Annotated in this window: 118 protein-coding genes, 17 pseudogenes and 1 riboswitch (2 of these 136 cut by a window edge); of the genes and pseudogenes, 30 read left to right on the forward strand and 105 right to left on the reverse strand. The window is 46.0% G+C overall.

Going from position 1 to position 111,353, the window contains the following annotated elements; genetic code table 11:
• Positions 1–974 carry the 5' portion of a gluconokinase gene (locus tag MMY81_RS08985; RefSeq protein ID WP_252312731.1) on the reverse strand. The gene continues 592 nt to the left of window position 1, outside the view, so the window shows 974 of its 1,566 coding nt (coding positions 1–974); its start codon is at positions 972–974; its stop codon lies beyond the left edge, outside the window.
• Between the two features lie 194 nt (positions 975–1,168).
• Between MMY81_RS08985 and MMY81_RS08990 the strand changes: the two genes are divergently transcribed.
• Positions 1,169–2,026 (forward strand): MurR/RpiR family transcriptional regulator, encoded by an 858-nt coding sequence (locus MMY81_RS08990; protein WP_252312573.1) that lies wholly within the window; start codon positions 1,169–1,171, stop codon positions 2,024–2,026.
• Positions 2,027–2,067: 41 nt separating this feature from the next.
• On the opposite strand, the gene dgoD is transcribed toward MMY81_RS08990, so the two are convergent.
• The 5 genes from dgoD to MMY81_RS09015 all read right to left on the reverse strand — a co-directional run bounded on the left by dgoD (position 2,068) and on the right by MMY81_RS09015 (position 5,735).
• The gene (dgoD, locus tag MMY81_RS08995) at positions 2,068–3,216 is read right to left on the reverse strand and encodes a galactonate dehydratase (protein ID WP_252312574.1); all 1,149 of its coding nucleotides are present in this window, start codon (positions 3,214–3,216) and stop codon (positions 2,068–2,070) included.
• Positions 3,213–4,205: a 2-dehydro-3-deoxygalactonokinase gene (locus MMY81_RS09000; protein WP_252312575.1), complete on the reverse strand. Its 993-nt coding sequence runs from the start codon at positions 4,203–4,205 to the stop codon at positions 3,213–3,215. The genes dgoD and MMY81_RS09000 overlap by 4 nt, the downstream gene beginning before the upstream one ends.
• Positions 4,206–4,207: 2 nt before the next feature.
• The gene (locus tag MMY81_RS09005; protein ID WP_252312732.1) at positions 4,208–4,810 is read right to left on the reverse strand and encodes a bifunctional 4-hydroxy-2-oxoglutarate aldolase/2-dehydro-3-deoxy-phosphogluconate aldolase; all 603 of its coding nucleotides are present in this window, start codon (positions 4,808–4,810) and stop codon (positions 4,208–4,210) included.
• 140 nt (positions 4,811–4,950) lie between these two features.
• Positions 4,951–5,493 carry an IclR family transcriptional regulator gene (locus MMY81_RS09010; protein WP_252312576.1) on the reverse strand — a complete coding sequence of 181 codons (543 nt, stop codon included), beginning with the start codon at positions 5,491–5,493 and terminating at the stop codon, positions 4,951–4,953.
• 23 nt (positions 5,494–5,516) lie between these two features.
• Positions 5,517–5,735, reverse strand: coding sequence for a helix-turn-helix domain-containing protein (locus MMY81_RS09015; protein ID WP_252312577.1), 219 nt, complete (start codon positions 5,733–5,735; stop codon positions 5,517–5,519).
• A gap of 104 nt (positions 5,736–5,839) precedes the next feature.
• Between MMY81_RS09015 and MMY81_RS09020 the strand changes: the two genes are divergently transcribed.
• Positions 5,840–6,028: a CsbD family protein gene (locus MMY81_RS09020; RefSeq protein ID WP_252312578.1), complete on the forward strand. Its 189-nt coding sequence runs from the start codon at positions 5,840–5,842 to the stop codon at positions 6,026–6,028.
• Positions 6,029–6,060: 32 nt separating this feature from the next.
• Here MMY81_RS09020 and ytvA read toward each other — a convergent pair whose 3' ends face one another.
• Both ytvA and MMY81_RS09030 read right to left on the reverse strand, forming a co-directional pair.
• On the reverse strand, positions 6,061–6,843 hold the full coding sequence (gene ytvA / locus MMY81_RS09025) for a YtvA family blue-light photoreceptor (protein ID WP_252312579.1): 783 nt from the start codon (positions 6,841–6,843) through the stop codon (positions 6,061–6,063).
• Positions 6,844–6,982: 139 nt separating this feature from the next.
• A complete protein-coding gene (locus tag MMY81_RS09030) occupies positions 6,983–7,357 on the reverse strand; it encodes a hypothetical protein (RefSeq protein ID WP_252312580.1) in 375 nt (124 codons plus the stop codon).
• A 238-nt stretch (positions 7,358–7,595) separates the two neighbouring features.
• Between MMY81_RS09030 and MMY81_RS09035 the strand changes: the two genes are divergently transcribed.
• The 3 genes from MMY81_RS09035 (at position 7,596) to MMY81_RS09045 (ending at position 10,556) form a co-directional block, all read left to right on the forward strand.
• Positions 7,596–7,805, forward strand: coding sequence for a hypothetical protein (locus tag MMY81_RS09035; RefSeq protein WP_252312581.1), 210 nt, complete (start codon positions 7,596–7,598; stop codon positions 7,803–7,805).
• Positions 7,806–8,211: 406 nt separating this feature from the next.
• Complete coding sequence (locus MMY81_RS09040) at positions 8,212–9,390, forward strand: YbfB/YjiJ family MFS transporter (RefSeq protein ID WP_252312582.1); 1,179 nt, start codon at positions 8,212–8,214, stop codon at positions 9,388–9,390.
• 89 nt (positions 9,391–9,479) lie between these two features.
• Positions 9,480–10,556, forward strand: coding sequence for a branched-chain amino acid aminotransferase (locus MMY81_RS09045; RefSeq protein WP_120191520.1), 1,077 nt, complete (start codon positions 9,480–9,482; stop codon positions 10,554–10,556).
• A gap of 45 nt (positions 10,557–10,601) precedes the next feature.
• On the opposite strand, the gene MMY81_RS09050 is transcribed toward MMY81_RS09045, so the two are convergent.
• The 30 genes and pseudogenes from MMY81_RS09050 to prfA all read right to left on the reverse strand — a co-directional run bounded on the left by MMY81_RS09050 (position 10,602) and on the right by prfA (position 30,849).
• Positions 10,602–11,423, reverse strand: a complete 822-nt coding sequence (locus MMY81_RS09050) for an undecaprenyl-diphosphate phosphatase (protein WP_252312733.1) — start codon at positions 11,421–11,423, stop codon at positions 10,602–10,604.
• 158 nt (positions 11,424–11,581) lie between these two features.
• Positions 11,582–11,755 (reverse strand): hypothetical protein, encoded by a 174-nt coding sequence (locus tag MMY81_RS09055; RefSeq protein WP_252312583.1) that lies wholly within the window; start codon positions 11,753–11,755, stop codon positions 11,582–11,584.
• Between the two features lie 149 nt (positions 11,756–11,904).
• Entirely contained in the window at positions 11,905–12,342 is a 438-nt protein-coding gene (gene fabZ, locus MMY81_RS09060) for a 3-hydroxyacyl-ACP dehydratase FabZ (protein WP_252312584.1), read from the reverse strand.
• 67 nt (positions 12,343–12,409) lie between these two features.
• On the reverse strand, positions 12,410–12,685 hold the full coding sequence (locus MMY81_RS09065) for a DNA-directed RNA polymerase subunit beta (protein WP_252312585.1): 276 nt from the start codon (positions 12,683–12,685) through the stop codon (positions 12,410–12,412).
• Positions 12,686–12,730: 45 nt separating this feature from the next.
• On the reverse strand, positions 12,731–13,570 hold the full coding sequence (locus MMY81_RS09070; RefSeq protein ID WP_252312586.1) for a flagellar hook-basal body protein: 840 nt from the start codon (positions 13,568–13,570) through the stop codon (positions 12,731–12,733).
• A gap of 22 nt (positions 13,571–13,592) precedes the next feature.
• Positions 13,593–14,408, reverse strand: a complete 816-nt coding sequence (locus MMY81_RS09075; protein WP_252312587.1) for a flagellar hook-basal body protein — start codon at positions 14,406–14,408, stop codon at positions 13,593–13,595.
• A 151-nt stretch (positions 14,409–14,559) separates the two neighbouring features.
• Positions 14,560–15,891, reverse strand: coding sequence for a UDP-N-acetylglucosamine 1-carboxyvinyltransferase (murA, locus tag MMY81_RS09080; RefSeq protein ID WP_252312588.1), 1,332 nt, complete (start codon positions 15,889–15,891; stop codon positions 14,560–14,562).
• Between the two features lie 129 nt (positions 15,892–16,020).
• A complete protein-coding gene (locus tag MMY81_RS09085; RefSeq protein WP_252312589.1) occupies positions 16,021–16,176 on the reverse strand; it encodes a DUF1146 domain-containing protein in 156 nt (51 codons plus the stop codon).
• Between the two features lie 507 nt (positions 16,177–16,683).
• Positions 16,684–17,085, reverse strand: a pseudogene (locus tag MMY81_RS09090) (F0F1 ATP synthase subunit epsilon).
• Positions 17,086–17,280: 195 nt separating this feature from the next.
• The gene (locus MMY81_RS35080; RefSeq protein WP_374561622.1) at positions 17,281–17,619 is read right to left on the reverse strand and encodes an ATP synthase beta subunit C-terminal domain-containing protein; all 339 of its coding nucleotides are present in this window, start codon (positions 17,617–17,619) and stop codon (positions 17,281–17,283) included.
• 5 nt (positions 17,620–17,624) lie between these two features.
• Positions 17,625–18,022, reverse strand: a pseudogene (locus tag MMY81_RS35085) (hypothetical protein).
• A 76-nt stretch (positions 18,023–18,098) separates the two neighbouring features.
• Positions 18,099–18,392 carry a hypothetical protein gene (locus MMY81_RS35090; protein ID WP_374561587.1) on the reverse strand — a complete coding sequence of 98 codons (294 nt, stop codon included), beginning with the start codon at positions 18,390–18,392 and terminating at the stop codon, positions 18,099–18,101.
• Positions 18,393–18,556: 164 nt separating this feature from the next.
• Positions 18,557–19,415: pseudogene (gene atpG / locus MMY81_RS09100) on the reverse strand (ATP synthase F1 subunit gamma).
• A 30-nt stretch (positions 19,416–19,445) separates the two neighbouring features.
• Complete coding sequence (locus MMY81_RS09105) at positions 19,446–19,910, reverse strand: F0F1 ATP synthase subunit alpha (RefSeq protein WP_252312590.1); 465 nt, start codon at positions 19,908–19,910, stop codon at positions 19,446–19,448.
• Positions 19,891–20,499 (reverse strand): annotated as a pseudogene (locus tag MMY81_RS09110) (hypothetical protein). The gene MMY81_RS09105 and the pseudogene MMY81_RS09110 overlap by 20 nt, the downstream one beginning before the upstream one ends.
• A gap of 207 nt (positions 20,500–20,706) precedes the next feature.
• A complete protein-coding gene (locus MMY81_RS09115; protein ID WP_308215293.1) occupies positions 20,707–20,844 on the reverse strand; it encodes a hypothetical protein in 138 nt (45 codons plus the stop codon).
• Positions 20,781–20,954 (reverse strand): hypothetical protein, encoded by a 174-nt coding sequence (locus MMY81_RS09120; protein WP_252312591.1) that lies wholly within the window; start codon positions 20,952–20,954, stop codon positions 20,781–20,783. The genes MMY81_RS09115 and MMY81_RS09120 overlap by 64 nt, the downstream gene beginning before the upstream one ends.
• An 11-nt stretch (positions 20,955–20,965) precedes the next feature.
• Positions 20,966–21,515, reverse strand: a pseudogene (locus tag MMY81_RS35095) (F0F1 ATP synthase subunit delta).
• Positions 21,512–22,003, reverse strand: coding sequence for a F0F1 ATP synthase subunit B (gene atpF, locus MMY81_RS09135; protein WP_252312594.1), 492 nt, complete (start codon positions 22,001–22,003; stop codon positions 21,512–21,514). Before atpF ends, MMY81_RS35095 begins: the two are co-directional and overlap by 4 nt.
• A gap of 95 nt (positions 22,004–22,098) precedes the next feature.
• Positions 22,099–22,311, reverse strand: a complete 213-nt coding sequence (atpE, locus tag MMY81_RS09140; protein WP_120191508.1) for a F0F1 ATP synthase subunit C — start codon at positions 22,309–22,311, stop codon at positions 22,099–22,101.
• A 59-nt stretch (positions 22,312–22,370) separates the two neighbouring features.
• A complete protein-coding gene (gene atpB / locus MMY81_RS09145) occupies positions 22,371–23,099 on the reverse strand; it encodes a F0F1 ATP synthase subunit A (RefSeq protein ID WP_120191507.1) in 729 nt (242 codons plus the stop codon).
• A gap of 51 nt (positions 23,100–23,150) precedes the next feature.
• Positions 23,151–23,522 (reverse strand): ATP synthase subunit I, encoded by a 372-nt coding sequence (locus tag MMY81_RS09150; protein ID WP_120191506.1) that lies wholly within the window; start codon positions 23,520–23,522, stop codon positions 23,151–23,153.
• A 438-nt stretch (positions 23,523–23,960) separates the two neighbouring features.
• Positions 23,961–24,590, reverse strand: a complete 630-nt coding sequence (upp, locus tag MMY81_RS09155; protein WP_120191505.1) for a uracil phosphoribosyltransferase — start codon at positions 24,588–24,590, stop codon at positions 23,961–23,963.
• Positions 24,591–24,801: 211 nt separating this feature from the next.
• Positions 24,802–26,046, reverse strand: a complete 1,245-nt coding sequence (locus MMY81_RS09160; protein ID WP_252312595.1) for a serine hydroxymethyltransferase — start codon at positions 26,044–26,046, stop codon at positions 24,802–24,804.
• Between the two features lie 136 nt (positions 26,047–26,182).
• Complete coding sequence (locus MMY81_RS09165; protein ID WP_252312596.1) at positions 26,183–26,734, reverse strand: TIGR01440 family protein; 552 nt, start codon at positions 26,732–26,734, stop codon at positions 26,183–26,185.
• Between the two features lie 14 nt (positions 26,735–26,748).
• Complete coding sequence (rpiB, locus tag MMY81_RS09170; RefSeq protein ID WP_120191502.1) at positions 26,749–27,186, reverse strand: ribose 5-phosphate isomerase B; 438 nt, start codon at positions 27,184–27,186, stop codon at positions 26,749–26,751.
• 27 nt (positions 27,187–27,213) lie between these two features.
• Positions 27,214–27,656 (reverse strand): annotated as a pseudogene (locus MMY81_RS35100) (low molecular weight protein arginine phosphatase).
• Positions 27,657–27,742: 86 nt separating this feature from the next.
• Positions 27,743–28,770 (reverse strand): annotated as a pseudogene (locus MMY81_RS35105) (L-threonylcarbamoyladenylate synthase).
• Positions 28,771–28,917: 147 nt separating this feature from the next.
• Positions 28,918–29,775 carry a peptide chain release factor N(5)-glutamine methyltransferase gene (gene prmC, locus MMY81_RS09190; RefSeq protein WP_252312599.1) on the reverse strand — a complete coding sequence of 286 codons (858 nt, stop codon included), beginning with the start codon at positions 29,773–29,775 and terminating at the stop codon, positions 28,918–28,920.
• Positions 29,775–30,849, reverse strand: a pseudogene (gene prfA / locus MMY81_RS09195) (peptide chain release factor 1). Before prfA ends, prmC begins: the two are co-directional and overlap by 1 nt.
• Before the next feature lie 181 nt (positions 30,850–31,030).
• Between prfA and MMY81_RS09200 the strand changes: the two are divergent.
• Positions 31,031–32,362: an FAD-dependent oxidoreductase gene (locus MMY81_RS09200; RefSeq protein ID WP_252312600.1), complete on the forward strand. Its 1,332-nt coding sequence runs from the start codon at positions 31,031–31,033 to the stop codon at positions 32,360–32,362.
• A gap of 74 nt (positions 32,363–32,436) precedes the next feature.
• On the opposite strand, the gene MMY81_RS09205 is transcribed toward MMY81_RS09200, so the two are convergent.
• The 7 genes from MMY81_RS09205 to MMY81_RS09230 form a co-directional block, all read right to left on the reverse strand.
• Entirely contained in the window at positions 32,437–33,057 is a 621-nt protein-coding gene (locus MMY81_RS09205; RefSeq protein WP_252312601.1) for a thymidine kinase, read from the reverse strand.
• Between the two features lie 231 nt (positions 33,058–33,288).
• Positions 33,289–33,531: a type B 50S ribosomal protein L31 gene (locus tag MMY81_RS09210; protein WP_120191495.1), complete on the reverse strand. Its 243-nt coding sequence runs from the start codon at positions 33,529–33,531 to the stop codon at positions 33,289–33,291.
• Positions 33,532–33,640: 109 nt separating this feature from the next.
• Positions 33,641–34,930, reverse strand: a complete 1,290-nt coding sequence (rho, locus tag MMY81_RS09215) for a transcription termination factor Rho (RefSeq protein WP_252312602.1) — start codon at positions 34,928–34,930, stop codon at positions 33,641–33,643.
• A 466-nt stretch (positions 34,931–35,396) separates the two neighbouring features.
• Positions 35,397–35,780 (reverse strand): transaldolase family protein, encoded by a 384-nt coding sequence (locus MMY81_RS35110; RefSeq protein WP_374561594.1) that lies wholly within the window; start codon positions 35,778–35,780, stop codon positions 35,397–35,399.
• Positions 35,781–35,788: 8 nt separating this feature from the next.
• Positions 35,789–36,034 (reverse strand): transaldolase family protein, encoded by a 246-nt coding sequence (locus tag MMY81_RS35115; RefSeq protein ID WP_374561596.1) that lies wholly within the window; start codon positions 36,032–36,034, stop codon positions 35,789–35,791.
• A 188-nt stretch (positions 36,035–36,222) separates the two neighbouring features.
• Positions 36,223–37,089: a class II fructose-1,6-bisphosphate aldolase gene (gene fba, locus MMY81_RS09225; protein WP_252312603.1), complete on the reverse strand. Its 867-nt coding sequence runs from the start codon at positions 37,087–37,089 to the stop codon at positions 36,223–36,225.
• Between the two features lie 183 nt (positions 37,090–37,272).
• The gene (locus MMY81_RS09230; RefSeq protein ID WP_252312604.1) at positions 37,273–37,638 is read right to left on the reverse strand and encodes a response regulator; all 366 of its coding nucleotides are present in this window, start codon (positions 37,636–37,638) and stop codon (positions 37,273–37,275) included.
• 132 nt (positions 37,639–37,770) lie between these two features.
• Between MMY81_RS09230 and MMY81_RS09235 the strand changes: the two genes are divergently transcribed.
• Positions 37,771–38,289, forward strand: a complete 519-nt coding sequence (locus tag MMY81_RS09235) for a DUF2529 family protein (protein WP_252312605.1) — start codon at positions 37,771–37,773, stop codon at positions 38,287–38,289.
• Positions 38,290–38,335: 46 nt separating this feature from the next.
• On the opposite strand, the gene MMY81_RS09240 is transcribed toward MMY81_RS09235, so the two are convergent.
• The 13 genes and pseudogenes from MMY81_RS09240 to MMY81_RS09295 all read right to left on the reverse strand — a co-directional run bounded on the left by MMY81_RS09240 (position 38,336) and on the right by MMY81_RS09295 (position 55,209).
• Positions 38,336–39,934: a CTP synthase gene (locus MMY81_RS09240; RefSeq protein ID WP_252312606.1), complete on the reverse strand. Its 1,599-nt coding sequence runs from the start codon at positions 39,932–39,934 to the stop codon at positions 38,336–38,338.
• A gap of 235 nt (positions 39,935–40,169) precedes the next feature.
• Entirely contained in the window at positions 40,170–40,643 is a 474-nt protein-coding gene (gene rpoE, locus MMY81_RS09245; protein ID WP_252312607.1) for a DNA-directed RNA polymerase subunit delta, read from the reverse strand.
• 140 nt (positions 40,644–40,783) lie between these two features.
• Positions 40,784–43,894, reverse strand: a complete 3,111-nt coding sequence (gene icmF / locus MMY81_RS09250) for a fused isobutyryl-CoA mutase/GTPase IcmF (RefSeq protein WP_374561598.1) — start codon at positions 43,892–43,894, stop codon at positions 40,784–40,786.
• Positions 43,891–44,019, reverse strand: a complete 129-nt coding sequence (locus MMY81_RS35120) for a hypothetical protein (protein ID WP_374561599.1) — start codon at positions 44,017–44,019, stop codon at positions 43,891–43,893. The genes icmF and MMY81_RS35120 overlap by 4 nt, the downstream gene beginning before the upstream one ends.
• 22 nt (positions 44,020–44,041) lie before the next feature.
• Positions 44,042–44,674: a TetR/AcrR family transcriptional regulator gene (locus MMY81_RS09255; protein ID WP_120191485.1), complete on the reverse strand. Its 633-nt coding sequence runs from the start codon at positions 44,672–44,674 to the stop codon at positions 44,042–44,044.
• 19 nt (positions 44,675–44,693) lie between these two features.
• Positions 44,694–45,835: pseudogene (locus MMY81_RS09260) on the reverse strand (acyl-CoA dehydrogenase).
• Positions 45,836–45,850: 15 nt separating this feature from the next.
• Positions 45,851–46,990 carry an acyl-CoA dehydrogenase gene (locus tag MMY81_RS09265; protein WP_252312608.1) on the reverse strand — a complete coding sequence of 380 codons (1,140 nt, stop codon included), beginning with the start codon at positions 46,988–46,990 and terminating at the stop codon, positions 45,851–45,853.
• Positions 46,991–47,007: 17 nt separating this feature from the next.
• Positions 47,008–47,858 (reverse strand): annotated as a pseudogene (locus tag MMY81_RS09270) (3-hydroxybutyryl-CoA dehydrogenase).
• Between the two features lie 12 nt (positions 47,859–47,870).
• Positions 47,871–49,052: an acetyl-CoA C-acetyltransferase gene (locus MMY81_RS09275; RefSeq protein WP_252312609.1), complete on the reverse strand. Its 1,182-nt coding sequence runs from the start codon at positions 49,050–49,052 to the stop codon at positions 47,871–47,873.
• A gap of 174 nt (positions 49,053–49,226) precedes the next feature.
• The gene (locus MMY81_RS09280; RefSeq protein ID WP_252312610.1) at positions 49,227–51,317 is read right to left on the reverse strand and encodes a (Fe-S)-binding protein; all 2,091 of its coding nucleotides are present in this window, start codon (positions 51,315–51,317) and stop codon (positions 49,227–49,229) included.
• 232 nt (positions 51,318–51,549) lie between these two features.
• Positions 51,550–52,728, reverse strand: a complete 1,179-nt coding sequence (locus MMY81_RS09285; protein WP_252312611.1) for an iron-containing alcohol dehydrogenase — start codon at positions 52,726–52,728, stop codon at positions 51,550–51,552.
• 24 nt (positions 52,729–52,752) lie between these two features.
• Positions 52,753–53,601, reverse strand: coding sequence for an AhlS family quorum-quenching N-acyl homoserine lactonase (ahlS, locus tag MMY81_RS09290; protein ID WP_252312612.1), 849 nt, complete (start codon positions 53,599–53,601; stop codon positions 52,753–52,755).
• A gap of 144 nt (positions 53,602–53,745) precedes the next feature.
• Positions 53,746–55,209 carry a xylulokinase gene (locus MMY81_RS09295; RefSeq protein WP_252312613.1) on the reverse strand — a complete coding sequence of 488 codons (1,464 nt, stop codon included), beginning with the start codon at positions 55,207–55,209 and terminating at the stop codon, positions 53,746–53,748.
• A 67-nt stretch (positions 55,210–55,276) separates the two neighbouring features.
• On the opposite strand from MMY81_RS09295, the gene MMY81_RS09300 reads away from it, so the two are divergent.
• The 3 genes from MMY81_RS09300 to MMY81_RS09310 all read left to right on the forward strand — a co-directional run bounded on the left by MMY81_RS09300 (position 55,277) and on the right by MMY81_RS09310 (position 56,645).
• Complete coding sequence (locus tag MMY81_RS09300) at positions 55,277–55,783, forward strand: metallophosphoesterase family protein (protein ID WP_252312614.1); 507 nt, start codon at positions 55,277–55,279, stop codon at positions 55,781–55,783.
• Positions 55,784–55,858: 75 nt separating this feature from the next.
• Positions 55,859–56,494: a sigma-70 family RNA polymerase sigma factor gene (locus MMY81_RS09305; RefSeq protein ID WP_252312615.1), complete on the forward strand. Its 636-nt coding sequence runs from the start codon at positions 55,859–55,861 to the stop codon at positions 56,492–56,494.
• A complete protein-coding gene (locus tag MMY81_RS09310) occupies positions 56,478–56,645 on the forward strand; it encodes a YvrJ family protein (protein ID WP_252312616.1) in 168 nt (55 codons plus the stop codon). The genes MMY81_RS09305 and MMY81_RS09310 overlap by 17 nt, the downstream gene beginning before the upstream one ends.
• A 36-nt stretch (positions 56,646–56,681) precedes the next feature.
• Here MMY81_RS09310 and MMY81_RS33315 read toward each other — a convergent pair whose 3' ends face one another.
• The 3 genes from MMY81_RS33315 to chrA are packed head-to-tail and all read right to left on the reverse strand — an operon-like array spanning position 56,682 to position 58,292.
• Complete coding sequence (locus MMY81_RS33315; RefSeq protein WP_256497877.1) at positions 56,682–56,816, reverse strand: protein-tyrosine phosphatase family protein; 135 nt, start codon at positions 56,814–56,816, stop codon at positions 56,682–56,684.
• Between the two features lie 27 nt (positions 56,817–56,843).
• A complete protein-coding gene (locus tag MMY81_RS09315; RefSeq protein ID WP_252312617.1) occupies positions 56,844–57,104 on the reverse strand; it encodes a hypothetical protein in 261 nt (86 codons plus the stop codon).
• Between the two features lie 15 nt (positions 57,105–57,119).
• Positions 57,120–58,292, reverse strand: coding sequence for a chromate efflux transporter (chrA, locus tag MMY81_RS09320; protein ID WP_252312618.1), 1,173 nt, complete (start codon positions 58,290–58,292; stop codon positions 57,120–57,122).
• 177 nt (positions 58,293–58,469) lie between these two features.
• Between chrA and MMY81_RS09325 the strand changes: the two genes are divergently transcribed.
• Positions 58,470–58,811, forward strand: coding sequence for a hypothetical protein (locus MMY81_RS09325; protein WP_252312619.1), 342 nt, complete (start codon positions 58,470–58,472; stop codon positions 58,809–58,811).
• A 77-nt stretch (positions 58,812–58,888) separates the two neighbouring features.
• Here MMY81_RS09325 and argS read toward each other — a convergent pair whose 3' ends face one another.
• The 4 genes from argS to MMY81_RS09345 form a co-directional block, all read right to left on the reverse strand.
• On the reverse strand, positions 58,889–60,559 hold the full coding sequence (gene argS, locus MMY81_RS09330) for an arginine--tRNA ligase (protein ID WP_252312620.1): 1,671 nt from the start codon (positions 60,557–60,559) through the stop codon (positions 58,889–58,891).
• 4 nt (positions 60,560–60,563) lie between these two features.
• On the reverse strand, positions 60,564–61,001 hold the full coding sequence (locus tag MMY81_RS09335) for a YwiB family protein (RefSeq protein ID WP_252312621.1): 438 nt from the start codon (positions 60,999–61,001) through the stop codon (positions 60,564–60,566).
• Between the two features lie 161 nt (positions 61,002–61,162).
• Positions 61,163–62,146, reverse strand: coding sequence for a cyclodeaminase (locus MMY81_RS09340; protein WP_252312622.1), 984 nt, complete (start codon positions 62,144–62,146; stop codon positions 61,163–61,165).
• A gap of 118 nt (positions 62,147–62,264) precedes the next feature.
• Positions 62,265–62,750: a GNAT family N-acetyltransferase gene (locus MMY81_RS09345; RefSeq protein WP_252312623.1), complete on the reverse strand. Its 486-nt coding sequence runs from the start codon at positions 62,748–62,750 to the stop codon at positions 62,265–62,267.
• Positions 62,751–62,846: 96 nt separating this feature from the next.
• Between MMY81_RS09345 and MMY81_RS09350 the strand changes: the two genes are divergently transcribed.
• Positions 62,847–63,086 carry a hypothetical protein gene (locus MMY81_RS09350; RefSeq protein ID WP_120191465.1) on the forward strand — a complete coding sequence of 80 codons (240 nt, stop codon included), beginning with the start codon at positions 62,847–62,849 and terminating at the stop codon, positions 63,084–63,086.
• Positions 63,087–63,119: 33 nt separating this feature from the next.
• Here the strand turns inward: MMY81_RS09350 and MMY81_RS09355 are convergent, their stop codons facing one another.
• From MMY81_RS09355 to MMY81_RS09390, 8 genes are all read right to left on the reverse strand, one after another.
• On the reverse strand, positions 63,120–63,782 hold the full coding sequence (locus MMY81_RS09355) for a hypothetical protein (RefSeq protein WP_252312624.1): 663 nt from the start codon (positions 63,780–63,782) through the stop codon (positions 63,120–63,122).
• An 83-nt stretch (positions 63,783–63,865) separates the two neighbouring features.
• Positions 63,866–64,837: an oxygen-dependent tRNA uridine(34) hydroxylase TrhO gene (trhO, locus tag MMY81_RS09360; protein WP_252312625.1), complete on the reverse strand. Its 972-nt coding sequence runs from the start codon at positions 64,835–64,837 to the stop codon at positions 63,866–63,868.
• 134 nt (positions 64,838–64,971) lie between these two features.
• Positions 64,972–65,154, reverse strand: coding sequence for a hypothetical protein (locus MMY81_RS09365; RefSeq protein ID WP_252312626.1), 183 nt, complete (start codon positions 65,152–65,154; stop codon positions 64,972–64,974).
• An 87-nt stretch (positions 65,155–65,241) separates the two neighbouring features.
• Positions 65,242–65,961, reverse strand: a complete 720-nt coding sequence (locus MMY81_RS09370; protein WP_252312627.1) for a Crp/Fnr family transcriptional regulator — start codon at positions 65,959–65,961, stop codon at positions 65,242–65,244.
• Between the two features lie 71 nt (positions 65,962–66,032).
• Entirely contained in the window at positions 66,033–66,455 is a 423-nt protein-coding gene (locus MMY81_RS09375; protein WP_252312628.1) for a universal stress protein, read from the reverse strand.
• Between the two features lie 185 nt (positions 66,456–66,640).
• Positions 66,641–67,090: a universal stress protein gene (locus MMY81_RS09380; RefSeq protein ID WP_252312629.1), complete on the reverse strand. Its 450-nt coding sequence runs from the start codon at positions 67,088–67,090 to the stop codon at positions 66,641–66,643.
• Between the two features lie 165 nt (positions 67,091–67,255).
• Positions 67,256–67,519, reverse strand: a complete 264-nt coding sequence (locus tag MMY81_RS09385) for a hypothetical protein (RefSeq protein WP_252312630.1) — start codon at positions 67,517–67,519, stop codon at positions 67,256–67,258.
• 127 nt (positions 67,520–67,646) lie between these two features.
• Positions 67,647–67,949 (reverse strand): hypothetical protein, encoded by a 303-nt coding sequence (locus MMY81_RS09390; RefSeq protein ID WP_252312631.1) that lies wholly within the window; start codon positions 67,947–67,949, stop codon positions 67,647–67,649.
• Positions 67,950–68,178: 229 nt separating this feature from the next.
• Here MMY81_RS09390 and MMY81_RS09395 point away from each other — a divergent pair, with 229 nt between their 5' ends.
• Positions 68,179–68,391 (forward strand): hypothetical protein, encoded by a 213-nt coding sequence (locus tag MMY81_RS09395; protein WP_120191457.1) that lies wholly within the window; start codon positions 68,179–68,181, stop codon positions 68,389–68,391.
• Between the two features lie 15 nt (positions 68,392–68,406).
• Complete coding sequence (locus tag MMY81_RS09400; RefSeq protein WP_252312632.1) at positions 68,407–68,676, forward strand: glutaredoxin family protein; 270 nt, start codon at positions 68,407–68,409, stop codon at positions 68,674–68,676.
• Positions 68,677–68,763: 87 nt separating this feature from the next.
• Here the strand turns inward: MMY81_RS09400 and MMY81_RS09405 are convergent, their stop codons facing one another.
• Entirely contained in the window at positions 68,764–69,114 is a 351-nt protein-coding gene (locus MMY81_RS09405) for a hypothetical protein (RefSeq protein WP_252312633.1), read from the reverse strand.
• A 78-nt stretch (positions 69,115–69,192) separates the two neighbouring features.
• Positions 69,193–70,568, reverse strand: a pseudogene (locus MMY81_RS09410) (Glu/Leu/Phe/Val family dehydrogenase).
• 218 nt (positions 70,569–70,786) lie between these two features.
• Between MMY81_RS09410 and MMY81_RS09415 the strand changes: the two are divergent.
• The gene (locus tag MMY81_RS09415) at positions 70,787–71,338 is read left to right on the forward strand and encodes a shikimate kinase (protein WP_252312634.1); all 552 of its coding nucleotides are present in this window, start codon (positions 70,787–70,789) and stop codon (positions 71,336–71,338) included.
• An 80-nt stretch (positions 71,339–71,418) separates the two neighbouring features.
• On the opposite strand, the gene MMY81_RS33320 is transcribed toward MMY81_RS09415, so the two are convergent.
• The 3 genes and pseudogenes from MMY81_RS33320 to MMY81_RS09425 all read right to left on the reverse strand — a co-directional run bounded on the left by MMY81_RS33320 (position 71,419) and on the right by MMY81_RS09425 (position 73,742).
• A complete protein-coding gene (locus MMY81_RS33320) occupies positions 71,419–71,550 on the reverse strand; it encodes a hypothetical protein (protein ID WP_256497878.1) in 132 nt (43 codons plus the stop codon).
• Between the two features lie 129 nt (positions 71,551–71,679).
• Positions 71,680–73,010, reverse strand: a pseudogene (locus tag MMY81_RS09420) (hemolysin family protein).
• A 186-nt stretch (positions 73,011–73,196) separates the two neighbouring features.
• Positions 73,197–73,742: a GNAT family N-acetyltransferase gene (locus MMY81_RS09425; RefSeq protein ID WP_252312635.1), complete on the reverse strand. Its 546-nt coding sequence runs from the start codon at positions 73,740–73,742 to the stop codon at positions 73,197–73,199.
• Between the two features lie 206 nt (positions 73,743–73,948).
• Between MMY81_RS09425 and MMY81_RS09430 the strand changes: the two genes are divergently transcribed.
• Together MMY81_RS09430 and MMY81_RS09435 are read left to right on the forward strand one after the other, a co-directional pair.
• The gene (locus MMY81_RS09430) at positions 73,949–75,934 is read left to right on the forward strand and encodes a methyl-accepting chemotaxis protein (protein ID WP_252312636.1); all 1,986 of its coding nucleotides are present in this window, start codon (positions 73,949–73,951) and stop codon (positions 75,932–75,934) included.
• Between the two features lie 146 nt (positions 75,935–76,080).
• Positions 76,081–76,968: an SDR family oxidoreductase gene (locus MMY81_RS09435; RefSeq protein ID WP_252312637.1), complete on the forward strand. Its 888-nt coding sequence runs from the start codon at positions 76,081–76,083 to the stop codon at positions 76,966–76,968.
• Positions 76,969–77,127: 159 nt separating this feature from the next.
• Here MMY81_RS09435 and MMY81_RS09440 read toward each other — a convergent pair whose 3' ends face one another.
• From MMY81_RS09440 to MMY81_RS09450, 3 genes and pseudogenes are all read right to left on the reverse strand, one after another.
• Positions 77,128–79,557 carry a heavy metal translocating P-type ATPase gene (locus tag MMY81_RS09440; protein ID WP_252312638.1) on the reverse strand — a complete coding sequence of 810 codons (2,430 nt, stop codon included), beginning with the start codon at positions 79,555–79,557 and terminating at the stop codon, positions 77,128–77,130.
• Positions 79,558–79,623: 66 nt separating this feature from the next.
• Complete coding sequence (gene copZ / locus MMY81_RS09445) at positions 79,624–79,833, reverse strand: copper chaperone CopZ (RefSeq protein WP_120191447.1); 210 nt, start codon at positions 79,831–79,833, stop codon at positions 79,624–79,626.
• Positions 79,834–79,899: 66 nt separating this feature from the next.
• Positions 79,900–80,194 (reverse strand): annotated as a pseudogene (locus MMY81_RS09450) (metal-sensitive transcriptional regulator).
• A 189-nt stretch (positions 80,195–80,383) separates the two neighbouring features.
• Here MMY81_RS09450 and MMY81_RS09455 point away from each other — a divergent pair.
• Both MMY81_RS09455 and MMY81_RS09460 read left to right on the forward strand, forming a co-directional pair.
• Positions 80,384–81,097, forward strand: a complete 714-nt coding sequence (locus MMY81_RS09455; RefSeq protein ID WP_252312640.1) for a glycerophosphodiester phosphodiesterase family protein — start codon at positions 80,384–80,386, stop codon at positions 81,095–81,097.
• Between the two features lie 30 nt (positions 81,098–81,127).
• Positions 81,128–82,033, forward strand: coding sequence for an EamA family transporter (locus tag MMY81_RS09460; protein ID WP_252312641.1), 906 nt, complete (start codon positions 81,128–81,130; stop codon positions 82,031–82,033).
• 19 nt (positions 82,034–82,052) lie between these two features.
• Here the strand turns inward: MMY81_RS09460 and MMY81_RS09465 are convergent, their stop codons facing one another.
• The gene (locus MMY81_RS09465; protein ID WP_252312642.1) at positions 82,053–82,385 is read right to left on the reverse strand and encodes a SunI/YnzG family protein; all 333 of its coding nucleotides are present in this window, start codon (positions 82,383–82,385) and stop codon (positions 82,053–82,055) included.
• 205 nt (positions 82,386–82,590) lie between these two features.
• Between MMY81_RS09465 and MMY81_RS09470 the strand changes: the two genes are divergently transcribed.
• From MMY81_RS09470 to MMY81_RS09480, 3 genes are all read left to right on the forward strand, one after another.
• Positions 82,591–83,160 carry a sigma-70 RNA polymerase sigma factor region 4 domain-containing protein gene (locus tag MMY81_RS09470; RefSeq protein WP_252312643.1) on the forward strand — a complete coding sequence of 190 codons (570 nt, stop codon included), beginning with the start codon at positions 82,591–82,593 and terminating at the stop codon, positions 83,158–83,160.
• Between the two features lie 15 nt (positions 83,161–83,175).
• Positions 83,176–83,421: a helix-turn-helix domain-containing protein gene (locus tag MMY81_RS09475; RefSeq protein WP_252312644.1), complete on the forward strand. Its 246-nt coding sequence runs from the start codon at positions 83,176–83,178 to the stop codon at positions 83,419–83,421.
• A 221-nt stretch (positions 83,422–83,642) separates the two neighbouring features.
• Positions 83,643–84,140 (forward strand): hypothetical protein, encoded by a 498-nt coding sequence (locus MMY81_RS09480; RefSeq protein ID WP_120191440.1) that lies wholly within the window; start codon positions 83,643–83,645, stop codon positions 84,138–84,140.
• Positions 84,141–84,201: 61 nt separating this feature from the next.
• Here the strand turns inward: MMY81_RS09480 and MMY81_RS36245 are convergent, their stop codons facing one another.
• The 5 genes from MMY81_RS36245 to MMY81_RS33935 are packed head-to-tail and all read right to left on the reverse strand — an operon-like array spanning position 84,202 to position 86,749.
• Positions 84,202–84,693, reverse strand: a complete 492-nt coding sequence (locus MMY81_RS36245; RefSeq protein ID WP_483882486.1) for an ABC transporter substrate-binding protein — start codon at positions 84,691–84,693, stop codon at positions 84,202–84,204.
• Entirely contained in the window at positions 84,642–85,220 is a 579-nt protein-coding gene (locus tag MMY81_RS36250; protein ID WP_483882484.1) for an ABC transporter substrate-binding protein, read from the reverse strand. The genes MMY81_RS36245 and MMY81_RS36250 overlap by 52 nt, the downstream gene beginning before the upstream one ends.
• On the reverse strand, positions 85,217–85,984 hold the full coding sequence (locus MMY81_RS09490; RefSeq protein ID WP_252312645.1) for an ABC transporter permease: 768 nt from the start codon (positions 85,982–85,984) through the stop codon (positions 85,217–85,219). The genes MMY81_RS36250 and MMY81_RS09490 overlap by 4 nt, the downstream gene beginning before the upstream one ends.
• Complete coding sequence (locus MMY81_RS33930; protein ID WP_308215284.1) at positions 85,981–86,349, reverse strand: ATP-binding cassette domain-containing protein; 369 nt, start codon at positions 86,347–86,349, stop codon at positions 85,981–85,983. The genes MMY81_RS09490 and MMY81_RS33930 overlap by 4 nt, the downstream gene beginning before the upstream one ends.
• Positions 86,350–86,368: 19 nt before the next feature.
• Complete coding sequence (locus tag MMY81_RS33935) at positions 86,369–86,749, reverse strand: ATP-binding cassette domain-containing protein (RefSeq protein ID WP_308215285.1); 381 nt, start codon at positions 86,747–86,749, stop codon at positions 86,369–86,371.
• 119 nt (positions 86,750–86,868) lie between these two features.
• Positions 86,869–86,971, reverse strand: a riboswitch (TPP riboswitch).
• A gap of 146 nt (positions 86,972–87,117) precedes the next feature.
• Between MMY81_RS33935 and MMY81_RS09500 the strand changes: the two genes are divergently transcribed.
• Complete coding sequence (locus MMY81_RS09500) at positions 87,118–87,468, forward strand: DUF1516 family protein (protein ID WP_252312646.1); 351 nt, start codon at positions 87,118–87,120, stop codon at positions 87,466–87,468.
• A 33-nt stretch (positions 87,469–87,501) separates the two neighbouring features.
• Positions 87,502–87,970 (forward strand): annotated as a pseudogene (locus MMY81_RS09505) (potassium channel family protein).
• Positions 87,971–88,223: 253 nt separating this feature from the next.
• On the opposite strand, the pseudogene MMY81_RS09510 reads toward MMY81_RS09505, so the two are convergent.
• Together MMY81_RS09510 and MMY81_RS09515 are read right to left on the reverse strand one after the other, a co-directional pair.
• Positions 88,224–89,322: pseudogene (locus MMY81_RS09510) on the reverse strand (Gfo/Idh/MocA family protein).
• A 27-nt stretch (positions 89,323–89,349) separates the two neighbouring features.
• Positions 89,350–90,084 (reverse strand): ThuA domain-containing protein, encoded by a 735-nt coding sequence (locus tag MMY81_RS09515; RefSeq protein ID WP_252312647.1) that lies wholly within the window; start codon positions 90,082–90,084, stop codon positions 89,350–89,352.
• Between the two features lie 419 nt (positions 90,085–90,503).
• Between MMY81_RS09515 and MMY81_RS09520 the strand changes: the two genes are divergently transcribed.
• Positions 90,504–91,139, forward strand: a complete 636-nt coding sequence (locus MMY81_RS09520) for a polysaccharide deacetylase family protein (RefSeq protein ID WP_308215294.1) — start codon at positions 90,504–90,506, stop codon at positions 91,137–91,139.
• On the opposite strand, the gene MMY81_RS09525 is transcribed toward MMY81_RS09520, so the two are convergent.
• Positions 91,124–91,780 (reverse strand): GntR family transcriptional regulator, encoded by a 657-nt coding sequence (locus MMY81_RS09525; RefSeq protein WP_120191431.1) that lies wholly within the window; start codon positions 91,778–91,780, stop codon positions 91,124–91,126. The two genes, MMY81_RS09520 and MMY81_RS09525, sit on opposite strands and share 16 nt — an antisense overlap.
• Before the next feature lie 146 nt (positions 91,781–91,926).
• Here MMY81_RS09525 and MMY81_RS09530 point away from each other — a divergent pair, with 146 nt between their 5' ends.
• The gene (locus MMY81_RS09530) at positions 91,927–92,583 is read left to right on the forward strand and encodes a LysE family transporter (RefSeq protein WP_252312648.1); all 657 of its coding nucleotides are present in this window, start codon (positions 91,927–91,929) and stop codon (positions 92,581–92,583) included.
• 15 nt (positions 92,584–92,598) lie between these two features.
• Here MMY81_RS09530 and MMY81_RS09535 read toward each other — a convergent pair whose 3' ends face one another.
• The 5 genes and pseudogenes from MMY81_RS09535 to MMY81_RS09555 all read right to left on the reverse strand — a co-directional run bounded on the left by MMY81_RS09535 (position 92,599) and on the right by MMY81_RS09555 (position 97,802).
• Positions 92,599–93,807 (reverse strand): MFS transporter, encoded by a 1,209-nt coding sequence (locus MMY81_RS09535; protein WP_252312649.1) that lies wholly within the window; start codon positions 93,805–93,807, stop codon positions 92,599–92,601.
• Between the two features lie 24 nt (positions 93,808–93,831).
• Positions 93,832–95,879: pseudogene (locus tag MMY81_RS09540) on the reverse strand (thioredoxin domain-containing protein).
• Between the two features lie 103 nt (positions 95,880–95,982).
• Positions 95,983–96,294 (reverse strand): hypothetical protein, encoded by a 312-nt coding sequence (locus tag MMY81_RS09545; RefSeq protein ID WP_252312650.1) that lies wholly within the window; start codon positions 96,292–96,294, stop codon positions 95,983–95,985.
• Positions 96,288–96,452 (reverse strand): hypothetical protein, encoded by a 165-nt coding sequence (locus MMY81_RS09550; RefSeq protein ID WP_252312651.1) that lies wholly within the window; start codon positions 96,450–96,452, stop codon positions 96,288–96,290. The genes MMY81_RS09545 and MMY81_RS09550 overlap by 7 nt, the downstream gene beginning before the upstream one ends.
• A gap of 120 nt (positions 96,453–96,572) precedes the next feature.
• Positions 96,573–97,802 (reverse strand): hemolysin family protein, encoded by a 1,230-nt coding sequence (locus MMY81_RS09555; protein WP_252312652.1) that lies wholly within the window; start codon positions 97,800–97,802, stop codon positions 96,573–96,575.
• A 176-nt stretch (positions 97,803–97,978) separates the two neighbouring features.
• On the opposite strand from MMY81_RS09555, the gene MMY81_RS09560 reads away from it, so the two are divergent.
• Positions 97,979–98,656: a GntR family transcriptional regulator gene (locus MMY81_RS09560; RefSeq protein ID WP_252312653.1), complete on the forward strand. Its 678-nt coding sequence runs from the start codon at positions 97,979–97,981 to the stop codon at positions 98,654–98,656.
• A gap of 53 nt (positions 98,657–98,709) precedes the next feature.
• Here MMY81_RS09560 and MMY81_RS09565 read toward each other — a convergent pair.
• From MMY81_RS09565 to MMY81_RS09600, 8 genes and pseudogenes are all read right to left on the reverse strand, one after another.
• Positions 98,710–99,764: pseudogene (locus MMY81_RS09565) on the reverse strand (tartrate dehydrogenase).
• A gap of 129 nt (positions 99,765–99,893) precedes the next feature.
• A complete protein-coding gene (locus MMY81_RS09570; protein ID WP_120191424.1) occupies positions 99,894–100,631 on the reverse strand; it encodes a hypothetical protein in 738 nt (245 codons plus the stop codon).
• A 113-nt stretch (positions 100,632–100,744) separates the two neighbouring features.
• Entirely contained in the window at positions 100,745–101,233 is a 489-nt protein-coding gene (locus tag MMY81_RS09575; protein ID WP_252312654.1) for a hypothetical protein, read from the reverse strand.
• A gap of 171 nt (positions 101,234–101,404) precedes the next feature.
• A complete protein-coding gene (lpdA, locus tag MMY81_RS09580) occupies positions 101,405–102,793 on the reverse strand; it encodes a dihydrolipoyl dehydrogenase (RefSeq protein ID WP_252312655.1) in 1,389 nt (462 codons plus the stop codon).
• 11 nt (positions 102,794–102,804) lie between these two features.
• Positions 102,805–104,043 (reverse strand): dihydrolipoamide acetyltransferase family protein, encoded by a 1,239-nt coding sequence (locus tag MMY81_RS09585; protein ID WP_252312656.1) that lies wholly within the window; start codon positions 104,041–104,043, stop codon positions 102,805–102,807.
• Between the two features lie 35 nt (positions 104,044–104,078).
• On the reverse strand, positions 104,079–105,113 hold the full coding sequence (locus tag MMY81_RS09590) for an alpha-ketoacid dehydrogenase subunit beta (RefSeq protein WP_252312657.1): 1,035 nt from the start codon (positions 105,111–105,113) through the stop codon (positions 104,079–104,081).
• A gap of 3 nt (positions 105,114–105,116) precedes the next feature.
• Positions 105,117–106,127 carry a thiamine pyrophosphate-dependent dehydrogenase E1 component subunit alpha gene (locus MMY81_RS09595; protein ID WP_252312658.1) on the reverse strand — a complete coding sequence of 337 codons (1,011 nt, stop codon included), beginning with the start codon at positions 106,125–106,127 and terminating at the stop codon, positions 105,117–105,119.
• A gap of 180 nt (positions 106,128–106,307) precedes the next feature.
• Positions 106,308–108,137, reverse strand: a complete 1,830-nt coding sequence (locus tag MMY81_RS09600; protein WP_252312659.1) for a sigma-54-dependent Fis family transcriptional regulator — start codon at positions 108,135–108,137, stop codon at positions 106,308–106,310.
• 236 nt (positions 108,138–108,373) lie between these two features.
• Here MMY81_RS09600 and MMY81_RS09605 point away from each other — a divergent pair, with 236 nt between their 5' ends.
• Together MMY81_RS09605 and MMY81_RS09610 are read left to right on the forward strand one after the other, a co-directional pair.
• Positions 108,374–109,309, forward strand: a complete 936-nt coding sequence (locus MMY81_RS09605; RefSeq protein ID WP_252312660.1) for an NAD(P)/FAD-dependent oxidoreductase — start codon at positions 108,374–108,376, stop codon at positions 109,307–109,309.
• A complete protein-coding gene (locus MMY81_RS09610) occupies positions 109,299–109,838 on the forward strand; it encodes a class I SAM-dependent methyltransferase (RefSeq protein WP_252312661.1) in 540 nt (179 codons plus the stop codon). The genes MMY81_RS09605 and MMY81_RS09610 overlap by 11 nt, the downstream gene beginning before the upstream one ends.
• 545 nt (positions 109,839–110,383) lie before the next feature.
• Here the strand turns inward: MMY81_RS09610 and MMY81_RS09615 are convergent.
• A complete protein-coding gene (locus MMY81_RS09615; RefSeq protein WP_252312662.1) occupies positions 110,384–110,560 on the reverse strand; it encodes a hypothetical protein in 177 nt (58 codons plus the stop codon).
• Entirely contained in the window at positions 110,560–110,829 is a 270-nt protein-coding gene (locus tag MMY81_RS09620; RefSeq protein ID WP_252312663.1) for a hypothetical protein, read from the reverse strand. The genes MMY81_RS09615 and MMY81_RS09620 overlap by 1 nt, the downstream gene beginning before the upstream one ends.
• Positions 110,830–111,323: 494 nt before the next feature.
• Between MMY81_RS09620 and MMY81_RS09625 the strand changes: the two genes are divergently transcribed.
• A protein-coding gene (locus MMY81_RS09625) for a MerR family transcriptional regulator (protein ID WP_252312664.1) crosses the window boundary here: on the forward strand, positions 111,324–111,353 show its start. It continues 723 nt past the right edge of the window; only the first 30 of its 753 coding nucleotides appear in the window; it begins with the start codon at positions 111,324–111,326; its stop codon lies beyond the right edge, outside the window.

Consider the following 111,353-nt stretch of genomic DNA (forward strand, 5'->3'; position numbering starts at 1 on the left):
ACGTCATAGGGATTTTTACCTTCCTGTTCTGCCAGCTTTTTTAAATCAGGAAATAATTTATCACGGGCCCACCGCAGCGCTATGCCTCCATTATTAATCGGCCCTCCTATGACCCATCTGCCTTCGGAAAGCGCATAACAGAAAATCCGCTGCTTAGGATCTACATAAGGCTTATCCACCACTGTTCTCACGGCTCCGCTCGTTCCAATAGAGCAGGCTACCACTCCCGGTGCAAGCGCGCCGGATCCAACGTTGGCGAGCACCCCATCGCTTGCTCCGATAACAAAAGGAGTTTCTCCCGACAGTCCCAGCTCCTGTTGAAGCTCCTCTTTCAGCCCTGTAAAAATGCTGCTTGTCTTTGTCGGAACAGATAATTGTTCTTTCGTTATACCTGCCGTACGAAGAGCTTCATCATCCCAGTCCAGGTTTTCAAGATGAAACAGCCCTGTAGCAGAAGCAACGGAATAATCGACGGCATACGTGCCAAACAACCGGTAAAACACGAATTCTTTTATGGAAATCCATTTCGCTGCCTGTTTAAAAAGAGCAGGTTCATTCTTCCGGTACCACATTAATTTGGTTAAAGGAGACATCGGATGAATGGGTGTTCCGGTCCGCATAAAAATGTCGTGGCCATTTCCTTCTTTTAGAGCTTCCGTTTCTTTAACTGAACGCTGGTCGGCCCAGGTAATAAGCCTGGTAAGAGGTTTTCCATTCTCGTCAACGGCCATGATATTATGCATAGCTGAGCTGAACCCCGCACCCGTTGCTTCCACCCCCTGCTCCTGCAGAACTTTCACAGTATCTCTTATTGTTTCTATAACAGCGGAGTATACTTCTTCCGGATTTTGTTCTTTTTCTGAAGGGATGGACGAATACAACGGATACTCTTTTTCTATTTCAGAAAAAATGCGGCCGTCCGTGCCATATGCAAGCGTCTTTGTGCTGGTTGTACCTATATCAATTCCAATAATCGCTTTCACTTTTTAATCCTCCCCGCAAAATTACAGCGTTTTCATTTTTGGCTGATAATGAAAATATTTTTCTTATTTTTTTATTATACAAGAAATAAAATTTTAAACAACCTGAAAATTTTTTTCTTTCAACTTCTCTTCTCTGTTTATTTGATTTACACTATCAGAAAGACACGTTTGGAAAGGAGCCCTTTATGGCCAGCGCATCCGTCCCGCACGTATTTCATCTTATTCACTCTTCATACAAACAAATGAGTGTAAAAGAAAAAATGATTGCTGACTATGTGTTAAAAAATCCTGAAAAAATTATTCATTCTACTATTAACCAACTGTCCGATAATCTTCAAATAGCAGATGCTACTGTTTTTCGTTTCTGTACGCATTTAGGGTTTAAGGGATACCAGGCAATGAAAATTTCGCTTGCCTCCGAACTCGTAACACCTATTGAAGATATTCATGAAGATATAAAGGAAGATGATTCAGAAACAACCATTATGAATAAAGTGTTCCAGTCCAACATGACCGCACTCGCTCATACACGAGATATACAAAAAGAAGAAACCCTCCAGGAAGCCTTAAATATATTACTTGAGGCAGGACAGGTGCATTTTTACGGCAGCGGCGGTTCAGGCGTCACCGCCCAGGACGGGCAGCATAAATTTATGCGTACCGGTCTTTCAAGCCTGGCTTATACCGATAATCACCTTCAGCTGATGGCCGCTTCCCAGCTTAAGCCAAAAGACGCCGCATTTTTCATTTCCCACACAGGTGCCAATAAGGATCTGCTGGAAGTGCTGGAAGTTGCAAAAAACAAAGGCGCCCGCACCATTGCCATTACAAACTATGCCAAATCCCCGCTTACAAAACAGGCCGACATTTCCCTTTATACGGTAGCACAGGAGACTGAATACCGCTCTGAAGCATTGGCTTCCAGAATTGCAGAACTGTCCCTGCTTGATACGCTGTATGTGAATTACTGTGTCAAAAGAAAACAGCAGACGCAGGAAGCATTATCTTTAATCCGGGATGCTATTTCCCGCAAGCGCTTGTAAATACAGAAGCCGGCCCGTCTTATAATAAGGGCCGGCTTTTTTTACCATTCTGCGATGCTGCCATCCTTATGGCGCCATACTGGATTTTTCCAATTGTGGCCTTTACGAGCCTGTTCTCTTACATACTCTTCGTTGATCTCAATTCCGAGACCTGGTCCGGCTGGTATTTTGACTGCCCCATCCTCATAGTCGAAGACGGTCTTATCCTTTATATAATCAAGCAGATCGCTGCCTTTATTGTAATGAATGCCCAGACTCTGTTCCTGAATAAAAGCATTGTGGGAAGTGGCATCCACCTGCAGGCACGAAGCAAGAGCTATAGGCCCCAGCGGACAATGGGGAGCAATCGCTGTATCGTACGCTTCTGCCATCGACGCTATTTTTTTCATTTCTGTAATTCCACCGGCATGGGAAACATCCGGCTGAATAATATCAACATATCCATCTTCCAGCAAAGGCTTGAAGTCCCAGCGGGAAAACATTCTTTCTCCTGTAGCTATCGGAATATGGGTGTGTCTGGCTATCTCCCGAAGTGCTTCATTGTTTTCAGGAAGTACTGGTTCTTCCAAAAACATCGGACGAAAAGGCTCCAGTTCCTTCGCAAGAATTTTAGCCATCGGACGATGCACACGGCCATGAAAATCAATTCCTATTCCCATATATTTTCCGCCATGTTCTCTTACTGCAGCTACTCTTTCTACCGCTTCGTCGATCTTCCGGTAGGAATCAATATATTGCAGCTCTTCTGTGCCATTCATTTTCACCGCAGCAAAACCGGAATCAGCCGCCTCTTTAGCAGCCGCTCCTACATCTGAAGGCCTGTCGCCTCCGATCCAGGAATACACTCCAATAGAGTTACGACAAGCTCCGCCCATTAATTCATACACCGGAGCATTATAATATTTCCCCTTAATATCCCACAGTGCCTGATCAATTCCAGCCAGCGCACTCATCAGAATAGGGCCGCCGCGGTAAAAGCCTGACCTGTACAGCATATTCCAGTGATCTTCGATTCTCCGGGCATCCAGTCCGATAAGCTGATCCATCATTTCTTCTACAGCAGCTTTAACGGTATGGGCCTTGCCTTCGATAACGGGCTCCCCCCAGCCTGTAATGCCATCTGCTGTTTCTATTTTCAGGAAAAGCCACCTCGGCGGTACCTGGAACAATTCATATCCTGTAATTTTCATTTTGATAATTCCTCCTTGTGTTCTGCTATGACGAGCGGACCTCTCCACGCTCCACGCTCTACTTGCTCAGATGATGCTTCTATTACTTCTATTTCCGGCAGCGTTCGTTTAATTAAAGATGCTGCAGCGTCTTTTAAAGGAAAGGACCCTCCTACCAGCACCCAGCCGCCGTGCTGATGGTTCATCTCCTTTAATGCGGTAATGTCCGAATGAAAAATAACGCCGGTTAAAAAATTAGCCCGTTCGTTCTCTTCTGTGTTGCCGGATAAATGCTGCAGGCGGATCTGAAACAGTGCCCTGTTTACTCCCATTGTTTCTGCTGCTGAAAATCCCTTCCACAATGCCCGCTCATCGAGTTCTGTTATCAGGCCTTCCGGAAGCGAGTCAGAAAGAATTGTCCGGCTCTGGACGGCCTTTAATAATTCCCCACTTAAGCTGGTAGAGCTCCAAAGCAGTTCTCCGCGGCCATCAGCTCTAATCCACTTTGTATGCGAACCAGGAAGCATTAGTATTCCATCTCCCGAAAGCTGCATTACATCAAGCAGGCCAAAGGCTTCCGTTTCTTCACCGCGCATCACATCGAGCACCTGTGGACGACCTTCTATCTCTTCTATACTTTTTAATCCCGGAATAAAATAACATGGAATATAAAACATTTCTTCCAGACAGCGCTTTTCCATAGCAGCGGCTAGTTTTGCAGAATCCGCCGGAGCTTTTTGATGTGCTACTTCATGCAGGCCTAAATTCGATGTAATCATACCGGATGCTAAAATATACTGAATGTCCTGTTTTTGAATGCTGTTATTTTTTAAAAGCTTTTCAATTCCCTGTTTGACTGCCTGCTTTAATTCCTCGTTTGAACCGCTCATGGCGGTGTTCCGAACCCCGGCTTCTACTTTTACGGAGCCTTCAACTGCCGAAGAAGATTGATTTATCAGCCTGATTCTGGAATTTGTGGTTCCTGAGTCAACAAGCATAATATATTTCATCTTTATTTCCTTTCTGCCGAACGCACTATGTCTGTAAATGCGGCTGCCTGCTTTTCTATCCGTTCAAACTCCTGATTTTTAATCCACTCCGGATTCACAAGTGAACTCCCAATACCAGCGGAATGCCAGCCTTTCTGCAGGTATTCCGGTACGTTTTCTTTTGAAATGCCTCCTACTGCCATTGCTTCTACAAACGGAAGCGGCCCCTTTACGTCTTTAAGGTATGAGCTTCCTAACGTGTGAGCAGGAAAAATTTTCACTACCTCAGCTCCTGCACGGTATGCGGCCAGAATTTCCGTTGGAGTCATCACTCCTGGAATGACGGGAACCCCATACTGATTTCCTGTTCTGATCACTTCTTCATCAAGGGTCGGAGTCAAAAGAAAGGAAGCTCCGGCTCTGATGGCGGCGGCGGCAGACTCTTTATCGAGAACGGTTCCAGCACCAAGAAACAGATCGTCATAAAGGCCTGCGTTTTCTTCTATAACGTTCAGGGCCCGGGGAGTGTTTAACGTCACTTCAATAAAATGAATTCCTCCCCTATAAAGACTTTCAATTGTTTTATCCAGATCTTTGCTTGAGTCTGTACGAATAATAGCTGTCAGTTTTTTTTTCTTTCAGCGTTTCGAGCACCTTATTTTTCATAGCTCCTCCTCGTTCCTTATTAAGGAACATTGTTCCTCATAATGGTAAAATAAAAATACATTCGCGTATTTTTATTATTATACTCAATTTGAAAGCGTAGTCAAGAAGTCAATTGACTGCCCATTGCTTTTGAGATATCCTGAGAGGCTGTTTTTATTTCTGAAATATACATCTCGAATTCCTTATTTTTTACCCTCATCATCGGGACTGCAATACTGATAGCCGCCTCCACTTCTCCCATTCGGTTAAATATAGGGGCCGCTGCGCATTTAATTCCTTCTTCATGTTCTTCATCGTCGAGTGCCCAGCCTTTTTTACGAATTTCAGCCAGGTGCAGAATCATCTTTTCTTTTGTAGTGATAGTATTTGCCGTAAACTTTTCCATTGGGTGTTTGTCGAGAATATCTTCTATCTGCTTCTCCGGATAAAAGGCAAGCATTGCCTTTCCTACTCCCGTACAGTGAACCGGAGCACGCTTTCCAATCTGTGAAAACATACGTATCACGGCTTCACTTTCTTTTTTATCTATATAAACCACTTCTCCTTCATCCATGGTAACTAAATGCACCGTTTCTTTTGTCTTTTTGGAGAGTGCTTCCAGTATTGGGGAAGCTGTGGCTCGTACGTCAAGCCGGGATGACATGGCCTCTCCTATTTCGAGGCATTTCAAGCCCAGTAAATACTTGTCCCCGTTTTCACTACGTATTTTTTCTTTTGTAAAGACATCAGCAGCCGGTGCACCGTGCTTTTAGCAACGTCCAGCCTATTAGCCAGCTCCGTTACTCCTAATCCTTCCGGATTGTTTTGAAGCAGATCCAAAATTACCAGCGCCCGGTCTACGGATTGAATAGAGGTGCCGGAAGACGGCCCTTTGTGATTGTTCATCAGTTTATTCCTCCTTATGGAGACGCTATTATATCACAACCCGGTTTCATTTCCTTCCAGGAAAGGAATAGATAAATATTAACCTATAAAGGGAGCGAAATATAATGGCAGATAAAAAAGGATTCAGCGACAAAGCCAAGAGTGCAGTCAATAAAGCCAAAGGCGAAGTAAAAGATCAAGTAGGAAATGCTAAAAACGATCCGGACATGCAGGCAGACGCGAAAAAAGATAAAACTAAAGGCAAGACTCAAGAAGGAATTGGGAATTTAAAAAAGAAAACTAATCATGAATAAAAGCCGGAAATCCTTCAGAGGATTTTCGGCTTTTACGTTATACCATACTGTTTCAGAATGTCTTTCACAGTCGATGCTGTTTGAATATCATTCAAATTAATATTTCTTTTCACGAAAGCAATCGACAGCTCCGGCGAAAGTCCCGTAATAATAAGCTTTGCTCCGAGCATTTTCAGAAGACGATTAAGGTTCAGCAGACCGTCTGCTACTATTTCATCATATGTTCCCAACCCTGATAGATCGAGTACCAGATAGGAATAATGCATGGAATAATACGTTTCTGATATATAGCTTCGGATCGTTTCAAAGCGTTCATACGAAAGGTCGCCGATAACAGGAAGCACAGAAAATTCCTCTGTTACGGGTACGATTGGAGTCGACAGCTGATAGACCTGCGCCTGGGTTTTTTCCAGATTTTCTTCATACTCTTTTTGTTTGGAGATATCTTTCTGTACGCCAAGAAAATAAAGCTTTCCTTCTCTGTACAATGGCTCTATGTATACTTCATTCCAAAAGACACTTCCGTCTTTATGACGGTTGAGTATTTCCACCGTAACCGGCTTTTTCTCTTTGATGCCGCGCCGCATTTCTTCAACAGCTTCCGCACTTCCGACACCACCCTGCAGAAAACGGCAGTTTCGTCCAAGCGTCTCACTGCTCGTATAGCCTGTAATTTTTGTAAATCCACTGTTTAAATAGATTATGGGATTGTCGGGGCGGGAAGGATCGGTAATCGTTACGCCAACCTGTGCTGAATCAATAGTCTGAACAACGAGCGAATCAGCGAACTCCTTTGAAATATAACTGTTTTCCATCGCAGCTTCCCTCTTTCTATCTACAAGCATTATTTCTTTATTATACTCTCTTCAATAATCTCCTGCTACTGTAAAATAACTGCTGTTTTATTGACCGTTTCTTTATGGTAGAGGTTTTCTGCCCTGTATATATAATCTTTTATTTATTATTGGACGGACAGGGCGCCTGTTTTTCCATAAAAGTATAAATACTTTCTGCATCTGCTTCTCCATCATACGACATTTCTCCATCCTGATCGGCAAAAAGAAAAAAAGCAGTATCACTTTCCATGCCGGCTGATTGGCTTAAAATTTCCACCGCTGCACCTCCTGCTTCTCCACATGCATTGGAATAAGTAAGCAGAGCATCATAGAATGGTTTTTCTTCTTTCATATTTTCTTCATTGGAAAACAGAAAAAAAGAAGGGCTCCCCGGAGCTTCGTCCAGGAGAGCTGCAGGCTCAGCCTTTGTGCCGCATCCGGCCAGGAGGGCTGAAATAGACAAAAGAAAAAATATGTATGCGCAGCGTTTCATTTCAGCCCTCTCCTTTCCGTTGCATCAGGCAGCCCTCCGGATAGAGAAAGGCAATTCATGCATAATGATATATACTAGTAATATTTTCCTTATTTCCGCTTTTTTTAAACATTTCTTTCCCAGTTTAAAGAATATAATTTTATAAAAACGACAAATATTGTTGTTTCCGCTGTCTTATAATGGGTATATAGAAGTATGAAGATACTTTTTAAGGCAAATAATAAGGGAGGTGCACACGATGGAATATGCTCTTTCAGAACAGCTGGTTTTCTGCTCCAAGCTTGATTGTTATGTGAAACAGGAATTATCCCAGATATACAACAAAGGGAAAATGGAATGTATGGTCACCTGCACCGGAATCAACGAAAGCTGCGCATCGTGCCCTATTTTAGCTTTTAATGATAGATACAGCAGTACACCGGAAAATAAGCTGGTACCCTCTACTTAAGAAGGGGCCGGCTTTTTTATTTAAGCTTTTCTGCTGCGGATAATAAAAGCAGCGGAGAGGCGCCAGACAGATCCAACGCTCCTGCAATGAAAGAACAGCCATTAGCAGCGAAAAACCGCTCAGGCTGCTTTTTGTGCCGCTGTGATTCATCTTTATGCGCTGCCAATGAAACATTTAGTGTAAAATGAGGACGGATGCCATAATAAAAGAGCACCCTCTCCAATCCTAAACATTATTTTATTTTTTCTCTCCTCTTTTCTTTCTACCTTTTACAAGTTTATATACATATGCTATAAAACGTCTTTATGAAACGATAATAATAAAATTCCGCTTAATAACTATTTACAAACAGCGGTCGAATTACTGATATAAAGAAATAAGAACTACGAAAAAAGAGGCTGATACAATGAAATGGATTCCTATTGTTTATATGGCGGCGGGTTTCCTTGCTTTATCCGTAGTAATGGGGATAGGGCGGTTTGCTTTCACGCCGCTCCTTCCTCCAATGGAAAGCCGGGGCCTGGCTCCTTTTTCCGCGGGGCTTCTGGCCTCCGCCAACTATACAGGTTATTTTATCGGAGCCATGTGGGCGCGGCGGCTTGAACCCGGCAGAAGTATTATTTATTCCGGTCTGACTGTAAGTGTCCTTACTACAGCTGCAATGGGGCTCAGCGGTTCTCTGCTTCCCTGGCTGGTTTGGCGGCTGCTGTCAGGTATTGCAAGCGGCCTTGTATTTGTACTCACTGCCGCGTTTGTTCTAAATAAATTAAAAGCGTACGACCGCCTGCCTGTATCCGGCGTGCTCTATGGCGGCGTAGGCGGCGGCATTCTGCTGTCCGGACTGCTTACTCCTGCTTTAGTCGAAAGAACCGGAATGGAGGGAGCCTGGCTCGGTTTTGGAGCTGTCAGCCTGCTTCTTTCCATTTTCATCTGGCTGGGCTTTCAATTAAAGCTGCCTGAGCTTCCGAGCCGGAACCTTTCGGAAGATAAAGTATCCTTTTCGTCCAACAGTGCCCCCGACCCAAAAGCCGTGCAGGCTCTTTACCTGATTTACGCCTGTGCAGGCTTTGGGTATATTATATTCGGCACGTTTGTTATATCACTTTTAGCCTCCAAAGGAGAGCTGGGTCTGTCTCCTTCTTATATTTGGGCGGTAGTAGGAGCAGCAGTCATTCCCTCCTGTTTATTCTGGGCCTGGCTGCAAAAACGGATCGGGCTTCTTTCATCGTTAAAAAGTGCCTATATTCTTCAGACAGCAGCGGTGCTTCTGCCGCTCATTTCTCCGACTACGGGATTTGCAGTAGCTTCCGCCATCGGCTATGGAGGCTCTTTCATGGGAATTGTTGCCTTAACGATGATGCTTGCCAGACAGCTCCAGCCTCTGAAACCACAGCTTATTATGGGGGGTCTTACAGCAAGTTACGGCATCGGCCAGCTCCTCGGCCCCCTTGCTGCAGCGGCAGTGACAACCGGCAGCGAATACACAGGTGGTTTTATTCTATCAGCAGCAGTTCTGCTGCTCGGTATTGTGTTGTTGTTTCTAAAAAGCCATGTGATTGAAAAATCTATTGTCTCTTATTCCTGAGAGCTCTTTCCCTGAGTGGTTTTTTAAGAGTATACTTGCTATAATGCACACCATATGATTGTATTTACACACAAGGAGAGCGATACGGTATGTCTTTATCATTAGCCATTCACGAGAGAGAAGAAAAAAAGTCAAAGCCGGATTATGATAATCTCCGATTTGGCGCAGAATTTACCGACCATATGTTTATGATGGACTACAGCACGGAGGACGGCTGGCACGAGCCCAGAATCATTCCCTACCAGCCTTTAACAATGGATCCATCCAGTCTTGTGTTTCATTATGGACAGGCGGTGTTTGAAGGGTTAAAAGCCTATCATTTTCAGGACAAGCTGCTTTTATTCCGGCCGGAGAAAAATTTCAAACGGCTGAATGAATCGAACCGGCGTATGAACATTCCGGAAATTGATGAAAATTTCATGGTGGATGCTTTAAAAGAGCTGGTTAAATTGGAGAAAGACTGGATTCCTACAAAAGAGGGACAGTCGCTTTATATTCGTCCTTTTATCATTGCCACAGAAGCCAGTCTCAGCGTAAAGCCGTCCTCGCGCTATAAATTAATTATTATCTTATCTCCGGTTGGAGCTTATTATTCCAACTCCGAGCAGATGAGTCCCGTGAGTATTTTTGTAGAAGATGATTATGTCCGCTCGGTTAAAGGCGGCGTTGGCTTCACAAAAACGGCAGGCAACTATGCCGCAAGCCTCAAAGCCCAGAAAAAGGCGGAAGAACTGGGATATGACCAGGTGCTCTGGCTTGATGCTATCGAGAAGAAATATATAGAAGAAGTAGGAAGCATGAACATTTTCTTTAAAATTAATGGAGAGGTTATTACCCCTGCATTAAACGGCAGTATTCTGGAAGGTATTACCCGTAATTCCGTGATCGAGCTGCTTAAAAGCTGGGACATTCCAGTGACTGAGCGTTTGATCTCTATCGAGGAAGTCGAAGCCGCTCATGAAAATGGGACACTTGAAGAAGTATTCGGCACCGGGACTGCCGCCGTCATTTCACCGGTAGGCACTCTTAAATGGAAAGGCACAGATCTTTCCATCAATAACGGCGAAACCGGAAAACTATCCCTGGACTTATATGAAACAATTGCCGGTATCCAAACCGGAATGATGGAAGATAAAATGGGCTGGACCGTTACCGTTCAGGCTTAAATAAGAATTCAAAAAACAGAGAGAGCCTCATGGCTCTCTCTGTTTTTAGATTAATATGAGAATTAACACTCCTGCCAGTAATAACCGGTAAATGGCAAAAGGAACGAGCTTTACTTTGTCGATCAGCCTTAAAAAAAAGCGGATGGACAGCAGCGCAAACAAAAACGCACTGATAAAGCCGACCCCCATAAAAGGAAGGGCATCCAGCGTAAAATACTGCCAGTTCTTAATAAGAGAAAGGCTCCCTGCCCCAAGCATGATCGGAACGGCCATGATAAACGTAAAATCAGCTGCCGTTCTATGTGTCATTCCAAGAAGCACGCCTCCTGATATCGTAGCGCCTGACCTTGAAAAACCGGGCCACAGGGCCAGGCACTGTACCGCTCCTACAAGTAAAGCCTGTTTCCAGGAAATCTGATCCACTGAGGCAGTCAGTCCCGATGACGGCCTGAATTTATCTGCAGCAATCATAAGAAATGCTCCAGCAATTAAACCTGCGATAACGGTGTTAATGGAAAATAAGTACGTATCAATATAATCTTCAAATAAAAAACCGAGTACAGCTGCAGGCAGCAGTCCAATAATAATGGTGGAAAGCTTCAGGCGCTGCCGGGGATTAGAAGTCACCGCTTTTTTATCTATATACAGCATTTCTTTAAAGCGGTCTTTAAATACGATGACGACAGCCATGATAGAGCCAAGCTGAATCACTACTTTGAATGTGTTTGCCACTTCCTGTGTAAAAAGTTCTGCTGATTGAAATAATAACATATCATCAATAATCATATGGCCTGTAGAAGAGATTGGCGCAAATTCCGTCAATCCTTCTACCATTCCAAGGATAAAAGCAACAAACCATTCCCACATATTCACGCTGTGCCACCCTGCTTTTCTAATGGAATATAAACAATACCTGCTTATATAATGTATAGACACAGCCTGTAATAAACAAGGATCTAATTCCCCATTCTTATCTTACTGTTTTACAGAAAAGCTTCTCTGACAAAAATCATACGGTCAGCGCTTTAAAGCTTGCTGCTCTGCTTATCTTCATTTATTTTTTCATTTCGGATCGTCTGCTTGATTTTGTCGTACAGCTCTTTTGATTTCTCTTTTTCCGCCTGCGGCTGAAACAATTTATACTGATCTCTTTTTAACACTTTCAGCAGATGCTTTTTTTCTTTGGATGTTAGAAGCATGGCAGGACTCCCCCTCGACGTTTTCGCTTTTTTTTATTTTATCACAGCGGGGCTTTTCTTTTTCAGAAAATGCCTGATGCAGATATATAGAAAAAGAGCCCGGAATTGATTCATACCGGGCTCTTCAATAGATTAGTTCTCAGCGTTATTTAAGAGGATGGTGCGTCCTGCAGTGCAAAAGTCAGTTCCGTTTCCGCTACAATCTCGCCATCTACTTTTGCTGTAGCTTTTCCTTTTCCAATCGAGCGGCGGAATCCTTTAATCTCCACTTCCAGCGTAAGCTGGTCACCCGGTTTTACCTGGCGCTTGAAACGGCAGCCGTCAATGCCGGCAAACAAAGCAAGCTTGCCCCGGTTTTCCTCCAGCTTTAAAAGAGCTACAGCCCCTGTCTGGGCCATTGCTTCTACAATAAGAACGCCGGGCATTACCGGATATTCCGGGAAATGCCCGTTAAAAAACTCTTCATTTGCCGTGACATTCTTTACAGCAACCGCTCGTTTGCCGTCTTCGACTTCAATTACTTTATCGATTAAAAGAAATGGATAGCGGTGCGGAATAATGTCTTTGATTTCATCAATAGTTAACATATGTATCTCTCCTTTTTAAGCATAATAAAAACACAGCCTGTTTATAGTATGCCATAAACAAGCTGTGCTATCGACCCGTGACAAAGCGGAGCAGTTCAATCCACGTAACAGGATTCAATACATGCAGAGATTCGCCGTCCCCTAAAATCAGATAGCCGACGATTAATCCTACGAATGCAAGAATAAGTAAGGCAATAAGAAGACCTGTCAGACGTTTCCATAATGGCGGAATAGACTTATCGTCCTTCTCACCATGCGTGGGACCGCTTTCCGGCGCTGTTTTTTCCCGGTGTCTCTGTTCCGTTCTGGTTGCCCCCTGCCTGGGTGTTTTTCCTGGCTTCATCGGTTCCTCTCCCATACTATCCATCCGGCAAGCAAGCCCCGCTGATTAACCGCGTACGCTGTTAATTAATCCCATCATTTGATCTCCCTGCGTAATTGCACGGGCATTAAAGGAATAATTACGCTGTGCCTGAATAAGATTTGTCATTTCCTGGCCCATGTCAACGTTCGACTGTTCCAATGTGTTCTGCTGAAGCAGACCTGATGTTCCCGGTTGCAACTCTATCATATCTTCTTCTGCAACATCAAGCAATGCAGGATCTGGAAGTGTATAAGAATTACCGCCCTGATTTTCCAAAAGCTGTGGTTTGAGTATTCTTGCCAGTTCAATGCTGCCAATTTCTGCCGTTTCCCCATCTTCCAGAACAGCTGTGAGCTGTCCGTTATTAAGCAGCGTGATGTCCCGGGCGCCTGCCGGCATGTTTATTCTCTCTCCGTTCTCTCCGAGTACATATTCTCCCGAACTGTTTACGAGCGTCCATGATCCGGGAGCCTCTGGATTCTCGGACATCTTAAAGTTACCGTCCTTGGAATAACGCCTTTCCGCAGCTCCTCCTGCCGTGTTTTCTACCTGAAAGAAAGAATCTTCGTCTGTAATTGCAAAATCAAGCTCACGGTCCGTCTGTTTTAAAGCGCCCTGTTCGAGGCGAAGAGCCGTTTGGGCAATACCCGCTCCATTTCCCTGACGGATCCCTTCAGGCGTTCTGCGGCCAAGCTGGTTCGCGTTAGGCTGGTTGTTGATCTGCTGAAACAGTAAATCCGAGAACGTGCTCTCTCTTCGTTTATAGCCAATTTGATTGCTGTTGGAGAGATTATTTGTAATGCCATCCATCTGTTTTTGAATTTCTCCCATTGTATTGTATGCAGGCATCATCATTGAATTCATATGTGGTCTCCTTTATTTATGGCTATCCCAGTCTGCCGACTTCATTTACGGCACGCTGCATGCTCTGATCATATGACTGAAGTATTTTTTGGTTGGATTCAAAGTTACGGTAGCTGCTCGTCAGCTCCCCCATGGTCTGCGTAGTATCTACGTTGGAACGCTCAATAAAACCCTGCTGCAGCTGATAATCAGCTCCTGCCTCACCGGCAGGCGGCAGATCTCCATTTTCTGAACGATACAGCCCTGACCCTTCTTTTACGAGATTATCGCTGTTTTCTGCATAAGCTATGGCAATCTGTCCCGCCTGCTCTCCATCTTCGGTTGTGACGATTCCATCCCGGCTCAATGTAAATCGTTCATTTCCTACAGCAATGGGCTGACCATCGGTATCCTGAATATAATGCCCCTGGCTGGTTGTTAAAAATCCTGCCCCATCCACGGCGAAATTACCATTTCGGGAATAGCCGGTTTCTCCATCTTCATTCGTCACTGCAAAATAAATGGAGCTTGGGTCTCCTGCTTCATTTTCGGGCACATTTCCATTTAAAATAGCAACATCCACGGCATTACCGGTTTCCTGCAGATCTCCCTGTACGGTGTTAGCCGTCTTCTCCTGCATGTAAACACCCGTCGCGAGTTCTCCAATCGGATGGGACCCCTGACCGTTTTGTCCTGTTGTATTTTTAGCCTGAAGAAGCATTTCGGGAAATGTCCGGATGGCTCCTTTGTCTTCCTTAAAACCGGGTGTATTGACATTGGATATATTATTGTTGAGCATCTCTGTTTTCCGCTGCTGAGCCATCATTCCGCTTGCTGCACTATAAAACCCTCTTAACATCCGGGCTGCACATCCTTTTTTAGTTTCTTTCCGCTGCTTTTAATTATCTTTATCTCTATATCGGCACAAGTGGAATAATGTGTACTTTTTTTATCCATTTTCCCCTAAAAAAAAACGCCCGGCGCAGAAGCGCCGGGCTTAGTTTTACATATTAACGGTTTTGTACGGAACGAAGTACTGTATTTTCTTCAACTTCCTCCACCTGATTATCTTCTACGCTGACGCGCGTTACGTTTGCCCCAAGCGCCTGCAGCTTCTGATGGAAGTCTACGTATCCTCTATCAAGATGGCGGAGCTCTGTTACAGATGTTTCTCCTTCTGCCACTAATCCGGCAAGAACAAGAGCAGCACCTGCGCGAAGATCTGTTGCTGCAACTTCTGCTCCGGTTAAGTGAGCAGGTCCTGTCACAACAGCTGTTCTGCCTTCTGTCTTAATATCAGCGTTCATGCGGCGGAATTCTTCTGCGTGCATGAAACGATTCTCAAAAACTGTTTCCGTAATGACGGCTGTACCATGAGCCTGTGTAAGCAGGGCCATGAACTGAGCCTGCATATCTGTTGGAAAGCCGGGATGCGGAAGTGTCTTAATATCAGCCGGACGAAGCATATCTGGACCTTTAACAAGCATGCCGTTATCTTCGTCTTCAATGATAACGCCCATTTCTCTCATTTTCGCTACGAGAGGACGGAGGTGCTCGTGAAGAGCTCCTTCTACATACACTTCTCCTCCTGTAATAGCTGCGGCAATCATGAAGGTACCTGCTTCAATACGGTCAGGGATAATTGTGTGTACAGCCCCCTGCATGCTTTCTACGCCTTCAATGCGGATAGTGCCTGTTCCCGCTCCGCGTACTTTACCGCCCATTGCATTAATATAGTTGGCAAGGTCTACAATTTCAGGCTCTTCTGCTACATTTTCCAGAATAGTTGTCCCTTCTGCAAGAGCTGCAGCCATCATAATGTTTTCCGTTGCGCCTACGCTTGGGAAATCCATGTATATACGGGCTCCCTGCAGCCGGCCTTCTACCTTGGCTTCGATATAGCCGTTGCCAATTTCCACAACAGCACCCATCGCTTCGAATCCTTTCAGGTGCTGGTCAATTGGACGGGAGCCAATTGCGCATCCGCCTGGAAGTGCAATATGGGCAAGTCCTTTTCTTGCAAGCATCGGGCCCATAACAAGAAAGGATGCTCTCATTTTGCGCACATATTCAAACGGGGCTTCCGTGCCGATAGATCCACTCGCATCAGCTGTAAAAACCCCATCCTTATAATCAATTGCCGCGTCAATATGGGAAAGGACGCTTTTCATTGTATATACATCGGCTAAAGGCGGTACCTCATAGATCGTGCTTTTTCCCGTTTCTGCAAGCAGTGATGCTGCAATAACAGGTAGAACGGCATTTTTAGCTCCTTCTACTTTCACTGATCCTTTTAAGCGTTTTCCGCCTCTACTAGAATTTTTTCCACCATTTCCCTCCACTATTTAATACATCGTTATTAGTCATTTTTATTATCCAATTGATTATCTTAAGTTAGTTACAGTGACGATTTACAGTTATGCTGCACCGAGCACGTTCCACCTAATATAGTCGGCAGCATGCAGCAAAGGTTACAGATTATTGTTTTTCTTAATTTTTTTAAGCAGGTTTCTCAGCATGAAAGAACCTGTAGATACTCCATGAAAAAAGAGCCTGACTAGATAACTGATAGCTATCGTGACAAATAAATAAAGCAATTTAGCTTTCAAGCCTTCGGGATCTCTCAAAAAGACATCAAAACGAAAGGCCTGCAGGCTCCACCATACTACTATAAGAAAAAGATGTTTACGAGTATATGTAAAACTGCTTCCTGACCGGCTTCCATTAAAAACTCCTTATTGAGGACGGTACAATCCGCACACTATCATAAGCTATCTGCAGATATAAAAGAAGGGTCAAAATTCCTAGTCTTTTCCTTCAAGTTCCATTACTCATTTTCCCTTTCAGTAAAAAACATAAACGGTTCATTGTTTTTTCCTATTATTTTTTATAATCAGGGACAAAAGTTGCACAAAATAAGAAAAATTTAAATAATTCTTTACCTAATGTACCATATTTACAGAAATAGTATATACAATATAACATGTTTTTTAAATTACCTTTACAAAAAGATTACAACAATAGATAGAAAATTACAAATATAGAAAAGAATTGCTGATACTAAAAGGTTTACTTACTCAGCTAACGTATAAAAATAAAAAATGGTTCACTGTTTGGACACAGTGAACCATTTTTTATTTTTGTTTTGCTACTTCAAGCCTGGTATTAGCACGCTTTAAAGCGAGCTGAGCCCGCTTGATATCAATTTCTTCCTGTTTAGCACGGTTTAGTCGCTCTTCTGCTCTTTCTTTTGCTGTCTGCGCACGATCTTTGTCTATTTCTTCCGGGCGCTCTGCTGACTCGGCTAAATAGTTACCGTATCAGGACGCACTTCTACAAAGCCGCCGCTGACCGCTACAAGATCTGTGCCTGATTTGTTTTCACCCGCACAGGGCTTGTTTCCAGTGGCGCAACTAAAGGAATATGGCCTGGCAGTATACCTAGTTCCCCCGTGTGGAACGTACACTGACCAGGTCTGCTTCTCCCTCATAAACTGTGCCGTCAGGAGTAACGATACTGAGATTGGTAGTAGACATCATTTATCCTCCTTCACAGCAGCCTCCATAATTAAGACGATGCTTTTACTTTATCCAGCACAGCTTCAATTGGACCTACTAGACGAAATGCATCTTCAGGCACGTCATCATGTTTTCCATCCAAAATTTCGCGGAATCCTTTGATGGTATCTTTTACCTGGACATAAGATCCTGTCTGGCCGGTAAACTGTTCTGCTACGTGGAAGTTCTGGATAGGAAAAACTGTACACGTCTTGCACGGTGTACGAGCTTATCTTCTTCCGACAGCTCATCCATACCTAGAATAGCAATGATATCCTGCAGTTCTTTATACTTCTGAAGCGTCTGCTGAACTTCCTGCGCCACTTGATAGTGCTCTTCTCCTACGATGTCCGGTGAAAGGGCACGGGACGTGGAAGCAAGCGGATCCACAGCCGGATAAATACCCTGCTCTGTTAATTTACGCTCAAGGTTTGTTGTCGCATCCAAGTGGGCAAACGTTGTAGCCGGAGCCGGGTCTGTATAGTCATCGGCCGGTACATAGATCGCCTGGATAGACGTTACGAACCAGTTTTAGTGGAAGTGATACGTTCCTGCAGCTGGCCCATCTCAGTGGCCAGGGTAGGCTGGTAACCAACCGCTGATGGCATACGTCCCAACAGGGCGGATACTTCAGAACCAGCCTGGGTAAAGCGGTAAATGTTATCGATAAAGAGCAGAACGTCTGCTCCTTCCTTATCACGGAAGTGCTCTGCCATAGTTAAACCTGTTAAGGCTACACGCATACGTGCACCAGGCGGCTCGTTCATCTGACCGAATACCATGGCGGTCTTTTTAATAACCCCGAATCAGTCATTTCAAAATAAAGGTCGTTTCCTTCACGCGTACGCTCACCAACACCGGCAAATACGGAAATACCGCCGTGTTCCTGCGCGATGTTATTGATAAGCTCCTGAATTAGAACCGTTTTACCAACACCGCACCTCCGAACAGGCCGATCTTTCCACCTTTTACGTAAGGGGCAAGCAGGTCAACTACTTTAATTCCGTTTCCAGAATCTCTGCCTGCGTAGACAGTTCATCAAACTTAGGGGGCTGTCTGTGAATAGGGCTTCTGCTTCCAGCACTTTCTTCCAGCTTGTCATCTAAGTCAATGGTGTCGCCAAGTACATTAAACACCCGTCCCAAAGTCTGTTCGCCGACAGGACGGAAATAGGTCCGCCGGTATTTACTACTTCTGTGTCGAACCAATCCATCTGTAGAGCCCATGGAAATGGTACGAACAGAGTTGTCGCCAAGATGCAGCGCTACTTCAAGCGTCACATGCACCTCGGATGTTCCTTCAGCCGTACTTGACTGCGAATAGTCAGTGCGTTATTTAACTCAGGAAGGTGGCCGTCTGGAAAATCTCACAACATCCACAACCGGTCCCATATCTGAGTAATGCGTCCGTTGTTCATTCATTTCCCTCCTCACTGTTACTTTAAAGGCTTTTATTCCAGTGCTGCAGCGCCGCCGACAATCTCGGTTATTTCCTGCGTAACTGCTGCCTGCCTTGCACGGTTGTAAACAATAGTCTGTTCATCGATGATGCCTGTAGCGTTATCTGTTGCTGAGCTCATGCGTCATCCGCGCACCGAACTCACTCGCCTTGGCATCCAGCAATGCCCCATAAATCAAGCTTTCTGCGTACTGGGGCAGAAGCTGTTTCAAGTACTGCCTCTTCGGAAGGCTCGTATTCGTAGGATTGGTTACTTTGATCTTCTTCTGCAAAATCCGTAAGCGGCAGAATTTTTTTCTCCGTAACGTCCTGTTGAATAGGGTTCACGAAATGGTTATACCAGATGTTCAGCTCGTCTATTTCCTGGTCTTTATACATGTCCACGGCAAGCCGTGTAATGTTTTTAATATCTTCAAAACTCGGCTGGTCGGAAAGGCCCGTTACTTCATCAAAAATAGTAATATCTTTTCGTTTCAGAAAGATCCCTGCCGATTCTGCCGATTACAATCACGCCGTACTCTTCTTTTGAAGAGTGACGTTCTTCCACCGTCTGCATAAAATTTCTGAACAAGCTGGCATTATAGCCGCCGGCAAGCCCTGATCGGAAAAAAATCATAATATACGCTGTTTTTTGAACAGGCCGCTCTTCAAGCATAGGATGGGTTGCATCCGTTTTGCTCGCAGCAATACTGGCTACAACCTCTTTTATCTTTCTTGTATAAGGTTCATATGCCTGGGAATGACGCTGGGCACGGTTCAGTTTCGAAGCGGATACCATCTGCATCGCTTTTGTTATCTGCTTTGTTTTTTCACCGAATTAATTCGGTTTTAATGTCACGTAAAGAGGCCATACTATCTCACCACCTTCTTCTTTAGGGTGATTATCTTATATTACTTTGTAGGATTAAATGTACGTTTGAATCCTTCGATTGCACGGTTAAAGTCTTCTTTTTCAGGAAGGTTTCCGGTTTCACGGATACCATCAAGAAGCGCTTTTTCTTCCGCATCGAGGTAGCCATAAGCTCTGATTCAAAGCGCTGGATATCTGTTACGGGTACATCATCAAGATAGCCCTGTGTCAAAGCATAGATAATTGCTACCTGCTTTTTCACGCGGAGCGGCTTATTCAAGTCCTGCTTAAGCATTTCTACGGTACGCGCGCCCCGGTTCAGCTTCGCCTGAGTAGACTCATCAAGATCCGAACCGAACTGGGAGAATGCCTCTAGTTCACGGAAAGCTGCCAGGTCCAGACGGAGCGTACCGGCTACCTTTTTCATTGCTTTAATCTGGGCGGAACCACCTACACGAGATACAGAGATACCCGGGTTAACGGCAGGACGAAACACCGGAATAAAACAGATCGGACTGAAGGAAAATCTGACCGTCCGTGATGGAAATAACGTTAGTTGGAATGTAGGAGGACACGTCGCCTGCCTGCGTCTCAACAAACGGAAGAGCCGTCATGGAACCGGACCCTTTGCATCACTTAATTTTGCAGAACGTTCAAGTAAACGGGAGTGAATATAGAAAAACATCACCCGGGAATGCTTCACGGCCCGGCGGGCGGCGGAGAAGCAGCGAAAGTTCACGATAAGCGGCTGCCTGTTTGGTCAAGTCATCAAATACAACGAGTACATGCTTTCCGTTGTACATGAATTCTTCACCCATGGATACGCCGGCATATGGCGCCAGGTAAAGAAGCGGAGCCGGGTCAGAAGCACCAGCGTTTACAATAATAGTATAATCAAGCGCACCTTTTTGACGGAGCGTTTCCACTACGTTTGCAACTGTTGATTCCTTCTGGCCGATTGCTACGTATATACAAATAATATCTTCTTCTTTTTGGTTGATGATCGTATCAATTGCAATAGAAGTCTTACCAATCTGACGGTCACCGATGATAAGCTCACGCTGGCCGCGGCCGATAGGAATCATGGAGTCAATGGCTTTAATCCCTGTCTGAAGCGGCTCGTGTACGGACCCATAAACACCAGGTGCGGGACTTTCAATTGGCCGTGTTTTCGTCGTCCCGATAGCGCCCTGTCCGTCAACGGCTGGCCTAATGGGTTTACAACGCGTCCAAGAATTTCTTCGCCTACCGGAACTTCCATGATGCGTCCTGTACGCTTTACTTCGTCTCCTTCACGAATGTCGGAGTAGGGTCCTAAAATAATAATACCGATATTTTTCTTCCAGGTTCTGAGCCATGCCATCACTCACGGTAGAGAACTCAAGCAGTTCACCGGCCATTGCGTTTTCCAGGCCGTGAGCACGTGCGATACCATCACCAATCTGAATAACAGTACCAACTTCGCTGCCTGCACATCGGTTTCAAATCCTTCAATCTGCTGCTTAATGAGAGAGCTTATCTCATCTGGTCTGATGCTCATTGTGTTCCCCCCTATCTAAGGTCTTTTCCGGAAATCAGCTGATGTTCCAGACGATTTAGTTGATTTCTTACGCTTCCATCAAAGATAGTGTCTCCAATGCGTATTTTCATACCGCCAATGAGAGATGAATCAATGATGTTTTCAATAAATACAGTATCTTTTCCGACTCTTTTTGCAAACACTTCGGAAATGCGTGTTTTTTCCTGCTCGTTTAACGGCTTTACAGTATATACTTTCGCATAACCGCGCTTCTGCTGGTCATCTGCAAGCTTTTCATACTGTTCAGCGATAAGTACAGTGCAATCAATGCGCCTTTTCTTTAACAAAAGCAGCAGAGTACTGCGTATCATATCGTTTGTTGAAAGAAATACTTCATGAATAGATGCTGCTTTTTTATCCTGGTGACTTTGGGATTTTCCAAAAGTCTACATATGAAGGATTCTGGACAAAGGTTTCTTTCACCACTTGAAGCTCGTTGTTGATTTCTTCAAGCATGCCTTTTTCGCCGGCCAGTTCAAATAAAGCTACGGCATATCTTCTTGCTGCTGCTGGGTTGCTCATAGGTTTCCGCCTGCCTCTTGAAGATATTCTTCAATAAGCTTTTCCTGCTCCGCCTCATCAAGTTCTTTCTCAATGATTTTCGTTGCAATCATAACGGAAAGCGTCGATACCTGCTCTCTTAATTCAGCAATAGCCTGCTCTTTTTCATTCTGGATCTGAGCCATGGCGTTTTCTTTTACCTGTTCGGATTCACGGCGGGACTGTTCTACGATTTCACGGCCCTGCTGCTCCCCTGTTTTCTTGGCTGATTCTATAATGGACTGCGCCTCTTCACGGGCACGGTCTACTTCAAGTTTCTGCTGTTCTAAATATTTCTCTGATTCCAGGCGGTTGTTTTCCGCTGTATCAATATCATCTGCGATCTTTTCTTCCCGCTCCTGCATCATGTTCATCATCGGTCCCCAGGCAAACTTCCGGAGAAGAAGGAGAAGGATAATAAATGTCACAATCGAAAATAAAGGATCTGCTAACGTTAGTGTTTCTGGCATTTCTTTCACTCCTTTCTACATTTATACAAAAGGAATGGCGAAGTATCGATTGAAGGACTTCGCCATTTTTAAACCGGCTTGTATTTGGCCGGCAGTTATTGACCCATTAATATAAAGGCGATAACGATTGCGATAATTGGAAGTGCCTCAACGAGTGCCACACCGATAAACATAAGCGTCTGTAATGTACCTTTTAGTTCCGGCTGACGCGCTACACCGTCAATTGTTCCGCGTACGATCTGTGATACACCAATACCTGCACCTAGTGCGGCTAGTCCTGCCGCGATTCCTGCTGCTAAAGCTCCCATAATAAAATCCTCCTAGTATTATAATTTATATCAAATCTGCTGTTTCCGATATCAAGATTTTAGTGTTCTTCTTCTACTTTATGAGCCAGATACACCATGGTAAGCATTAAAAATACAAAAGCCTGGATGGAACCGATAAACAAGCTGAAGGCCTGCCATGCAATCATCGGCACACTTGCGCCAAGCGCTCCCAGTATACTGGCTCCACCTGCTGCGGCAAGCATTGTAAGCAGAATTTCTTTTGCATACAAGTTACCGAAAAGCCGCATTCCCAATGTAATCGTGTTCGTAAATTCCTCAAGCACTTTAAATGGGAATAAATAAGGGATGGGGCGGAAGAAGTCCTTAACGTACTCTTTACCGCCTCTAATTTTAATTCCGTAATAGTGGCAGAGTACGAGCACCATAATCGCAAAAGTCATTGTAATGATAGGGTCTGCTGTAGGTGACCTCCACCAGACTGTATGCGTTTGTTCTGTAAACAGCATAAAAGGAACACCCAGAAGGTTGGCTACTAAAATAAATAAGAAAATAGTAATTCCTAATCCGAAAAAACGTTCCCCGGTTTTCCAGCTCATCGTGCTGGAAATAATATTTTTAATAAAATCAATGACCCATTCAAATACATTCTGCATTCCCGTCGGCTTCATTTTTATCGATCTCGCACTGATCATTCCTATGATAAATACGATCACGGCCGCTACTGTCAGCATAAGAATATTCGACAGATTCGCATGAAAGCCCGGAATGCCAAACACATCGTAGGCTATCGGAAATTCGTGATCCATGGTTAAATTCACCCCTTTTCCTATAGTTTAGCAAATGACTGTGTTACCCCATCAATCGGACGAAAAAGCAAAAAATAATAAAGAAAAAAGAATGATAAGGTATGGAGTCATTAAACCAGCCGCCAGCGGCACAATGCCAAAGTGTTCCGGAAACTGCAGAAACAGCAGGGCAATAACGACGCCGGCTCCCACTCTCGCAGGCATTCCCAGAGCGAACGCGAGTTTATTTGAACGTTCAAAGTCAGCGGCGGCCTGCGTATCACGGTACATGCTCCATAAGTTAAACAATCCCAGCAGAGATCCAGTAGCCAGGCTCAAGAAAAACAGGCTGTGTGACGTCAGCGCTGCGCATACTGCGTAAATAAAAACGACTGCTGCACTCAGCATAAAATAGCGCTTGTAATTTTCCTGAAAGGAAGACATCTGACCTTCTCCTTCTTTTTTTCAGCAGACGGACTAGTCCGTCACCCTGAATCAAAACGTTAAAATATTGCCGTCCCAAGCATCATAGACTTACTTTAAAAACGAAGATTGATCTGCACGAACCTGCAGATAATAACTATGTACAGCTGCTTAGGAGGGTTCAAAGGAGAAGCTTAAGCATTTGCTTAACTAGATCCTGATTTGAACTCGTCTGTTCATGAACATGAAAACCCTATCATATATCCTTAGTAATCGTACAATAGGGAGAGTTTTCTGTCAATCCATAATGAGGAAAAAAACCTTGCAATATAAGGGTTTGAGCGCCTTTTGGAAATGTGACTATTAGATGACAATTTGATTGTAAATTTATTATTACACTTATGTTGCTTTTCCATGAAATAAAAAAACCGTGTCAAAAAAAGACACGATTTTTAATAATTATTTTGTTCCAAATAGACGGTCTCCGGCATCACCAAGACCCGGAACGATATATCCTTTTTCATTAAGCTTTTCATCAAGCGCCCCAAGGTATATTTCCACTTCCGGATGAGCCTCCTGAACGGCCGCTACTCCTTCGGGAGCTGCCACAAGACACATAAGCTTCATATTCTTAGCACCGCGTTTTTTAAGACTGTTCAACGCTTCAACTGCTGAACCGCCTGTCGCAAGCATTGGGTCGATTACGATAAACTCACGCTCTTCTACGTCGCTTGGAAGCTTCACGTAGTACTCAATCGGTTTCAGCGTTTTAGGATCACGATACAAACCAACATGGCCTACTTTTGCAGCCGGGATAAGAGATAAAATACCGTCGGACATGCCAAGACCTGCTCTTAAAATCGGCACAATTCCAAGCTTTTTACCAGCAAGTGTATGTCCTTTTGCCGGGCCGACCGGCGTTTCCACGGTTACTTCCTGCAGCTGGAGATCTCGTGTGATTTCAAAAGCCATCAGCATCGAAACTTCCTCCACCAGCTCCCTGAATTCTTTGGTTCCCGTAGAAACATCGCGGATAAATGTTAATTTATGCTGGATTAATGGATGATTTAAAACGTGTACTTTTGACATACATGCAGCTCCTCTTTTATATAATCGAATAGAATGAACGGTCACCTGTGATCAGCGTTTTATCTGCGCACACTTCTTTTGAAATTCTACCGAATAATTACCCCGCAATCAAGGTTTCCGGAAAAATAGCAATGATTCAGATAAATAAAGACCCTGTCTTTTCATAAAAAAACCGCAGCCTGTATCCGGCCGCGGTTTTAAAAATTTTATTCTAGAGATTCGGGTACATTGGGAATTGTGCTGTTAACTGATCTACTCGATCAGCAGCTTCCTTCAGCTTTTCTTCGTTTTCTGTATTTTTCAGAACAAGAGCGATGATTTTTCCAAGCTCATCCATTTCTGCTTCCTTGAATCCTCTTGTCGTTACTGCAGAGGTTCCCAGACGGATTCCACTCGTCACAAAAGGCTTTTCCGGATCATATGGAATCGCGTTTTTGTTCGTAGTCAAACCGGCTTCGTCCAAGGCCTTCTCGGCCACTTTTCCTGTGATACCGATCCTGCGGAGATCGAGAAGAAGAAGATGGTTATCAGTACCTCCGGATACAAGGTCAATACCTTCGTTTACAAGGGATTCTCCCAAACGAACCGCGTTGACAATAATCTGCTTGGAATACTCCACAAATTCAGGCTCCAGCGCTTCACCGAAAGCTACTGCTTTTGCTGCAATTACGTGCATAAGCGGACCACCCTGCATACCTGGGAATACCGTCTTATCGATCTTTTTAGCAAAACGCTCTTCGCAGAGAATGAGTCCACCGCGGGGCCCGCGAAGCGTTTTGTGCGTAGTTGTTGTAACAAAATGCGCATGCGGTACCGGGTTCTGGTGCTGTCCTGCTGCAACCAGCCCTGCAATATGCGCCATGTCAACCATAAGGTAAGCATCTACTTCATCTGCGATTTCACGGAATTTCTTAAAATCTATTTCGCGCGGGTAGGCGCTTGCTCCGGCTACAATAAGCTTTGGCTTATGCTCTAATGCCGCTTTTCTGACTTCTTCATAATCAATGACCTGATTATCTTCTGTCACACCATATTCTACGAAATTGTACTGAATTCCGCTGAAGTTTACAGGGCTTCCATGAGTTAAGTGACCGCCGTGGGACAAATTCATGCCAAGTACTGTATCTCCGTGCTCTAATATAGTGAAATACACTGCCATGTTAGCCTGGGCACCGGAATGCGGCTGTACGTTAGCATGTTCCGCATTGAAAATTTCCTTCGCGCGGTCACGTGCAAGATCCTCTACCGTATCAACGTGCTCACATCCACCGTAGAATCTTTTGCCTGGATAACCTTCTGCATATTTGTTTGTAAGAACAGATCCCTGAGCTTCCATAACTGCTTCACTCGTAAAGTTTTCTGAAGCGATCAGCTCAATTTTATCACGCTGGCGCTGCAGTTCTTTTTCCATTGCTTCAAATACTGCAGCATCTTTTTTCTTAACCGTTTCTAACATTTGTAGTGCTCCCTTCTCTCTAAACCATTTTTATTATTCGTTATTTGACTGATTTTCTGAATATCCGAAGCCATTATAACATTTAAATTCATCTATTTCCGTACTTTATAAATAAAATGTTAAAAAATATTAAGTTTTATTTCAGTGAATATCTTGCACGCTCTCCGCCGATTAACTTGGGTCTTGAGACTGCCATAGTAACATGAGCCGAACCAATAGCATCAATAGACGTTCTGACGGGAACCGCTACATGTTTCATATGCATGCCGATAAACGTATCACCAATGTCAATTCCCGCGTCTGCTTGAATATGCTCTACTACTACCGGGTCTTTCATTTTCCGGTAGGCTCTCGAAGCCATTGCCCCTCCGGCACGCGGATGAGGAACGGCGCTTACCGGATCCAGGTGAAACCGGTCCGCGGTTTCCCGCTCTATCGTTATGGCTCTATTAATGTGCTCACAGCCTTGAAAAGCCAGATGCACACCTGTTTTATCCCGAAAAGAAGCAAACTCCTGAAACAGCTCTTCTGCCACTTCTTCTGAGCCGGCAGAACCAATATTTCTGCCGATCACTTCGCTCGTACTGGCTCCAATAATTAGAACGTCCCGGTGATCAAGGGCTTTTTTTTCATACAAAGCATCTAAAAATACAGTGAGGGATTCTCTCCAGTGAGCTGCGTTTTCCATGCCTTTCACCTCAATTAGTTTTCGATTGCCGATACTTTCTCGATCCGCTTTTCGTGTCTTCCGCCTTCGAATTCTGTATCAAGCCATGTTTCTGCAATTTCAAGGGCAAGTCCCGGGCCTATGACTCTTTCTCCCATGGCCAGCACGTTGCTGTCATTATGGGCGCGTGTCGCTTTTGCACTGAACAAATCATGAACGAGGGCGCAGCGGATACCTTTAACTTTATTTGCGGCAATGGACATCCCAATACCTGTCCCGCAGATTAAGATGCCCCGGTCCGCTTCTCCTGCTGCTACTTTTTCCGCTACAGGAACAGCGTAGTCGGCATAATCCACTGAATCCGCGCAGTCGCAGCCTACATCTTCTATTTCTACACCTTTTTTGGAAAGCATCGTCTTAATTTCCTCTTTTAAATTATATCCTCCGTGATCTGATCCAATTGCTACTTTCATTCCCAGCACTCTCCTTGATTATACTTGTTACAAATTTTTTATTTTTGGTATAGCGTGATCCATCAGACGCTCAATCTCTGCAGCTGTCTGCCTGTATACGTCAGTGTCTGCACCGATTGGATCCATAATATCCCGCCCCTTATCATCCAGGGCGAATTCATGAAGAGTATATATTCGGTCTGCTGCGTAGGGATACATAGACGCCGCTGCCTGTTTATGAGAAACGGTCATGGTCAGAACAATATCCGCCCAGTCAATCATCTCCTTTGTTAAAAGGTTCGATGTTTCCTGATAGGAAATATTTTTTCTTTTAATACTTCCAGCGTTTCCACGGAAGGCGGAACACCATCTGCTGCATATACCCCGGCAGACTTCACTTCAATCTCTTCCTCATTTTTATGAAGAAGCAGGGCTTCTGCCAGAGGGCTTCTGCATGTATTTCCTGTGCATACAAATAAGACATGCTTCATTACGCAGCCATTCCTTTCTGCTGATCTTTCACTAAAGCTTGCTTCTATTTTATCACAGATTCTTTTTGCCCCGTACCTTCACGGCTTCATTCAGCCGCCGGCTCCTCTGCTGCTTTTTTAAGTCTGTTCATCAGCGCGGCTCCCATTTCTGTTTCTTCAAATACAGGACAGAAAAGAACATCAAGCTGGTGCTCGTCAGCTTCCCTCAACGCGCTGTAAAGTCTGGAGGAAAATACCTCCGGGGTGTGGACCGATCCCATATCCAGACAGAAATCGGCTTCTTCTGCCAGAGCTTTATAGCTTTCACTACCTGACAAAACCCCCGTCTTTTTCCCCTGTTTGCGGGCGAGGCGCACTTCATTCATTATCCGGGATTCTTCTATTAAAAAAAGAGGCGTGTCCGGCGCATAATGACGGTATTTTGTTCCAGGTGATTTAGGGGCCTCCTGACTGCTTCCCGCTTCATTTCTTACGGGGGTGTCCGGCAGCAGCTTTTCTATCTGCTCTTTCGTAATGCCCCCCGGACGCAGAATCCAGCATACGCCATCTTTCCATTCTACAACTGTTGACTCCAGCCCATATCCGGTTTCTCCTCCATCGACCACTCCGGCAATTCTACGATTGAGATCAAAACGTTACATGGGACGCTTTCGTCGGACTCGGCCTGCCGGATAAATTGGCACTCGGTGCAGCAAGTGCTTTTCCCGATGCTTTGATTAATGCAAGCGCCACGGGATGGTCCGGCATGCGGAACAGCCAGCGTGTCCAGCCCCGCCGTGACATTGGCAGATACCGGAAAACTGCCGTGCAGGACAATAGTCAGCGGACCCGGCCAAAATGCTTTCATCAATCGGCGTTCGACATCGTCCACCTGGACGTTTAAGTTATCCAGATGTGGATAATCTGCAATATGAACGATAAGCGGGTTATCCCCAGGCCTTCCTTTGGCAGCAAATATTTTATCCACTGCTTCTCTGCTGGAAGCATCCGCACCTAGTCCATACACTGTCTCCGTAGGAAAAGCCACTACTTCTCCTCGTTTGATATAGTCGGCAGCTTCTACAATGGATGGGTCGGACGGAAGTGTTTTTTTATTTTTATCCACAGTCCAGATCTTTGTATGTGTATAACTCAACTTTTCACCCTCATTTCTACTTAAAGAAAATCACTGATTTTTAAGGTTTTTATTAACGGATAACAAAAATAAAAAAGTTATCCACAGTAATATCTTAATAAGTGGATAACTGCTTGTATATAACTTTTACTTTTTTTCTACAAAAATCATTCGGTCTCTTTTATTGATATCCTGTTTCAGCCATACGTGCTCGTCCGGAAAAGCCTGCTTAAAAATAGCCAGCGCTCCCTCTCCCTGATCCATTCCAATCTCAAAAGCAGCAAGGCCGGGACGATTGAGAAGTGCCGGAATATCTTCCGCCAGCTTTCTGTAGCAGAAAAGCCCGTCAGCATCTTTTCCGACAAGAGCAGTTCTCGGCTCAAAGTCTTTTACAATGTCATCCAGCAGTTCCCACTGATCGAGCGGAATGTAAGGAGGATTGGACACAATAACATCAAACAGTCGGCCTTCTATCGGGCGGGCCAGATCTCCTTTAATAAACTCCACGGCTGCACCCAGCATGCGGGCATTCTGCTCAGCTTTCTGCAGCGCCTCGTCCATTAAATCTGTTGCCGTCATTTCTATGCCGTCTGCTTCCAGCGCTATCGTTACGGCCAGAGCTCCGCTCCCTGTTCCAATATCCACCCCGCGCCGGATCATTCCCGGTTCCTGCCTGCCCAGCCATTGAATCACTTCATATGCCAGTTCTTCCGTTTCCGGCCTTGGAATAAGCACATGTTCATTAACAGAAAACATTCTGCCATAAAAGGCACCTTCTCCTGTAATGTGCTGTACCGGCACACCTGACACATGAGTGGCTACATCCGCCTGAAACGCCTTCCATACATCGTCTGTAAGCTTTTCGCCCCGGTCAAGATGAAGAGAAGTCTGATCTTCATTCATCCTGGAGGAGAGAAGCCATACAGCTGCCTGCGGCTCACGGCCATGTTCACCTAAAAAAGAAGAAGCCCAGTTAAGGGCCTCATATACGTAGGGTATGTTCATTATCTTTCGCTTGCTCTTTCCATCATTTCCGCCTGTTCTTCTACTACCAGCGGATCAATAATTTCATCGAGTTCGCCGGCCAGAATCTGATCCAGCTTTTGAAGCGTTAAGCCGATACGGTGATCGGTGACTCTGCTCTGCGGAAAATTATACGTTCTGATCCGTTCAGAACGATCTCCTGTACCTACGGCAGATTTTCTTGTTTCATCATACTCCGCCTGCGCTTCACGCTGGAATTTATCATAAATACGCGCCCGCAGAACTTTCATTGCTTTTTCTTTGTTTTTAATCTGGGATTTTTCATCCTGACAGGAAACTACTACGCCGGTAGGTTCGTGCGTCAGACGGACGGCCGACATCGTCGTGTTAACGCTCTGTCCGCCGGGTCCGCTTGATGTAAAGGTGTCCACGCGGATATCCTTATCGTGGATGTCGACCTCTACTTCTTCTGCTTCTGCAAGGATAGCTACCGTAGCCGTAGACGTATGAATGCGTCCACCGGATTCGGTGCTTGGCACCCTCTGCACCCGGTGGGCCCCATTTTCATATTTCAGCCTGGAATAAGCACCGCTTCCGTTTACGATGAAAATAATTTCTTTATAGCCGCCCACATCGCTGGTGCTTGATTCAATTATTTCTGTTTTCCAATTCATTTTTTCAGCGTAGCGTGAATACATTTTAAATAAATCACACGGCAAATAAGGCAGCTTCGTCGCCGCCGGCCGCTCCGCGGATTTCTACGATGACGTTTTTATCGTCATTGGGATCTTTTGGCAGAAGCATGACGTGAAGTTTTTCTTCAAGAGCCGTTTGTCTTTCTATCAGCTCTTCTATTTCCATCTTCACCATGTCTTCCATTTCTTTGTCCATTGCTTCCTGCTGCATGGACTTGGCTTCTTTAAGCTCTTCCGTCACTGTTTTGTATTCTCTATATACTTCCACCGTTTTGGAAAGATCAGCCTGCTCTTTTGAATATTCTCTTAGTTTCTTTGTATCACTGATAACGTCCGGATCACTGAGTAACTCATTTAAATGATTATATCTGTCCTCTACCGTTTGTAATCGATCTATCACAAACTTCACCTCTTTATACTATTGCATAGCTTAATAATTATAGTATACGCCATATCGGCAGTCAAAGCATCCTTCATTCCAATATTTCAGACGGGCCTCTTTCTCGTTTTTTTCATCTTAAGAAAGGGAAAAGAACCTGACAGCTTATTAATTACTGACAAAGAAAGCAGGAGATGCAGATATGAAATATGTCATTATTGGCGGCGATGCGGCAGGAATGAGCGCAGCGATGCAGCTCGTCCGGAATACAAAACAGGCCGACATTACGACCCTCGAACGGGGAACCATTTATTCGTATGCCCAGTGCGGCCTTCCATACATAGCCGGGGGAGTAGTCTCAAAAACGGAGGACCTGATTGCAAGAAAAGTGGAAACCTTCCGCAGTAAATACGGAATTGACGCCCGCACGCTTCATCACGTTACAAAGGTGGATGCCCAACAGAAGACCGTTTCCGGGACGGATCTGTCCAGCGGAGATCCCTTTACGGTTTCCTACGATAAGCTTCTCGTTGCTTCCGGCGGAAGTCCGACGGTTCCGGAATGGCCCGGTACTGACAAAGAAGGTGTCCATACCGTCAAGACAATTCCAGACATCGAAAAAATTGTTAAAGAGCTGCCTTCGGTGCAGGAAACGGTTATTGTCGGCGGCGGATATATTGGATTGGAAATGGCGGAAAACCTGATCAGGAACGGTCAGAATGTCCGTATGATTCAACGGGGAAGCCGTCTCGCATCCATGTTTGATCCGGATATGGGTGACATGATCATAGATGAAGCAACAAAGCATGGAGTGACACTTCACCTGGAGGAAAACGTTACTTCCATTAATGGCCAAAGCCGCGTCTCCTCTATTTCTACGGAAAGCGGCACCTATCCGGCGGACCTGGTTATCATCGCAACCGGCCTGTCGCCGAATACTGATTTTCTGCAGGAGACCGGTGTTGAACTGTTTGATAACGGCGCCGTGGTCGTTAATAAAAAAATGGAAACGAACATAGACAGCATTTACGCAGCCGGGGACTGTGCCGTTCAATTCCACCGCATGAAAGAAAAAAATGACTATATCCCCCTTGGGACACATGCCAATAAACAAGGACGCCTCGCCGGACTTAATATGGGAGGCAATCCAAAAGAATTTAAAGGAATCAACGGCACATCCATCCTGCAGTTCTTTGATTTAACGCTTGCGCGGACAGGCCTGTCTGAGGCAGAAGCACGGGAGGAAAATATATCGTGTGCGTCAACGGTCAGCAAATCTTCCCACATCGCAGGATACTTCCCGGGTCATAAAGAGCTGACCATTAAACTTTTACATCAAAAAGAATCCAGAAAGCTCATTGGGGCCCAGGTTATCGGCGAAGCAGGCGCCGATAAGCGGATTGACGTCCTTGCAACCGCTATGTACTACGGCGCCACTATTGATGAACTGGAAGATCTCGACCTCTCCTATGCCCCTCCCTATAACGGAGTCTGGGATCCTATCCAGCAGACAGCACGCCGGGCAAAGTCCTGATTTCCAACTCCCGGCTTCTATTTTGTTACGAAAAAGCCCCTTTCCAAGGAAAGAGGCTTTTTTTTATATAATTTCTACTCGGCGGCAGATGCTTCCATAATAGCTTTAAGCCGGTCCGGCCTGCCGGGAACATCGTGGCAGTGCCGGCAGCGCGGCTCATATGATTCATCTGCTCCTACTAATATAATGGCATCTTCATAGTGCGCTGGTTTCCCATCAATCAGGCGCTGCGTTCTCGAAGCAGGAGAGCTGCATTTAGGACAGACGGCCTGCAGTTTAGTCACGTCTTCTGCGAGCGCCATTAGTTCCTGGATGGCTCCAAACGGCTCGCCCCGGAAATCCTGATCCAGGCCGGCCACTACTACTTGAATTCCTTTGTTGGCCAGCTCTTCTGTCACTGCTACGATATGCGGATCAAAAAACTGCACTTCATCCACCGCCACCATATGTGCATCTTCTTCTACTTCATTTAAAATATCGAGGGAATGAACCACAGACTTAGACCATACTTTCGATCCGTTATGCGACACTACTTCTTCTTCGCTGAACCGGTTATCTAAAGCCGGCTTAAATACAACAACGTTTAGGCTGCCATAAGACGCTCTTCTAATCCGGCGGATCAATTCCTCTGACTTTCCGGAGAACATGCTTCCGCAGATCAGTTCGACCCAGCCTTCTTTTCTCATAATATGCATTTTGCCACTCCTTATGCTTCATCCGCTTCATGCAGCTTGGCGTTTATTCTATGTAAAAGTATACTATATTTTTGTATTTATTCGGAGGTTCCCTTTCGTAAAAAAATGGGAAACTGCACCTGCCTGTGGCTTTATTTTCACTGCCGCCGGGCGCGACGGGCTTTGCAGCTGTCTTTTCTGCCAAATAAAAAAACAGGCAAGCGGCGTTCCCTTGCCTGTTTCCTATTTGTCTTACATGTTGTATTTCTTTTTAAATTTATCGATACGTCCGCCGGCATCAGCAAGCTTCTGCTTACCAGTGTAGAACGGATGAGAATCGGAACTGATTTCTACTTTCAATAGTGGGTAAGTGTTGCCATCTTCCCATTCTACTGTTTCAGAAGAACCCTTTGTAGAACCGCTCAAGAACTTAAATCCTGTGCTCGTATCCATGAATACTACCTTTTGGTAATTTGGATGAATTTCCTGTTTCATTAATTTCACTCCCTTTGCCCTAATTCTATTCGAATCAGAATTTGTAATCACACATAACGAGATTATAACAAGTCCAGCTCATTTTTTCAATGTATAATTGAAATACTTTTTATCTTCTTGCAGGAGCAGGCCGAGCTTTTGTCTTCGCTTTGTCCTTTTCCATTTCTTCAAAAAACTCGTCGTTCGTCTTTGTCTGCTTCATTCTGCGGATGAAATGGTCTACAAAATCCGGTGAATCATTCATCGTTTTACGGATCGCCCATAGGTTTTCGAGCTGTTCTTTCGATGTAAGCAGCTCTTCTTTTCTTGTGCTCGAGCGGCGGATATCGATAGCCGGGAATATTCTCCGCTCTGCCAGCTTACGATCGAGGTGAAGCTCCATGTTTCCTGTGCCCTTAAATTCTTCGTAGATCACATCATCCATGCGGGATCCCGTTTCCACCAGAGCGGTGGCAAGTATCGTCAGGCTTCCGCCTTCTTCAATATTTCTAGCTGCGCCAAAGAAGCGTTTCGGCCGGTGAAAGGCAGCTGGGTCAATACCGCCGGATAACGTTCTTCCGCTTGGCGGAATCACAAGGTTGTACGCTCTTGCCAGACGCGTAATGCTGTCCATCAGGATAATAACGTCTTTTTTATTTTCATCCAGCCTCATGGCGCGTTCGAGCACCAGCTCGGTTACTTTAATATGATTTTCCGGCACTTCATCAAACGTAGAGCTCGCAATGTCGCCTTTAACCGAACGTTCAATATCGGTTACTTCCTCCGGGCGTTCATCAATCAACAGCACAATCAGTTCCGCTTCGGGATGATTTTCTGTAATACTGTTGGCTATTTCTTTAAGCAGCGATGTTTTCCCTGCTTTAGGAGGCGCTACAATCAGCCCTCTCTGTCCAAATCCAACCGGGGTAATCAAATCGATAATCCGGGAAGAGATTCTGCCGGGGGCGTTTTCCATATTCATACGGCGGTCCGGATAAAGAGCCGTCAGAGCAGGGAAATGTGGACGCTCTTTTGAACTTTCCGGATTTTCGCCGTTGACGGCTTCGACTTGGAGCAGGCCGTGGTATCTCTCGGAATCTTTCGGCGGCCTTACCTTTCCGGATACTTTGTCTCCATTTCTAAGCTCAAAGCGGCGGATCTGCGAAGCAGAAATGTAGATGTCTTCTGAACTCGGAAGGAAGTTAATCGGACGTAGAAATCCATACCCTTCCGTCGTAATAATTTCCAGTACTCCTTCCATAAACATAAGGCCGTCTTTTTCGGCACGTCCTTTTAAAATCGCAAAAATAAGCTCTCTTTTAGTCAGCTTGCTATAATAAGAAACATTGTATTCTTTCGCTAAACGATACAGCTCTTTGAGCGTCATATTTTCCAACCCTGCTAAATTGATACTACTCAACTACGGTCACCACTTTTCTTCCATATGCCTTCCATTCAGGGCATACAGCTATAATTGTATTTTTTATGTTTATTACTGTTTGTTTTGCTTGAGAAATTGTGTAAGCAGCCGGAGATAAAAGATCTGCCCTGAAGGTGGAGGCAGCGGCTGTTCATTGACGGGAGTCTGGGAAGGAGCGGATTGCGTTCCGCTTTGCTTGCTCAAGGATTCTTATTTATTGTAACGGGGATGCCCTCCGCATGCAATCATAAATCGTTACTTTTCGTTTGAACCTTTTTCTCTATAAACACGAAAATAGAAAAAGAGCAGGACGCCAAACCCCTCCTGCTCCGTGTATTCATTTTAGCGGAACACAAAATCCGGCTTTTTCTTTTAAGTGGATTGGATGTATAGGCGGGCACCTATATAAAAAGAAAACAGAAGCTGCCCTGCTCTGATCGCATGGGCAGCTCTGTTATAAGCTTTATTAGCTTCGGTTGTTCCAATCTGCAAGGAACTGTTCGATTCCTTTGTCCGTAAGAGGATGCTTAACAAGCTGTCCGATTACTTTTGATGGAAGCGTAGCAATGTGCGCCCCTCTTCTTGCAGCTTCTGACACGTGGATCGGATGTCTGATGGAAGCTGCAATAATTTCTGTTGGGATGCCGTGAACGGTAAAGATATCGGAAATCTCATCAATCAGGTGAAGGCCGTCCTGCCCAATATCGTCCAGGCGCCCGAGGAACGGCGATACAATGTTGCTCCGGCTCTGGCTGCCAATAAGCCTGCACGCCTGAGAAACAAGCGTAACGTTTGTTTTAATGCCTTTATCGGAGAATGCTTTAACCGCTTTCAAACCTTCGAGCGTCATTGGTACTTTTACCGTAATGTTAGGTGCGATTTAGAAAGCTCAAGGCCTTCTTCAATCATGCCTTCAGCATCAAGAGCTACTACCTCTGCGCTTACTGATCCATCAACCAGGCTTGTGATTTCTTTGAGCCTGCTGTGAAAATCAACGCCTTCCTTTGCAACAAGCGAAGGATTTGTCGTAACCCCTGCTAGTATACCAAGATCATTGGCTTCTTTTATTTGGTCTAAATTTGCTGTATCGATAAAAAACTTCATAAAATGACTCCCCCATTCGATTGATAATTCTAATAATACAGATATAATAACGCTGTCATAATTCTGAATAAAAGAATCTCTTTAAAAATGATAACTGTATTTAGTAAAAAAGAAAAGAGCTGACAGTAAAAGACGCATACAATATGCTGGTGCCTTTTTACATGTCAGCTCTTCTTTAAAATGTTTAATTATGCTTTATTAGAAGAACCAAATTCCTGCATTTTGCCTTTTACAGTTGTCTTGATTGCATCGCGTGCAGGTCCAAGATATTTACGCGGATCATACTGCTCCGGCTGTGCAGCAAGAGTGTCACGTACTGCCTGTGCAGAAGTGATCTGGCTCTCTGTGTTTACGTTCACTTTAGCGTGACCGAAACGGATTGCTTTTTTCACGTCGTCTGTTGGAATACCAGTACCGCCGTGAAGAACAAGCGGAATGCCGCCGATCATCTGATTGATTTCTTCCATACGGTCAAAGCCAAGGTTCGGCTCGCCTTTATAAGGGCCGTGTACAGATCCAAGAGCAGCTGCAAGGCAGTCTACGCCGGTCTGTTCTACAAGCTCTTTGCACTCAGAAGGAATAGCATAAGCTGCTTCCGCATCATCAACGATCAAGTCGTCTTCCTGTCCGCCGACGCGTCCAAGCTCTGCTTCAACAGATACGCCTACAGAATGAGCTACGTCTACTACACGCTTTGTAATAGCGATATTTTCTTCAAGCGGGTGATGGGATCCGTCAATCATAACAGACGTAAAGCCTGCTTTAATTGCCTGTACGCAGCTTTCAAAGCTGGAACCGTGGTCCAGGTGAATAGCTACAGGAACAGTTACATTGTAAGCTTTAATGTAAGCTTTTACCATATCTACAACAAACTCAAACCCTCCCATATAACGGGCGGCACCTTCGGATACACCACAGATTACCGGAGATTTCTCCTCTTCTGCAGCCTGAAGGATGGCTTGTGTGAATTCCATATTATTTAAGTTAAATTGACCTACAGCATAATTCTCTGCTTTTGCTGTTTCCAGCATTTCTTTCATTGATACTAAAGGCATGTTGGTCCTCCCTCTTCCATTGAACAATATTTCCAGCAGAACAGTATTTCTTTAAAAAGAAATCGTGAAACAGGCTGTTCTGTTGGTTTCTGTTTGTATTATAGCATATCATAATAAAAATTCATCTGCCCGCCTTAAATGAGAACGGTTACTTCTTGAAAAAAGATAAAAACCGCCCGTTTATTAAGATTCCAGATGAAGTTTTACCTTTTCTCGAATCGTGGAAATATCAAAAGGCTTGGCAAAATGATCCGTAATACCGAGTTCTTTTGCCTCCATCATCATCTGCTCTTCGCCGAAAGCCGTCATTAAAATAACTTTAATATCTGACTGAATTTCACGATTTTTCATTTCCCTCATGATCTCCAGACCGCTCATGCCTGGTATCCGCATGTCAAGAAGCATAAGATCCGGCTTTTCCTGCTGCACCAGCTCGAGTGCCCCTTCTCCGTTAGCTGACTGAAAGATCTCGAATCCATCTTTTTTGAGCACTTCTTTAAGAAGAACTCTTATACCGTATTGATCATCTACAATTAGAATTTTTTTCATTTGAACAAACTCCTAACCTGGTGCCTATACATATCTTTTCACGCCCAGCCGCTTCATTAAACGTACCGCTTTTCATTTCGGCCTGCATCCTGCACAATAGAAATCTGACTGTATTGAAAAAGGAGAGATACGATGAAGATATTTGCCACCCAGCTGCAGGGGATCTTTCAGTCGATTGCGTCTAAACAGGAAGAAGCATTCGAAGATGCCTCCCGGCTGCTTTTGCAGGCGGTTTCGGGTACAGGCACGCTTTACATAGCTGCCGCTCCACCGCTCAAAGGCACAGCCGTTTCTCTATGCAGCCATCCTGATGCACCGGAAGGTCTCGTTTTTACGGAAGACATTCCATCCGGAATGCAGGAAGCGGACCGTCTGCTTCTGCTCGCTGACCAGGAGAGCAGCAACATGCTGTCCTGGCGGGAGGCAGCCGTCCATGCTTCAGCTTCCTCTGTTATTATCGGACCTGCCTCTGCTCAGGAGAATACAGAACTTGAAGCACTTGATGTATGGCTGGCCACCTTTGTGCGCGGCGGAATGGTTCCGACAGAGACCGGTGAAAAACAAGGGGATCCCTCGTCTCTTGCCACCCTTTTCACCGGTCAGCTTTTGTTTTTATACATGCAGGAAATGCTTGAGGAATTATCATCCTAAAAAAGGAGCCTCCCTAAGGGGACAGCTCCTTTTTTTATATCTATTATTATTTTCCGAGAGAGGCTTTAATAAAGTCTCTGAACAATGGCTGGGGACGTGTAGGTCTTGATACAAATTCCGGATGGAACTGAGAAGCCACAAAGTAAGGATGATCGGCGAGCTCAATAATTTCCACCAGGCGTCCGTCAGGACTTGTACCGCTGAAAATAAATCCGGCAGATTCCAGCTGTTCCCGGTAGGAGTTACTGAATTCATAACGGTGACGGTGTCTTTCATATACGACTTCTTCTCCGTATGCTTCCTTTGCCTTCGTGCCTTCTTTTAACTTGCAGGGATACAGGCCAAGACGAAGGGTTCCACCGAGATCTTCCACATCTTTCTGCTCCGGCAGCAGATCAATAACCGGATCTTTTGCATGAGGATGCAGTTCCGCAGAACCTGCTTCCGGCAGGCCTGCTACGTTGCGGGCAAATTCAACAGAAGCGAGCTGCATGCCAAGGCAGATACCAAAGAATGGCACGTTGTTTTCACGGGCATGCTGAATAGCAAAGATTTTTCCATCAATGCCGCGGTCCCCAAATCCGCCCGGCACAAGAATACCGTCCACACCGGAAAGAGTCTCTGCAGCATTTTCGCTTGTAATATTCTCTGAATTAATCCAGCTGATTTTCACGTCGGCATCAAAGGCATATCCGGCGTGCTTTAATGATTCGGCTACAGAAAGGTATGCATCCGGCAGCGCTACATATTTACCAACAAGCGCAATATTCACGGTGCCGGAAAGGTTACGTACACGGTTAACCAGTTCTTTCCATTCCGTCATGTCTGCTTCTTTTGCGTCTAAATGCAGGTAGTCGCATACAATCTGGTCAAGATTCTGCTTCTGAAGCTCAAGCGGCACTTTATAAAGCGTGTCCGCATCCTGGCATTCGATAACAGCATTTTTGTTAATGTCACAGAAAAGCGCAATCTTTTCTTTCATTTCCTGCGGCACCGGTTTTTCGGTTCGTACGACAATAATATTCGGCTGAATACCCAGGCTTCTCAGTTCTTTTACACTATGCTGGGTAGGCTTGGACTTCATTTCTCCCGCCGCAGAGAGGTAGGGGATCAGCGTACAGTGAAGATACAGCACGTTTTCCACGCCGACGTCGCTTTTGATCTGGCGGATTGCTTCCAGGAAAGGCAGGCTTTCAATATCACCGACCGTGCCTCCGATTTCTGTAATCACTACATCCGCTCCGGTCTCCCGGCTGGCTCTGTACACCCGCTCTTTTATTTCATTTGTTACATGAGGGATAACCTGAACTGTTCCGCCCAGATAGTCTCCACGGCGCTCTTTACGGATAACAGAAGAATATATTTTTCCGGTAGTGACGTTACTGTTCTGACTTAGGTTAATATCAATAAAACGCTCGTAGTGTCCAAGATCCAGATCCGTCTCTGCGCCGTCATCAGTTACGAATACTTCTCCGTGCTGATACGGGCTCATTGTACCGGGATCCACGTTAATATACGGGTCAAATTTTTGGATTGTTACACTCAGTCCCCGGTTTTTCAACAGTCTTCCTAATGATGCTGCCGTAATCCCTTTTCCAAGCGAAGATACAACGCCGCCTGTTACAAAAATATATTTACTCGCCATCCCTCAATCTACTCCTTTTTATGTTAACTTCTTTCTATAAATGATTTCATGCTGTGCCTGTAAGGGGGCATGAAAACAAAAAAAAGCAAAAGCGACACCTCACCCTCGGGAGGGGCGCCCTTTTGCTTGTTCGTCATTAACGTCAACGTTATGCATGAATTGATTCGTTCTCGTAAAGCCCAAAAATGATTTTACCTAGCCTTTGAATAAAAGTCAAGGAGGTAACTCCTGAATCCTATTCTTCGATTTCGTCCGGCACTTTTGGTTTCTTTACGTTTCCAAATCCGTCTAAGTTGTCTTCGTCTTCGTCAGCGTCTTCCTTGTCGGAGTAGTCATCCAGATCATCTTTGATGTCTTCAAGATCATCATCAGACTCTACATCCTCTTCCAGTTCAAAATCATCATCTGCAGGCTTCTTCGGTTTCACGGTATCACTAAGCTCTTCATCACTCTGGTCAAGAGAATACCATTCTCTAAGGCCCCAGTGGTTTTCGCCTAAATGAATAAAACGGCCATCTAAATTAAAAGCTGTAAACAGCTTTGTTCTGCGGCGGCTTGTTTCTTCGTGGTTCAAACCTTTCAGATCGACAATGCGATTGAATAACTGCTGGTAATCATATGGCTTTTTTTCCTCGTTCAATAATACAAAAGCCAACTCAATAGCGGACATTTCGACGATTTGTTCTTCCGTAAAATCGCGGATGCTCACTGGCCGCACATCCTTTCAGAAAGTATTCTTGCTGCCGGGTCAGATTCTTTATAATTCCATCTGCACCGTTAAAATCATACTTTCCATTATAAACATATTTCCTTTTAATTTACCAGCTGTTTGATAAGGAATCTTAAAAATTACATATTTCGACGGTATTGGCCGCCTACTTCATACAATGCATGGGTGATCTGACCAAGACTTGCCGTACGGACTGTTTCCATAAGCTCTGCAAATACATTGCCTCCGGAAACAGCCGTCTCCTGAAGCCGCCTCAGCGCCTCCGGGGCCGTCGCTTCATGCTTTTGCTGAAATGCGCGGAGAGCGGCGATCTGGCTGTCTTTTTCTTCTTTATCTGCGCGGGCCAGCTCCATATCAAACACGGTTTCCTCTTTTTCAGGGGCCAGATACGTATTGACCCCGATGATCGGCAGCTCGCCTGTATGCTTTTTCATTTCATAATACATGGATTCTTCCTGGATTTTCCCTCGCTGATACTGGGTTTCCATGGCGCCGAGTACACCGCCCCTGTCATCAATGCGGCTCATTTCCTGGAGCACCGCTTCTTCTACCAGCTCCGTCAGTTCTTCTAAAATGAAAGAACCCTGAGTCGAATTTTCGTTTTTGGCCAGCCCGAGCTCTTTTGTAATAATCATCTGAATCGCCATGGCCCGGCGGACCGAACTTTCTGTCGGCGTGGTTACTGCTTCGTCATAGGCATTCGTATGAAGCGAATTGCAGTTGTCATAAATAGCGAGAAGTGCCTGAAGTGTCGTGCGGATGTCGTTAAAGTCCACTTCCTGAGCGTGCAGGGAACGGCCTGAGGTCTGCACATGGTACTTCAGCTTCTGGCTTCGTTCATTGCCGCCGTACTTTTCTTTCATTACGACAGCCCAGATTCTGCGGGCCACCCTTCCGATAACGGCATACTCTGCATCGAGTCCGTTGCTGAAAAAGAAGGAGAGATTCGCCGCAAATTCATCTATATCCATGCCGCGGCTCAAATAATATTCTACATAGGTAAACGCATTGGACAGCGTAAACGCGACCTGGCTGATCGGATTGGCTCCGGCTTCCGCAATATGATAGCCCGAAATCGATACGGAATAGTAGTTACGCACTTTATTATCAATAAAGTACTGCTGAATATCCCCCATCATCCGCAGGGCAAATTCCGTTGAAAAAATACACGTGTTCTGGCCCTGGTCTTCTTTTAAAATATCAGCCTGAACCGTCCCACGTACTGTCGCAAGCGTTTCCGCCCTGATCTGCTGCTTCTCTTCATCCGAAGCCGGGCGTCCTTCTTTTTCTGCAAACAACTCTATCTGCTGGTCTACGGCGGTATTCATGAACATAGCCAGAATAATAGGTGCCGGACCGTTAATCGTCATAGACACAGAGGTGGACGGCGAAATCAGGTCAAATCCTTCATAGAGTTTCTTCATGTCTTCGAGCGTACAGATGCTCACTCCGCTTTCTCCCACTTTTCCGTAAATGTCCGGACGCTCGTCCGGGTCTTCTCCATATAAAGTAACGGAATCAAACGCAGTGCTCAGCCTTTTCGCCTCATCATCCTGGGACAGATAATGAAACCTCCGGTTCGTCCGTGCAGGCGTGCCTTCGCCGGCGAACTGCCGTTTCGGGTCCTCACCTTTGCGTTTAAATGGAAATACACCGGCAGTAAACGGAAACGATCCAGGAATGTTTTCAAGCATCTGCCATTCTGCGATCGCTCCCCAATCTTTGAAACGGGGAAGCGCGACACGTTTTACTTTTAAACCGGAGAGCGTTTCTACATTTAGTTCCGTTACAATTTCCCTGCCGCGGGATTTTGAAGTAAATGTGTCGCCGTTATAGGCTGCTTTTACATCTTCCCAGCCGTCAAGAAGCCTTTTCACTTCCGGATCAAGCTGTTTTTCTATCTGCCCCTTTATTTCTTCAAGCTCCTGCATCGTGCCGCCGTTCTGTTCAAGAAGACGCAGCGTACCGTCAATCTGGAACAGCTTTCTCGCGGTTTCCCCCTGCTCGGCCGCATGCTGCTTATAGCCCCGCACCGTCTGAACAATTTCCCGTAGATACGGGGTACGATCTGCAGGGATAATCATATCTTTTTTGCCGGTTTCCCGGGTGATATCTATCGTTGTATGCCAGTCTACGTCGCACTTTTTTTCAATAGACTGAATGATTTCGGAAAAAAGGATATTCGTGCCGGGGTCATTAAACTGGCTCGCTATCGTTCCGTAGACAGGCATTTCTTCTGTCCGCCGGTCGAACCACTCCCGGCTGCGCTGATATTGTTTCCTAACGTCCCGGAGCGCATCTTCCGAGCCTTTGCGGTCAAATTTATTAATGGAAATCACATCAGCGAAATCAATCATATCTATTTTTTCCAGCTGGGACGGGGCACCGAATTCGCTCGTCATTACGTAAAGCGACACATCCGCGATTTCGGCAATTTCAGCATCACCCTGTCCGATACCGCTTGTTTCGACAATAATCAGGTCAAATTCTGCCGCTTTGGCCACCTGAATGGCATCCCGGAGGCTGCTCGACGTTTCTGTTTTAGAACTTCTGGTGGCAAGGCTCCTCATGAAAACCCGCGGATGATGAATGGCATTCATCCGGATCCGGTCCCCGAGCAGGGCGCCGCCTGTTTTCTGCTTGGTCGGATCTATGGATAAAATTGCGATGGATTTATCGGTAAATTCCCGCAGGAACCGGCGCACGAGCTCATCAGTTAATGAACTTTTCCCGGCGCCCCCTGTTCCTGTAATACCAAGCACTGGATATGTTCCTTCATTGTGCTGTATAGACAGCAGCGCTTCTTTCCAGGGGCCTGTACGAAGGTTCTCGTTTTCAGCCACCGTCATAAAACGGGCGACGGCCTGGTCATTTTTTTCTTTAATATCGCTGAGCGAAAATACCTGATTCGACGCTGCCGGAAAATCGCATTCTTCGAGCATTTGGCTGATCATACCGCGCAGGCCGAAGGTTCTTCCATCATCCGGAGAAAAAATATGAGCGATTCCGTATTCGTGAAGCTCTTTAATTTCAGGAGGGTTGATAACCCCTCCCCCTCCGCCGTAAATACGGATATGACCGGCTCCTTTTTCCTGAAGAAGGTCGTAGCAGTATTTAAAGTATTCCATGTGTCCGCCCTGATAAGAAGAAATCGCAATACCCTGAACATCTTCCTGTATGGAAGCGTTTACAATTTCTTCAACAGAACGATTATGCCCTAAATGAATCACTTCTGCCCCCCTGCCTGAAGAAGGCGCCTCATAATATTAATCGAGGCGTCATGTCCATCAAACAGGCTGGAAGCAGTCACAAACCGTACCGGATTTTTTAATGTATGCATCTCCTGTACTGCCATGCTGCATTCCTCCGTTTCTAAACTACTTTGCTTCCACTGTCAGGCTGGAAAGCAGCAGTTTGCTTTGCACAGCCGTATATTCTGATAACGTGCAGGCTTTCTGCACGGTCCAGCGCCTAAATGTCCACATCTGTCCGGCCACCATAATATTATTAGCCAGTATTTCCATTTCCGTCGGATCAAGAGGCGCGATGCTGCCCTGTTCCGATGCTTCACGAACAGCGCTTTCTACGAGTGCTGTCATTTCTGCTTCCTTTTTTAACACATAAGACAACGATTCTTTTGGAAGAGATTTGGCTTCCTGGTACATGATGAGCACTTCATCCTGCATTTCGTCCATCACTTTAAAAAGTGAAGCAATAACCTGCCTGAGCCGGTCCATCCCTGCTTCATTTTTTGCAAGGTGGGCGTCCAGACGGGTCCTTACTTCTTCATATATCGAATCGCAGACCAGATAGAGAACATCTTCTTTAGAGCCGATGTATTCATACAGCGTACCGATGCTGAAGCCGGCTTCCTTTGCCATTTCCCTCGTCGTCGTGCGATGAAAGCCTTTTTCCTTAAAAAGCTTTACCGCTCCTTTAATCAGCTGTTCTCTTCTTATTTGTATGAGCTGCTCATCTTTTACCATTGAAGGCACTTTTTTCTTCTGCATGCTTCTCCTCCTGTATTTATCAGTCGCTGAGCAGCATTTTACCAATAACGAGACGCTGGACTTCATTTGTCCCTTCGTAAATCTGGGTGATTTTAGCATCTCTCATGTACCGCTCGACTGGATAATCTTTCGTGTATCCGTAGCCTCCGAATACCTGAACTGCTTCTATCGTAACATCCATCGCCGAATCACCTGCAAACAGCTTCGACATCGCCGATTCTTTTCCATACGAAATTCCTTCGCTTTCGTTCCAGGCTGCCTGATAAGTAAGCAGTCGGGAGGCCTCTACTTTAACTGCCATATCCGCGAGCTTAAATGAAATACCTGCATGCTGGCAATCGGCTTTCCGAACTGCTTTCGTTCTTTCGCATAGTCAACAGCAGCATCCAGTGCGCCCTGCGCTATTCCCACCGCCTGGGCGGCAATGCCGTTGCGTCCGCCGTCGAGGGTTTTCATCGCAATGGCAAATCCCTGACCTTCCTGTCCAAGCAGGTTTTCTTCCGGCACCCGGCAGTCTTCAAATATAATTTCGGTAGTGGGTGAGGAGCGGATGCCGAGCTTTTTTTCTTTCTTTCCGACTGAAAAACCGGGAAAGTTTTTTTCTACGATAAACGCACTCACGCCTTTATGTTTGAGAGCCGGATCTGTTACCGCAAACACAATATAAACATCTGCTTCGCCTCCGTTTGTGATAAATATCTTGGAGCCGTTCAGGATGTACTCCCCGTTTTCTTTTCTGGCTGTTGTTTTCATCGCGGCAGCATCGGACCCGGAGCCTGGCTCTGTCAGCCCATAGGCTCCCATCATGTCACCGGCAGCCATCGCTGTTAAATACTTCTGTTTTTGTTCCTCTGTTCCATAAGTATAAACCGGCCAGCCTGCTAAGGAAAGGTGTGCTGATAAAGTCACGCCCGTTGAGGCGCAGACTCTGGAAAGCTCTTCTACGGCAATCACGTAGCTTACGTAGTCGCCCCCTATACCTCCGTATTCTTCCGGCCACGGTATACCGGTAAGTCCGAGCTCTGCCATCTTATTAAAAATGCTGCGGTCAAACCGCTCTTCTTCGTCCCGCTCTTCTGCGGTCGGTGCTACTTCTTTTTTAGCAAAATCGCGCACCATTTTTCTGATCATCTGCTGTTCTTCTGTGAGTCCAAAGTCCATTTCTCTCTCTCCTTTTTATGCCATCAGGCTTTTTCCAATTACTACCCGCTGTATCTCACTCGTTCCTTCATAAATCTCGCATACTTTGGCATCACGGAAAAAGCGTTCCACCGGATATTCTTTCGTATAGCCATAGCCTCCGAATACCTGGACCGCTTCCACTGATACGTCTACAGCCGTTTTGGAGGCAAACAACTTGGTCATCGAGGTCGACTGTGCGGTCGCTTTTCCTTTTTCATAGGCATCGGCTGCCTGATACACGAGAAGCCGGGCCGCTTCCACTTTTGTAGCCATGTCGGCTAGTTTGAAGCTGATACCCTGCATCGAGCCAATCGGCTTCCCGAACTGTCTGCGTTCTTTAGCGTAGGCGACGGAAGCTTCGAGAGCCGCTTCCGCTATGCCCAGCGACTGTGCGGCAATGCCGATCCGTCCTGCATAAAGGTTTGATAAGGCAATCGAAAACCCTTCGCCTTCTTTTCCGAGAAGGTTTTCAACAGGTACTTCACATTGATCCAGGATAATTTCGCAGGTGTTGGATCCGTGCATGCCCATTTTCCGTTCTTTTTTCCCTACAGAGAAGCCCGGAAAGTTTTTTTCGACAATAAATGCGCTGATTCCCTTTGCCTCGGTGCCGGGCGAGGTAGATGCGAACACAATATAGGTGTCCGCGGCTCCCGCATTGGTAATGAACACTTTGGAACCGTTCAGCACGTACCGGCCGTCTTTCTTTTCTGCTGTTGTTTTTAAGCTGGACGCGTCACTTCCGGAGCCTGCTTCTGTTAGAGCAAATGCTCCAAGATACTCTCCCGATGCAAGCTTGGGGAGATAATGTGCTTTCTGTTCGTCTGTCCCAAAATGAACGATCGGCGTCGTGCCCACAGAGGTGTGTACCGATAAAATAACGCCAAGTGCCGCACTTTTTTTGGATATTTCATGAATTGCCAGAATGTAGGATGGGAAGTCCATTCCTGCTCCGCCCCATTCTTCAGCGATCGGGATTCCCATAAAGCCCAGTCCAGCCATTTTCTGCACCAGCTCGGCCGGAAAGCGGTCTTCTTCTTCCATACGTGCTACTTCAGGAGCTACTTCCTTTTCAGCGAACTGTCTGGCTGTTTTCCGCATCATCTGCTGTTCGTCCGTCCATCGAAGATTCATTTTTCCGCCCCTATTCTTTAGTTGTATTCATAAAACCCGCGTCCCGTCTTTTTGCCGAGCCATCCGGCTTTTACGTATTTACGCAGCAGCGGACAAGGACGATATTTGTCTTCGCCCCGCCCTTCGTGCAGAATTTCCATAATATACAGGCACGTATCAAGTCCGATAAAATCAGCAAGCTCCAGCGGCCCCATTGGATGATTCATACCAAGCTTCATGACGTTATCAATTCCTTCCACATCAGCTGTTCCTTCATGCAGCGTAAACACTGCTTCGTTAATCATCGGCATTAAAATCCTGTTGGCCGCAAAACCCGGCGAATCCTGAACCTCGACCGCTGTTTTCTGCAGTGTTTGAATCACGTCCATAACAGCTTTAGTCGTTTCTCCGCTTGTAGCCAGGCCGCGGATGACTTCGACAAGCTTCATAACAGGTACCGGATTCATAAAATGCATTCCGATGACCCGGTCGGGTCTTGTCGTTTCAGCTGCAATCTCGGTAATGGGAAGAGAAGACGTGTTGGTCGCCAAAATAGCGGTTTCCTGCGCTTCCTCATTGAGCTGGGCAAAAATCGCTTTTTTATCTCCATTTTTTCAGAAGCGGCTTCGATAATTAATTCGGCCCCGGCCACATCACTTAAGGCGTAAGAAGCATGCAGATTCCCCATTGTCTTTTCCTGGTCTCCCGCTGTAATTCTGCCTTTTGCTGCATTTCGCTCCAGGCGTTTCTGAATCGATTCGAGCCCTTTTTCCACCTGTTTTTCGCTGATATCGTATAAATACACCTTGTAGCCGGCTTCTGCATACACCTGGGCAATGCCTGACCCCATCTGCCCTGCGCCAATTACGGCTATTGTTTTTATATTCATAGCATCCTCCTGTTAGTCAACTCTGATTAAAACGGCATCTCCCTGGCCTCCGCCGCTGCATATTGCTGCAATTCCAAGGCCTCCGCCCCTGCGCTTTAATGCATGAGCGAGGGTGAGAATAATCCGGGCACCGCTGGCTCCAATCGGATGGCCCAGCGCTACCGCTCCTCCGTTAATATTGATTTTATTTTCATCCAGACCGGCTATATCACTGCTGACCAGCGCTACAGCGGCAAATGCTTCGTTTATTTCAAATAGATCGATATCTTCCGGCTTGTAACCCGTTTTCTGCAGCAGCTTTTGAATTACGAGTCCCGGCGTTTTAGGAAAAAGCTCCGCCTCTACTGCCAGAGCGGTGTGCGCTTCAATCCAGGCAAGAGGCTGTGTTCTTCTCGCTTCCGCTTCTTTTCCACTCATTAATACCATCGCACATGCCCCGTCGTTCACACCGGGAGCATTTCCAGCTGTAATCGTTCCGCTTTTGGAAAAAATAGGGGGCAGCCCCCTCAGGCCTTCCAGCGTTGTGTTTCTTCGAGGTGCTTCATCATCAAGCACCGTCAGAGGTTCCTGTTTCTTCTGCGGCACGCCAACTCCTATTATTTCTTCGGCCAGCCAGCCGTTATCTATTGCAGCCGCGGCACGGACATGACTTCTAAGCGCCCACTCATCCTGGCGCTCCCTTGTAATATTGTAGCTGTCAGCAACCTCTCCCCCGTAAACGCCCATATGAACGTCCCGGAATGAACAAGTCAGCCCGTCATGAACCATCATATCCTTGAGAGCTGTATTTCCCATCCGCGTTCCCCATCTGGCCGTATCGGAAAAATAAGGAGCGTTACTCATCGATTCCATTCCGCCGCTGATGACGAGGCTTTTGTCACCGGCTCTAATCATCTGATCACCGAGTGTAAGACTCCGCATCCCGGAGGCACAGACCTTATTTATCGTTTCTGTTTCGGTTTCCCAGGGAAGTCCGGCATATCTTGCCGCCTGCCGGGACGGAAGCTGGCCCTGGCCTCCCTGCAGCACATTTCCCATCAGCACTTCTTCTACTTCTTTTGCGTCGATTCCGGCCCTTTCCAGCGCTCCTTTAATAGCTTCACCCCCCAGGCTGCTTGCCGGAAGTGGCTGCAGGGCTCCTCCGAATCTGCCAAAAGGTGTTCTCGCACCGCCAATAATTGCTGTTTTTTCCATTTTATCCGTCTCCTTGCTTTTTATTGAGCGAACGCTCGCTCATTTAATTGAAAGCGTTTTCTTTATTATAAATGTATAAGAATTCTGCCTAAAAGGCAAGACCCCCTGCAGCGCCCATGCTTAGGGGAAACTAGAGAAAAAGGGCTCCATTTCAACCATAGAGCCCTTCTTTTCCTATACCGCCTGTTTTTTTCCTACTACTGACAGTTCCAATATTTCTGCAATATCCATCGTTTGGATATCCTCTTCTACTTCCTTGGCTTTTGTTCCGTCGGAAAGCATCGTCAGACAGTATGGGCAGGCGCTTCCGATCATGGAAGGATTGACGTCCATCGCCTGTTCCGTTCTGGCCACGTTGACCCGCTCTCCTTTGTCTTCTTCCATCCACATCATGCCGCCGCCTGCTCCGCAGCACATGCCATCCTGCCGATTCCGTTCCATTTCCGTTACCGTAAGGCCCGGAATGGCTTCAAGAATATCTCTTGGTGGATCATACACTTCGTTGTATCGTCCGAGATAGCAGGAATCGTGATAGGTGATGGTTTCATTAACTTCATGTGAAGGTTTCAGCCTGCCTTCTTTTACCAGCTCGGCCAGAAGTTCAGTGTGGTGAAACACCTCTACGTCCTCAAGACCAAATTCCGGATATTCATTTTTGAACATGTTGTACGCGTGCGGATCAATCGTTACGATTTTCTTTATATCATTTTTCTGAAATTCGCTGATATTGGCAGCCGCAAGCTCCTGGAATAAAAATTCATTTCCAATCCGGCGCGGGGTGTCCCCTGAATTTTTTTCTTTGTTTCCGAGAATAGCAAAGCTGACGCCTGCTTCGTTTAACAGCTTCGCAAAGGACTGAGCAATCTTCTGACTTCTCTTGTCATAAGATCCCATCGACCCTACAAAGAACAAGTACTCGAATGTTTCTCCCTTTTTATTCATTTCTTTTACGGTCGGCACTTCAATATCCTCCCGTGTCTCCCGCCAGTTTTCTCTTTCTTTGCGGTTGATTCCCCAAGGATTTCCCTGCCGCTCAATGTTCGTCATAGCGCGCTGGGCATCCGGGTCCATTTTGCCTTCCGTTAACACAAGATAACGGCGGAGATCGATAATTTTATCAACGTGTTCATTCATCACCGGACACTGGTCTTCGCAATTCCGGCAGGTCGTACAGGCCCAGATCTCATCTTCTGTAATCACGTCGCCGATCAGGCTTGGATGATAGGCATCCATCGCTTCTTCCGGGCTCTGAGCGGCCAGCTGGTTTCCTTTTGTGCCGCTGAATGCATAGGCCGGCATCCACGGTGACCTGGAAGTAACAGCAGCCCCTTTTTCCGTTAAATGGTCGCGCATTTTAAGAAGCAGATCCATCGGGGAAAGCATTTTTCCTGTTCCCGTTGCCGGACACATATTCGTGCAGCGCCCGCACTCCACACAGGCATATAGGTCAAGGAGCTGCTTTTGATTAAAGTCTTCAATTTTCCCTACGCCGAATTCTTCTTTCGTCTCGTCTTCAAAATCAATGGATGCTAATTTCCCTACCGGCTCTGTCCGACCAAGCCATACATTGGCAGGACCCGCAATTAAATGAGCGTGTTTGGACTGGGGAACGTAGACAAGGAATGTAAGAAGAAACAACAGGTGAGCCCACCAGAATACGTAGAATAGCAGGCCGGCCGCTCCGGCGCTTAAAGGTGAGGCCGCAAAAGCGATCGCAGATGCAATCGGCTCAAAGCCGGTTAACGATTTATCGAGCCAAATAAATTCCATGCCTTTGGCAAGCATTTTTGAGACCATCAGCCCGCCGATAAAAATAAGCACAAGCCCTGCCTTCCAGTTTCTTTTCAAGCGTACGATTTTCTCCACATAGCGGCGGTGGAACGCCCATACCACGGCGATAAGTATCATAACGACAACAGCTTCCTGGAACAGCGTAAATATTGGATACAAAGGCCCGAGCGGCAGGTGCGAACCTACGGCCAGTCCTTTCCAGATAATATCAATCGCGCTGAACTGAACGAGTAGAAATCCGTAAAAAAACATAATATGAATAATACCGCTTTTTTTGTCTTTTAATAATTTTTTCTGGCCGAATACATTGACGACGATATCGTTCCAGCGTTCTTTCGTGCTGCGGTCAAATTCCGCTTTTTTTCCGAGCTTTATATACGTATAGCGCGTATACACAAGCTGGCCGAACAGGAACAATGCGTAAGCGGTTACAAGAATAAAGGCAATCCAGTTAACGATGATGAATGTTTCCATAAGATGTATCGCTCCTTTCAAAATGTGATTCTTCATTTTATATAAAGAACCAGTCAGCGCTCTTTTATTATTTATTAACTACAGTATAACAAAAAACATAATGAATGAACATTCAGTCATAAAAATATTTTATCTTTTTTATGTGATGCTGCTTTTCAAACACCTGAATCGCTTATTTTCACACAGAAAACCAGTCTGCACAGGCAGGCTGGTTTTTTATTTAAAAAAGCTATTATGCTTCTATTGGGCTGCCGGTAAACGCCGATTCATAAATTTTCCGGATATCCTCTCTTTCAAGCGTGAGGGGGCTTCGTGCCAGGATTCTTTTTTGTTTCACCCCGTCGTCGGTGAGCGAATCCAGTGCAGATTCAGGTACATTAAAGCCCTGCAGCGTTTTGGGAATACCCACCTCTTCTACAAGATTTTCCAGAGTTTCAATCAATTTTTTTGATCCTTCTTCCTCTGTTAACTCCCTTCCATCAAAACCAAGAGCTTCATACATTTCTTTCATGCGCCTTTCGCTGCTTCTACGGATATAGCTCATTACGTAGGGAAGCAGGACAGCGTTCGATTCCCCGTGGGCAATATGAAACTGTCCGCCCAGTGGATAAGCGAGCGCATGAACGCCCGCCACCCCTGCATTGAAAAAAGCGAGTCCCGCAATATAGCTGCCGTGGCTCATATCCGAACGGGCTTCTTTATCATTCCCATCCTTTACTGCTGCCACAAGGGAACGCCCGATCAGCTTGATCGCATGCAGGGCCAGGGCATCCGTTGCAGGACTTGCAAACTTCGAAATATACGCCTCCATCGCATGGGTCAATGCATCCACCCCGGTAGCGGCCGTTACTTTCGCAGGTACGCTCATCGTAATTTCCGGATCTACAATGGCCGCGTCCGCCAGCAGATAGTCATGAGTGATAACATCTTTTGTACTCTCCAGGCTGAATACCGCGATATTGGTTACTTCTGATCCGGTTCCGGCGGTCGTTGGAATTAAAATCTTAGGAAGTCCCTTGCTGCTGATTTCACGGTTCCCGCTTAAATTCAAATAGCTCTCTGCCGTTCCTTCATGGGTGGCAAGCACGGCCGCAGCTTTAGCCATATCAAGAGCGCTTCCCCCGCCAAGACCGATAACTAATTCATAACCGCCTTTTCTAATATATTCGACCAGGCTTTCCCCTGCCGCAATAGGTGGTTCCGGCACTACTTTTGTATATACGTCTGTTTCATACTTTTGATTTTTCAGAGGAGAAATTACTTTTTCTACTATTCCAATATCCTGAAGCACTGGATCGGTTACGACTAATATCCGTGCCGGGCTGTGCTTTTCCACTTCTTCCACCAGATGGGAAAGAGATCCCCAGCCTGTATAGGAAAGCGGGGTAAAGACAAGCTTTGCATCCGTCATGCTCTCACTTCTCCTTTTTGGTAATTATTCATAATACCCTTCTGTCGACTTGCGGAACTGTTTAAACTGCGCGGAATCATGGCCGTACCAGATCTGGGACCCTGTTTCATCTGCCAGCTTTTTTATTTTCTCCACGGTTCGGACGAATCCAACTGAATCATAAATGATGCCCGGCGGCTTAATCGGAGGCCCATAGCTTTCCGCTGTATAAATTGCATCTGAAGCCAGAATAATACCGCCCTGCTCGGGCATGTTTATATGAAGTCCAAGCATTCCCCATGCATGGCCGCTCCCGAAATTTAACAACGTGACCCCATCTGCCAGCTTGAGAAAATCTTCATTTTTACGGATCGTTTTCCACTGCAGGCCGTTTTTGATCCACGCATCTATATCTGCCCAGATATACGCGCCCGCCTGCTTATGCCTGGCATAACTCTGAAGGGCTCCATTTAATTCATCTTCATGCACAATCACCTCGGCATTTGTAAACATTTCCAGGCATCCGGCATGATCGAGATGAAGGTGGGACGCTACTACATATTTAATATCTTCGGGCCTGACGTTCAACTGTTCAAGCCGGTTATGCAGGTAGCATTCTTCCCCCGCCTCCCATGGAAAAGTTTTCTGGGTGGCTTCTATCCATCTGCCTTCCGGCCCCATCGAATTTGGATTGCAGGCAGTATCAAATAAAATTTTCCCGTCAGGATGATCGATCAGCACCGTATAAATCGGGAACTCTACAAACTCAGCCGGTGCATTCGGATTGTCTACGGTTGCCGGGTTGTGCATAGCGATCATAAAATTTTTGTCCATCTTCATGCGGCCGTTGTCCATGACGTACAGTTTCGGCTTCGGGTGATTAATATTAGCCATTTTCTTTCCTCCTCATTATTTGTTAAGCGCTTACAAAAAATGAATAAGTTAGAAACATCGTTAAAAGACAGATACCCCGAAAAAATCACCTCCAAACTAAACGGAGACGCTCAAATCAGGGCATGCAGAAAGCCTCCAGGCACCTCACATGTGAACTGATAAAGGATACAGCATTTTATATTTGGTATAAAGCGCTTCGTATTTTTTTGAATCGCCGGCATTGTATCTTCGTTTTTCATGCCGGGCCAGAACGTTTGCTGTATAAGCATCATAATCAGGCGACCAGCCTAGATAAACAAAAGCCGGTGCTGCCGCCCCCAGGCACGGAAGCAGATCCATGTCTGCGGGGATGGTCCAGCTTTTATTTGTCACATCCGCCAGCACGCTGCACCATTCTTCATTGCGGGCGCCTCCTCCGATCAGCGGAACAGCTTTTTCTTTATTCTTTCCGTCTGAAAACTGTTCCAGGGACTGAAGCACATGAAAGGCGAGGCCTTCATACACGGCACGCACGAGCTCCTTTCGACCGGTTTCTTTTTTTATGCCGGTAAATACTCCAGATGCTTCCATATCCTGCACCGGAAACCGCTCACCCTGCAGATACGGCAGAAACAGCAGATCCGGAAAAGGTCCGTTCACGAGAGCTGCTTCTTCGCTCATCTTTTGATAAGGGTATGCTTCCTCTCCGTACCAGGTTTCTGCTGCCCATTCCAGCACGCTTCCGGCATTAAGCAAAGGGGCAATGACGATATAAGCCTGCTTTGACGGGTGCAGCAGCTGAAAGATTCCTTCGCGGTGGTGGTCCAGTTCCGGACTGACGCTGGCAATCCATCCAGTCGTTCCCATATATACATAGGCCTGTCCGGCTGCCGCCGCCCCTGCTCCAATTGTAGTAGCTCCTGCATCTCCGCTTCCACACAATACGGGGAGACCGGATAAAAGCCCGCATTCCCGGGCAGCTTCTTTATGAACACTGCCTGCCGTGTCATGTGCTGCATGAAGGAGCGGAAGTTTATCTTCCGGCAGGCCGCAGGTAGTTAATTCTTTTTTCATCCAGCTTTGCTTCTTCAAATGAAACATTCCCGTAGTGGACGCTGTGGTAGGGTCCGTGCAGGCATTTCCAGTAAGCTTGTAAATAATATAATCCTTTGCTCCAACTAGAAAGCAGGCTGTTTTTTCAAACAGCTCCGGTTCATGCCGCTTCAGCCACAGGAGCTTAGGCGGAAGCATCGTGCCGTTGAACGGATTGCTTTCCGCTGTGGAAAAAAGACCGGAGAGTTCATCCGCCTCACTGTCCGCCCTTGCATCACTGTATAGTACTGCCCGGCGCAGCGGCCGGCCCTGCACATCTATGGGAATGCAGTCCTGCATCTGTCCGCTGAATGATAAAGCCAGAATGTCAGCGGCGGCCACGCCGCTTTTCTGCCACTCTTTAAGAATAGAACAGAAATGCTCCCACCACTCTTCCGGATCCTGCTCCACATGTCCCTTTTCCGGATAGTACGTATGAATGTCTCTTTCTTCGGTATATTTAATACTTCCGTTTTTATTTATTAGAATCCCTTTAATCGAGGTGGTACCAAGATCAAATGCCGCTGTATAGTTCATCTTTTTGTCCTTTCCTGCTACACTTTTTATTCATCTTCTATATTCAATAATGAGAGGAGCCGCTTCTGTGAAAATTGTAGTTCTCGGGGACACCCATATGCCTAAAAAAGGCGCCCGCTTTCCTTCCAGGTTGATACAGGAAATAGAAAACTGTGACCTTATCGTTCATACAGGAGATATTCAGGAAATTGCTTTTCTGCAGGAACTTGAACATTTTGCACCAGTAAAAGCCGTCGTCGGCAATACTGACGGGGAAAAAGAGCGGGCCCGCCTCCCGGAACGGGAAATTTTTACTGCCGACGGCCTCACTTTCGGTCTTGTTCATGGACACGGGGAGCGTCTAACAACAGAAAAGCGGGCCGTGGCTGCATTTTCTGACATGGAAACAGCTCCTGACTGTATTCTGTTCGGCCACTCCCACCTGCCTCTGCTCCGCTATGTAAATAAAACTCTTTTGTTTAATCCCGGTTCTGTTACGGACAAAAGAAAACTGCCGTATTATTCCTTTGGCCTTTTATATGTTGAAAAGCAGGAAATAAGAGCAGAACACGTATTTTATCAAGATAAATCATAAAAAACGAACAAACGTTCTTATTTAGGTTGTTATTTTTTCTATTTTCCCCCTTTATAGAGTAAGGAGGGGAACAACATGACCTGCCAGTTTATGAAAGACCTCACCGTAAATGAACATTGTCCCTGCCCTGCCATGGAAACCTATTTGAAAAATCAGCATGCCGTGCTGGATCACCCGCTTATTCAATCGTTTCTGCAGGAAAATCCCCACCGGCAGCTGCTGGCCGAGTATGCCTGTCACTCTTCATCTGAAGCTAAAGAAGCGCTTGACCGCGCCTTTCACTCTTTTCTGAGCAGTATTCGTCTGCTTCAGTATGTCAGTAAAACGATTCGCTGGGAAGCCGTTCAATTTGATAAAAAACAGCGAAGATATACAGATAAACATGTTTATCATGACGGTGGGAACGATTATGAAGAAAGCTTTCTTTCCCATACTGCTGTCAAAGAAGATCTGTCTTTGGAAGCGCAGGTAGCCGAGAGAGAAGTGCATCTTGAGAAAAAAATAGAAAACAAGGAGCTGTATGAAGGACTTTCGTTCCTGACCCCCAGACAGATTGAAGTGCTTCAGCTTTTGTACGATAAAGGATTAACGACAAAAGAAGCCGCCGCATGTCTTCATATTACCCAGCAGGGTGTCTCCAAAATCAACCGTCAGGCGTTAACGAAGCTTAAAAGCTGCCTGGAAAGGAATTCGTATGAGCGCCCTGTATGATATTCCGATGTTCATTCATCTGGTGGCCAACTTCGGTTTTCCCATTATGATTTCTGTTTACCTGCTGATGCGGTTTGAAAAAAGAATTGAGCGGCTCGAAAAAATCCTGGGCGACCTGGCGGAAATGATTAAATTCATGTCCAACCGATAACAAAAGGGGACCGGCTGAAGAGCCTGTCCCCTTTTATTACTTATATAGCTTCTCCAGCGCTTCTCTTGCATGTCTGTCCAGAACCGCTTCCGACCTGGCCTGCCTTACAAGTGCTTCTGCTTCTTCTACTTTTTCTGCAATGCCCAGTTCCAGTAATACGCCTGCGGCCACACTACCTGTGCGGCTTTTTCCGCCTTTTCAGTGAAGAACCGCGCTTTTATTATTTTTTACTGCTTCTGCTGTAAAAGCAATGGCCCTCTGCATTTCATCAAGAGGTGTCGGCCCTCCGTTTACAAGCGCAAAGGAAACCGTTCCTTCTTTAGAAACCGCTCCCTGCAGCGGTTGTTCCGCTTCCGCCCGCAGATCAATCACGTAGTCTGGATGCATCTGCTGAGCCGCCTCTTCTGCCTCTGTTTCGCCACACAAAAATAATTTTTCAAAAACATGGCCTGCCGTCATTCATTTCCCTCTTTTCTATAATAATAATTGGCCGAGCAGTGCCCCTGCGAGTACGACGACCCATGGTTTCGCTTTCCAGAAAACCAGAAGTCCAAACAACAGCACGGCCAGGGCCGCTTCTATGGAGCTCTGGACGGCACTCGTAAAAATAGGATCATAAAAGGCTGCCGCTAAAATGCCTACTACACATGCATTAATCCCGTACAGGGCTCCCTGCATGGAGCGATTCTGCCTCGCTGTATTCCAAAAAGGAAGCACTCCGGCAATCAGCAGAAAAGCAGGAAGAAAAATAGCCGCTGTTGCCAGTATGCCGCCGGGAATACCGGATGCTGCGGTGCCTAAATAAGAAGCAAAGGTAAACAGCGGACCCGGTACCGCCTGAGCCATTCCATACCCTGCCAGAAATTCATCAGCCGTCACGAGCCCGGCTGGAACGACTTCTCTTTCCAAGAGTGGGAGCACGACGTGGCCGCCTCCAAACACAAGTGCTCCAGCCCGGTAGAAGCTGTCCCACATGTCAAACCACCATGTGTTCACCAACGGGCGCAGAAGCGGCAGTATCACCAGCAGACCGGCAAATCCGGCCAGAAAGCCGGCGCCGGTTTTTTTCGATAAGGGAACCGGCATCGGAGTTGTGCTTTCATTAGCTTTTCCTTTATATAATATGTACCCGGCAGCACCTGCTGCTGCAATTAAAACAACCTGGCTGAATACTGTCTGCCAGACTAGCAGCACAATAATCGTCAGTACAGCGATCGTTGCCCGATTCCGATCCGGCGCCAGATTTCTCCCCATTCCAATCAGCGCCTGCGCTACAATAGCTACTGCGACTACTTTTAACCCTTGAATCCAGCCGGCATCTGCCAGGCCGTAGCTCTGCAGAGCAAGGGCAAACACCATAAGCACCACTACAGAAGGCAGTGTAAACCCGAGAAAAGAGATAAATGCCCCTAGCAGGCCGCCCCGGAGGAGCCCTATTCCCATTCCGACCTGACTGCTTGCCGGCCCGGGAATGAACTGTGCCAGCGCAACGAGATCGGCATATTCTTTTTCTTTAAGCCAGCGTCTCCGCTCCACGTATTCCTGCCTGAAAAAAGCCAGGTGGGCAATCGGCCCTCCAAATGAAGTCAAGCCGAGTCGAAGCGAAATCATAAAAATAGACAGCAGGCTCGTTTCTCTTTCTCTCATCTCATCTCCCCCTGTTTTTTTACTTTTTTCAATGTATCATAAATAAAAACCTATCTGTATGACCTGCGCTTATTGTAATAAAATCTAAATAAAATTCGAAAAAGGACGATCGGCTTACCGCCCTGCTTTTACGGGTATTGTATAAAAAACGGCTTTTTATTTACAAGGAAGGCAGGAATGGCTATGGCCTCTCACTATAAGGTAATTTTGATTGAAACAACAGTAGAGCAGTCTTCGTCAGCAGAAGAAGAAAACGGTATGCTGGAGGCATCATTTCCCACTTTGCAGCGGGCACTTGCTTTCCAGTCCGATCTCGTAAAAGAGCTGCCCGAATGCCATACGGAACTGATTCATATGACAGAAGGGGATATCGTGTCACTTGATCCGCCTGTACCACCGTCGACCCCTGTTAAAGATTTATTTTTTGAAACATACCAGGAACAGCAGGAACCTGAGGAAAAACCGGCCCGCTCTTTTTTCTGGAAACTGCCCCTGCTCAAACGATTCCGCCAGCAATAAAAAAAGATTCCAGTTATCACGAAGAGATAACTGGAATCTTAAGGCTGTCCGAAAAGAAAAAGGACAGCTGTTTTGTTTTACATTTCTTCAGGAGCATGTACGCCAATCAGCGTCATCCCGTTTTTCAGTGCATACTGTGCGGAAGCCGCCAGCTTCATGCGCGCCTGGGAAAGCGGTACGTTTTCCGGATCCACGACGCGGTTTGCATTATAGAAGCTGTGGAAGGCTGAGGCCAGTTCATGCAGGTAGTTGGTAATCCGGTGCGGCGCACGCTTTTCCGCCGCAAACACCACCGTCTCTGGAAACTCCCCGATTTTCTTTAGAAGCTCCATCTCTTTTTCGGTGCCGATTTCTTCAATCTCTGCTTCGGGATTATATGGAATACCTTTCTGCTCGGCGGAACGAAGAATGCTTGAAATTCTGGCATGGGCATATTGAGAATAATACACGGGATTTTCATTGGATTCTGATTTAGCCAGGCTTAAATCAAAATCAAGATGAGTGTCCGGGCTTCTCATCGCAAAGAAATAACGTGTTGCATCTATTCCTACCTCTTCCATTAAATCCTTAAGCGTTACGGCTTTTCCTGTTCTTTTGCTCATTTTAATCCGTTCGCCGTTTTCATAAAGGTTCACCATTTGAATAATCTCTACAGCAAGCTGATCTTTGTCATATCCGAGCGCCTGGACGGCCGCACGCATTCTAGGTATATAGCCGTGATGATCGGCGCCCCATACGTTGATCAGCTGTTCAAATCCGCGTTCAAACTTATTATTATGATAAGAAATATCCGGCAGAAGATAGGTAAAGCTGCCATCATTTTTCACAAGAACCCGGTCCTTATCGTCCCCATATTCCGTCGAACGGAACCATACAGCTCCGCCTTCTTCATAGGTTTCGCCTTTCTCTTTAAGGAACTCAAGAGCCGCTTGTACCTTCCCGCTTTCATAAAGAGAGGTCTCGGAAAACCATACGTCAAATTCCACCCGGAACTCCTGAAGAGCCTCTTTCAGTTTTTCCATTTCGCGCTTCAGGCCGTACTCTTTGAAAAAGGCGAGCCTTTCGGCTTCATCAATGCTGATGTATTTATCGCCGTGTTCTTTTGCAAGGTCTTCCCCGAAACCTTTTACATCCGCTCCCTGATAGCCGCCTTCCGGCATGCTGCTTTCCATTCCCAGCGCTTCCAGGTAGCGGGCTTCAATCGAATAAGCGAGGTTGTTGATCTGGTTCCCGGCATCGTTAATATAATATTCTCTGGACACATCATATCCTGCTTTGGCCAGAATATTGCAGATCGAGTCACCAACAGCCGCTCCACGCGCATGACCGAGATGAAGATCCCCTGTCGGATTGGCAGAGACAAACTCCACCTGCACCTTTTTGCCATTTCCATGGTTGGTCCAGCCGTATTCTTCTCTTTCCTGAAGCACAGCCGGAATAATGTCTTTTAAGTAGCTGTTATCGAGGAAAAAGTTAATAAATCCTGGTCCTGCAATGTCTATCGTTTTGATGGAAGCGGCATCTTTATCTATCTCAGCTGCCAGATCTTCTGCGATTTGGCGCGGAGGTTTTTTGGCGATCTTTGCCAGCTTCATCGCCATATTAGTGGCGAAGTCCCCGTGTGCCTTATCCTTCGGCGTTTCCAGCACTACCTCAGGGATCTCTTCCCCGGAAGCCAGGCCGGCTTTTTCAACGGCTTTTATAATTTCTGTTTTTAGTGTGTTTTTCATCTGTTCTGCAATGTTCATGTACTTATTTTTCCTCCTCTATCGCAATTGTTATGTCGTACCTGCCTGCTTCTTCTCCCTGCAGCTTGAGGTCATAGCCGAATTGTATCCTGCCCGAACGGCCGTTATCCTCCCATAAAGCCGCAAGGTGATGGGTCTGTACTTCTGTGGCCATTTTCCCAAAAGGCATTTCGTATGTGCCTTCTGTCATCTGCCCGTAGATATATAACTGGCGCATCGAAACAGATCCGGAGCGGAGAATCAGCATTTCTGAATCCCCTATTTTAAGCGTAGTGTTGACTTCGCCCATCTCCTCCAGCTTTTCCGTAAATAATACGTATATCCACTCGTTTTTGTGAACGAGACTGCCTTTGGCGGAAAGGCGGATTTCATCCTTTTCCCCATCCTGGGTAATTTTTGTGACCATTTCTACGTTCACTGGTGTTTTGGCGCTGGGTTCCATTGCTCTCCTCCCCTCTTCTGCTGTTCTGTCTTATTGTCCAATATGATAAAGTGTAGCGTGTCACTACTGGCGTTGCAAGCACAATCAAAAAACGGTCCCTGCTTTTCCGGGTGAATGCGTAAAAAGATGCGACATCGGCTGACATCGCATCCTGCGTGGTTCTACTCTCCAAATACAGTGCCCTTATTTTCCGTCCGGAGCTTTTTAAAGGCCTGCACAGCAATAGCCGTATCCTGAACCCCTGTGCCTGTCAAATCACAGATGGTTATTTGATCGGAAGAAGTACGGCCCGGTGTTTTTTCATTGATAATCGTGCCAAGTTCTACAATGGAAGGGTCACCAGGCGCCAGCAGGCCGGCTGATTCTGCATGATGGAACTCGCCAAGGCGAAAGACCTGTGCTTTGGAATCGCAAACCTTTATGTCTGCTGCGGCCAGGGCTTCCGGCGCTATTTCATTTTTTTCTTCTGCGTCTGACCCCATCGCCGTAATATGAAGTCCCGGATGAAGCCATTCTTTTTTTATAAGCGGCGTTTTGGAAGGAGTCGTCGTAATAACTACATTGCTCTGCTGCACGGCCTCTTCAATAGAAGCAGCTTTTACCGGCACCTTTAATTCCTCTTCCATTTCTCCAATGTAGGCCTGTACCCGCTCTTCTTGGCGCCCATAAACGCGCACTTCCTCGATATCCCGGACGAGAGCCAGGGCGCGGAGCTGAAAACGGGCCTGGGCTCCTGTACCGATGATTCCGGCACGAACCGGTCCTTCTTGAGCCAGATATTTAGAAGCGGCAGCACCGGCTAATGCTGTACGAATATCTGTTAAATAGCCATTATCCTGAAGAAAAGCGTCCAGGATGCCCGTTTCTGTGCTGAATAACAGCATCATCCCGCTCAGGCTGGGAAGCCCTTTCCCAGGATTATTGAAAAAGCCGGAGGAAGCTTTTAAAGCAAATTGGCTCCATCCTTTTACATATGCTGTTTTTACGTCTACTTCTCCGTTATTTTCAGGAATATCCACCCGCAGCACAGGCGGCATCGTTACTTCTCCGTTATCGAGTTTTTCAAATCCCTCTTCAATTACGCTAAGCGTGTTTTTATCAAGCTTGATACAGCTGCGGATCTCTCCTTCAGAAAATATATACATAAAGACCGCTCCTTCCATTTATCCGTTTGCTTTCTCTTTCCCGAAGAAAAAGCGGGTTATGCAGGAAACTGCCTGAATTCACATTTCATTTCTTCCGGCAGGCTCTGCTGGTCATTATTTACGAAAGAAAGGATTTTTTCATAAGAATGGACTGAAACGTGTCTTCTCCTATCGTCTCTTCCATTCTTTCTACTTCCACAAACCCATGCTTTTTGTAAAAAGCCGTTCCTTTTTCGTTTTCAGCTTCCACGTTTAAGGTAAGGACGTCCGCCTCTTCGAGCACGTCAAAACACGCTTTAAATAAAGCTTCTCCGGTACCCATGCGCTGATATTCAGGGCGCACATACAGAGCGGCCAGAACGCTTTCCCGGTCTCCGTTTGGGTAGGTAACATTAATAAATCCGGAAACTACATCATCTTCTTCCGCCACAAAAAACGCTGACCTCTTAAGTCTCATCTTCAGCATCTGGCTGGAATATGCATATTCGAGAAAGCGGTCCTGCGCATCTTTTTCGATCAGCCCTTCATAGGCTTCGCGCCAGGATGATTCTGCCGTTTCCTGTACCTTCGGTATATCTGATTCGGTCATTTTTCTTATATTCATCGTGTTCCTCCTTTTAGAAATTCCGGTAAATCTGCATATTTTTTTTGAGAAAGGGTAATGCGTAACAATATAAGATATTATAAGGAGGATTTTTTCATGGGAAGCCAGGCAGGACAATCACTAAAAATCGGAGCTAATTATACAGCCAAAGAGCTGGACAGCTTTGTAGAAAATACGCACGTTACGCTGATCGCTACAAATGAGAATTATTTATTCAGTGATCCCAACCGTCAATTTAAGGTGATACATGAAGTACAGGGATACTTCGATCACTCTAAAGAAATCGGCGGCAAAGAATACATTGAGAAAAAGGCTTATATCGTAGAAAAAGCATAACATCTCCGCCTCTGCCATGTGCAGAGGCTTTTATTATGCCAAAGAAGCGGTGGCTTCCGAAATAACAGCCATCGTCCGGCCTTTGAAAGACGGGGGCACACTTTCGTTATGTTCATTTTTGTAATAAAACGAATCAGTTTCTTTCATATGAGTATACCCCAGGGAGAGCAGTGCCTCCTGCAGGGAAGCAGGAAGCTCTGTTGTTCCTTCTGCTTTTTTATAAGTTTCAGAAGGGTACACATGCACATCAATATCCCCTCTGCCTGAATCAATAACAATTAAATCCTCCGGCTGGCGGGACACCCATATCCCCTTGGAATAAACGGAAATTCTGGCTTCTTCCAATGATGCGACGCCTTTAAGATTAATGCCAAATACCGCATCTATCCACTCCCGTATGCTGTCTCCATCAGGTACCGTTTCCTGCTCCAGGCAGTCTTTGAGCACCTCCCACTTTGTAAGGTTCATAATCTCTGCATCAGTAATCGGCTGCCGGCGCTTTCCAACTGCTTCCATTACCTCGTCACTGTAACGCTCCTCCAGCCGGCCTTCTCCTCTATCAGAGATTTCTTTGAGGTCCATATTAAAAACCTTTCTTACCGTTTCCAGCACAGTTTCCGGAACCGGCCTGCCCGACTGCTTAATTTGCTCATCCATCTGCTTCAGCTTGACCTGCTGGTTAGACGCCTTATTCATTTATTTCACTCCTATGTAGTTTTAATGATATAAAGAAAGCATGAGGCCGGGCGGACTCGGCTTCATGCTATAAGATTATAAGCCTAAGCGTGCTGGATCTTTTCCCTGCTTATCGCTTCAAGTCTTTCATCGACTTCCGCTTTAGACAGCTTGTTCTCGATAATGTAACGGTTTCTTGGGGTGACGCGGCATTCATGCGTGCAGCCTCTCATATACTTATCTTCGTTTTCTTCCGAGCAGAGAATCTGCTTATTGCATTCGGGATTTCCACAGTTGACGTAGCGTTCGCAGGGCTCGCCGTCAAAGTGATCGCGGCCTACAACAACATGCTCCACCTGGTTAATGGGAACACTCAGGCGTTCATCAAATACATAGCATTTACCGTTCCAGCCGGCGCCTTTTACTTCTTCATCTTTTCCGTACGTGACAATACCTCCATGAAGCTGGGAGACATTTTCGAAGCCTTCTTCTTTCAGCCAGCCGGAAAATTTCTCACAACGGATACCGCCGGTACAATACGTTAGAATCTGCTTTCCTTCAAACTGTTCTTTATTCTCTTCTATCCATTCCGGCAGTTCCCGGAAGGAACGAATATCCGGACGCACCGCGCCTTCAAAGTGGCCGATATCGTATTCATAGTCGTTACGGGCATCCAGTACAACTGTATCTTCGCGCTGCATCGCTTCATAGAATTCCTTTGGGCTTAAATAGTCCCCTGTCTGTTCTTTCGGATCAATATCATCTTCGAGCCGCAGGGAAACCAGCTCCCGTTTGGGACGGACATGCATTTTTTTGAATACATGACCTTCTGTTTCATCTATTTTAAAAATGGTTTCTGCGAAATGTTCATCATGCCGCATAGCCCGGATGTATTTTTCTGTCTGTTCGACGGTTCCGGAAACGGTACCGTTAATACCTTCCGGCGCAATAAAAATACGGCCTTTTAAGCCAATATGCTTACAGTAATTTAAATGGGCAGCGGCTTTTGTTTCCGGATCTTCAACATTTACGTAATGATAGTACAATAATACACGGTATTCCTGATTTTCTTCCATCTTTTATCACCTATTGTTTTATATTTGCAAGATATAAACTCGTAAGGCTTAGTACACATACGATTTTCTTACACTGTACTATTGTATATAGTTCCTCTATTTTTGACAACTCTTCTTTCTTTTCCTTCAACCGCCTAATTTTCCCGGGCCGGACGAAAAGCCGTCGAAAGAACAAGCAGGGCACTTCCCATTATTGTAGCCGCCAGAGCCACAGGTTGAACCGGTATTAAAAAATAATAGCCGGTAATGCCGGCAATGGGCAGAAACCCCATAAAAAATAGGGCCAGGCCCGCTGCTCTCATTAATAATAGCTTCATTAATTACTCCTTTATTCCTTTTTTCATACTTATTAGTATAGCAAAAAACCGGTGCAGACAACCTCACCGGTTTTAGAAAGGAAGCTTTTATTTAGAAACCAAAGCCTGAAGATTACGAATATTCTTAATAACAATATGATTTTCTTTGAAATCAATAACGTCTTCCTGCTTCCAGCTGTTTAAAAAGCGGTTTACGCTTTCCCGGGTCAGGCCGATCAACGCCCCTATTTCCGTATTGGTCAGCCTGACAGACAGCCTTCTTCCTTCCGGGCAGGGGATCCCGAAAGAAGCATCCAGTTCCAGCAGCACGGAAGCAAGTGCTTCTTTTTTGCCGAATAAAAGGAGATCCCGGCACCTTTTTTGGTACAAATACTGCTTTCTGCCGATCCATTTTGAGAATTCGACAGCAAACTCTCCGGACTCCCGCATTAAATCTTCCAGAGAAGCGGCCGAAATAACCAGAGCCTCTACTTTTTCCAAAGCGACCGCGCCATAACTGTACGAACCGTCGGTCTCGCCGTAGTACTCACCGATCAGGTCTCCTTCATTGATGATGGCATAGATAATTTCCCGGCCATCAGACGTTGTTTTCTGAAGTTTGATCTTTCCTTTTCGAATAAAATAAAAATCGTCAGCACGATCTCCCTCGAAAAAAAGATAACTGCCGCGGCACTTATGAATCACCGGCCGCTGCATCCGGCTCTGAAGCCGGCGGAATGGATCATCATATAAGAAGTCCCGGACGGCCTGGCTGTTTTTCAAGCGGGCCCGGCTTTCAACGGAAGAAGCAAAGGTCATGGTTATCATTCCCCCTTACTATTTACCTTTATCATAACAGGAACAAAGCTCTTTTGTACGTCGGAATTGGAAAAATTCTGTTAAGACTCCTGCTCTGTCATCCGGACAATCAGCACATCGCATTTTGCCCGTCTTGCTATTTGTTCGGAGACGCTTCCTATAATAAATCTCTCAACCGTCCCGAGACCGGTTGCACCTGCAATAATCAGGTCAACTTCATATTTACCGGCCAGTTCTTTAGGAATTTTCACTTTTGGGGAACCACGCTCGAGTACTGCTGTTACTTTCTTTATTCCTGCGTCATCTGCCTGTTTTTTATAGTCGTTAAGCAGTTCCTTTGCATACTTTTCGAGCTCAGAGACAAAGGCAGAGCTGCTATCCACCACGTGGCAGATAACAAGTTCCGCTTCTTCTCTTTGAGCCATCGCAACTGCTTTTTTAAAAGCATTTTTAGACTCTTCTGATCCATCCACCGCTGTCAGGATTTTTTTGTAGTTTTTCATTGCTCATTTCTCCTTTCAGAGATAATGTTCTATCTACTTTTCCTTGTGCATAGCAGTGTAATTTAAATGATAAACTACTCATGTTTTTCTCTCATAAGAGCGATCTGTTACCTATTAGAACCATTCTTCTTTTAAGGCTGGGCAAGTATTAATTTTCTCTGTAAGCTGTAAATTGAAAAATTCTGTTAAGACTCCTGCTCTGTCATCCGGACAATCAGCACATCGCACTTTGCCCGTCTCGCTATTTGTTCGGAGACGCTTCCAATAATAAATCTCTCAACCGCCCCGAGACCGGTTGCACCCGCAATAATCAGGTCAACTTCATATTTACCGGCCAGTTCTTTAGGAATTTTCACTTTTGGGGAACCGTGCTCCAGTACTGCTGTTACTTTTTTGATTCCTGCATCATTTGCCTGTTTTTCATAGTCTTCGAGCAGTTCTTTTGCATAGTCTTCGAGACCCGCAATAAAAGCAGAGCTGTAGTGTTCAATTCTGTTGTAGGAGCTGGTGTCGACAACGTGGCAGATAACAAGTTCCGCCTCTTCTTTTTGAGCCATCGCAATTGCTTTTTTGAAAGCATTTTTAGACTCTTCCGATCCATCCACCGCTGCCAGAATTTTTTTGTAATTTTCCATCGTTCATTTCCCCTTTCAAAGGTAATGTTCTATCTACCTTTAGTATAGTGGGTCTTTCTTCATAACAGTGTGATATAGATCACAGGAAAACATAGTAAATTTGACAATTATAAGTCATCCGCTGTAAAAAAAGAAGCTGCCGGAAAGTGGCAGCTCCTCTGTTTGTTACGGTTTAACGATAAATGTAGTCTGACCGTAGTTAGGCTGAAATGACGTATCATATTTTACTTTTTTTGTTAATTCTTCATTTTTATCTGTCTTAAACGTCAGCTGAAATTCTTTTCCTTCCAGTTCATCTGCATCAAGGAGACCATCTACGTGCAGAAGCTGGTCTGTGGTTCCGTGGCCGTCTCCGCTTTCAAGCACAGCTTTAGTAAAAGCAAGATCCTTTTCTGAAGTCGATGCGTTTGTTACGTATACTCTTTGCATTTACTTATCTCTCCTTTTATCGTTCATGACTTTTGTATTCCCAAAATGAAGAACGCTGACACTTCTTTTATTAAATGATTTTCCTAACTAAAAAGCCGCCCTTTTTTCAAGGGCGGCCGCAGGTTGTTTATTTGTTTTTGTTTTCCGCTTTTTCCAGCTCTTCAAGACCTCTATGTGTCTGGGGAAAGCCGTTGGCCTGCCACTCTGATTTGTGGGCAGAATCCAGCTGGGAAAGACCTTCTTCTGAAGGATCGGTTGCAGCATCTACGCTTTCTCTTTTATCTATTTTCTGGGAATTGCTGATTTCTTCCTTTTCTGAGCGCTGCGGCAGCTCATTTTGATTGTTCTTACAGCTGGCTGCCAGAACAACAGCGGCCACTGCAGCAAAAACAGCAACCAGGCTCCAGGTACAGTTTGAAATATTTTTCATAACATCTCCTCCATCTTTGGGCAAAATGATAGTGCGTCGATTACCATTCAGCTTATTTATTATCTCTTTAGTGTATGTATCCTTTTTCTGCCTCCTCGAAACCCTTATACACGCCCCAGCCGGCTTAAAAAAACAGGAATCTCGCTCTAATACAGGTTCTTTGCTATAATGACAGTGACTAAAAAGGGAAAATCTTAAACAATAATATCTGGAAAGAAAAGGTGTCTGCATGGAGATTTCTATCGTACAGATTGGAAAAATGTTATATTTAGGCCTGTTTATTGGATTTGGGCTGTTTTTTGCCTACAACCATTTTCAGACAGGTGACACAGCCTGGACTATTGCTTTTTTATTAGCTTCTGTCATTCCCTGTATTCTTATCGTAAAAGAATGGAAAAGCATTAGGGAAGCCAACGCAGATAAATCAAACTCTTCGAAATAATAAGGAGGAAACCCATTGAGTTATTCTATTGACGTGTTTACACAGCCAAACTGTGAATCCTGTTTAAAAGTTAAGACGTGGCTGGAAAATCAAAATATTGCCTATACCGAAAAAGATATCGTTAATGACATGGCCGCAAATAAGGAATTCGGCGAAGCCGGTCAGAAATTTGTTCCCTATACCGTTATCAGCATTAAGGATAAAACGCTTAGTGTAGTAGGGCCCAATACGAAAAAAATTGATAATATTCTCCGTCTGAACGGCGCCTACGCTAAAAAAAGATAATCGTATAGAATAAGGACACATGAAAACAACAGGAGCCTCTTTAGGCTCCTGTTGTTTCAATATCTGCACTTATACACGCCGGGAATTTTACAGGGCAGGTCTTCCTGCCTGAGTATGGCGGAAAAATTCAATAGCATCTATAAACTCAATTTCATAGTATTCTTCTACTTCCTCCAGGCTGTACAAATGCATACCATCCCGGTTTTCGAGGGCAGACATATAGTCATGACGCAGCCTGTCCATCGGCTCTTTACCCAGAAACTGGTGCTCATACTCCCGGTGCTTTTCCTGAAAACTCTGGGTAAATTCCAGAACCGTATCAAAGGAAAGATCTATAAAAGCGTGCACGAGTACTAATTTTTTCTTGCGGTAGGCTATTGCTCTGTAATAATTGCCTCGTTCATCTTTAATGACATCTTTGTATAAAGATATATCCATTTGTCTTTCCCCCCTTTTCGTGGTGTACTTCTATTATACGCCCGATCAAAAAGAGAGAAAATAAATCTGCTTTTCCTATTAATACAGTTTTCCCCGGATATAAAGAATAGTCGACAGCTTGGTTACCGAATGAATAAAGCAGTTTTGACGGAGAGGAAAAGGATCTCCGAAAAACTGTGGAAGAATAGTATCCATCGTATGCTTCATCTTATCAAACAACTGCTTAAACACCTGTTCTTCACTGTACATCGTTGTTTCTCTTCCCTGCAGCCATTCCAGGTAGGAAACAATAACGCCTCCCGCATTAGCCAGAATATCCGGAATAATTACGGAACCCTTATCGCTTAAGTATTTATCTGCTTCTGCTGTAATAGGCGTATTTGCTCCTTCAATAAGCAGTTCAGCTTTAATGTCTTTCATATTGTGCTCGTCTACCACATTGCCAAGAGCCGCAAAAAACAAAGCATCAACATCCATCGTAACAATATCGTCGCGTCCCATGATTTCAGCTTCTATACCCAATCCGTTGATTTCTTCGGAAGTCCGGGGAAGATCTCCTTCATTTTCTTTCGTAAAGGCAGCAAGCTCAGGGACTGCCAATCCTTTTTCGTTATAGAGCGTGACATTTCTATCGCTGACAGCCACTACTTTATTATTTAGATGAGGGCAGCGATACGCTTCCAGAGCAGTAACGGAACCAACATTTCCAAATCCCTGCACCGCAATTTTCAAAGGTTTTTCCGTATACTGCAGAGCCGTTTTTAAAAACGGGTTTGTGCTGTCAGGATAATCGCCTTTATGCTCTTTAAGGAAATCATGAAGGATGTAGCGGAACGTAAAGTAAACTCCTTTTCCTGTAGCTTCTTTACGACCCAGCGATCCTCCATTAAGGACGCTTTTTCCAGTAAAGCTTCCGCGGTAGGACTCGCCGGGATGAATATTTTTAAACTCTGCCATCATCCAGTCCATTTCCCTTTCGCTTGATCCCACATCAGGGGCCGGCACGTCCTTATCCGTGCCGAGAATGTCAGCAAAATACTGTACATATTTTTTGCAGATAAGATTCAGCTCTTTTTTATTATAATCCCGTGGATTAATGGAAATACCGCCTTTTGCGCCTCCGAACGGTACATCATGCAGAGCATTCTTAAGAGACATTAATGAAGCAAGCGTAATCGTCTCTTCTTCACTTACACTTTCATGAAACCGGATACCCCCTTTATAAGCACCCATTGTATTGTTGTGCTGCACCCGGAACGCTGGAATCCGGACTACTTTATCATCACGGAGCGTCACCGGAGAAATGATTTATGGATATGGTTTGGAGTAGAAAGAATAGAAAGAAGAGATGAGAAAGCTTTCTTTCTATCCTCCTGTTGTAAATCGGGAAGAAAACTCTTATTCTCCATTAATGCGTTCAGGGAATTTTCTATAATTGCTTCTGTTTTTTCCATAATAAATGACATCCCCTCTCTTATATGTATGCGTTCTATTTTCTATTCCACACTTTCACGGGAAATAATCACGGGATTTCCAATAGGCCTGCTTATGCTTGATTTTCTATTCTTTTTTTCTTGCGGATCACCTGCGGCTTTAGCGCAGCAAATCAGGAATATGTTACAATTCATTTTAGAGAAAACAAAGACATTCTATAAAGGAAAGAGAGCTTTTTATGCAGACAAACGAATGTTCACTTAGAGAAAAAAGCATCGTTTTTATTGGTTTTATGGGCGTTGGCAAAACGACAATAGGAAAGCTTGTAGCAAAAAAGCTGTACCGGTCTTTCATAGATATCGATGAAGCCATTGAACAGGAATACCAGATGCCGGTTCCGGAAATTTTCAAAACCATAGGCGAAAAAGAATTCCGCGAAAAAGAAAAGCAGCTGATTCAGCATTATGCCAGTCAGAAGCTGAAGATTATTTCTGTCGGCGGTGGTGCTTTTATGCAGAAAGAAGTCCGTGAAGCCTGCATGGCAGACTGTATCGTAATCTATCTGGATATTACCTGGGATGTATGGAAAAATGAACGTCTTCACATGCTTATGGAAAGCCGCCCCGTACTGCAGGGGCGCAGTATGGAAGAAATCGAAGATCTGTTTAACAAACGGAAAATGATATACGCCGAGCACAGTTCGAAAGTATCCACCGATCATCTGACAGAAGAAGAAATCGCAGAGTATATTACAGACTCCCTGAAAGTTTCCTGGAAGATGAACGAATAAAACCGACGGCTGTGCCATTGGTTTTATGTATCCAAAAAGCCGTTCTCTGCGATAGAGAACGGCTTTTTTTATATACAGACTTATTTGTGGAACATTGTCATCAATGCGTGATACAGCTCAACGCACTGGAACGTGACAAGACTTAGTGCTGTAAGCCCCATTGCTCCCATCATAACAAAGCGAAAGCTTTGCAGAAAATGTGCTGCAATCATGTGATCATCTCCTTATTGAGATTATCATACTCTCTTCTTTGAAAAAATCAAGCAGTTTTCACTGAAATTGTAAAAAAAAGTTCACATTTGGCCATTGTATTTATTTGCTATTGTTCTTTTGATGCGGATCTATAGGCCGGATGAAACTTCGGTAGAAGGATCTGCTTTTCTGATTTCAATGGTTTTAATTTGATGGTTATCCATTTCGTTCACCTGGAAAATCCACTCCTGAAATAAAAGCCTGTCCTGTTCGGCTACGTCATATTTCTGAGAGAACACCCATCCCCCAATCGTATCCACTTCTTCTGCCATAATATCAACAGCCAGCAGCTCGTTGATTTCTTCAATAAGAACTTTGCCGTCTATTTTATAATGGTCCTCTCCCAGCTTCTCGACTAAGGCATGCTCTTCCATATCAAATTCATCCTGAATTTCCCCAACGATTTCCTCAATAATGTCTTCTGCGGTCACAAGCCCCGCTGTTCCTCCAAATTCATCCAGAAGGATCGCCATATGAGTTCTTTCTTTCTGCATAGTGAGAAGAAGCTTCGAGATAGGTACGGTTTCGAGCATTTGAATGACCGGCCGGACAAACTCCTCCAGCGGCCGCTCTTTTTCCAGCATATGATTCTCCTCGACGTATAAGTAGCTTAATATATCACGGGCATGCACCATTCCGATAATATGATCTTTATCGCCTTCTAAAAGCGGGTACCTTGTAAAACGTTCTGTCGTCATTATATTTACGCTTTCCTTTAAAGTATCCGTCACAAGAGCGCGGTCATTTCTGTGCGGGGGACCATTATTTCTTTTGCCAGGCGGTTATCAAACTCGAAAATCCGGTTTACATAGCTGAATTCGGACTGATTGATTTCCCCTTTTTCATAACTGTCGGAGAGAATAAGTTTTAACTCTTCCTCGGAATGCGCCCCTTCATTTTCGGACATCGGCTTTAAACCAACCATTTTGGTCAGCTGGCGTGCAGAACCATTTAAAAACCATATAAAAGGAAACATTATCCGGTAAAACAGGCGGATGGGCTTAGCGGTCAGCAGCGTAACCTGCTGCGCTTTTTGTATAGCAAGCGTTTTAGGCGCCAGTTCTCCCACTACTACGTGCAGAAATGTCACGGCGAGAAAGGCTATCAGAAAGGTGCCTATGGTAGTAATAGATCCCGGCAGGCCAAGTGGTTCTATAAAAGGATGCAGCAGCCTTTCCACTGTAGGCTCCCCCAGCCATCCCAGTCCCAAAGCTGTAATAGTAATACCCAGCTGGCAGGCAGACAGGTATTCATCAAGACGGTCGGTTACATGCTTAGCCGCCCGGGCTCTCGGCTTTCCTTCTGCAATCAGCTGATCGAGCTGGGAAGAACGTACTTTGACAATGGCAAATTCCGTGGCTACGAAAAAGGCCGTCAATGCAATCAGTGCTGCTACAAAAAATAAATTAAGAATGGTCAATTAAATCCCCGCTCTGCACGGGGATTCACCTCCTGCTTTTTAAATTTTTTTATAGGCTGTATATCTTACTTCTGATTTACACCGGCCACGCCTCCTGCGTCCTGCCTCGTTATTACAGGTTTTTCCTTATTATACCACCTGCTTCAGAAAAACTGCTGTACGGAAGACAGAATAGATATTTCTCTTTTAATTTCCCGCTGCATTTGTTTCTGTTTTTTGGACTGCCTGCTCAATAACAGCAAGCTTTCCTTCCATATGTACCGTTTCCCATTCATCATTTTCCTCTGCAACTATGCTGAATCCCTGCTTTTTCCAAAAAGAAAGGCCTCCTTCTAAAAACAACTGGGTATGCAGATAGAGCATATGATAGTCATTCTGTCTGCAGAAATGAAGAAGCTCCTGTAATAAAGCGGTACCTATTCCTTTTTTCCGCATAGCCGGATCCACATAACATTTAATAATTTCACACGTTTCTTTAAGGTCATATCTGCCCTCGATAGAAGCAATTCTGTCATCATATGGCCGGACCGCTATTGTGCCTGCAGCCTCTCCATCTACGTAAGCCCCAAATACAGCGGTTCTCTGCGGTTGAACAAGCCGCTCGTTCATATGTAATGCATCCAGCCTGGCCGTTTCGGACAACGGATGAGGAAAAGCTTCTTCCATCGTTGCCAGCAGAAAACGGCCGGCTTCTTTTGTATCTTCTTCCTGGAGTTCTTTTATATACAGCAAGGCCGGATCCCCTTTCATTTCTATTAGTATCTATTTTCTTACAAATCGTTAAAAGAAGAAAGCCTTAATTCTTTTCATTCTTTTTATAAAAAATATGTTTTTCCTGTCGATATTATAAGTATAAAGTCCTTTAAATTATCTTCATTTATTATTTTTCGGGATATATGGACTATTATTTACATATTGTTGAGAAGGGAAGACAACGAATGAAACGTGCAAAACAACGGTTCACCTTATCTACTATACGAGGAAAGCTTATTACTTATTTTCTCCTTATCGGCCTTCTCCCGGTTACGATTGTCTCTTTTCTGCTGTTTTACACAAGCAGTGATGAGATTATTGCCAAGGAAGAGGAGTCCGTACAGGCCTCTACGGAGTACACAGCAGAGGCGATGGACAGCTGGCTTGATAAACATATGGACGAAATACGCATCGCGGCCGGCACCGGCGATATCCGGGGGAATGATCCCGATACCCAGCTGCAGCTCGTAAATGAAATCCAGGCCCAGAACGACAACTATGAGACCGTCGTTTTCACTGATGATGAAGGTATCGTCCGTGCCCATACGATTGCTGAAAATATTGATACGCTCGACTTATCAGACCGCGACTATTTTCAAAACGGAATGAACGGGGAAGAAACAACTTCCGAGGTGCTCACTTCCAACTCTACGGGAAACCGCATCGTAGTTGTAGCAGCACCTGTTGTCAATGATGCCGGAGACAACATAGGCGTTCTGTCTGCTTCCGTTAATTTCGAAACCGTTGTTACGCAGTTTTTAACCGATGAAAACAGCGGTTTTTCTTCAGCTGAACCTATTCTCATAGACCAGCAGAATATTATTCAGGTTCATCCACAGGAAGAGCTGATCGGCTCGTCTGTAGAAGAAGCCGGATTGGGCAGGGAATGGAACGGCCTGGTGGAAGATGGGAAAACCGAAAGCGGATTTTCTACTGTAGGAAGTGGAAGCAGTGAAAGCCTTGTGGCATACTCGCCGATAGCTGCAGCCGGTCTTTCTTTATTTACCGTCACCTCTATGGACGATGTTCTTGCTGCCACTGATTCTATTCAATGGATCAGCATTACAGCCATTCTTATTTCCGCGGTTCTTATCGTTGCAGCTGCTGTTTTTATTGCAAAGAGCATCAGCAATCCTTTAAATAAAGTAGCAGATCAGGTTCAGCTCGTCGCAGACGGCAGGCTTACCGGAGAAGACCTGACTGTCGACCGCAAAGACGAAATCGGACAGCTTGCTGCTAACAGTAACGCTATGACTGCGAACCTGAAGGAGTTAGTTTCACAGCTGGCTGTCGGAACCGAGCTCGTCAACACTTCTTCCCAGGAGCTGCTGGCCAGTTCAGGCCAGTCCACCGATACGACAAAAGAAATTACCGCTTCTATTCAAGAAGTCGCAGCCGGCTCGGAAAAGCAGTCGGAAGGTGTAATGGAGAGCCTCCAGTCTATGGAGGAAATGACAGAAGGCGTACAGCAGATGGCCGACAGCTCCTCCTCTATTTCCGATAATGCCGGGCGGACGCTCGAAATCGCAGAAAAAGGAGACGAGCGCGTGCAGGAAACCCTGGCGAAAATGAAATCCATTCAGCAGTCCGTGCTGCACTCCACAACTATTACAGACTCGCTGAATAAACGCTCACAGGAAATCGAAAAAATTCTGCAGGTCATTACCGGCATTGCCGAGCAGACAAATCTTCTGGCGCTGAATGCAGCCATTGAAGCCGCACGCGCCGGCGAGCAGGGCCGCGGCTTTGCCGTTGTAGCCGATGAAGTAAGAAAGCTGGCGGAAGGGTCCCAGGATTCTTCCAAGCAGATTGCTAAAATCATTAAAGAAATCCAGCTCGATATCACCGAATCCTCCCAATCAATGAGCACGGTGACAGCAGAAGTGGAAGAAGGCCTTTCCATTGCTGAAGAATCGAAGATGACATTCCAGGAAATTGTGGAACGCACAAGTACGGTCGCAGGCCAGATAGAAAATATGGCAGCCGTATCTGAAGAAATGGCGGCCGGCTCTGAACAGGTTTCCGCTTCGTTTACGAGCATCGCTTCTATTTCACACAGAACACGACAAGCAGCACCCAGCAAATCGCCGCTGCTTCCGAGCAGCAGCTTGCTTCGAGTGAAGAAATTAACGCTATCGCCCAAACGCTCCATCTTCTGGCTGCAGAGTTAAACGGCCTGGTTGGCAAATTCGAAATCGATCAAAAATAGAATAAACAAATACCGGAGTGATAAAAATTTCAACAGCGATGTTTGAAACGGTCTTGAAAAGGAAATGAAAACCAGTATGCAACTATTACACAAAAGGAGTTTTCATTCATGGTTCAAGACCCACGAACTAAATATTATAATAACGATTATCCCAAACAATATCAGGACCCTCCAGGCGTTCAAAAATATATGGATCCACAGCCCGACTGCGGGGAAGAAAGCTATAAAGGCACCGGCCAGCTCGCAGGCCGTAAAGCGTTCATTACCGGCGGTGATTCAGGCATCGGCCGCGCCGCAGCCATCGCGTATGCCCGTGAAGGTGCGGACGTAGCTATTAACTATCTTCCAGTAGAAGAACCTGACGCTCAGGAAGTAAAAGAACTTATCGAAAAAGAAGGCCGCAAAGCTGTTCTTCTTCCAGGTGATCTTCGTGATGAATCTGTCACGCGCGAACTTGTCCAGTCCGCTGTCCGCGAATTGGGCGGTCTCGATCTTCTGGCTATGGTTGCCGGAAAACAGCAGGCAGTGGAAGATATTGCTGACTTAACCACGGAACAAATCGTTTCTACATTTGAAACAAACGTTTTTTCCATGTACTGGATGACTCAGGAAGCTATTCCGCATATGCCGGCCGGCAGTACTATTATTACGACTACGTCGGTAGAAGGATACGATCCTTCCCCAATGCTTCTTGATTACGGCGCAACAAAAAGCGCTATTATTGGCTTTACAAAAGCGCTCTCCAAACAGATCGCTTCCAAAGGCATCCGGGTTAACTCCGTTGCCCCTGGTCCTTTCTGGTCAGCGCTTCAGATTTCCGGCGGTCAGCCTCAGGAAAATATTCCGAAATTCGGAAAAGAAACTCCTGCTGTTCCATTAGAACGCGCCGGACAGCCGGTTGAACTTTCCGGCATTTATGTATTTCTTGCATCTGAACAGTCCAGCTATGTAACAGGACACGTATACAGCGCTACCGGCGGACTAAACGCCAACTAATTATATGTAAGAAAAGGAAGCAGATCCCGGGGGTCTGCTTCCTTTTTTGTTATCCGGATTTTCACATAGATGAGCCATTGCCCAGGAATAGAGAGAGAATAATCACGGCAGTAAGGTATACTGCGCCGGAAACAACCCAGGTCGTTATCGTTTTATCCATCAGCCCGTCCTCCTGTGTTTAATTTTTTGGAGCCTCAGTGAATTGGTTACCACAGAAACCGAGCTGAATGCCATGGCTGCTCCTGCAATCCAGGGTGCCAGCAGGCCTGCTGCCGCAATCGGAATTCCGAGCGAATTGTAAAGAAAGGCAAAAAACAAATTCTGTTTAATGTTTCTCATTGTTTTCCGGCTCATTGTTACCGCATCCACTACGCTGAGAAGGTCTCCGCGCATTAAGGTCACGTCAGCTGCTTCAATGGCTACATCTGTTCCTGTGCCGATCGCCATTCCTATATCAGCTGCTGCCAGAGCGGGGGCATCATTGATCCCATCGCCTACCATAGCCGTTTTTCTTCCTTCTTTCTGCAGCTGCTGAACGTGAAATGCTTTTTCTTCAGGAAGCACTTCAGCCAGCACCCTGTCAATTCCTACAAGCGATGCGATTGCTTTAGCCGTCTGTTCATTGTCTCCTGTCATCATAACGACTTCGAGACCGGCCTCTTTTAGCAGGCGGACCGCTTCGGCTGATGTTTCTTTGACCGTATCCGCTACAGCTAAAGCGCCTATATAGGTGCCTGCTGAAGCAAAAAGCATCACCGTTTTCCCTTCGCCTTCCAGTTCTTTTACCGCTTCCTGGTCTGCATCAAAGTTTATATTATTTTCTTCCATAAGCTTTCTGGTGCCTGCTAAAACAGTTCTGCCTTCAATTTCCGCCCGTATTCCCCGTCCGGGAAGACTTTCGAAATTCGTGGCGGTATAAAGGCCGGCTTTTTCTGTTTCCGCTTTTTCTACAATCGCTTTTGCCAAAGGGTGTTCTGAATCTTTCTCAGCCGATGCCGCAAGAGCAAGCAGTTCTTTTTGCTTTTCCGGGTCCGCTGCCAGTATATCCGTCACGGCCGGTCGTCCCTGCGTAATCGTTCCGGTCTTATCAAGAATCACCGTATCGATGCTTTGCGTGCTCTCCAGATATTCGCCGCCTTTAAACAGCACTCCCATTTCCGCCGCCCGGCCGGAACCGGCCATAATGGAAGTAGGGGTGGCCAGGCCGAGGGCACATGGACAGGCAATAACAAGAATCGAAATAACGGGAATCAATGCCGTTCCAAATTCTCCTGGTGCCACCCAGATCATCCAGACAGCAAAGGTGAGAAAAGCAATTCCAATGACCGTCGGTACAAATATACCGGAAATTCTGTCTGCCAGCCTTTGAATATCTGCTTTTGAATTCTGCGCCTCCTCCACTACTTTTATAATCTGAGCCAGCGCCGTATCTTTCCCTACCCGTGAAGCTTTTACGCGCAGGGAGCCATTGTTATTCAAGGTCGCTCCTGTTACTGTATCCCCGGCTTTTTTATCAATAGGCATGCTTTCCCCGGTAAGCATCGACTCATCAACAGAAGAGCTTCCCGACAAAATCTCTCCATCCACCGGAATTTTGTCTCCTGGCCTGACTAACGCGATATCTCCCTGCACGACGTCTTCTACAGGAAGCGTAATTTCTTCCCCATCACGCTCGACAAGCGCTGTTTTGGCCTGAAGGCCGAGCAGGGACTGAATCGCCTGCGACGTCCGCCCTTTGGCCCGTGCTTCGAACAGTTTTCCAAGCACAATCAGCGTGATAATAACGGCAGCTGCTTCAAAATACAGCTCCGGCATTCCTACGGAGCCTCCGGCTGCCCATTCAATACCTAAATAAATACTGTAAAAATAGGCGGCAGAGGTTCCCATAGCTACCAGCACGTCCATATTGGCGCTTTTGTTTCGAAGCGCATTGTAAGCGCCCTTGTAAAAGGCCGCACCGACGATAAATTGAATCGGAGTAGCCAGCGCCAGCTGTACCCATGGGTTCATAAACATCGCCGGTACCCAGATAAATGAAGTAAATTCAAAGTGGGTAACCATGGTCCAGAATAAAGGGAGCGCCAGAATTAATGAAAAATAAAATTTACCGGTCTGTACGGAAACATTGTGTTCCCGTTTAGAAGCGGTTTCGGAGCCGCTGTCTGTTTTTCGTTTCAGCTCGTACCCCAATTTATCAACCGCTGCTTCCATTTCTTCAGGCTGGACAGCTTCGGGATAATATTCGACGGAGGCAGTCTCCATTGCAAGATTCACCGCAGCGTATGATACGCCGGGAAGCTTGTTCAGCTTTTTTTCCACTCTTGCAGAGCAGGCCGCACAGGTCATGCCGATTACATCAAATTCCGTTTTTTCCTGTTCCACATGGTAGCCGAGTGACTCAATTTTTTCTGCCATATCTTTTTCAGTAACTGTCTCGGCATCGTAGGTAACGGCCGCCCGTTCCATGGCAAGATTCACCTGGGCTTCCTGCACACCGGGAAGCCGCCCCATCCCTTTTTCAATTCGGGAGGCACAGGCTGCACAGGTCATACCGGATATATCAAAGGTTATATTTTTTTCCGTGGCCATTTCAAAGCCTCCTTTATACCCTTATAGGGTATATATCAATGAAAAATATAAGCAGGAAGTTCCTGCTTATGAAACGACGTCGTATCCTTGATCATCGATTGCTTCTACAATATCTCCGTGTTCTGTTTTCGTTTCATCGTAATCAACAAATACGGTGCCTTTTTTTAAATCCACATCAACAGCAGATACGCCGGACAAGTCTCCAACGCTTGATTTGACTGCCTTTATACAATGTTCGCAGGACATTCCTTTTACGTTTAGTGTTTCCTGAGCCATGTAAATTCCTCCTTGAAAAGTATTGTATATTTCTATTTTATACCCTATATAGGTATATTGAAAGCCCTATTTCAGCATTTTTCCCATAACCGTCATTAATTCCTGAATGGATTCTTCGCCATTGCCCTGTTTAACCGCGCTGGAAACGCAGTGATTCGTATGATCTTCGAGCAGTGCCAGTGATACTTTATTTGTGGCTGCCTGTATAGCTGCGATTTGGTTAAGTATATCTTACGCAGTAACGGTCATTTTCAACCATCTGATGTACACCGCGGACTTGTCCTTCAATTCGTTTCAGACGGTTCAGCATCTGCTGTTTATTAGGCTGGACTGTTTGCTTTGCATTCACTTCCTGTTCCATTCCAATGCCCCCTTTTTATACGTATACCCTGTATTTATTTTAGTTTAACAAAAAACGGAATAATTTCCTAGAGAAATCCTTGTATTCTAAAAGGAGTAAAGCATAATAAATGATTCAATACATACATATTACGCTTATGATAAGATAAATAAGGAAAATTCAACTAGATAGTTGTAATTGGAGGATACTATGACACAATGGTTTGCCCACCGCGGCGTTTCAATAGCAAAACCTGAAAATACAATGGCTGCTTTTAAACTGGCAGAAGAAAAAGGAGCCGACGGAATTGAGCTCGATGTGCAGCTCACCCGGGACAACAAAGTTATCGTAATGCATGATTTAAGCATCAACCGTACGACCAATGGACGAGGCACGATCCGCAGCAAAACATGGGATGATTTAAAAAAACTGGATGCCGGCTCCTGGTTTAGCGGCGCATATGAACCTATTCCTTTGTTAGAGGACGTAGTAAGCTGGCTTTCCGGGAATACTCTTCTGGTTAATATCGAACTGAAAGGCCCGTTAAAGACCATGCCGGACCTTATCCGGGCCGTAAAAGCTATTGTTGAACCCGCCCTCCCGGCTTCCCGGGTCATTATTTCAAGCTTTCATCATCCTACTGTTGTTTCGCTTCATGAAGAATGGAAGGAGCCTGAAAAAGCACTGCTTGTTTCGTCCGGACTCTACAAGCCTCTGCGCTATCTGCAGCAGGCAGAAGTATTTTCCCTCCATGTAAAACGACAGACCATATCGGATAAAGAAATGGTCGAATTGATGGAGCAGGGTATTACAGTGCGCGTATTTACCGTAAATGATGAAAAAGCTCTACAGCGCCTGGTTAACCTGCAGGTGGATGGAATTATGACGGATCACGGCATCCTGCCAATCACGCTTTCCCACTAGAACAATACCGATAAAACAGGTGGTGCCTCTATGACCCGCAGCAAAGCTTATCTTTTAACTCTTTTAGGCGCTTCCCTTTGGGGAACCATCGGCCTTTTCGTTGAATACTTGTATCAGGCAGGCTTTACTCCATGGGAAACCGTAGCCATCCGGGCTGTTTTTTCAGCTGTATTCATTGTTTTTATTCTTGCCGTGAAGTTTCCCGGCTATTTGAAAATTAAAATGAAAGATCTTCCCTTTTTTATGGGAACCGGGATTGTAAGTATTGTATTTTTTAACTACTGTTATTTTTTAGTGATTCAGGAAGCTTCGTTGTCGCTTGCTGTCGTTCTTTTATACACCGGCCCTCTATTTGTTACGGTTTTATCGAGGCTTCTGTTTAAAGAATGGCTTACACCGAGAAAACTATTGGCCCTGGGCTTTACCATCATTGGGTGTGCCTTTGCCGTTGGCCTGCTGCCGGGCTTTCAGACGACGGTGACCACTCTTGCGATCGCGGGCGGCGTTGCGTCCGGATTTTTCTATGCGCTTTACAGTATTTTCGGTAAATATGTGAGCCGGACGTATCATTCCATCACTATTACCGCCTATTCATTTATCTGCGCCAGCCTTTTGATGATCCCTGCCGGAGGACTGGCTGCTAAAAGCAGCCTGCTGTTCCAGCCTCAGGTGCTGCTGTTTGCTTTCGGCCTTGCGATTGTTCCGACGGTGCTTGCCTATATTCTCTACACTCTCGGCCTTACGCATATTGAATCCAGCCGGGCTTCCATTCTTTCTACAATAGAACCGGTCGTAGCCATTATTATCGGCGTTGCCGTATTTGGCGACCGGCTCGATGGATGGCAGACGCTAGGCGTACTGCTCGTACTGTCTTCTGTCCTGCTCGTCGCAGAAACCAAAAAAACAAACACAGCGCTCCCCGCAGACAGCCTGTGAAAAAAGCCAGCTTTCCCTTTTATGAGGAGAGCTGGCTTTTTCTGCGCAGTATTTCCGCCGTCTGAACGGCTTTTTTTAATGCAATCACATGCATCGTGTTGTCTTCCATTATAATGATCAGCCTATTTTTTTCGGCATAGGGCGAACCGACGCGGTTTGCTTCATCATGCTCCAAAGCAGACGGACCCTGGGACACTTCTATCTGCTTCATCTGATCGATCGGAAGCATAAGCGTCTGCAGGGAGTGCTTTATATATAAAGTATTTCCGTTAATTTTGGAACGTGTGCGGACAAAATATACATATACCACTGCTATAACGAGCAGCAGTATAATTCCTGCAGCCATTTTCATATAAATTCCCTCTTTTCTCGTTTTTCTGCCAGGGTCTATTCTAACAAAATATTGAATACACTTTGCAATTCTTTTCTTCCGCCTATAAAATAAGAACAAACGTTCGTAAAGTGGTTTGTTTTTTTCACTATATTTACCTTTTGTTCATATAGAAGCTTAACAATCACCCTGGATTTGCATGCAATATCAGAAAGGAGGGAACATCATGGCTTATTATTTATCACATCTTCTGGGAAAGTGCCCTCAGCTTGATTATTATATCCACACCCATAAACAGGCGCTCTCTTCTCCCGTTCTCCGACAGTTTCTTGCCGATCCCCATCACTGCAGTCTTTTTACAGCAGCGGTCTGCCAGACAGAAGAAACTTCCCGGGAAGCACTTAATCAAGCGTTTATCCAATTTCGGGAGGAAAAGAAATTAACAGCCTATATTTTAAAATCGCTTCACTGGCATGCAGTACAATTTGATAAAAAACAACGGAAAAGAGAAGCTGTCCATCCGTTGATTGTAGATAGTGATACGTGGGAAGAGCCGGTATGGGAACCTCCGCAGCACTCACGTTTTCTTGCAGAAGAACTCGAAAGCAGAACCTTATATGCAGCCTACCAGTCATTAACGCCGCACCAGCAGTGGATTCTGCAGAAAAGCTATGCAGAACAAATGAGGGATATTGACCTTTCCTTTCTGACCAACGTAACGCCTCAGGCTGTATACCGCTCCAGGCGCCAGGGCCTTTCGAAACTTTACGCTTATATTACAGCTTCAATCCATTAGAAGGAGCGAGATAACATGACAGTATCCCTATATACATTAGCAGAAAAGGCTAAACAGCAGGATCGGGAGGCGATGTATGACTTCCTGCAGAAATTCGAGCCCTTTATACAAAAATCACTTTCGCAGACGAAGCCCCAGAACCGGGAAGATCTGCGTCAGGATCTTCGTTTAAAATGCATGGAATGTGTCCACCGCTTCGAATCAGAGCAGACGCCCGGGTTTTTTGAGTTTGTGAATACTATTGAACAAAACACAGAATAATCAAATAAGCGGGATTTTTATCATTATTTCCCTTTTTATACGGAATAGGACCTATTAGGCGCCTTACATTTCAATATGATGACAGGGTCTTTAAGACTATATAACGCTTTGCAAAATCCCTTCTAATTAGGTCCCCGCCTGTCTTATACTAATAAATGACAACTAACCTGACATTTTATAAATAGTAGATATACACGGGTCGTAATTGAAGGGGGCTTATAGTGAATAATCGTTTTTCATGGATGAAGTGGGGTATTCCGTTTGTAATTATTCTTACACTTGGATGGACGGCATATTATTTTGTCACCCCCACTTTCAGCCATCAGTATCAGCAATTAACCGAACGTGTAGAAGTTGGCGTGAAATATACAAATCCCGAAGAATCTATTGTCTATATCCATCCATATATTGAAAACCCGAACAGCGAGGAAATCACCTGTTTTCACGATGATCAATTTGTAGAGATCCGGGTCCTGGACGAGGACGGCAATCACCTTGATAAGGCTGTCTCGATGGAAGAAAAGCGCGGAGCCTCTCCTGCCGATGAAGAAACATTAAAGCCGGGCCAGAAAACGATGAATGCCAACTATTATAAAGTGGAGCTTCCCGATAACGCTGCGTCCATTCAGCTTATTTACAGTGGCTCTGTAGAAGATCAATACGGCATTGACCAGCTCGAAGAGACTATTAACATTAACCTGGACTACCTTATTATGTAGAATGCCCCCTGCCCCTTTTAAAAAAAGCTTCCGGCTGTCTCTTTGACAGCCGGAAGCTTTTTTATTCTGCGGTGTTAACAAATATTTCTTCTGCATCAGGTGTTTCGGAAATGTAATCCATTTCTTTGAGCCAGCTGATAGTCTCCTCCCATGATTCCCGGCTCTGGGTTCCGAAGGCTTCTTCCTCTGTTTCCATCTTTCCCATTAGAATATCCAGGCTTTCTTCTTCTACTTCCCGTTCAAGCGGGAAATTTTCCTGATCTTCGTTTTCGAATAAAATATCCAGGCTTTCTTCTGGATGGTTTTTCATATACGTATATCCTTTTTCCGCAGCACTCCAAAAGGCATTAATTTTCGCTTCGTCTTCTTCCAGCGTTTCTTCATTCGTTACAAGAACCAGCTCGTAAAATGGCGGAACTCCGTAATCCACCGGATCAAAGTATTCCACAGAAGTGCCTGCGTGCTCGAGTACCGGCACTTCGTGATTAATATATGCCCCGCTTACCGCATCCGCCCGGTCGCTGACAAGAGAAGACTGCAGCTCAAAGCCGATACCACCAGATCGACCTCGTCAAACTGGCCGCCGTCGGTTTCTACCATGGTTTCTACGATCGGCTCATTGACCGGAATACCGGGGTAGCCTACTGTAAGGCCTTCTAAATCCCTCGGTCGTTCTATGTCGGAATCTGCTTTGTACACAACGTGATTAAGCGGAGACCTCACAATAGCCGCTACGCTCACGACCGGGATCCCTTCAGTACGTGCCGTAATGACGTCCGGCTGATATGTGATGCCAAGATCTACTTCTCCTGCTGCCGCCAGATTAAGAGGATCGGTGGGATTGGTAGGAAACATAATATTTACATCCAGCCCTTCTTCTTCAAAATACCCCTTTTCCTGCGCCGTGTATAAGTAGCTGTGAACCGCATTGGGATACCAGTCCAGCATAATATCGACTTCCTGCAGCTCATTGTTTTCTGTCTGCTGATCCCCGCCGCTTTCATTCCCACAGCCTGCCAGCACCAAAACCCCCGCAGTCAGCATCCCCGATCGTTTAAACCATGTGTTAATCTTTTTCATGATCTTCTTCCTCCTTTTTTTGTTGTCGCATATTCGATCGCTTTCACTCCCAAAAACAGGCCGATGCCTAATAAAGACAACAAAACAATTGGGGCAAATACACCAGCCGCGTCCATCTGTGTCATCATTCTGCGGCTGAAATAACCGAGGCCCGCATCCGCCCCCAGCCATTCCCCGATTGCGGCTCCTATAACGCTGAGCGTTACCGCTACCTTTAACCCGGAATAAAAAGAAGGCAGGGCCATTGGAACCTGAACTTTTCTAAAAATCTGCCAGCTGCCTGCCCCCATCGTACGAAGCAGGTCCTCCATATCTTTACTGGCTGCGCGGAGGCCGTCGAACGCTCCAACCGTAATTGGAAAAAAGGTAATCAGCACCGTGACGGCGACTTTGCTCCACATCGAATAGCCGAACCACAAAACGAAAATCGGCGCCAGCGCAATGATAGGGATGGTCTGTGACGTAATTAACAAAGGAAACACACTTTTTTCCACCGCCCGGCTCCGGCTCATAAGAACGGCAATACCGACTCCGCAAACGATAGAGATTGCGAGGCCGGTTACGATAACGAGAAAAGTCGCCGGAAGGTGCACCAGAAACAAAATATCGGCAAGTTCCCCCAGTCTCTGCAGCACAGCAGACGGCGCCGGAAGAATATAAGGCGTATCGTACCAGCGTGCCACTGCTTCCCAAATGATAAAAAATGCAGCTGCCAGGAGAGCCGCACCGGTATAGGAGGTGCCTGCGCTTTTCCAGCGATTCATATTATCCCGCCCTCTCTGCGCATCCTATTAATAAGTTCCCGCTTCAGCTTTACCAGCTCCGGATGGTCACGGTCATTTTCTTTTCTCGGCCTTGACAGCGGCACCGTAATCTCTGTAAAACGGCCCTCTATCGGCGGCTGCGTAAACAATAAAATATGGTCCGATAGAAACAAAGCTTCCTCTATATCATGGGTAATGAAAACCAGCGTCTGTCCGGCCATCTGCCCAGCAAATCGGGTAATAGAATCAAGCGCACTGAATGGCTCATCCAGCATAAGAATGTCACTGCCTCCTACTACCGCCCGGAGAAAAGACACTCTTTGTCTCATTCCGCCGGACAGTTCATGCGGGTATTGGTTTTCCACCCCGTCCAGGCGAATGCTTTCAAATGGGCGGACACGTTACGCGCCGCTTCTTTTTTGGGGACCCGTTTATTTCCAGGGGAAGCATGCCATTTTCCAAAATAGTCCGCCAGGGCAGCAGAAGATCCTGCTGCGGCATATAGCCGACACGTCCAAGCCTTGTTTCAGGTACAGAACCATGCAGAAGAACCGTGCCCTGATCAGGATGACTTAATCCTGCTGCCAACCGGAAGAACGTGGATTTTCCAGAACCGCTCGGCCCAAGCAGGCTGACAAATTCACCTTCCTTCACCTCTGCCTGTACATGTTGAAAAATCGTCCTCTGACTGCCTTTATATGTGTAGGTCACATCTCGAAATTCCAGTGCTGTCTCCTGATGTTCAGGTCTATACCGTTTATTCATTTTCTGCCTCCCTGCCCCACCACAATCCCGGAATCCCAACACAAAAAAGCCGCTCCAGCAGGGGAGCGGCGGAAAAATCAGTTCTATCAATAAAAACAGCTCGATCGGCTGTTTCTTCAGGTGAACCTTCCGCACTTCCCTCCGCTGGTGTTATCCAGATCAGGTTCCAGGGTTAGGATGAACAACATCCCTCTCAGCTTTTCAGCACCCCTAGTGCTTGTGGTATGAAATTATCTGTCTTCTTAAAGATAGCATACATTGAAAGCAGATTGTACCGGGAGTTTTATTTAAAGAAAAATCTCTGCTCCTGTATATTCAGCACACGTGATATGATTAAGAAAACGTCTACATTAGCTAGGAGAGGCTTTATGACCGATACAATACTTACCATACACCTTATTGTTATTGCTGCCGTCCTTCAGGTGCTATTTCACCAGACCAATATGAAGCGTACGGCAGTTCTTCTTCACTACGTGCTGCGATTTATGTACCTTCCAGCCATTTTTACCGGCGGGCTTGTGCTTGGCCTCCGTCCTGTTTATCTGGGCGGGCTGTTAAAAATTGCCTGCGGCTTTATCAGCGTCGGTTTAATCGAAGTCTACTTAGTTCAGCTGTTTAAAAACACCAGACACCGGCTGTTTACCCGGTTTATGATAGGATTTGTACTATTTACTGTTATCCTCGGATTAACACTGCCCCAGGGTATCTCTCTGCTGTAGGAAAAAAATGGACATCTAAAGGAGCGCTTTTTCATGCCAAAAAATAAAAAACAATTTGCCGTTATCGGCCTGGGCCGATTCGGAGGCAGTATCTGCCGTGAACTCTATCATTTGGGCTACGAAGTTCTCGCCATTGACCAGGATGAAGAAAAGGTGGATGAATATGTTACCTACCCAGACAGATGAAAAAAAAGCCTTAAAGTCGTTAGGGCTTGGCAACTTTGACCATGTTGTCGTCGCGATCGGTGATCATATTCAGGCAAGTGTGCTCACCACACTCGTATTAAAAGATATGAATGTGCCGATTGTATGGGCCAAAGCCCAGAATAAATACCACCAGAAAGTGCTTGATAAAATCGGCGCCGACCGCGTAGTCCACCCGGAATTTGATATGGGAATACGCGTAGCCCACAATATGACTTCCGAAAAGGTTATTGATTTCATCGACTTAAGCAACGACTACACGATTGTAGAAGTATATGCCACAAAAAAACTACCGTAAAACGCTGATTGACTCCACCAATATGGGCCACATCCTTGCTATTAAACGAAATAGACGTTAACGTGTCCCCTCGTCCCAACGATACGATTGAGCAGGGCGACATGCTGATTGTACTGGGCATAAGATGAAATCCGCCGCTTTGAAAACGAAGGGTTATAAGCTTACTGCTTCTACCCAAAAAGATGAAAGAACATCGTTTACAAAGAATTCGAAATCTATTTACCTCTACACGCTAGAGTGGTTTCTCGACAACCTAAAAAAACCAAGCCCGGGGGCCTGGTTTTTTAATAAGATTCTTCAAAACTGGTGGATTTTCTTCAAATCGGACACTTTGTCCTGATTCACTGCTCTATAAGAGCTTCGACTATTTTGGTTACCTTCATAGCCTGCTCCGGGTTTAACAATAAGTTCCGCTCGCCTGTACAGGCATCTACAAAGTTGTTCGCCTGATAGTATGGCTCAATATTATCAATTTTATTAATCTGGGCTGTGCTGTTCAAAAGGGTGCCGTACTTCGCTTGATACAGCTCAAATGGAAATAGCTGAAATCCGCCTTCCACGCCGGAAATGCTGAGCTGTTCCGTATCTTCTTTTATATTGGCTGCCCAGGAACATTCCAGCTGCCAGCGTAATATCATTTTCAAATGTGATATACCCGGTCACGTGATCCTCCACGTTAAAGGTAGTGTGATCAAACTGGCCCCATTCGTTCGTAAGATTCGGCGCTTTGCTTAAACGGTCATACGTTTTTGCCATAACCTCAAGCGGCTCCGGATCTCCAAGCAGCCACAAGGAGATCAAGCAGATGGCAGCCGTAGGTCAATCAGGCTTCCTCCGCCCTGGAGTTCTTTATTTGTAAATACGCCCCAGCCCGGTACTTTACGACGGCGGAGTGCCTGGAAACGACAAACAAGCGGGTCGCCGATTTCATGATTTTCCATCATTTGTTTGGCAATCTGGGCTTCCGGTCCAAAACGATAGTGAAAGGCAACGGCCAGAACCGAATCTGTTTTTTCAGCCGCTTCTATCATACGGCTGCATTCTTCGGTCGTAATAGCCATAGGCTTTTCGCAGAGCACATGAATGCCTCTGTTCAACGCCTGTACGGCAATATCTGCATGAAATTTATTGGGGGTGCAGATAATGACTGCATCCACCTCTTCAAGCATTCTTTCAATATTGTGGTAGACCCGGGCGATAGAGAAAGACGCCGCTACTTCCTGGGCCCGGTCCTGATTAATATCGTATACCCCTTCAATCGATACTTTCTCTTCAAGCTGTTGAAAAGTAGGAATGTGCCTTGACTGCGCGATTCCACCTGATCCAATGATGCCGATTTTCAGCTTGTCCATTACTATTTACCCCCTCTAGTGTGGCCATCAGCGTCCGGCAGCTGTTTTGCCTGCAATAGGCTCAAGCGGCTGGGCGTTTCCGTAAACCGGCTTTGGTGTAGCCAGTCCTGCTGCCCAGTGTATGCCATTGCTTATTACTCGCTGAATGTCTGTATGGTAATACGTTGGATATGTTTCATGTCCCGGCCGGAAATAAAAAATCTTCCCCCGTCCACGCTGAAAAGTGGCACCGCTCCTGAATACTTCCCCACCTTCGAACCAGCTGACAAACAACAATTCCTCCGGTACAGGAATGTCAAAATGCTCCCCGTACATTTCTTCTTTCTCCAGCTCAATAAATTCCCCTATGCCATCCGTAATGGGATGTGTAGGATTGACGACCCAAAGACGTTCCTTTTCATCCGCTTCTCTCCATTTCAGGTCACAGGAAGTACCCATGAGCTTTTTAAACACTTTTGAGAAATGAGCAGAGTGAAGTACTATCAGTCCCATTCCTTCCAACACCCGTTCTTTCACCCGTTCTGCGACCTCTTCGGTCACTTCATCATGAGCCTGATGACCCCACCAGACGAGAACATCCGTATGATTTAGAACCTCCTCTGTTAACCCATGTTCCGGTTCATCCAATGTAGCTGTGCTGACATCAAGCCCCTCTTTTTCCAGGAAGCCTTGAATAGCTCCGTGAATTCCTTCCGGATAAATCGAAGAAACCACCTCGTTTTCTTTCTCGTGCCTGTTTTCGTTCCATACTACAATTTTCATAAAGGCCTCCTATATCAATTATAATATATTTTAGTAATAAATTAACCTTTTGTTGCTCGAACGTTCCCTATGAAAATATACCCTTTTCGAAGGAAAAGAATGAATTACTGCAGTGAAAAGCTCTATTAGTGCGGATTCTGCAGAAAAAAAATGAAATGATGAGAATACTCATCATTTTAAAAATTAAATCATAACAGAAAGAAGATATTATTTTCTTATCTTCTTCACGCTGGCATTATGTAAAACTTACTGCGGAGTGATCCGAAACGTTTCGATTTCTCAGCTTCATTATAGTAAGCGTTTCCAAATAATGCAAGCAGAAATTCAACTAAGCAGAAAAGTAGGCGGAGTGAATCCTTTCCTCTATACTAATAAAAGATGAAAAAAGAGGAGGAATCAGCATGAGGCAGTCCCCTTGAATTGCAAAAAAAGGAGCTGGGTCCAGCTTCAATACCGATCATGCGCTAACTAATGCAGCGTCTCTTGCACCCGCTGAAAAAAAGGCGGTTTTTTTAACCTTTGACGACGGGCCGAGCCGCACTACTCATCAAATTTTGGATATATTAAAAGACAAACAGGCAAAGGCGGCTTTCTTCTGGCAGGGCCGGCTGGTTCATCCGCAGCGGCCTGCACTGCGGGTTATTGAGGAGGGGCATACGCTTGGCTCCCACACTCACCGCCATCCTAACCTTACATCGCTCTCCTTTGATAAACAAAAGCATGAAATACAAAGCAGCCTCGACTCTATCAAAAGTATCAGCCCGGCGCCTATAGAATATTTCCGGCCGCCCTATGGACGCTACAATGAAGAAACGGTTCGTGTCGTAAACGAGCTCGGTTTGGAACTCGTTATGTGGGATACTGCTTCGTTTGACTGGAAAGAAAAAAAGAGCCCGGAGGCTATTCTTTCCAACGTTATGGACACTATCCAGCCGGGATCGATTGTACTGCTTCATGAACTTCAGCAGACTGTGTCCATTCTGCCCGAACTGATCGACCTGCTTCATAAAGAAGGGTATACGTGCCTAGCCCTGCCTTCTCAGCGCAGCGGATAATCGTGGTCAATAGGACGGAAAAAGTTAGTGCGGGTCACTTCAGCCGCCGTTTCCGGATCCCGTTTTTCCATCGCGTAAATAATCTGGTCATGCTCTTCAATGGATTCCTCTGTCAGGATAATCGAATCATGATAGAACAGCCGCCTGACGTGCGATTGCAGGGAAAGTGTGGTTTTTGAAATATACGGATTACGAATGCTGTCTACGATAATATCATGAAACTTTTCGTCCCATTTCAATGCAGCCCGGTAGTCGCCATCCTGAATTGCTTCTGTGAACTGCTCATTTACGTTTCGCAGCTCTTCTATCATTGGCTCTTCCATATTCTTTGCTGCTATTTCCGCTGCCAGCGCCTGCAGGGCAGCGAGCGGTGGAAATATTAATACAGCATCTTCGGGCTTCACCTGTGTTACCTGCGTAACAACTCCAGGCTTCATTGCTACGAACCCATCTTCGTTTAAGAGCTGCAGCGCCTCTCTTATAGGTGTCCTGCTCACTCCAAGAGCCTCCGCCAGTTCAGAGTCGTTAATTTTTTCTTCAGGCTGGAGCGTTCCGTCAATAATCCATTTTTGAATTTGCAGATACGCCCGGTCCTTTGCGGATTTTCTTTCCGGTATAGGTAGATCGGATGGAATCGGCACAGTGCATATCACCTTTCGCTTCATACTCGTTTAGTTAAAGTATAAAGCAAAAAAAATACCAACGCCACAACGTGCTTTTCCTTCCTATATATGGTATATTCTAATATGTAATATATTGCATATGTATATTGTTAGGAGAGTCCGCTATGGAAAACTTACCGGCTTATATTTTGATGGCCGCCATGATGTCAATGCTTCCCGGAGCAGACACTGTACTTATTATGAAAAATACGCTCTCGCACGGCGCAAAAGCCGGGCGGTTTACGATACTTGGCATGGCGACCGGACTGACGTTCTGGACCGTTATTGCGGTTTTGGGCCTTTCCGTCGTTATTTCCCAATCTCCCGTGTTATTTGAAACGATTAAATATCTGGGCGCCGCTTATTTGTTTTATTTAGGCATCCGTTCCTTTATGACAAAAAGCTCATTTTCTTTAAAAGAAGTACAGAAAAGTGCCGACGAAACAGCCGCTGCAGGCAGAAACGGACGCTGCAGGGAGTCCTACCTCCAGGGAGTACTGAGCAACATCCTCAACCCTAAAACGGTGGTGGTGTATATCACCTTTATGCCGCCTTTTGTTGATATGAGCGGCAATGTAAACCAGCAGCTGATGGTGCTTGGCGGCATCTTAACCGTTATCGCCGTCACCTGGTTCCTCGTACTTGTATTCGTGCTCAATCACGTGCAGCGCTGGTTGAACAGCCCGCGCTTCCAGCAGATCTTTCAGAAATCAACAGGCCTTGCATTAATGGCATTCGGCGCTAAGCTTATTTTTTGCAGCACCGTCTCGTCAGTCCCATGAAAAAACCGGCTCCCTTTAAAAGGAGGCCGGTTTTTTCATATTATTTACAGCAGGTTTTCTGTCTTTAAAATATAACCAGACAACTCCAAGCGCTGCTGCGGCAAAAATACTTCCCATCACGAACACAGCGTTCAGACCGATATTTTCCGCTACTGCTCCTCCAATAAGAGGACCGAGGAAGATGCCGAGCGCATAAAACGACTGATAAAAGCCCATAACGGAATTTTTCAGCTGATTTCCCGGCAGACGGGCAATGTTGGCAAGCAGCAGGGGCAGCACAACTCCAAGAGCCAGTCCGATCACTCCATGTACGAGGCTTAAGGTGAGCAGCGAATTAGTCATCGGCACTGCGGCAAGCATAACAACAGTCAGTACCAGCCCTCCGATAAAATAAAACCGCTCCCGCTCCGGTGAAATGGAAGCAAAGGCCACACCGAGCGAAGCTGCCGCATGAGGCACAAAAAAGCCTGTCATCAGCCAGATTAATTCCCTTTCCGTAACGCCCAGGGAACTGGCATACAACGGCGTAAAGCCGAAGATCGTAATAAACATTATTGCGTGGCACAGCATTGAAACCGTTGTGACCGGAAGCAGGTATTTCACTTTAAGCGTGCCTGTTACATATTCAGAAAGCTTCAATTTTGGAGCGCTTCCAGCTTCCACCGGCACCACTTTAACTGCCAGAGCGAGCACCAGTCCGAGAACAGAGAACACGACCGCAATCCAGAATGGCAGCGACCAGCCGAACTGGGACACGAGAAAACCCGCACTAGCCATGCTGATAAATTGAGGCGTGACCGTTAAAAACTGCACGGTTCCCATAGCTCTTGACGATTGATCGGGACGAAAATACTGGGCATACATAATCGTTGCCATCACCCACATTGCTGCGGTCACCCCGGCAAACAGGCGGGCCATTAATATCGGGAAAAAGGAATCAAAATAAATCAGCATCAGACCGCTTACAATCGCAAATACAAAGCCCGCTATATACAACGCTTTACGCAGATACTGAAGCCTGTCGGACAACACGCCGAGCGGAAACCGCAGCAGCACCTGCGTCACGCCATAGCTTCCCAGAATAATGCCAATGGTATCCAGGGGAAACGCCTGGTACTCCAGATATAAGCTGAATGTAGGAATATAAATATACGTAGCAAACCAGAAACAAAAAATACTGGCTAAAAATAATACGTGGTGGCGCAGCGTAATGGTTGTTTTCATACAGTACCTTCTTTCAACCGGAACTTATTTCCTGGTTTCGTTTATCAAATTCAGCGCCTCGGCAGCCGAGGTGACCGGCGTGTGGCAGGAATAATTTTCACACACATAAATCGTCGTGCTGTTTTCCAGCTTTTTATAGCCTTTTACGAAACGAACTGCCGGCTTAAACTGCTCAGCCTCCTCTGCTACAAGAAACGTAACGTTGGGATGAAAATCTTCCTGCAGGGTATCTACAATGTATTTGGTTTCTTCGTCTTCCATGCTCGACAGAATCACTACTTCTTTGGACGATACAACAAGCGCCCCAAGAACCTGCAGAAAATACATATGGCTCTGCGGATGCCGCGCGAGGTTTCCGGAAAACGCCTGAACGCAGGCTTTTGCCGTATTTTCAAATACAGGGTCTCCTGTTAACCGGCCCAGGCGGAGAAGCTGATAAGCGGCCACACTGTTTCCCGACGGCATCGCGCCGTCGCTTGTTTCTTTCGGACGGACCAGAAGGGATTCCGCGTCGCTTCCGTAGAAGAAAAAGCCACCTTCCGCCTCGTCCCAGAACAAGCGGATCATTTCGTGTCCCAGAGCTTTGGCCTGCTCCAGATAATGCAGTTCAAACGTGCTTTCATACATTTCGATGGAGGCCCACAGCATGTTGGCATAATCCTCCAGAAAACCTTTATGCTTCACTTCACCTTCACGCCACCGGACCATCAGACGTTCACCATCGTATAATTCTTTTTCAATAAAAGAATAGGCCTGTTTGGCAGCAATTAAGCTTCCTGCTTCTTTAAATACTCTGCCCGCTTTAGCAAGCGCAGCAATGACAAGGCCATTCCAGGAGGTGAGGACTTTATCATCTTTAAATGGTGCGGTTCGCTTGTTTCTGGCTTCAAACAGTTTCTTTCGGGCATCTTCCAGCTTTCACGGAATGCCTCGTCTTCCATGCGAAAAGAAAGCGCTGCTTCTGATATCGAGGAATCTATCGTATTTGGAATGCTTTTTCCTTCAAAATTGCCCTGCCCGGTAATGTCATAGACCGCGCAGTACTGTTCCCCGGCTTCTTCTCCAAGTATCTGCTTTACTTCTTCAGGCGTCCATACGTAGAATTTTCCTTCCACCCCTTCCGAATCCGCATCTTCTCCGGAATAAAAACCGCCCTGCCCATCCTGCATATCACGTAGCAGGTAGGTTTGTATGCTCAGGGCCGTTTCCCGGAAGCGCCGTTCTTTCGTAATCTGATAGGCTTCCGTGTAGGCCATCAGCAGCAGCGCATTGTCATAGACCATTTTCTCAAAATGAGGCACAAGCCACTTATCGTCTGTGGAGTACCGGGAAAAACCGAAGCCGATGTGATCATAAATACCCCCGGACGCCATATGATCAAGCGTCTGCACGACCATGTGAAGCGCTTCTTCTTCATTTGTATCCTGATAATAACGAAGCAGAAATAAAATCGTATGAGGCGTCGGGAACTTCGGCGCGGAGCCGAACCCGCCGTGCAGCTTGTCAAAGCTGTGAAACAGCTGCTGATACCCCTGAGCAAGCGTCTCGTGCCCAATATCCATCTGGTTGGAGGCATCGCCCGGCTGCAGCACCATTTCCATCTTGCCGGCCACCTCGGCAATTTTATCCGGATCTTCGTTGTATTTATCCGAGAGCTGCGTTACAACATCCGTTATGCCGGGAAGTCCTTGCATCCCCTGCTTCGGAAAATACGTACCAGCGTAAAACGGCTTCTGCTCCGGCGTGAGAAATACGTTAAGCGGCCAGCCGCCGCGGCCCGTCATGGCCTGGCAGGCTTTCATATACAACGCATCAATGTCGGGCCGTTCCTCACGATCCACTTTTATAGCTACCATCCGCTCATTTAACAAAGCGGCTGTCTCCTCATCGGCAAAGCTCTCCTCTTCCATCACATGACACCAATGACAGCTTGAATAGCCGATCGATACTAGCACCGGCTTGTTTTCCTTTCTGGCTTTTTCAAATGCTTCCTCTCCCCACGGAAACCAGTCGACAGGGTTATCTTTATGTTGAAGTAAGTAAGGTGATTTTTCATACTGCAGTCTATTCATTCAAAACACGTCCTTTCTTTCATAGTATAGACGAAAAAGAAGCCGCCCAAACGGCGCCTTCTGTATTTTCTCATAGTTTATCGTTTTTTTCCTTCAGGTTCTTTTATCCGGCATCCAGCGTTTCGGTGACGCCCCATATTTTTGTGTTGCCGTCATAATCATTTAATGCAATGTCCAGATCATGAAAATAACGGTGGAGCATCCGAACTTCTTCCATCTCTCTTTTGGAAGCCACATTCTCCGACAAGGTTTTTATTTCTTCAAGGTCTTCTTCAAGACTTGAGCTGTCCGGCTCCAGTTCGTTTACCTGCTCAATATTTTGTTCTGCCTGCTCTACCTGTTTTTCCATTTCCAGATTCTGCAGCCCTCCGTAGCCGGTAGTGCCGTTATAAAACTGATGGGACTCGCTTACCACTTCTCCAATATCCTGATTGCTTTCTCAACCGTTTCCTGAATTTTTTCTACTTCCTGTTCTGTCTGCGCCTGCTGTTCCTGCTGGGACGTAAAATAAAAATAGGCTGAAACGCCAATTACAGCCAGAACGGCACCCGTGATCCATAAGACTAGTTTCATGATTTCCCCCTTTTTCCATTCTTTTCTACCCTACCAATTATCCTCCCCCGCTGTAAATCTTCTGCAGAAGGTTTATGGACATTTATTCACAAAAAAAAAGCGCCCGGTGGGGCGGCGCTTTTATAATTCTGCTTTTTCTATACGTACTCTGCTGATGGTTCTTCCTTTTGTTTCCAGTATTTCAAAGGTCAGGTCTTCGAGCTCCAGTATTTCCCCCTGCTCCGGAAATCCGTTATGCTCCTTGAGCAGATAGCCTGCGAGCACATCCTCTTCTTCGGGAATCCTGGTATTGAACACCGAATTCAGACGGCGCAGCGTAACTTTTCCGTCGCAGACTACTTCTGTATTGGACACTTTTTCAATACTCGCATCCTCTTCTACGTCCATTTCATCTTCAATTTCAAGACCGATCATTGCTTCAATGATATCCTCATGCGTCAGAATTCCTTCGGTGCCGCCATATTCATCCAGTACAATCGCCATATGCTTTTTTTCTTTCGTCATGCGGCGGAAGACTCCTTCAATTTTATGAAATTCGTATACAATCAAAGGATCGGCGGAGCTGAAAGCTTCAAGCGGCCTTTCCGCTTCCATTGCCCATGATATTAAATATTTTGAATGAAAGACAGAAACAATATCATCAATATCATTATCGTACACCGGATATCTCGTATACGGATTGGCAATTACGATGTCGCGTACTTCTTCAAAAGAAGCACTGAGAGGCAGGGCTTCCACTTCTACACGAGGCGTTTTTAAAACATCTTTTACGTTCAGGTTGTGAAAATCGAGCATGCCTTTAATACGGTGGGACTCCGCTTCGTTAAACGTCCCTTCCGATCCTGCAATATCGACCATCGTGCGGAACTCTTCTTTCGAAACGGATGCTTCCTGCGCCTGGCCTTTTGACAACAGCTTGTTAATCGCGCCTGTCAATTTATTAAGCACAATTGTGATCGGCTTAAATATAATGACAAAAAAGCGGATAATCGGATACACGATTGGAGAAATACGGTCTGCAAATGTTGCCGCGACCGACTTTGGAATAACCTCGGAAAAAATAATAATTACTACAGTCAGAACGGCCGAAGCAATCCCAATACTTATACCGTATTGAATCGCAAGCGCCGTCACCAGCGTGGGCAGTAGAATATTCGCTATGTTATTTCCAATTAAAATCGTTGTAATAAATTCACTTGGGCGCGATAGCAGATCAAGCAGCTTTCCTGCTTTTTTATCTCCATTTTCCGCCTTTGTCTGAAGCTTCATTTTGTTTGTGGCCGTCAGCGCTGTTTCACTTCCGGAAAAGAAAAAAGATACAAATAATAAGATGATGATCGCAATGATCACTGGGGTTCCTCCTTGGATATGTACAATGACATAATCGTTAGTATTGTGTAGTGGTAAAATGGGTGCTTATTACAATTACCCTTAATACAGCCTGTTTATTCCTGCCTGTTTCAAACATGCTATACTTTAAAAAAAGAACGTTGGATACATATCGGAATGAAAGGAGCTGGTTTCACGTGAAACAACCGATTATTCAAAAACCCATACCTTATTACGAGCAGTTTTATCATTCGCTTAAAGCGATGATCGTAGAAGGCACGCTTACGCCCGGCGAGCGCATTAATGAAACACAGCTCGCCAAAGACTTCGGGGTGAGCCGAAGTCCAATACGAGAAGCTATTCGGGTACTTGAACGGGAAGGACTTCTCGTTTCCGATGAAAAAGCGAAAGTGATGGTCTATCAGCCTACGTTTAAGGATGTAGAAGAGATTTACCAGTGCAGGCAGGCACTTGAGTCGTTTGCCGTGCGCTTAATGATAACCGCGGCAGAGGCAGATGAAACCGCCCAAATAGGTTTGGTGCTTGAAGAGACCAGGCAGGCTATCCATCGGGAAGCGCCTGCACAGGAAATTATTAAGCTGAATGAATCCTTTCATAATCATATCATTCTCTTTAGCAGAAACAACCGTCTCAAAAGACAGATTGATGAACTCCGTTCTTTAATGTACTTGTTCCGCACCTACAATTTCACCGGCACAGAAAGAGCTCTGACGATAGAAGCTGAACATTCCGCCATTTATCGGGAAATTAAGGCTGGAAACCAGGAAGCTGCCTCCAAAGCCATGATCCATCATCTCGAACACGATCTCAGCTATCTGAAAGAACAGCTGCAGACAAAAGCACTTATTATTTAATAAACAGGAAATAAATGAAGAGCCCGGCTGCCAAGCCGGGCTCTTCCTTTATGCTATGCCTGCAGGCGGCGGATTATTTCATCTTTCACTTCCGTAGTAGTCGAGGTACCGCCGATATCACGGGTCATAATACCATCTGCAATAACGCCTTCAATTACTTCGAGTAAACGAGCGGCTATTTTTTCTTCGCCAAGATGATCAAGCATCATTTTGGCCGTCCAGATCTGGCCGATCGGGTTTGCAAGCTCTTTGCCGACAATGTCAGGAGCAGAACCGTGAACCGGTTCAAACATCGAAGGGTACTTGCCGTTCATATTAATATTGGCAGCCGGTGCAATACCGACACTTCCCATAATGGCGGCTCCGATATCAGTTAAAATGTCGCCGAACAAATTGCTCGCTACAATGACATCAAACCGCTCCGGTGCTGTAACAAAGAACGCGGCCAGGGCATCAATATGCTGGGACTCCGTCTTAAAATCGGGGTATTCCAGTGCTGTTTCTTCGAAAATTTCATCCCAGAACGGCATCGAATGAATAATTCCATTGGATTTTGTTGCGCTTGTTACTTTTTTCCCGCGCTCTGCCGCCAGTTTAAACGCATGACGAACCGCCCTTTCGGTTGCTTTTCTTGAAAATACGGCGCTCTGAATAGCGATTTGGTCTTCTCCCTGGTAAATACGTCCCCCAATTTCGCTGTATTCCCCTTCACTGTTCTCGCGGACAACTATAATATCGAAGTCTTTTGGGTCGGCAAGCTTTGATTTCAGGCCTTTAAACGTTTTCGCCGGCCTCATGTTAAGCACCTGTTCAAAATTACGGCGGATATTAATCAGCAGCCCCCACAGGGAAATATGATCGGCTACGAGCTCCGGATTGCCAACAGCCCCCAGGAACACCGCATCAAATTCTTTTAGCGTGTCGAGGCCGTCATCGGGCATCATTTTGCCATGCTCTAAGTAATTTCACAGCTCCATGGAAACTGCGTGAATTCAATCTCAACTCCCCCAGAGGCTTTGACCGCTGCCTGTACGACTTCTTCTGCAGCCGGCACAACTTCTTTTCCAATACCGTCACCGGGAATACTTGCTATTTTCAATGTTCTCATCAATTCGTCCTCATTTCCGTCGACCGTCGACTTTTTATCATCATATCTTACCTCTCTCTTTTTGTAAACGCCTCCATAATATACAAAAAAAAGAGCTTTCTCCTTTTAGTAAGAAAAAGCTCTTCGGCGTCAGCGACGGTTCGGGCGGCTCGGCCTGAACTGCTGGCGCATAATGTTATAGATCGCGGAAACATAGCTCATAGGGTGGGAGATTTCTTCGTTCTGCATCGTGTATCGTTCCATCTCAATTCGACCGGATCGTGTACTCATAGAAGTGGACAGGTCTTCATTATAAATCGCCATTGATCGCTTTAAGTAATACTGGTGTTCCTTTTTAAGCTTGCTGTTGGAAGACAGTTGGTGGGATATATCATCGCGCACCGCCCGCGATAAATCCGTGCGGTCTCTCGATGAGAGCACGAGCATATCCATTAAGTGAAGCGTCTTCGCACTGGAATGCTCTTCGATCTTCCGATTCGCCATAATAATGGAGCTCAGCAGAATCTGATAAAGAGCGCCGTACGCAATCAGGTTCAAGAGACTGGTTAAAAAGCCCCCTCCAAACAGTTCGAATAGATACAACCCAGCATTCCGGTACAGCAGGCTGCCGTAAATAATGTTTAGTATAATAGAGGCAAGCAGCCACTCCATCGCAATCATGCCTAGAAATACAGCATAATTCCGGTTCAGCTTGTCTTTGAGCATGCGGCGCAGAGCAAGAGCAAAAGTAAAAAGTAGAATCGGCGTCATAATAATGACGAGCAGGTCAAAAAAATTGGCGCTTCCTGTAGGCACCGGAAGGGAGGTAATGCTCCCTGTCCCTCCGGAAATAATGCCGCGGCTGCCTTCAATAGCTGCAAATATCATATGTGTCGTTCCCCCTGTTCATATGTATCAAACCGTCTTACCAGTATACCACGTGCGGCTCCCGGCTTTACAAGATCGTAAAAAGACGTCCCTTTTCAGGCACGCCTTATGTATTAAATAAGCTTATGAGTGCTGTCTTCACCGACTTCATCGGTCCAGAACACTTCAATTTCATTTAAGCGGTGAAACTTACTCGGGATCAAAGTAATGACAAGATTTGCACCATTTCCTTTAATCACGCCTTTTCTCCAGTTGCTGCTTTCGTAGGAACGGTGCTCAGTGTAATCAGCCCCGTCAAATAATATTTCGGTAATTCTCGCTTCCCCATTGCCGATATTAGAAATAACAACTTCCTGTCGTGCGCCTTTTACCACCTTTTCAATCGTGAAGAACGCTTTGTGCTGATTGTCGATTTCGTCCCGCAGCCGGTTTTCTTCCTGTTCGTAATTCTTTTTTACATATTCTATATGATCCTGGGCGATGGTTACCTGCTCTGCTGCGGCCTGCGCCTGCTTTTTGGCGGTATTGGCCTGCAGCCATGCGAATACGGCGGCTCCAAGGCTGATCACGATCACGAGTACATTTACTGAGGTCATAGTCATTCATCACTCCCTTCTATGATACATAGTATAAGAAAAAATCCGTGCGCCGCCAAGTCCTGCGGATGAATAAACTCTTCATTAGTATAACAAAAATAAATATGCCTATTGCCGGATCCGTATTTTTTCGATTATTTTCCACATTAAAAAGCAGGAGAGCACGCTCCCCTGCTTTTACAATTGATGAATCGGCGTACCTATCACTTTTTCCGCGGCTTCCATTACGCTCTCTCCAAGAGTCGGATGCGCATGAACGACAAGGGAGACATCTTCAGCCGTTAAACCGGACTGAATGCAGAGCGCAAGCTCATTGATCAGTTCCGGAGCTCCTTCTCCGGACGCTTCCGCACCGAGTATTGTTCCATCTGCTTTATCCGTAATCAGCGTTACCATGCCTGCCGTTGTATTCAACGTCAGGGCACGCCCATTATGGCTCATTGGGAAACTGTCAGCCTTCACTTCGTATCCTTCCTGCTGCGCCGCTTCCTTCGATAAACCAACAACAGCAAGCGGCGGCTCGGAGAACACAACGGCCGGAATGACGTAATCCGAGCTGTCTCCTTCCTCTCCTTCCATCGCCTCACTCACCAGTTTACCCTGCATGGAGGCGCGGTGGGCAAGAGCAGGACCCGGCGTAATATCGCCAATGGCAAAAATATGGTGCACGCTCGTCCGACAAGAAGGGCTGACTTCAATAAACCCTTTTTCATTGACTTGGATACCGGCCTTTTCCAGCTCCAGCTTCTCTGTATTTGGCTTTCTCCCCACCGTCACCAGCACATACTCACTTTCGAGCGTTTCTGTTTCTCCACCTTTTTCATACGTAATGACGGCGGATTGTTCTGCCGTATCCACTTTTCTTACTTTAGTCTCTGTATGAACGGCTACATTCGACCGGGTTTTCAGCTCCTCGGCGGCAAGTGCGGACATAGCTTTTGGAAACCCGGGCAGAATACCGGGGAGTCCTTCAATGATCGTTACTTTTGTGCCGAAATTGGCAAACATCGTTCCCAGCTCAATGCCAATATAGCCGCCGCCTATTACCGTCACTGACTCAGGCTTTTTTGTTAAGGCCAGCGCCTCTGTCGATGAGAGTGTCCTTTCATTGAACGGAAACGCCGGAATTTCAACAGGAGAAGAACCTGTAGCGATAATGCAATGCGAGAAAGTAATCTCCTGTCCGCCGGTCACCTTTATCCGGTTGGCATCGGCAAACGAAGCTTCTCCTTTAACAATCTCTACTCCTGCGGCCTGCAGAAGTCCTTTTACTCCACCGGTCAGCTGTTTTACTATTCCCGTTTTCCACTGCTGCAGCTTCTGGAAATCAATCTCAGGCTCCGGATAATGAATGCCGGCTGATGCCGCACGGGCGGGCATCGCAGCATAATGGCCGGCTTCGATTAACGCTTTAGAAGGGATGCAGCCAACGTTTAAACACGTGCCTCCAAGCTCACCCTTATCTACTAATGTTACCTTTCTGCCATTTTGGGCGGCCCGGATGGCCGCAACATATCCTCCGGGTCCCGCTCCGATAATAAGAATCTCTGTGCTTTGTTCCTGCATCCGTCCACCTCCTACAGCAGCATCTGATACGGCTGCTCCAGTGCCGATGCGACATCTTTTAGAAAACGGCTGGCCGGATCGCCGTCTATTACCCGATGGTCAAAGGTTAAGCTGAGCGGCAGAAATCTCCGGGCCTGCGGCTGGCCTTCGATCATGACCACTTCCTCCTGCAGCGAGCCGATGCCTAGAATTCCCGCTTCCGGAGGGTTCAGAATCGGCGTGAAATACTCAATTCCTGTTGCTCCCAGATTCGTAATCGTAAACGTCGATCCGGACATTTCGCTGGTGTCGAGCCGATTTTCGCGTGCTTTTTCAGCCAGCTTCTGGATATTCTCCGCCAGTCCCAGTACCGATTGATGCTCGGCATGGAACAATACCGGCACCACCAGGCCATTATCAAGCGACGCGGCAATGCCTAAATGAACGTGCGGATACGTATGAATCGCGTCTTCTATATACGCGCTGTTCATATGGGAATGAGCCTGCAGGCTTTTAACCACGGCTTTAGCAATAAAAGCAGTAAGCGTCAGTGGTACGGTTTCCCCGCCTTTCTCCAGGCTTTGTTTAGCCTGTTTCTGTACATGAAGCAGATCTGTAACGTCTGCTTTTTTCATCAGAGTCAGCTGTGCGCTCTGCTGCAGGCTTTGATGCATGTTTTCTGCAATCGCTTTTCTCATGCCCCGTACCGGTGTTTTGGTTACGGCTTCTCCTATCCCGGCGTAAGGCACAATTTCCGTTTGAGGCGCCGGTTCCTCCGAGGCAGGCGCCTCATAATTTTCCACGTCCTGCTTGGTGATTCGTCCCTGCGGTCCTGTACCTGTGAGTTTTTCCAGCGGAATGCTTTTTGATTTGGCCAGTTTTTTCGCGGCCGGAGAAATTTTGATATGCCTGGAATCTGAAGCGGCGCGTCCGTTTGTTTTTGGCTCTTCATCCGTCTGGGTTGAAGCAGACTGGACCTGCTGGGCTTCCGGCTTTTCCTGCGGTTCTTCCCTGCTGGATCCAGGCTTTTCTCCTTTTTCTCCAATATAAGCGAGCGTTTTTCCTACTGGAAGCGTATCGTCAACATTCGCAGTAACTTCGAGAATAACACCGCTTGCAGGAGCTTCCAGATCATTTGTTATTTTGTCGGAGCTGATTGTAACGAGCGGATCCCCTTTTTTCACTTCATCATCCGGTTTTACGAGCCATTCAACTATAGTGCCTTCCTCCATGCTCATTCCAAATTTAGGCATCACCACTTCCTGTGCCATGCGCTTCACTCTCCTTCAGCCTGTTCTTGGATTTATCAGCTTGCCACAATAGATTCATCATCGATCAGTTCAGCGACCACTTTAATGACTTTCTCCGGTGATGGGAGATACAGATCTTCCAGCGATGGAGAAAATGGCACCGGGCTGTGCGGAGCAGTTACCATCTTTATTGGCGCATCAAGAAAATCAAAGCCTTTATCCGCTACCATGGCTGAAATATCGGTTGCGGCATTGCAGCGCGGATTGGCCTCATCCACAATAATAAGACGGCTCGTTTTCTGAACCGATTTTAAAATCGTATCTTCATCAAGCGGAGAGAGGCTGCGCGGATCTACTACTTCGGCCTGAATGCCTTTTTCTGCAAGTTTATCGGCCGCATCCAGTGCTGTCTGTACCTGCTTGCCGATGGCAACAATTGTTACATCACTACCTTCACGTTTAATATCCGCCTTGCCGATCGGAATTTTGTAATGCCCTTCCGGCACTTCCCCTTTAACGTTGTAGAGCGTTTTATCTTCAAAAAAGATTACAATGTCATCGTCTTCAATGGCAGAAATCAAAAGACCTTTGGCATCTGCCGGCGTCGAAGGGACGACCACTTTCAATCCCGGGATCGCTGTAAACATGCCGTACAGGCTCTGCGAGTGCTGGGCTGCCGCCCGGAAGCCCGCTCCGTGCATCGTACGGATGACGAGCGGAATTTTTGCGTGTCCGCCAAACATGTAGCGCAGCTTTGCACCCTGATTCATTACCTCATCAAGGCAGCTGCCAATAAAATCGTTAAACATCAGCTCGGCAATTGGCCTCATACCAGTTGCCGCTGCACTGACCGCAGCGCCTACATAGCCCGCTTCGGCAATCGGCGTATCCAGCACCCGGTCGCGTCCAAACTCCTGGACGAGTCCCTGGGTGACGCCCATTACGCCTCCCCATGCTTCTTCGTTCTGCAGATGATCCACGTTCGCTCCCCCCGCTACGTCCTCTCCAAGAAGAATCACATGTTCATCATTTCGCATCGTAATCGCCATCGCCTCATTGACTGCATCTGAAAAAGATATTTTTCTTGCCATCTTTTACTCCTCCCCGCCTGGCTGGTAATCTACATACACATCTGTAGTAAGCTGATCGGCTTCCGGCATTGGACTTTTCTCTGCAAATTCCACTGCGTCTTCTATTTCTTTTCTTACACTTTCATCAATGGAGTGAAGCTCATCTTCAGAGGCCAGATCCGTCGTTAATACATGCTGGCGGAAGCGGATAATCGCATCCAGCTCTTTTAAATGCTCATCGCGCTCTTCATTTGTTTTGTATTTCTGCGCGTCCCCTTCAAAGTGGCCGTAGTTCCGGTACGTTTTGCACTCAATTAATGTTGGCCCTTCTCCATTTCTGGCCCGCTCTACGGCGCGTTCCGCTGCTTCATATACCGCCATCGTGTCTTTGCCGTCCACCGTCTCACCCGGAATGCCATAAGAAGCAGCCCGATCGGCAATTGATTCGCAGCTGGACGCATATTCAAATGGAGTAGCCTCTGCATAGCCATTGTTTTCCGCTACAAATATAACCGGAAGCTTCCAAATGGCTGCCATATTGATCCCTTCATGAAATGTTCCGTGATTGTTAGCTCCGTCTCCAAAGAAACAAACCGCTACCCCGCCGGTTTTGCGGAGCTTGGCAGACAGCCCTGCTCCGGTTGCCAGAGGAAAACCACCACCGACAATCCCGTTTGCTCCAAGCATGCCTTTACTGACATCGGCAATGTGCATCGATCCGCCTTTTCCTTTGCAGAGGCCGGTAGATTTACCGTAAATTTCAGCCATCATGCCTTTCAAATCACATCCTTTGGCAATGCAGTGCCCGTGGCCGCGGTGCGTGCTCGTAATGCTGTCCTTGTCGTCAAGGTGCGCACATACTCCAACCGCTACCGCTTCTTCTCCTGCATACAGGTGCACAAATCCCGGCAGGACACCGGTGCTGAACGTTTCGTGAACCTGGTCTTCAAACCTGCGGATTTCTGCCATCTTCTGGTACATCCATTTTGCTTTTTCCGACGTGAGGGACTGCTGTTGAATTTCCGATACTCCCATTCTCGTTAACCTCCTTATGAATAAATAGTGCCGGAAGCCGGCCGTTCTACTATGTTATATTGCAATATCCATGCCAATATGATAACGCTTACATAATAGACTTTTATTGTTTTTCTTTGCACAAAAATGAGACAAACCGGGATATATCCCAATTTGTCTCATTTCGTCCCAATTTGTCTTTTAAGAAAGCTTATACTTCACTAGTTTTCGATAAAAGGAGCTTCGGGGAATGCCAAGCTGTTCCGCAGCCAGAGAAGCTTTTCCTCCATGCTGGCGAAGCGCTTTTTCCAGATAGTCCTTTTCCATCTGTTCTCGGACAGAGAGTGATGGAGCAGGCGGTCTTTCCTCGCACTCAGGCGAAATCTGCTGCATGTAGGCTTCAATCTGATGAGGTGCTGGTGTTTCTTCCTGAAACTCAACATACAAACCTTCGAGCACGTTGAAAAGCTCACGGATGTTCCCCTTCCACTCCTGCCGCTGCAATACCTGAATGGCTTCCTCCGTCCACGTAAACGGACGGCCGTTCTGATGAAAATAGTAGTGTACAAGAGCAGGAATATCCTCCCGGCGCCGACGAAGCGGCGGCAGGTGGATTGCGTATACATAAATCCGGTAATACAAATCCTCCCGAAAGGTACCATTCTGCACCTGTTCGCCGAGCGGCCGGTTTGATGCAGTGATCAGCCGGAAATGGACGCGTCTCGTCTTGTCTCCTCCGACCGGCGTGACTTCTTTTTCCTGCAGCACCCGAAGCAGTGCCACCTGCATCGCAGCAGGCACTTCACCGATTTCATCCAGAAACAGCGTGCCTCCATCCGCCTGCACGATTTTACCGGGAGCGCCTTCCTTCTTTGCGCCCGTAAACGCCCCCCGCGCATAGCCGAACAGTTCACTCTCCAGCAGATTGACCGGAACGGCTCCGCAGTTAATGGCAATAAACGGAGCATTCGGACCGGCATGGCTTTCATGTATGGACCGGGCCATGACTTCTTTTCCAGTACCGGTTTCTCCTGAAATATGCACCGTAACGTTGGTCCCGGAGGCTTTTTCTGCTTTTTCAAGCACTTCTTTGAAGGTGCTGCTTGTGCCGATCACTCCTTTGAAAGAAAAAGTCCTGGGCCAGCCGGTCCCGTGTGGTTTTCCTTCTTTTACCGGAACCGCCGCATAGCTTCCGATCACCTGCCCGCCGTCCGTCGAATATACCGGTATTTTGGCCGCAGAAAAAGGAAGGTCGTTGATGGAGGTGCCCCGCGAGGCATTCAAATTCGCCTTTGCCTGCGGGGAAAGATACACGATGCTGCCGTGCCTGTCTGCCACAAGAAAGGAGGTTTCCTGTTTCCCAAGACATTCCAGCGCATGATGCATGAGAGCAATTTCTTCTTCTTTGATAAGCTGCTGCCACTTGTGCTCAATGGCGTAAGCCGCAGACACGACTGTCCCAAGCAGATGCTCATGGTAGCCGGCCGCTGATGGACTGGAGATATCCAGAATGCCGAGCACGTCTCCGTTTTCATCCCGGATCGGAGATGCCGAACACCCCCAGCTCTGCGATGCCAGGGAAAAATGCTCCGGTCCGTTTACCGTAATCGCCTCTCCCGTCGAAAGTGCCGTTCCAATCGCATTCGTGCCCACTTCTCTTTCTGTCCACTTTACGCCTTCAGTAAAATTAATATGGGTGGCGAGCGCTCTGGCTTTGGCCTGCCCCATGAGTTTTAATACGTAGCCGTCTCTGTCAATCAGCAGAATAATCATATTTGACTGAGCGTACATCTGTGCCAGCTTCTGCATGAAAGGTATCGCAATCTCAATCAGTCGCTTGTTTTCCTCGCGTTTTTTCTGAAGATCTCCGCTCTGCAGGCGCAGGATTCCTTTTCCATTGTAAGGGTCCACTCCGCTTTTTCGGCACTGATACCAGGAGGCGGCAATCCGCCGGCTGATCCTGGACGTGTCCAGCGCCCCTTCCTGTACGAACCGCTTCCACTGCTCTTTTGTTACCTGACCAGCTATCATGAAGCTCACCTCAATTAAATTTTGTAAAAGACAGGTCTGCTTATTCGTCTGCATGATAGGAGTGTATGAAGAAAATTACCGTATCGTCTGTTCTTTTAAGTATATATGATAACGCTTACATATAACAGAGAGGAATTAAAAGCTTTCTGTTGACTTATATTAAAGCAGGTGCTATATTTTATTCTATTAAAGATAATAAGAATCTTTAATATCTCTAAAATAAAGGAGGCCATTATATGATACTTGACTGCGCTGTTATCGGCGGCGGACCGGCAGGCCTGAATGCGTCACTTGTATTAGGACGCGCCCGCAGAAAAACCGTTCTTTTTGACGACAATAAACCAAGAAATGCGGTCACATCTGAATCGCACGGATTTATTACGCGGGACGGAATAGATCCACAGGAGTTGAAACGAATCGCTCAGGAAGAGCTGCGTAAGTATCCGGACGTACGCGTTGAAAAACAGCGGGTACGTGAAATCCAAAAAAAGGAGCAGCATTTTCAGATCACCATGGAAAATGGCGATATCTATCAGGCCAAAAAAGTTATTCTCGCCACCGGCTTTAAAGAAATCATGCCTGACGTAAAACGGGTGGCCGAATTTTACGGGACCAGCCTGTTCAGCTGCCCCTACTGCGATGGCTGGGAGACTCGGGATCAGCCGCTGGCCGTTATTTCTGAAAATCCGCATGCTTTTCATATGGCTAAAATTGTTTCGAACTGGACGGACGATGTGATCGTCTGCACAAACGGCAGGCAGATTCTATCAGAAGACGAAAAAGAAATACTCGGCCGGAAACACATCCACGTGTACGAAGAAAAGATTCTTTCCTTAATCGGGGAAGCCGGAGCGCTGGAGGAGATAGCATTTGTGGACGAAACAACCGTTAAACGGACAGGCGGATTTATTACGCCGGAATGGACACAATCCTCACCCTTTGCTTCCTCACTCGGGTGCGCTCTGAACGAACGCGGCGGAATTGACGTTGATCAAATGAAACAAACGAAGATTCCCGGCGTTTTTGCATGCGGAGATACGTTAATGGCAGGTCCCTCGCAGCTGATTATTGCCGCCGGTGAGGGAAGTATGGCAGGTGCTGCCGTCAATGCGGCCTTAGTCGAAGAATCATTTGCTGAACATAAAAAAGGAGGAAAAATCGATGCATCATAAAGGAAAAGTATCCTATCTGGACAGTGCGGAACGCAGAGAGGAACTGCCACCGGAGGAAATTTTGGACATACTTCCACTGAAAGAATCAGATCTTTTGCTCGATTTCGGGGCAGGTACCGGCTACTTCTCCATTCCCGCAGCCAAAAGGACTAACGGCACCGTGTATGCGCTTGATAACGACGACAGTATGCTCGATATTATCCGCTCCAAAGCCCTCCAGGAGGAACTGACAAACATCGTGCCCATTCAGGAATTATCGCTCCCCGATCATACAATCGACGCTGCGATTGCCTCTCTAGTACTGCATGAGATAGACCCGCTCACCCCGGTGCTGCACCATATCCAGCAGGTGCTGAAAAAGGATGGTTATCTCATCTGCGTGGAACTGGAGCCAAACGGAGCTTCCCATCATAAAGCACCTAGAGTCACCTCTGAGCAGATGGAAAAAGCTATCACTGCAGCAGGCCTGCGAGTCATACGAAAGTTTTATCCTACAGAAAAAATTTATGTTCTGCTCGCGCAGAAATAATTTTTTGTTTGAATTATAGATATAATGAATCCATTAAGTATGTAATGGGGCATTTCACAAATAATAAAATACTTAATACCCGGCTGAAAACTGCAGGTCGGGTATTTTTACATTTTTAACAACACCTTTTGTACATATATGGAGGATCCAAGAGTTTTTCTTGAAGAAAAGTCACTGGAATTCCTTATCTTTTAATCACCAGGTATGGAATCCATCATTCTCTCAAAGGACTCCGTGCTGTAATTGAAAATATAAGACCCTGCGTAGAATAAAACAATTAGTACAACGGTAACAAGCAGGGCCGGTCCTGCCTTTCTTCTCGTTTCTAATTTTTTCTCATAGCGCTCTGCCAGAAAATTGTTAAGTTTACTCTTGTTGGTTTCGGGGGTTTGTCTTGTAGGTACTAAGCTTTGTTTTTCTTTTCATTTTCATCTCCCCCAATAGTGCAATATGCCTTTCCTATACTCCATTTCCTAAAAAAAGAAGCAAAGCTTCCTTCGCGGAAGGTCTTTGCCTCTTCTGGTATGGTCGATTCTATTGAACATTTAAGAGTCGGTTGAATACTGCTCCCGTTCTTTTCTTTTCTCTTCTAATTCTGCCAGGCGGATATTTTGTTCGTTTTTCGTCGAGCGATAATGTTGAATCGTCGCCCACGTGCACATGCCTAAAGAAAAAATCACAATGCCAATTAACGCGATAATAAATAAGCTAAAAATACTCACTAATATCCCTCCTCAAGAACATGACATTGGTCACTCAACATATTCAAATTCATAGCCACCACTCCGTTCAGCAGCACCGGAATCTGTTGTACCGTTGACGCCGGCTGCATCGTACTTCTATCTTTCTCGTATTTTGCTAAAAACATAAGCACAACAAAGCCCATAAGCGTTTGATAAACGCTGCTATAATCCATGAAAACATCAACAAAGAAAAGACTGCCAGCTAGAATGAGAACCGTAGCGCGAAGTCCGTAACGTATAATATTCACTTGGGTCCTCCTTCATTTATTTTATACTTACCAACGTTACCATATATTCCCTTCTCCGTTAACCGTTCCTCAGTTTCTCACAAAGACAACATCTGAAACCTTAAGAAGTAGGGAGATAACTAGTGTTCTTTCTAACACCCGATCATTTTGACTTTTGCTGCTTACTTGGACGTACGCATAATGACGAGGTTCCCTAAGGCTCCTTTTCTTTTTACATTCTTTTTGGAAAATATTTCGTTTCTGTTCGTAAATGTGTACGTGACATAAAAAACGCCCGTAAAGTTTAATTTAACTTTTACGGACGTTCATAACGATTCTTTTTCCTCCTATTATCACCGTTCATAAAAGTTGTACTTTTACGAACGGTCACTTATATAGTTTTTCTTTCTAATTCTAAGAAATTATCAAAATGAAATTTATAGTAAACTTTGTATTAAGAAATTTTAACATAATCTGTCATTGTGAAAAAATCTTATTAAGGGGGAATAAAAGTAGTGGAAAATGAAAGTGATGAAACTTATTTA

Source organism: Sinobaca sp. H24, assembly GCF_023845525.1.

What these genes read in the sequence shown, in the direction of transcription:
- MMY81_RS08990 (WP_252312573.1), top strand. Translation starts at nt 1,169, where the DNA reads ATGGCCAGCGCATCCGTCCCGCACGTATTTCATCTTATTCACTCTTCA.
- dgoD (WP_252312574.1), bottom strand. Translation starts at nt 3,216, where the DNA reads ATGAAAATTACAGGATATGAATTGTTCCAGGTACCGCCGAGGTGGCTT.
- MMY81_RS09000 (WP_252312575.1), bottom strand. Translation starts at nt 4,205, where the DNA reads ATGAAATATATTATGCTTGTTGACTCAGGAACCACAAATTCCAGAATC.
- MMY81_RS09010 (WP_252312576.1), bottom strand. Translation starts at nt 5,493, where the DNA reads ATGTCATCCCGGCTTGACGTACGAGCCACAGCTTCCCCAATACTGGAA.
- MMY81_RS09015 (WP_252312577.1), bottom strand. Translation starts at nt 5,735, where the DNA reads ATGAACAATCACAAAGGGCCGTCTTCCGGCACCTCTATTCAATCCGTA.
- MMY81_RS09020 (WP_252312578.1), top strand. Translation starts at nt 5,840, where the DNA reads ATGGCAGATAAAAAAGGATTCAGCGACAAAGCCAAGAGTGCAGTCAAT.
- ytvA (WP_252312579.1), bottom strand. Translation starts at nt 6,843, where the DNA reads ATGGAAAACAGTTATATTTCAAAGGAGTTCGCTGATTCGCTCGTTGTT.
- MMY81_RS09030 (WP_252312580.1), bottom strand. Translation starts at nt 7,357, where the DNA reads ATGAAACGCTGCGCATACATATTTTTTCTTTTGTCTATTTCAGCCCTC.
- MMY81_RS09035 (WP_252312581.1), top strand. Translation starts at nt 7,596, where the DNA reads ATGGAATATGCTCTTTCAGAACAGCTGGTTTTCTGCTCCAAGCTTGAT.
- MMY81_RS09040 (WP_252312582.1), top strand. Translation starts at nt 8,212, where the DNA reads ATGAAATGGATTCCTATTGTTTATATGGCGGCGGGTTTCCTTGCTTTA.
- MMY81_RS09045 (WP_120191520.1), top strand. Translation starts at nt 9,480, where the DNA reads ATGTCTTTATCATTAGCCATTCACGAGAGAGAAGAAAAAAAGTCAAAG.
- MMY81_RS09050 (WP_252312733.1), bottom strand. Translation starts at nt 11,423, where the DNA reads ATGTGGGAATGGTTTGTTGCTTTTATCCTTGGAATGGTAGAAGGATTG.
- MMY81_RS09055 (WP_252312583.1), bottom strand. Translation starts at nt 11,755, where the DNA reads ATGCTTCTAACATCCAAAGAAAAAAAGCATCTGCTGAAAGTGTTAAAA.
- fabZ (WP_252312584.1), bottom strand. Translation starts at nt 12,342, where the DNA reads ATGTTAACTATTGATGAAATCAAAGACATTATTCCGCACCGCTATCCA.
- MMY81_RS09065 (WP_252312585.1), bottom strand. Translation starts at nt 12,685, where the DNA reads ATGAAGCCAGGAAAAACACCCAGGCAGGGGGCAACCAGAACGGAACAG.
- MMY81_RS09070 (WP_252312586.1), bottom strand. Translation starts at nt 13,570, where the DNA reads ATGAATTCAATGATGATGCCTGCATACAATACAATGGGAGAAATTCAA.
- MMY81_RS09075 (WP_252312587.1), bottom strand. Translation starts at nt 14,408, where the DNA reads ATGTTAAGAGGGTTTTATAGTGCAGCAAGCGGAATGATGGCTCAGCAG.
- MMY81_RS09120 (WP_252312591.1), bottom strand. Translation starts at nt 20,954, where the DNA reads ATGAGCATCAGACCAGATGAGATAAGCTCTCTCATTAAGCAGCAGATT.
- atpF (WP_252312594.1), bottom strand. Translation starts at nt 22,003, where the DNA reads ATGCCAGAAACACTAACGTTAGCAGATCCTTTATTTTCGATTGTGACA.
- atpE (WP_120191508.1), bottom strand. Translation starts at nt 22,311, where the DNA reads ATGGGAGCTTTAGCAGCAGGAATCGCGGCAGGACTAGCCGCACTAGGT.
- atpB (WP_120191507.1), bottom strand. Translation starts at nt 23,099, where the DNA reads ATGGATCACGAATTTCCGATAGCCTACGATGTGTTTGGCATTCCGGGC.
- MMY81_RS09150 (WP_120191506.1), bottom strand. Translation starts at nt 23,522, where the DNA reads ATGTCTTCCTTTCAGGAAAATTACAAGCGCTATTTTATGCTGAGTGCA.
- upp (WP_120191505.1), bottom strand. Translation starts at nt 24,590, where the DNA reads ATGTCAAAAGTACACGTTTTAAATCATCCATTAATCCAGCATAAATTA.
- MMY81_RS09160 (WP_252312595.1), bottom strand. Translation starts at nt 26,046, where the DNA reads ATGTTAGAAACGGTTAAGAAAAAAGATGCTGCAGTATTTGAAGCAATG.
- MMY81_RS09165 (WP_252312596.1), bottom strand. Translation starts at nt 26,734, where the DNA reads ATGGAAAACGCAGCTCACTGGAGAGAATCCCTCACTGTATTTTTAGAT.
- rpiB (WP_120191502.1), bottom strand. Translation starts at nt 27,186, where the DNA reads ATGAAAGTAGCAATTGGATCAGATCACGGAGGATATAATTTAAAAGAG.
- prmC (WP_252312599.1), bottom strand. Translation starts at nt 29,775, where the DNA reads ATGAACATACCCTACGTATATGAGGCCCTTAACTGGGCTTCTTCTTTT.
- MMY81_RS09200 (WP_252312600.1), top strand. Translation starts at nt 31,031, where the DNA reads ATGAAATATGTCATTATTGGCGGCGATGCGGCAGGAATGAGCGCAGCG.
- MMY81_RS09205 (WP_252312601.1), bottom strand. Translation starts at nt 33,057, where the DNA reads ATGCATATTATGAGAAAAGAAGGCTGGGTCGAACTGATCTGCGGAAGC.
- MMY81_RS09210 (WP_120191495.1), bottom strand. Translation starts at nt 33,531, where the DNA reads ATGAAACAGGAAATTCATCCAAATTACCAAAAGGTAGTATTCATGGAT.
- MMY81_RS35110 (WP_374561594.1), bottom strand. Translation starts at nt 35,780, where the DNA reads ATGACGCTCGAAGGTTTGAAAGCGGTTAAAGCATTCTCCGATAAAGGC.
- MMY81_RS35115 (WP_374561596.1), bottom strand. Translation starts at nt 36,034, where the DNA reads ATGAAGTTTTTTATCGATACAGCAAATTTAGACCAAATAAAAGAAGCC.
- fba (WP_252312603.1), bottom strand. Translation starts at nt 37,089, where the DNA reads ATGCCTTTAGTATCAATGAAAGAAATGCTGGAAACAGCAAAAGCAGAG.
- MMY81_RS09230 (WP_252312604.1), bottom strand. Translation starts at nt 37,638, where the DNA reads ATGAAAAAAATTCTAATTGTAGATGATCAATACGGTATAAGAGTTCTT.
- MMY81_RS09235 (WP_252312605.1), top strand. Translation starts at nt 37,771, where the DNA reads ATGAAGATATTTGCCACCCAGCTGCAGGGGATCTTTCAGTCGATTGCG.
- MMY81_RS09240 (WP_252312606.1), bottom strand. Translation starts at nt 39,934, where the DNA reads ATGGCGAGTAAATATATTTTTGTAACAGGCGGCGTTGTATCTTCGCTT.
- MMY81_RS35120 (WP_374561599.1), bottom strand. Translation starts at nt 44,019, where the DNA reads ATGGCAGTACAGGAGATGCATACATTAAAAAATCCGGTACGGTTTGTG.
- MMY81_RS09255 (WP_120191485.1), bottom strand. Translation starts at nt 44,674, where the DNA reads ATGCAGAAGAAAAAAGTGCCTTCAATGGTAAAAGATGAGCAGCTCATA.
- MMY81_RS09265 (WP_252312608.1), bottom strand. Translation starts at nt 46,990, where the DNA reads ATGAATCTTCGATGGACGGACGAACAGCAGATGATGCGGAAAACAGCC.
- MMY81_RS09275 (WP_252312609.1), bottom strand. Translation starts at nt 49,052, where the DNA reads ATGGAAAAAACAGCAATTATTGGCGGTGCGAGAACACCTTTTGGCAGA.
- MMY81_RS09280 (WP_252312610.1), bottom strand. Translation starts at nt 51,317, where the DNA reads ATGGAAACATTCATCATCGTTAACTGGATTGCCTTTATTCTTGTAACC.
- MMY81_RS09285 (WP_252312611.1), bottom strand. Translation starts at nt 52,728, where the DNA reads ATGACGGATGCAAAGCTTGTCTTTACCCCGCTTTCCTATACAGGCTGG.
- ahlS (WP_252312612.1), bottom strand. Translation starts at nt 53,601, where the DNA reads ATGGCTAATATTAATCACCCGAAGCCGAAACTGTACGTCATGGACAAC.
- MMY81_RS09295 (WP_252312613.1), bottom strand. Translation starts at nt 55,209, where the DNA reads ATGAACTATACAGCGGCATTTGATCTTGGTACCACCTCGATTAAAGGG.
- MMY81_RS09305 (WP_252312615.1), top strand. Translation starts at nt 55,859, where the DNA reads ATGACCTGCCAGTTTATGAAAGACCTCACCGTAAATGAACATTGTCCC.
- MMY81_RS09310 (WP_252312616.1), top strand. Translation starts at nt 56,478, where the DNA reads ATGAGCGCCCTGTATGATATTCCGATGTTCATTCATCTGGTGGCCAAC.
- MMY81_RS09315 (WP_252312617.1), bottom strand. Translation starts at nt 57,104, where the DNA reads ATGACGGCAGGCCATGTTTTTGAAAAATTATTTTTGTGTGGCGAAACA.
- chrA (WP_252312618.1), bottom strand. Translation starts at nt 58,292, where the DNA reads ATGAGAGAAAGAGAAACGAGCCTGCTGTCTATTTTTATGATTTCGCTT.
- MMY81_RS09325 (WP_252312619.1), top strand. Translation starts at nt 58,470, where the DNA reads ATGGCTATGGCCTCTCACTATAAGGTAATTTTGATTGAAACAACAGTA.
- argS (WP_252312620.1), bottom strand. Translation starts at nt 60,559, where the DNA reads ATGAACATTGCAGAACAGATGAAAAACACACTAAAAACAGAAATTATA.
- MMY81_RS09335 (WP_252312621.1), bottom strand. Translation starts at nt 61,001, where the DNA reads ATGGAACCCAGCGCCAAAACACCAGTGAACGTAGAAATGGTCACAAAA.
- MMY81_RS09340 (WP_252312622.1), bottom strand. Translation starts at nt 62,146, where the DNA reads ATGTATATATTTTCTGAAGGAGAGATCCGCAGCTGTATCAAGCTTGAT.
- MMY81_RS09345 (WP_252312623.1), bottom strand. Translation starts at nt 62,750, where the DNA reads ATGAATATAAGAAAAATGACCGAATCAGATATACCGAAGGTACAGGAA.
- MMY81_RS09350 (WP_120191465.1), top strand. Translation starts at nt 62,847, where the DNA reads ATGGGAAGCCAGGCAGGACAATCACTAAAAATCGGAGCTAATTATACA.
- MMY81_RS09355 (WP_252312624.1), bottom strand. Translation starts at nt 63,782, where the DNA reads ATGAATAAGGCGTCTAACCAGCAGGTCAAGCTGAAGCAGATGGATGAG.
- trhO (WP_252312625.1), bottom strand. Translation starts at nt 64,837, where the DNA reads ATGGAAGAAAATCAGGAATACCGTGTATTATTGTACTATCATTACGTA.
- MMY81_RS09365 (WP_252312626.1), bottom strand. Translation starts at nt 65,154, where the DNA reads ATGAAGCTATTATTAATGAGAGCAGCGGGCCTGGCCCTATTTTTTATG.
- MMY81_RS09370 (WP_252312627.1), bottom strand. Translation starts at nt 65,961, where the DNA reads ATGATAACCATGACCTTTGCTTCTTCCGTTGAAAGCCGGGCCCGCTTG.
- MMY81_RS09375 (WP_252312628.1), bottom strand. Translation starts at nt 66,455, where the DNA reads ATGAAAAACTACAAAAAAATCCTGACAGCGGTGGATGGATCAGAAGAG.
- MMY81_RS09380 (WP_252312629.1), bottom strand. Translation starts at nt 67,090, where the DNA reads ATGGAAAATTACAAAAAAATTCTGGCAGCGGTGGATGGATCGGAAGAG.
- MMY81_RS09385 (WP_252312630.1), bottom strand. Translation starts at nt 67,519, where the DNA reads ATGCAAAGAGTATACGTAACAAACGCATCGACTTCAGAAAAGGATCTT.
- MMY81_RS09390 (WP_252312631.1), bottom strand. Translation starts at nt 67,949, where the DNA reads ATGAAAAATATTTCAAACTGTACCTGGAGCCTGGTTGCTGTTTTTGCT.
- MMY81_RS09395 (WP_120191457.1), top strand. Translation starts at nt 68,179, where the DNA reads ATGGAGATTTCTATCGTACAGATTGGAAAAATGTTATATTTAGGCCTG.
- MMY81_RS09405 (WP_252312633.1), bottom strand. Translation starts at nt 69,114, where the DNA reads ATGGATATATCTTTATACAAAGATGTCATTAAAGATGAACGAGGCAAT.
- MMY81_RS09415 (WP_252312634.1), top strand. Translation starts at nt 70,787, where the DNA reads ATGCAGACAAACGAATGTTCACTTAGAGAAAAAAGCATCGTTTTTATT.
- MMY81_RS33320 (WP_256497878.1), bottom strand. Translation starts at nt 71,550, where the DNA reads ATGATTGCAGCACATTTTCTGCAAAGCTTTCGCTTTGTTATGATGGGA.
- MMY81_RS09430 (WP_252312636.1), top strand. Translation starts at nt 73,949, where the DNA reads ATGAAACGTGCAAAACAACGGTTCACCTTATCTACTATACGAGGAAAG.
- MMY81_RS09435 (WP_252312637.1), top strand. Translation starts at nt 76,081, where the DNA reads ATGGTTCAAGACCCACGAACTAAATATTATAATAACGATTATCCCAAA.
- MMY81_RS09440 (WP_252312638.1), bottom strand. Translation starts at nt 79,557, where the DNA reads ATGGCCACGGAAAAAAATATAACCTTTGATATATCCGGTATGACCTGT.
- copZ (WP_120191447.1), bottom strand. Translation starts at nt 79,833, where the DNA reads ATGGCTCAGGAAACACTAAACGTAAAAGGAATGTCCTGCGAACATTGT.
- MMY81_RS09455 (WP_252312640.1), top strand. Translation starts at nt 80,384, where the DNA reads ATGACACAATGGTTTGCCCACCGCGGCGTTTCAATAGCAAAACCTGAA.
- MMY81_RS09460 (WP_252312641.1), top strand. Translation starts at nt 81,128, where the DNA reads ATGACCCGCAGCAAAGCTTATCTTTTAACTCTTTTAGGCGCTTCCCTT.
- MMY81_RS09465 (WP_252312642.1), bottom strand. Translation starts at nt 82,385, where the DNA reads ATGAAAATGGCTGCAGGAATTATACTGCTGCTCGTTATAGCAGTGGTA.
- MMY81_RS09470 (WP_252312643.1), top strand. Translation starts at nt 82,591, where the DNA reads ATGGCTTATTATTTATCACATCTTCTGGGAAAGTGCCCTCAGCTTGAT.
- MMY81_RS09475 (WP_252312644.1), top strand. Translation starts at nt 83,176, where the DNA reads ATGACAGTATCCCTATATACATTAGCAGAAAAGGCTAAACAGCAGGAT.
- MMY81_RS36250 (WP_483882484.1), bottom strand. Translation starts at nt 85,220, where the DNA reads ATGAAAAAGATTAACACATGGTTTAAACGATCGGGGATGCTGACTGCG.
- MMY81_RS09490 (WP_252312645.1), bottom strand. Translation starts at nt 85,984, where the DNA reads ATGAATCGCTGGAAAAGCGCAGGCACCTCCTATACCGGTGCGGCTCTC.
- MMY81_RS33935 (WP_308215285.1), bottom strand. Translation starts at nt 86,749, where the DNA reads ATGAATAAACGGTATAGACCTGAACATCAGGAGACAGCACTGGAATTT.
- MMY81_RS09500 (WP_252312646.1), top strand. Translation starts at nt 87,118, where the DNA reads ATGACCGATACAATACTTACCATACACCTTATTGTTATTGCTGCCGTC.
- MMY81_RS09515 (WP_252312647.1), bottom strand. Translation starts at nt 90,084, where the DNA reads ATGAAAATTGTAGTATGGAACGAAAACAGGCACGAGAAAGAAAACGAG.
- MMY81_RS09530 (WP_252312648.1), top strand. Translation starts at nt 91,927, where the DNA reads ATGGAAAACTTACCGGCTTATATTTTGATGGCCGCCATGATGTCAATG.
- MMY81_RS09535 (WP_252312649.1), bottom strand. Translation starts at nt 93,807, where the DNA reads ATGAAAACAACCATTACGCTGCGCCACCACGTATTATTTTTAGCCAGT.
- MMY81_RS09550 (WP_252312651.1), bottom strand. Translation starts at nt 96,452, where the DNA reads ATGAAACTAGTCTTATGGATCACGGGTGCCGTTCTGGCTGTAATTGGC.
- MMY81_RS09570 (WP_120191424.1), bottom strand. Translation starts at nt 100,631, where the DNA reads ATGATATTTGCAGCTATTGAAGGCAGCCGCGGCATTATTTCCGGAGGG.
- MMY81_RS09575 (WP_252312654.1), bottom strand. Translation starts at nt 101,233, where the DNA reads ATGACTATGACCTCAGTAAATGTACTCGTGATCGTGATCAGCCTTGGA.
- lpdA (WP_252312655.1), bottom strand. Translation starts at nt 102,793, where the DNA reads ATGCAGGAACAAAGCACAGAGATTCTTATTATCGGAGCGGGACCCGGA.
- MMY81_RS09585 (WP_252312656.1), bottom strand. Translation starts at nt 104,043, where the DNA reads ATGGCACAGGAAGTGGTGATGCCTAAATTTGGAATGAGCATGGAGGAA.
- MMY81_RS09590 (WP_252312657.1), bottom strand. Translation starts at nt 105,113, where the DNA reads ATGGCAAGAAAAATATCTTTTTCAGATGCAGTCAATGAGGCGATGGCG.
- MMY81_RS09595 (WP_252312658.1), bottom strand. Translation starts at nt 106,127, where the DNA reads ATGGGAGTATCGGAAATTCAACAGCAGTCCCTCACGTCGGAAAAAGCA.
- MMY81_RS09600 (WP_252312659.1), bottom strand. Translation starts at nt 108,137, where the DNA reads ATGATAGCTGGTCAGGTAACAAAAGAGCAGTGGAAGCGGTTCGTACAG.
- MMY81_RS09605 (WP_252312660.1), top strand. Translation starts at nt 108,374, where the DNA reads ATGATACTTGACTGCGCTGTTATCGGCGGCGGACCGGCAGGCCTGAAT.
- MMY81_RS09610 (WP_252312661.1), top strand. Translation starts at nt 109,299, where the DNA reads ATGCATCATAAAGGAAAAGTATCCTATCTGGACAGTGCGGAACGCAGA.